This window comes from Pseudomonas sp. BIGb0381 (assembly GCF_024809815.1).
GTDB lineage: Bacteria > Pseudomonadota > Gammaproteobacteria > Pseudomonadales > Pseudomonadaceae > Aquipseudomonas.
The window spans coordinates 115,344-230,686 of record NZ_JANUEN010000004.1 but is presented as its reverse complement, the minus strand read 5'-3'; the positions used below and the strand labels follow the sequence as shown (position 1 = coordinate 230,686).

Here is a 115,343-nt window from a genome sequence, read left to right as displayed (position 1 = left end):
GAAGCCGGGTGGAAGTTGTCGGGCCAACGCCTGCTCAACAAGGACGGGCAACCGCTGCGCTTCGAGATACTGCTGGTCAACCCGAACCTGGAGCGCATCCTGCAGCCCTATGTCGAGAACCTGATCAGCATCGGCATCGACGCACGCCTGCGCACCGTCGACCGCGCCCAGTACAAGCAACGCCTGGATCAATTCGACTTCGACATGATCCTGATCACCCTCAACCAGACCTTGAGCCCCGGCCTGGAGCAGTGGCAGTACTTCCACTCCAGTCAGGCCGCGATCAAGGGCAGCAAGAACTATGCGGGCATCGCCAACCCCATTGTCGATCACCTGCTGGAACAACTCCTGGCGGCCCAGACCCGCGAAGAACAACTGGCTGCCGGCCGCGCCCTGGACCGGGTGCTGCTGTGGCAGCACTACAGCATTCCCAACTGGTACCTCAACTATCATCGCCTGGCGTACCGCAACCGGTTCGCCTTCGTCGCCACGCCGCCCTACAGCCTGGGCCTGAGGGCGTGGTGGCTGAAAGCTTCGGAGAAAGCCCAATGATGTATTTGCGCAACGTACTGCTCGGCAGCCTGTTGCTGTGCACCACGGCCCACGCCGCCCCGCAACACGCACTGACGCTGTACAACGAGCCGCCGAAATACCCCGCCGACTTCAAGCACTTCGACTACGTCAACCCGGATGCGCCCAAGGGCGGCACTTTCCGCGAGTCGAGCATGGGCGGCTTCGACAGCCTCAACCCGTTTATCAGCAAGGGCGTGCCCGCCGACAATGTCAGCCTGATCTACGACACCCTGGCCATGCAGAGCCTGGACGAACCCATCACCGAGTATGGCCTGGTCGCCGGCAAGATCGAAAAAGCCCCGGACAACAGCTGGGTGCGTTTCTACCTGCGCCCCGAGGCGCGTTTCCACGACGGCCACCCGATCCGTGCCGAAGACGTGGTGTTCACCTTCCAGGAACTGATCAAGGAAGGCTCGCCGATCTACCGCACCTACTACGCCGATGTCGATGAAGTGATCGCCGAAGACCCCCTGCGGGTGCTGTTCAAGTTCAAGCGCACCAACAACCGCGAATTGCCACTGATCCTCGGGCAACTGCCGGTGCTGCCCAAGCATTGGTGGGCCACGCGGGACTTTGCCAAGGGCAACTTGGAAGTGCCCCTGGGCAGCGGGCCGTACAAGGTGGCCGAGGTCAAGGCCGGGCGCATGATCCGCTACGAGCGGGTCAAGGACTACTGGGCCAAGGACCTGCCGATCACCAAGGGTTTCTACAATTTCGATAACCGCATCACCGACTACTACCGCGACAGCACCGTGTCCCTGGAAGCCTTGAAGGCCGGGCAGTTCGACTACTGGCTGGAATTCAGCGCCAAGAACTGGGCCAACGCCTACAACATTCCGGCCGTGACCGAGGGCCGGTTGATCAAGGAAGAAATTCCCAACGGCAACCCCACCGGCATGCAAGGTTTTGTGTTCAATACACGCAAGCCGATGTTCCAGGACGTGCGCGTGCGCAAGGCCATCAGCCTGTTGCTGGACTTCGAATGGAGCAACAAACAGCTGTTCAACGGCGCCTACACCCGCACCCGCAGTTACTTCGAAAACTCCGAAATGGCCGCCACCGGCCTGCCCGGCCCGGATGAGCTGAAAATCCTCGAACCCCTGCGCGACAAAATCCCGGCCGAAGTCTTCACCCAGGCCTTCGAGCCGGCCAAAACCGACGGCAGCGGCATGATCCGCGCCCAGCAACGCGAGGCCTACCAACTGCTGCAGGAGGCCGGCTGGCGCATCGTTGACGACAAGATGGTCGACACCACAGGCAAACCGGTGACCATCGAGTTCCTGCTGGCCCAGACCGAGTTCGAGCGCATCCTGCTGCCCTTCAAGCGCAATCTGGCGGACCTGGGCATCGACCTGGTGATCCGCCGGGTGGACGTCTCGCAGTTCGTCAACCGTGTGCGTTCCCGGGACTTCGACATGATGGTGGGCAGCTTCCCGCAGTCCACTTCGCCGGGTAACGAACAACGGGAGTTCTGGAAGTCTTCCAGCGCCGACAAACCTGGCAGCCGTAACTACATGGGCCTCAAGGACCCGGCAGTCGACCAACTGGTGGAAGAACTGATCGACGCCGACTCGCGCAAAAGCCTGATCGCCCATGCCAGGGCCCTGGACCGTGTGCTGCAGTTCGGCTACTACGTGATCCCCAATTGGCACATCAAGACCTTCCGCGTGGCGTACTGGGACCACCTCGGCCATCCGAAAACCCCGCCGCGCTATGACGTGGGCACCGCCACCTGGTGGGCAAAACCCAACGTAAAATCTGCCGTCACCTCAGACGCGAACACAAACACCAGCGCCGATGCGGCGAGCGGAGGCGATTAAATGCTGGCCTATATTGTTCGCCGCCTGTTGCTGATCATCCCGACGCTGTTCGGGATCCTGCTGATCAACTTCATCATCATCCAGGCCGCCCCCGGTGGCCCGGTGGAGCAGATGATCGCCAAGCTCGAAGGCTTTGAAGGCGCCACCAGCCGCATTGCCGGCGGCGGCGCCGAAGTCTCGGTGGCCGGTTCCAGCAGCTATCGCGGCGCCCAGGGCCTGGACCCGGCGCTGATCAAGGAAATCGAAAAGATGTACGGCTTCGACAAATCGGCGCCGGAACGCTTGTGGATCATGGTCAAGAACTACGCCCGGCTGGATTTCGGCGACAGTTTCTTCCGTGACGCCAAGGTCATCGACCTGATCAAGGAAAAGATGCCGGTATCGATCTCCCTGGGGTTATGGAGCACGCTGATCATGTACCTGGTGTCGATCCCACTGGGGATCGCCAAGGCCACGCGACATGGCAGCCATTTCGATGTGTGGACCAGTTCGGCAATCATCGTCGGTTATGCGATCCCGGCGTTCCTGTTTGCGATCCTGCTGATCGTGGTGTTTGCCGGCGGCAGTTATTTTGACTGGTTTCCCTTGCGCGGGCTCACGTCCAACAACTTCGATGAGTTGAGCTGGGGCGGCAAGGTGCTCGATTACTTCTGGCACCTGGCGTTGCCCATCACCGCGCTGGTGATCGGCAACTTCGCGACCATGACGCTGCTGACCAAGAACAGCTTTCTCGACGAGATCAACAAGCAATACGTGATCACCGCCAAGGCCAAGGGCCTGACCAACCACCGCGTGCTCTACGGTCATGTGTTCCGTAACGCGATGCTGCTGGTGATCGCCGGGTTCCCGTCGGCGTTCATCGGGATTTTCTTCACCGGCTCGTTGCTGGTGGAAGTGATCTTCTCCCTCGACGGCCTGGGCCTGATGAGCTTTGAAGCGGCGATCAACCGCGACTACCCGGTGGTGTTCGGCACACTGTTCATTTTCACCCTGCTGGGGCTGGTGGTGAAACTGATCGGCGACCTCACCTACACCCTGGTCGATCCGCGTATCGACTTCGCCAGCCGGGAGCATTGAGATGAACCTGTCCCCCCTCAATCGCCGCCGGTTCGAGCGGTTCAAGGCCAACAAGCGTGGCTGGTGGTCGCTGTGGCTGTTCCTGATCCTGTTCGGGCTGAGCCTGGGCGCGGAGCTGATCGCCAACGACAAGCCACTGGCGGTGCACTACGACGGCGACTGGTATTTCCCGGCGCTCAAGCGCTACCCGGAAACCACCTTCGGCGGCGAGTTCCCGCTGGAAGCCAACTACAAGAGCCCGTATATCCAGGAACTGCTCAAGGCCAAGGACGCCTGGACCTTGTGGGCGCCGATCCCGTTCAGCTACCAGAGCATCAACTACGACCTGAAGGTACCGGCCCCCGCGCCGCCTTCGAGCGTCAACCTGCTGGGCACTGACGACCAGGGCCGCGATGTGCTGGCGCGGGTGATCTACGGCTTCCGAGTGTCGGTGCTGTTTGCCCTGACGTTGACCGTGCTCAGCTCGATCATCGGCGTGATCGCCGGGGCCTTGCAGGGCTTCTATGGCGGTTGGGTCGACCTGGCCGGACAGCGCTTCCTGGAAATCTGGTCCGGCTTGCCGGTGCTGTACCTGCTGATCATCCTCGCCAGCTTCGTGCAACCGAACTTCTGGTGGCTGCTGGGGATCATGCTGCTGTTTTCCTGGATGAGCCTGGTGGACGTGGTGCGCGCCGAGTTCCTGCGCGGGCGGAACCTCGAATACGTGCGCGCGGCCCGGGCACTGGGGATGCAAAACGGCGCGATCATGTTCCGCCACATCCTGCCCAATGCCATGGTCTCGACCATGACCTTCATGCCGTTCATCCTCACCGGCGCCATCGGCACCCTGACCGCCCTGGATTTCCTCGGCTTTGGCCTGCCGGCCGGTTCGCCCTCGCTGGGGGAGCTGGTGGCCCAGGGCAAATCCAACCTGCAGGCACCATGGCTGGGCATGAGCGCGTTTGCCGTGCTGGCGATCATGTTGAGCTTGCTGGTGTTTATCGGCGAGTCCGCTCGCGATGCCTTTGACCCGAGGAAATGAGATGAATCAGGACAATCTGATCGAAATCCGCGACCTCTCCGTCGAGTTCGTCACGGGCGAGCATCACCACCGCGTGGTCAACAACGTCAGCTTCGATATCAAGCGCGGCGAAACCCTGGCCCTGGTCGGCGAAAGCGGCTCCGGCAAATCGGTGACCGCCCACTCGATCCTGCGCCTGCTGCCCTACCCGCTGGCCCGACACCCGTCCGGCACCATCACCTATTCCGGGCAAGACCTGCTGACCCTCAAGGAAAAGACCCTGCGGCATATTCGCGGCAACCGCATCGCGATGATCTTCCAGGAGCCAATGACGTCGTTGAACCCGCTGCACTGCATCGAGAAACAGATCAACGAAGTGCTGGGCCTGCACAAGGGCCTGACCGGCAAGGTCGCGACCCGGCGCACCTTGGAGTTGCTGGAGCTGGTGGGCATCCCCGAGCCGCACAAACGGCTCAAGGCTCTGCCCCACGAACTGTCGGGCGGCCAGCGCCAGCGGGTGATGATCGCCATGGCCCTGGCCAATGAGCCAGAGCTGTTGATCGCGGATGAGCCGACCACGGCCCTCGACGTCACCGTGCAGTTGAAGATCCTGGAGTTGCTCAAGGAGTTGCAGGCACGCCTGGGCATGGCCTTGCTGCTGATCAGCCACGACTTGAACCTGGTGCGACGCATTGCTCACCGCGTCTGCGTGATGCAACGAGGTTGCATCGTCGAACAGGCCGAGTGCGAGACGCTGTTCCAGTCGCCCCAGCATCCATACACCCAGGAACTGCTGGCCGCGGAACCCAGTGGTGGACCGGCCACCAACGAAGTCGGGCCGCCGCTGCTGGAAGTGGACGATTTGAAAGTCTGGTTCCCGATCAAGAAAGGCTTCTTGCGCAACACCGTCGATTACGTCAAAGCGGTGGATGGGATCAACTTCAGCCTGCCCCAGGGCCAGACCCTGGGCATCGTCGGCGAAAGCGGCTCGGGCAAATCCACCCTGGGCCTGGCGATCCTGCGCTTGATTGCCAGCAAGGGCGGGATTCGTTTCGAAGGCCAGCAGTTGGACACGCTGACCCAGCAACAGGTGCGCCCGTTGCGCCGGGAAATGCAGGTGGTGTTCCAGGACCCGTTCGGCAGCCTGAGCCCACGCATGTGCGTCAGCGAGATCGTCGGCGAAGGCCTGCGCATTCACAAGATGGGCACGCCAGCCGAGCAGGAAGCAGCGATTATCGCAGCGCTCAAGGAGGTCGGCCTGGACCCTGAATCACGCCATCGCTACCCCCACGAATTCTCCGGCGGCCAACGCCAACGTATCGCCATCGCCCGTGCGTTGGTGCTCAAGCCACGCCTGATCTTGCTGGACGAACCGACCTCGGCGCTGGACCGCACGGTACAACGTCAGGTCGTGGAATTGCTGCGCAGCCTGCAGGCCAAGTACAACCTGACCTACCTGTTTATCAGCCATGACCTGGCGGTGGTGAAGGCGCTGAGTCACCAACTGATGGTGGTCAAGCAGGGGCAGGTGGTGGAACAGGGCGATGCGCGGACGATCTTTGCCGATCCTCAGCATTCGTATACGCGCCAACTGCTGGAGGCTGCCTTTCTGGTGCCGTGCCCAGAGCCGCTCTGAGCGATCTGCACGCCCACGTCCCGCGTGGGTGTGCCGCACAATCGGATCACTGCGTGCCCCCCTGCCAAGCCAACGGCTACACAAACGCCAGGGTCTGTGCAACGATCCGTTACTGATCTTGATTGCCCTGGAGTCGTGCCCATGACGCTGACCGCCCCTTGCCCCGCCGCGCCGCGCTTCTGGCGCGACGAGCGCCTGCCGTTCATCGAAGCGCGCACCATCGCCGACGGGCGCAAGGTCACTTATACCCGTCACGCCCATGAGCATTTTTCCATCGGCGCGATCACCACCGGGCGCAGCTATTACCATTACGGCGCCGATACATTCCAGATCAGCGCCGGCACCGTGGTACTGATGAACCCGGGCGATGTGCATGCGTGCAACCCTATCCACGACCAGCCATGGTCCTATCACATGCTCTACCTCGACACGCCCTGGCTGACCGAATTGCAGTACCAATTGGGCTTCAGCACCGACCAGGGTTATCGCGCTTTCAATACGCCGCATACCCGTGACCCGCTGCTGTACAGCGGCTTGCTGGCGTTGTACCGGATGCTGGTGAATGAGCAGGCCGAGCTCCTGCAAAAGCAAAGCGCGTTGGTGAGTTACTTCAGCGAAGTCCAGCAGCGCCTGAACCCTTCACCCACACCGATGCGCGAGGTCAACCAAAAACTGGAGCGTGCCGCCGAGTACATCCGTGTGCACTGCACCGAGGCGTTGAAACTCGAAGATATCTGCCTGGCGGCCGAACTGTCGCCGTCGTACCTGATCCGCGCCTTCAAGCAGTACTACGGGCTGACACCCCATGCGTTCCTGGTCAACCAGCGCATCCAGTTTGCCCGCACCCGGCTGCGCAATGGCGAGTTGATCGCCGATGTGGCCCTCGCTGCGGGATTTGCCGACCAGGCGCACTTCCAGCGCACCTTCAAACAGCATTTTGCCGCCACCCCAGGGCAATACCGCGAGGTGCTCAAGCCATCAGCAAATAACCCACACTGGCCACCAGCAACGCGGCCATTGAGCGGTTGAACAGGCGCACGCCGTGGGGATTGTCCAAGTAGCGGCGCAGAAAGGTCCCGGCATAGGCCCAGCACGCCACCGACAGGTAGCAGATCACCAGGTAGAGGCTGGCAAACAACCAGACCTGCGCCGCGTCGCCGTCGGCCACAAACAAGCCCATCCCCGCCACGCAGGCCAGCCAGGCCTTGGGGTTGAGCCACTGCATGATCGCGCCGTAGAGCATCGACGGCGCGGTCGCGCCGCCCTCCGCGTCGAGCCGACCGTCATCCACCGCCAGTTTCCAGGCCATGTACAGCAGGAAAGCCACCCCACCCCACTGGATCAGTTGGGTCAGGATGGGCCAGCGCAGCAGCACCTCGTGCAAACCCAGGCCGATCAGTACCAACAGCAAGGTAAAGCCAACGGCGGCACCGAACACATGCTTCTGGCTGGCGACAAAACCGAAGCGCGCGCCTGAACTCAGGGCGACCACATTGACCGGTCCCGGCGTGATGGACGTGGCCAGGGCGAAGGCGGCCATGGAAATGATCAAGCTCATTGCGGTTCCCTTTTTATGATGAGGCGTAAACAGGGCTCCACGGTATAAGGCCCGCGCGCAGCGGTATTGAACAAAATGCCCCTGCGGCGGCAATGGCTTCACGCGTTGATCAACGAGAAATGTGCGCCCACCCCGGCGCGTACGCCCTCGCCCACAGCCAGCGCCACGGACCCGGCGGCGAGGGATGCATCACCACAGGCAAACACGCCGGGCACCGAGGTCTGGCGAGTGTCGTTGGTGTGCAGGTAAGGCCCGGTGGGGCCGTCGGTCAATTCACAGCCCAGTTGTTCGGCCAACGGACCGATGCGCGTGCGGGACATGGTGAAGATCCCGTCGAGGTTGAACACCCTGCCATCGTGCAATTCCAGGTCGGCACGCTCGCCGCTGATACGCCGCACGCCAGCTTTTTCCACGCTGACCCCACGTCGATCCAACTGCGCCTGTTGCTCGGCATCCGGGGTAAACACACCATTGGTGAACAAGGTGGTGGTGCCCCAGTCCGGCAGCATCAGCGCGTGGTGCATCGCCAGGGGTGAGGTTGCCAGGACGCCGATACGGCCTTGGTCCAGTTCATAGCCATGGCAGTAGGGGCAATGGAACACTCGCGTCCCCCAGCGCTCTTTCAAGCCTTCGACCGCCGGCAGTTCATCCACCACTCCGGTGGCGAGGATCAGGCGTCTGGCGTGAAACGTACCGCTATGTTCGGTACGTACTCTGAAACCCTCAGCCTGTGGGTTGACCTGAACCGCACTGCCCTGCACCCAGGTGACCGTCGGATATTCCATCAACTGGCTGCGCCCTTCGGCCGCAATGACCTCCGGCGCCTGGCCGTCCTGGCCGAGAAACCCGTGGGAGGTGGCGGCAAACCGGTTGCGCCGCTGCCCCGCATCGATCACCAGCACCTGGCGCCGCGCCCTTGCCAATTGCAGGCCCGCAGACAGGCCGGCATAGCTGCCGCCCACGATAATCACGTCGTACATCATGAAAGTGACTCCATGTTGTGTGCACGGGGTTATCCGCGCACTTTCACGACACACCATAAGTTACATAAAAATAGACCGTCAAGTGTCTCGCAACTTTTCGGGTTACGAACGATACTTTCGACTGACCCAACCTGAGGCTGATCGATGAGAAACGACACGCGCCTGTCGCGCATGCTCCACGTGCTGATCCATATGGGCCGCCATGAAGAACGCGCCACCTCGGAGACCATCGCGCAGATGCTGGGCACCAACCCGGTGGTGGTGCGGCGCACCCTGGGGCTGCTCAAGGAGAAAGGGTATGTGCGTTCGGAAAAGGGCCATCAGGGCGGCTGGAGCCTGGGCAAACCACTGAGTGAAATCACTCTGCTGGACATTCACAACGCCCTGGGCACGCCCTCGATATTCGCCATCGGCCTGTCCACCGATCACCCCGAGTGCCTGGTGGAGCAGGCAGTGAATGCAGCGCTCACGGATGCCTTCGAACAAGCCCAGGCACTGCTGTTGAAACGACTGGGCAAGGTCACCCTGGCGCAGTTGGCCGAAGACTTTGACGAGCGCTACCGCGTGGCAATGCTGCCTTAGCGCTGCGTGGGGATGCGGATATCGCCGTCACGGCACTGAGTTTTTACGCTGCGCGGGCAGCCGGCGAAGGCCAAGTCTTTAGTCAGGCACACACGCACCTCCGACAGCACCTTGCCTTTGCAGATCACCGCCAGCCCATGGTTGCCCATGCGCGGGTTGCTCTCGCGAAACAGCGCCTCGATCTCGCGGGCCGGCAACGACGCCGGCGTGTTGAACGGTTGCAGTTGTTGCGGAATGGTAACCACGCCCAACGCCGTATCGGTTTTCTCCAAGTACGCCAGCGGCTCCAGCCCGCTGCAGGTGCCGTGCTTGGCCCATTCGTGCTTGAGCAGCGAGCGCGTCGGGAACAGCGCCGCGCCCTTGTCCATCTCTTCGCGGCTCAACCGTGATTGCGGCGCGCAAGAGGCCGGCCACCCTCCGCGCGCGTATTGCGGCCACAAACCGTGCAGCACAAAGCCGTAGCCCTTGCCCGAACACTGTTCGTTGTCCGGGTGCGTCAGGCAGAAGGTCGGCGACCATGACAACGACAACACATAAAAATCAAATTCCCCAGGCGTCCCTTGGTTACGCGGGGCTGCCATTGCCGTTGTGGCAAGTGCCAGCCACAGGACCATCCAGTATTTCATTCAGCGATTCCTTGAAACATCATCCAGGCAGATTGGGATTACGTTGCAGCACCTTGTCCAGGATCCGATCGGTCTTCAATGCCTCGATCGCCAGCGACGGGTGCTCGGCTTCGCCGCGAATATGCGCGTTCATGGCAAGTACGTGGTGCCATTGGATATGTGCGTGGCACGGGACTTCCAGCACCTCATGCGTTTCGCCCTCCAGGCGCAGCGGTTGGTCTTCGAACACCGAGAACTGAATACGTCCCCGGCTGCCGATCAACTCCACTCGATCCTCCCGGCGATCAGCGACAAAGTTCCAGCAGCCCATGCCCAGTGCGCCAGAACTGAATGTCCAGCAGGCCGTCACGGCGTCCTCGGCCGCATAGTGCCCGGCCTGTCGCGCAGTAAAGCCCGAGACCTCGACGATGTCCCCGGCCAGGTATTGGAACAGGTCAAAACCGTGGCTGGCCAGGTCGGCAAAGTAGCCGCCACCGGCAATGGCCGGGTCGGTACGCCAGTTGGCGGCGCTGGCATCTTCGGCGGCCGGCGGCTTGCACAGGGTCCAGGTCAGGTGGCGTAACGTGCCGATGCGCCCTTCCTGCAGCCACGCGCGCACTTGCTGGAAGCGCGGCAGCGAGCGCCGGTAGTAGGAAACAAACAGGTGCAGCCCGGCACGTTCGAAGGTGCGCTGCATCAGCGCGCTCTGTTCGGCGTTCAGCGACATCGGCTTCTCGACGCAGCAATGCTTGCCGGCCGCCGCCACCATCAGGCTGTATTCCAGGTGGCTGTCGGGCGGCGTGGCAATGTACACCGCGTCCACTTCGGGGTCGTTGATCAACGCCTGGGCGTTGGTGTAGTAACGGGCAATTCCATGACGTGACGCATAATCGCGCACAGCGTCCTCGCGCCGCCCCATCACGGCCACCAGCGCCGAGCCTGGCGCTTTGTAGAAAGCGGGTCCACTCTTCAACTCAGTGACACTGCCACACCCGATCATGCCCCAACGTACGCTGCTCATCTGTTTTCCTCGTCCGTTTTCATCAATCGAGCAGTATCCACATCCCCATCGCGGCGCGCCATAACCACTTAGCATGACAATTGCATTACACTTTTATGACACTCATCCCGCTGCGGGGCACAGACGATGAAAATACGCGCAACGGTCATTTGCGAACACGAAGGGCATATCCTCTTCGTGCGCAAGGCCAGATCAAAATGGGCCTTGCCGGGTGGCAAGGTCGAACGCGACGAGCGCCCGGTCGGTGCGGCCGAACGGGAGCTGGAAGAGGAAACCGGGTTGAACGTGGACGGGTTGCTGTACTTGCAGGAGCTTAAAGCCCGCGACACCGTGCACCATGTGTTTGAAGCCTCGGTGGTGAATATCGCGGATGCACGGCCTTTGAACGAGATTGTCGATTGCCAGTGGCACCCTTATGGCGCCGTGGACGATATAGACACTACCGACGCCACACGTCATATCGTCAAATCCTTTCTACGCCGCCTGTAAATACGCACTCGACCTGCTGTCGATTAATCCTTGTTTACCAAGCCCGCTTTGCAGTCTTTTCAAACCAGGCGCTGGGGGCGCTTCGCACCCCAACGGGAGCAAGCTCCCTCGCCACGGGGACAGTGCTCGTCCTTAACCGAACGACTTCAGGTCTCGCAGCTCACGACCGAGGTTTGTTGCCTGCCGACTTTGCCTGCCCGCGCATGTACAAGGCCTCTACCAGCTTCTGCCGTTCATCCTGGGGCAAGGTATTGGCGAACTGCGCCAGGGTGCTGTCCACCAGCGCCCGAAGGGCCATATCGGCCTCCCGTGCCTTGGCCAGCTCTGCAACCAGTGCTTCACGGTCCAGGCTCGGCGCTTCCAATTGCTTGATCACCCCCAACCGCGCTTCACGCCCGGCCATGATCAGCGGCTGGCTGTCGTCGCGATTGTGACGCAGCAGTTGGCGCAGCTCCCTGCGTCGCTCCGGTGGCAACTTGACCATCGCCTGACGCAGGCCGTGCGGGTTGACCACCACTTCGGCGGGCGGGGTGTTGGCCATCCAATGGTAGAGGCCACCACCGACGCCGCCGATCAAAAACACGTTGAGCAGTACCGAAACGAGCAACCACGGCTTGAGGGATCTGGCGGTCATTGTTCGGTTTCCTCGGCGTTGACGCTGAAGACGACTTCCGCGTCGCCTTGATCGAAGACGCTGGGCAGCACTTCGGAAGACAACATCGGCAGCGGCACGCTCATGGACGCCACCAGCATCCCGGTGACGATGCCGGCAATGCCCACGCCGACAAGGCCAGCGGGCGATAACCAGTTGGCATAGCGTGACCAGAATGAGCGTGGGGCGGATTGGCGTATCTGCCGGACCAGCGCCGGGTCGGGGAATGCAAGTTGATGGCTGTCCAACTGGCTGTCGAGCCAACGTGCCTGCTGCAAGGCTTTACGCGCGTTCACATTGCCACTGCGGAGCAATGCCTGGGCCGTTACCCGTTCAGCCTCGGGCCAGCGACGCAGGTCCGCCCCATAGACGTCGGCCAGATAAACAAAGCGTTCGGGTGTCATGATTTTCCCCTTCCTGGGCGGGCAAGCCCGGGTGTGTCGGCAAGTTGGCTGCGCAACTGGCGTCTGGCCCGCGACAGCAGGCTCTCCAGTGCCTCGACGCTGATATTCATCAGGGCCGCGGCGTCGATGTTCGACAGCTCCTGGTAGTACTGCAACACGATGGCTTCGCGCTGGCGTTCGGGCAAGGCCGCCAATGCGGCGGCCATGCGTGCACTGCGGTCCTGGGTCTCCAGCTGCTCTTCAGGCGATGGCGAGCTGTCTGCCACTTCCAGCGCCTGCGCGTCGCTTAACGGGCGCTCCTTGCGCCGCCGCAAGCGGTCGTGGCACAGGTTCAGCGCGACCCGGTGCAGCCAGGTGTCGAAACGCGCCTCGCCACTGCGCCAGTGGGCGGCCTGGCGCCAGATGCGCAGGAAGCTTTCCTGGGCCACGTCCTTGGCCTCGTCGGCGTCTCCCAGGAGACGACCGGCGAGCGCCAGCAAACGCGGGAGTTTGCGCGTCACCATTTCGTTGACGGCGGCAGGTTCGTTATTGCCGATACGCGCCAGCAGCTCGACGTCCGGATCAGGGTCTTTCAATCGGGCGGTTCTCAGGGCCAAGGGTCAGGGTTCAGCGGATCCAATGCCCTTCGCGCCAGTACCAGTTCGGGCCATGGGCTTCCCAGTGACCCGGCTCCCAGCGCGCGTGACGCATCACGGGCTGCCAGTGGCCCGGCACCCAGCCATAAGCGCGCCCTTCCCAACGCCAGTGGCCAGGATCCCAGGCATAACCGGGGCGCTGGGCCGGGATCATTTCCACGCGCTGCGGCGGCGGCGCCTGCTGGATGATGATTTCGGTCTGGGCAAAAGTCGGGGTGCTGACAAACGCGGCGAGGGCCAGCGGAGCAAGCAAGGCAAAACGCAATGTGGCCAGGGGTCTCATGGCAACTCCTTCATGCAACACGCGAAAGTGCAGGTTGCTGATGGGTTGAACGACGCGTGCGCAAAAAATCCGTCGCGGGCTGCGCAGATTTATTTTCGGGCAGTGTTCGAAGGCAGTATTGCCCAGAGGATGACGGGGCTTGATGAAATATCTGAAAGCTTCGCGACGGATTCAGGCAGGCCGCAACGTTGAAGGATTAACCCAGGTCAATCCAAGAGGAAACACCATGTACCGTCGACTTACCCTGCTGGTTGCCGCTTTGCTGATCGTCTGCCTCAGCGGCTGCGTGATCGTGCCGGAGCACCGTCATTGCTGCTGGCGTTACTACGGCGCACTGGATACACCAAGCCATGCTGTCAATAGCTAGCGGGCCGCCACAATGCCCGCCCCTCGACCTCTCGTCTGCTGCCTCGGCAAGCGCTTGACTCCCACCGTCGATCACACGACGCTCTGGGCACTTAGCCATCATTCGAGCCGTCCACCATGAGCATTGCCCCTCCGAGCCAGCCCGACAGCGATGTATACCGGACACTGCTGGAGTCGACCAAGGCCATACCCTGGCGCATCGACTGGCAGAGCATGACCTTCAGCTATATCGGCCCGCAGATCGAAGCGCTGCTGGGCTGGACCCCGCAAAGCTGGGTCAGCGTTGACGACTGGGTCTCGCGCATGCACCCGGACGACCGCGAATACGTGGTGAATTTCTGCGTATCGCAATCCCGTGCCGGGGTGGACCATGAGGCGGATTACCGGGCGCTGACGGTGAACGGCGACTATGTCTGGATTCGCGACGTGGTGCACGTGGTGCGCAAGGACGGCGAAGTCGAGGCGCTGATTGGCTTTATGTTCGACATCAGTGAACGCAAGAAGACCGAAGAACACCTGGTGCGCCTGCAAAAGCAACTCGAGGAATACTCCTATCAGGACGGCCTCACCGGCATCGCCAACCGGCGCATGTTCGACACCATGCTCGAGCGCGAATGGGCCAGCGCCCAGCGGAGCCAGTTGCCGCTGTCGTTGATCATCCTGGATATCGATTTTTTCAAGCAGTACAACGACCACTATGGCCACATCAAGGGCGACGAGTGCCTGCGCCAGGTCGCGCGTACCCTGTCACTGGCCGCCAACCGGCCCCGGGACTTCATCGCACGTATCGGTGGTGAGGAGTTTGTGTGGTTGCTGCCGGAAACCGATGCGGCGTCGGCCAGACAGGTGGCACAGCGCTGCCTGCACCTGATCTGCCAGCAACAGATCGAACATGGCTGTTCAGCGGTATCGAACCTGCTGACTCTGAGCCTGGGCGTGGGTACGCACATCGTCAAACCCGACAGCTCGATGCTGGGTTTTGTCGAAGACGTCGACAAGCTGCTTTACCAGGCCAAACGCAATGGGCGGATGCGTGCGGAGTATGCAGAAGGTGAAGTTTGACGCCGGGGGTTAAATCCCAGGCAAAAAAAATCCCAAGTAGCTGATGGAAACTTGGGATTTAAAAATGCATAAACCGTGGGAGGTGAACGCCCGGCTATAGTAACGAGTGTAAAAAGCTGTAACAAGAAAATTTTATATCCTTTCGTCGGATTAAAAGCGGTGTAAGTCCTTCAATAACCACATGTTTTTTAAGGTAGTGACGTATATGAGTGCCACTTTTTGGTGCAACTACCGTCGATATTTCCACTTATAAAAAAGGGTTATTAGTTAAGGCGGCATGACACTCTTCGACCCGTTCGCTCTCAATTGCTTGCAGGTATCGCGAAGTTCGAGGCCACCGGATGTGGCCACACTGGCGACTCGCTCAATCTGCTGGCAAAGTGCCAAACGCTCGGCCGCTTCTTCGCGCTGGCGATCCGCCTTGGCGTTGAGTTGCACGAAATAGCCCCCCAGCACCACCGCGACGAGCAGCACGCCGACCGCGAGGAAGCGCAAGCTGGCGGGCGATGGGTGTCCTGCCGGGCTCATCGGCTTACCCTCCCCTGCTCTTCTGATAGCGAACGTCGTCAGCCTCGACCCGCTCCACCACCGACCAGCCCAAGCGCCGGTAGAACCCGTTGGCGCGGATTTCGTCGCGCCCGTCTGTGATCAGAAACAGCGTGTCGTGGTGTTCAAACAATGCGGCCTCTGCCACCGCCATCAGCTTCCGGCCCAGGCCCAGATTTTCATGAGAGGGCAATACGAACATCGCAAATACCTCGCCCTCGGCCAGATCGACCATGGCAAAGGCTGCACGCACACCGTCCACTTCGGCGACCCACGCGCAGGGTGCTTCACGGATGCTGTCGGCCAGCATCTGGGGCGTAATGCCCAGGTCCGCCATCTGCGCGACACTCAAATGGTTTTGCACCACCGAAGTGCGGATGGCAAACAACGCGTCGATATCGTCCAGCGTCGCAAGGCGAATAACCGTGTGCATACAAGCCTCCTCTATCAGGAGCGCAATTGTATGCAAATGGAAACACGCGTTTGTCGTGGATTTGTAAGCCGGCGCCGGCGAGTAGGGTTTTACTTGCGTGCCACTTTGTAACGCACGCAATCCTGGTAGAAACTCTGGCGAATCGCTTCGGGCTTGAGCCGTGAACGACTGTCATATGTCTGCTCGGTGATGCCCATGGCCATCATGCGCATCCAGGATTTATTGAACTTGATGGTCTGGATCTTCTGCCGCGCAGCGTACAGCGACACCCCCGACAGCTTGAGCTCTTGGGCCCTGGCGGCCGTGCCGGCGCCCCAACTGCACATGTACTTGTCACCCTCGCGCAGCTCCCGTGCCTGCACGGCAGCCGCGCCGCCGGCCAGGGAGCAGGCGATCAGCATGATTCCAACAGTGCGCATTTGCTTTCCCACCTAACCACCTGAAAATAAAAGCGATTCTGGCGAGAATTTTGTTACAAAGGGGCCATTAAATTGCCTTATCGGCGTGCCATCACCACTGGTAGGTCGCGCTGAAGCAGTGTGGCGCGGTACCGCGTAGGTGGTGATGCCCTCAGCGTTAATGGCCGGGTCTACGCCGATATCGTTGATGGGCGCATAACGCACGGTGTCATTCGACTTGCTGATGCGGTTATCCAGGTAAGCATAGGCCGCCGTGTTGTCGTTGAGACTGGCCTTGCTTTCCAGCTCAAAACCACGGGATTGCACTTCGCCGTCCTGGCTCTGGCAGCGGCCGGCACCGAACCGTAGAACGCGCCCTTGGGGTCCTTCTGGAAATGCCCGAGCAAGGTCAGCGAGGTGCCTTCGTCGGCCGCCAGGTGAACGCGCTGGACAACGACTGGCGACGGGTTTCGGTGTGTTCGACCTGGCCATCGGCATCGTCGAAAAGCCCCGCCACCCGTTAGGAATACACGCCTTGATGGTCAATTGGTCGAGACGCGAAGCCGTGGCGCCGCGGGTTTCCGGGAGGACTGCGGCGCTGTAGCGCAGGTCTGGTTGAGGCTCTCGGCATTCTGCGCACGCATCTGTTCTTTGGTGACGAGGGAGATCATTAATTTTTTATCAGCTACCGCCCTTATTATATTTAAGAAGGCAAAAATCATTATATGCAACTAACATTAGATTTTTCCGACAACTAATATATCGGAAAAGTTGAATCATTCGAACTATTGGCCGAGTGACCGAAAACATAGGGAAGTGTTATGCCTATCTACTTTACTGAGCGTTGCGTGAAGCCAACTTTCTTTTCTTGCATCCCGACTCAATACTATTTGATCAGGACGTAACCCCCTCACCCCCACGCCACCACCAACAGCCCCACCCCCAACACCAAACACAACGGCGAATAAAACCACGTATCCAGCCGCGCAAACCGTGACCCGCCGACCTTCTTGAAAAACCCCACCAACTCCGAATCCCCAATCGCCCTGGCAAACATCAGCAGGGCAATCGCGCTGATGCCCCATTGCAACGCCGCATGGGATACCGCCGAAAAGTACAGCCCGGCCCGCAGGCACACCAGCAGCGCAATGCCTACCAAGCCCATCGCCACCAGAAAGGTACCCAGCGCCGAGGGCTTGAACGCAGGGCGAGGCCCGCTGGCGAATTCGCCGGGCAGTTGGGGGATGGCGGCGAGGCTGCCGAGTTTGCCGCCGGCAGCCCAATACAGGTGCACCATGCTGATGCAAGTAAAAACGCCGACGATCCATCGTGCGATGACAAAACTCATGGCGGGTTCTCCCTGAAAGGTGCGAAACAGGATAGTCGCCCTGAGATTTTTTGCAGGTATTTCGTCGGCGGCTGATAGTAAAGTGCCGCCCCATAAAACTCGCCCGTGCCGACCGCTCGCTCATTGCCTGGATGCTCTATTGCTGCGTCCTGTTCAATGTGTTCGCCTGCGGTATCGGCCACGGGCAGAGGGTTCGCTTGAGCTGGCGGTGCAAACCAGATGCTAAAGCGGCAATGCAAAAAAAATGTGGAAGGAGCACCGCCCCTCCCACATTTCTGGATCTCCGCTCGGTAAGTAAGCTTCGTGCTTACTTCAAGCTCGCCTCAACCTTCTGCGCCACATCCTCGGTCAACCACGCCTTCCACACCTCTGGATGTTCCTTGAGAAACGCCTGGGCCATCTCCCGAGGCGCGGTGTGGTTCTCGCTCATGGTCGCCAAGGCTTTATTCAGCGGCTCAATCGGCAACTCAACCTTCTCGAAAAACTTGGCAATCTGCGGATACTCCTTCTGGAACGGCGTGGACACGCCAATACTCAGCTTGGATGCCAACGACCGCGTTGGCTTCGGATCAGGGTTATCCGCATCCGTCAGAGTCTTCCAGGCCTCGGCATCGAACGGTGGTTCTTCCAGCTGGATCAACTTGTAGCGTCCCATCAACGGCGTCGGTGACCAGTAGTAGAACAACACCGGTTTGCCGCGACGGATCGACGAGGCGATTTCGGCATCCAGTGCAGCTCCCGAACCGCTGCGGAAGTTCACGTAGCTGTCATCCAGGCCGTAGGCCTTGAGCTTCTGTTTGTTGACCACTTCCGAGGTCCAGCCGATGGGGCTGTTGAGGAAACGCCCCTTGCCTGGGGATTCCGGGTCCTTGAACACGTCCTTGTAACGCGCCAGGTCCTTCACGCTCTTGAGGTCCGGCGCCAGGGGTTTGATACCTTTGGCCGGGTCGCCCTTGACCACATACTCCGGCACCCACCAACCCTCGGTGGCGCCTTTGACCGTATCGCCCAGGCCCACCACCTTGCCTTCGGCCTCGGCCTTGACCCACACCGGGCTGCGGCCGGCCCACTCTTCACCAATGACCTGGATGTCGTTCTTGGCCAGGGCGGTTTCCAGGGTGATGGTGGTACCGGGCAAGGTGTCGGTGGGCAAGTCGTAGCCCTTCTCGACGATGACCCGCAGTATTTCGGTGATCAGGCTGCCGCTTTCCCAGTTCAGATCGGCAAAGTGCACCGGCGCCTGCGCGGCCGAAGCTGGCAGCGAAGTCACGGATAAACTCAGGGTCGTCAGCGATGCAGCCAACAGCGTTCTCAATCCTTTCATGCCCTTGCACCTCGCGATGTCGCAGCAAACAACGAACGGCTTTGCTGTCTATGCGCGAAGCCTCTGAATAGTTAAGTCAACTCAACTGTAGTAGAGGTTCCGGGAGATAGGAGATGTTCGCAGTATTTACCGATTATTCACTGGCCTTGAACGTCACCAGCTCACCCTTGCGCCATTTGGCGGCCTTGCCGGTCACGGCCTTGAGGGTTTTGGTCAAGCCTTCCTGCAGTTGTTCATTGGCGGCAAACACCAGCATCACACTGTGGCCTTCCTTGAAGACGATGCCCTGGCCCTCGGTCGAAGACACAAAGGCGTAGTCGCCCAAGCCATACACCGTCAACTTGATATCGCGGAACTTGAGTTCGAACTTGCCACCTTCGCGACTGGGCAATACCGCAGCACGGAAATGGTCACCCACTTTGAGCTCCAGACGGGGCTTGTCATCCACCACCATGGCCGCTTCGGTATCGATTTCGGCGATGTAGATGCCTTCCGGCGTCTGCTCAGTGATGTAAACAAAACGGGATTGAAACTGCTTGACCAACTTTGCGCGCAAATCACCCAGCACGAACAACGCGTGCATATCCAGATTACTGACTGCCAAGGAAACGCCCCCATATAGAAAAAAGCACTGTCCGCCAGAGCGGGCAGCACAAAGAAACGGCCATCTCGGCACGATCACACAACACATTCATTGAAAAACTGAAGAAGACCCCGTTGCTGCGCCCAAAGCCCCGGACGGGCATGCACGATGGGCCTAGCGCAGGGACATCAGGCATCGCAGGAGATCACAGGTTCAATAACCAGAGAATACCGGTCGACCCGCTTCAGAGAATAACACTATTAAAAACGCAGTTTCCGACAGCTCATACAAACAAAAACATCTCGGCGCGGAACCAGGTGCGGGCTGCCGACGACAATACTAAAACAGCAACACGGGTCAACACCACCTGTAACGCTGCTGGTAGGTCAACAAGATCGACAGGAGCTGACAATGCAACGACGCCCATACGACGCTACGTCTTCCCGCACTCGCTCATCATGTCAGGACGAACGACAATACTACTGCTTGCGCACTCCCAACGGGTACCCCAATACCGTTCTTTACCAAGTTGTACCCGCCGGAAGAAACTTCTTCCATATCCGCGAAGTTACCAGTGGCAGAATCAAAGGCTTTCGCAGCGACCACATCGAGGCCTGTGAACTGGCCAAGCGGCTGGAAGCCTCACTGCACGACGGGATCGTTTCGTCACCCGGATGACTTTACTGCGCCGCAGCCCTTCAACAACTGCCATACTGGCCTGTCCATTGGAATTTGCCCCCGCACGGGCCAGGTTTCATCAGTGCAGTTGGTTACCTCGAAGGGAAGGCTTACGTGACGGAATTTGATATTGGCGAATTTTTCATCCATGGCGACGCAAGGGAAGTAGACGGTGAGTTTCAAGCAGTGATCGTGATGCGCGCCAAGCCACCGTTGACTACCGTCACGACGCACCAGGTCGAAAAAGACCGTTGGTTCAAGACCCTCGATACCGCCGCCAGCGCCGGAAAAGAATCCGCGCAGGCACTCAAGGCTGCAGTGGATTCAGGGGCACTGACCTCCTGACAATCCGATCGAACTCTACCGCGCCACAAGCCTCCCATGCATAACGATCCTGAAACCCGCACGGAGACTGACATGGATGCGCCAATACCTACACTCGAAACGTTATTTGAACAACTGGGCCTGGACTCAACACCCGAAGCGATCGATGCCTTCATCGTCGCGCACCCGCTGAGTGACGACGTGAAGTTGATCGACGCGCCCTTCTGGACGCCGCAACAGGCTCAGTTCCTCAAGGAAGAACTGCGTGAAGACGCCGATTGGGCCATGGCGGTGGATGAGCTGAACCAGCGCCTGCATCAACCGCAGTAATCCACCCAATGCCGGCTGCCTGACCGCAACGGGCGCAATAGCGCTTGCCAGGCAGCCTGTATTTCCCCGCTGCTTCCCGACTGGCGAAGCACAGACAGCAACAATCCCTAGCGCACAGCCTTCGCCCCCTCCGGCTTATACCCCAGGCGCAAGCCACCCCAATGCCGCCCCCGGACCATGATCGGCACCGACAAGTCGTGCATCAACTCGCCGGTATCGCGGGTGTAGGTCTGCAATAACACCGCTTGCTGGTGGCTGCCGCAGCGGATCCCGGTGCGGTCATCGAACTTGCGCTTGGTGCGGTTCTGCACCGCGTCGACCTGGGCATCACCGGTCAGCGCCTGGGAAAACGCCTTGTTGTGCGTCGGCACATACCCCTGGGGCGTGCAGGCAATGGCAAACACCAAGCCTTCATGGCGTGGCAACAGCGCTTCCTGGATGGCCGGCAGCACCTGATCGGTGTAGCCATCGAACCGGCTGTGGTACTTGCTCGGGCTGGTGTTGGGGATCAAGGTGTAGCTGCGGTCGAACAAATCATCCAGGCTGATGCGATTCTGCTGTACATCGGCTTCGAATTGCGCGGCAATCCGGCTCGCGCCTTCGCACGCCAGGTCGTAGATGCGCTGGTGATAGTCATCCAGCCCGACTTCCGCCAGGCGCTCACTGATCGTTTCGGCCTGCCCTTCCATCTGCACAGCGGCCTCGGCCAACTGGCGGGTTTGCTGGTCACTGACGATAAGGTCGCTGCGCATTTGCTCCACGGCGTGGAAGAGGCTGTCGAGTTGAACGCGGTTGTCGTCGGTGCCCTGGGCGATTTCATTGACCTGGCCTTCCACACCCGCCGCCAGGCCGGCAATGTTCTCCAGGTGCTCGCCGGCGTGCTCCACCTGCTCGACACCGGTGTGCAAGTCTGCCGAGAGCTGGCGAATCTGCTCAACCACCTGGGCAGTGCGTTGCTGGATATCCGCCACCATCACCCCGACTTCATCGGTGGCCGTGGCAGTGCGGCCCGCCAGCCCACGCACTTCATCCGCCACCACGGCGAACCCGCGACCGTGTTCACCGGCCCGCGCCGCTTCAATCGCGGCGTTGAGCGCCAGCAGGTTGGTCTGGCTGGCGATGGACTGAATCACCAAGGTCACCCGCTGGATTTCTTCACTGCGTTGGCTCAGGGCTTCAATCAACTCTCGACTGGCATTGGCGCGCTGGCTGAGTTGATGCATACGAATGATCGACTGGGCCAGCACTTCACGGCCTTCAGTGCTGCGTTGATGGGCCTGGCTGGCCGCCTGCAGGGCCTCGCGACTGAGTCGAGAGGTGACCTTTTCGGTACTGATCATCACCTCGGCACTGCTGACGATCTGCTTGGCCGCGCCCAATTGCGATTGCACACGAGCCGCCAGTTGCTTGACCGAGTAGGCTACGCCGGCAGCGGAAAGTGCGTTATGGCTGGTGGTATAGGACAGATCACGGGTCAGCTCGCCAATAGCATCGGTAGTGTCGGGCGGTGCCGTGCGGGATGTGCGGTTCATAAGGCTTGGCAGCCAGATCACCAGCAAGGCTATGGGCAGGCAGAGATATATCGGCAGGCTGGCAAACCCCAGGCCCAGCAGTACCAGCACCATTGCGGCGCTCTGCAAGAGCGGCATCAACCAGCCGGGCAACCCACGCACCACCGGTTGCGGTAGCACTGCTGCGCCCATCAGAGATCCGTCTCCAGCCATCTTCGTCACCCCACCGCTTGTCATTATTGTCCCTGCATTAAACGCCACTATCGAGCCATTATCCATGGGCCTTTAGTGGGGTAGCTTGCAGCAGATCAATAGACGAGGGCGTAACGGTCTTTCTCCGGGGGACCGCGCAGGCGATCCCCCAGCTTCAGCGCATCAGGCTTGGCGCTGGTGCTTGTCGATCTGCTCGTGACGCTCTTGCGCTTCGATGCAGTATTTGGTGGTAGGACTGATCAGCAGGCGCTTGAGGCCAATAGGTTCACCGCTGTCATCGCACCAGCCGAAGGAGTCTTCCTTGATGCGTTCCAGTGCACGCTCAAGCTGCGGCAGCATGCGCTGATCGCGGTCGATGGCGTTGACCAGCCAGGTGCGCTCTTCTTCAACGGAAGCGGCGTCGGCCGGGTCGGCCGGGGTGTCCAGGCTTTCAATGGCGATGCGGTTCTGCTCAATGCGCTCGTGGTGCTCCACCTTCATGTCTTGCAGCAACTTCTCGAAAAAAGCGTGCTGTTCGGCATTCATGTAGTCATCCGCCGGCATGGCCAGCAACTTTTCCTTTGTCATTGATTTCTCTATAAAAAATACGTGCATTAAGGCGAATAAGGGAGCGTTCCGGTCGACCTCTGCAGGTCTCGGAAAGGCGCCATCCATTCCAAGCGCCACCCGGCACTCAATTTACGAGGGGCGGCAGTCTAAGGCCGACTTGAGGGCACAGCAACTGAAATGACAGGCATTTTTACCGATATAACCCCCAAAGGCACCAGGACGGGCTTGGCGAATGGTCATCGGAGTGCGTTTATAGCAAGAAATTCAGTGTTGTGGAGCTATATAGAAGACAAACGGTTGAAACAGGCTGTTGATGATTAAATGTGGGAGGGGCGGTGCGACGATTCGACTTGCCCCCTCCCACATTTTGTACTGCGTCAGCGTTTAAGCTTGCGCTTGTTGCGATATTGGTCGATCACCACCGCCACCACGATGATCAGGCCCTTGATGATGTCCTGGATATACGCATCCACGCCGACAAAGGTGAACCCGCTGGCCATCACCCCGAGGATCAGCGCGCCGATCACAGTGCCGGTGATACGCCCTACCCCGCCCGCCAGGCTGGTGCCGCCGATCACCGCGGCGGCAATCGCATCCAGCTCATACGACATGCCCATGCCCGCCTGGCCGGTGGCAGCGCGTGCCGAGGCCACCACACCTGCCAGACCTGCCAGGAGGCCGGCAATGCTGTAGACGATAATCAGGTGCCGCTTGACGTTGATCCCCGACGTCCGCGCCGCCTGCATATTGCCGCCGATGGCGTAGGTGTACTTGCCGTATTTGGTGTAGCGCAGGGCGATATGGAAAATCACCGCCACCACCAGGAAGATGATCACCGGCATCGCGCCATGGCCGATAGCCGTGTACGAATCCGAGAGCATGCTCACCGGCTGGCCTTCGGTGTAGTAGCGCGCCAGGCCACGGGCCGAGACCATCATGCCCAGGGTGGCGATAAACGGCGGAATACCCGTGACGGCGATAATGCTGCCGTTGATCGCCCCCGCCAGCAGCCCCACACCCAACCCCATCGCCACCGGAATCCACACCGGCAAGTCCGTCAGCGAAGGAAACACCGCTCGGGAAAAGTCGGAGGTTTGCGCCAAACTGGCGGCGATCATCGCCGACAGCGCCAACACCGAACCCGACGACAGGTCAATCCCCGTGGTGATGATCACCTGGGTCACCCCGATCGCCAGCAGGCCGATGATCGACACTTGCAGGATCATCAGCACCAGGCGCTGGGAGTTCATCAGGAAGCTCTGGTCCCGCACGATCCAGCCAAACAGCTCAAACACCAGGCCGATGCCGATCAGCACCAGGAAGATGCTCAGCTCGGTGGGCAAGCGCCGACGATGCTTGACCGGTGCCGTGGCAGGCTTGTTGTCTGTTATTGCGTTCATAGCCAATCACCTTCTTATTCTATGGCACGGACCAACCGCAGGCCCGCGCGGCTGTTCGTCAGTGGACCGCGGTCATACCGGAGGCCAACTGCATGACTTTTTCCTGGGTCGCATCCGCACGGTCCAAGGTGCCCATCAGTTCGCCTTCGTGCATCACCATCACCCGGTCGCTCATGCCCAGCACTTCAGGCAGCTCGGAGGAAATCATGATCACCGCCATGCCTTCGCCGGCGAGGAAGGAGATCAAGCGATAGATCTCGGCCTTGGCCCCCACGTCGATACCCCGAGTCGGCTCATCGAGGATCAGCAAGCGTGGGTTGGTCATCAGCCAGCGCGCCAGCAAGGCTTTCTGCTGGTTGCCGCCGGACAAGGTGTCGATGCACTGCTCCAGGGACGGCGTCTTCACCCGCAGCTTCTTGCACATGTCCTCGCACAGGGCGCGCAGGGCTTTCTGCTGGATAAAACCGTTGCCCGAATAGTGCGGCAGCACAGCCATTTCCATGTTTTCCAGCACCGACAGGCAGGGGAACAGGCCACTGAGCTTGCGGTCCTCGGTCAACAGCGCAAAGCCTTTTTCGATGGCCATGTGCGGGTCGCTGATGCGCACCGCCTCGCCATCCAGGGTGATCTGCCCACCGCTGCTGGGGGTGATGCCGAAAATGGTTTCCGCCACATTGGTGCGCCCCGAGCCCATCAAGCCGGCGATGCCGAGGATCTCACCGGCATGCAGGTCGAACGACACGCCCTGGAACACCCCGTCCAGGCGCAGGTCGCGCACCGACAGCAGCAGTTCGCCGATGGGCGTCTCGCGCACCGGGAACAACTGGCTCAGCTCACGCCCCACCATCATCGAGATCAGGCTGTCGCTGTTCATGCTGTCGGCGCGTTGCAGGCCGATGTACTGGCCGTCGCGGAACACCGCCACTTCATCGGCAATGGCGAACACTTCGTTCATTTTGTGCGTGATGTAGACGATGCCTTTGCCCTGGGCCTTGAGGTCGGCAATGATCGAAAACAGGTGGGCCACTTCCTTGTCGGTAATGGCCGAAGTCGGTTCATCCATGATCAGGATGTCGGAGTCGTAGGACACGGCCTTGGCAATCTCGACCATCTGCCGTTCGGCGATGCTCAGGTTGCCCACGTGTTCCTCGGGGTCCAGGTTGATGCGCAGGCGCGCCAGCAACTCGGCGGTGCAGCGGTGCATTTCGCGGTGGTTGACCATGTGCAGGCTGTTGAGCTGCTCACGGCCGATCCAGATATTCTCGGCGATGCTCATGTGCGGCATCAGGTTGAGTTCCTGGTGGATCATCGCGATCCCGGCCTTCTGCGCCGCGAGCGGCGTGTCAAACACGATGGGCTTGCCGCGCAGGCGGATTTCACCGGCGTCGGGCTGGTAGATGCCGGCGATGATTTTCATCAAGGTCGACTTGCCCGCACCGTTCTCGCCCATCAGTGCCAGCACCGTGCCGGGGCGCACACGCAGTTGTACATCGGCCAGGGCCACGACGCCGGGAAAGCCTTTGCTGATGTTGACGATTTCCAACAGGTAAGGTTCGTCCAGCGGCAACGGCTGGATACCGGGAGTCTGCGAGACAGCGGCTTGAGCGAGCATAAACGATACTCCATCAGCAGGGCGTGCACGACCGCCCTGCCGGTTCATTGTTGTTATGTCAGGGCTACTTGAACTTGGCGACGTTTTCCGGGGTGATCAGCTGGAACGGGATGATCACGTTCTGCTCGACCGGCTCGTTCCTGGCCATCTTGCGCGCCGCTTCCACCGAGCCCACTGCCTGGCCCTTGGCATCCTGGAACGCGGAGGCGGCCATGTCACCCTTGGTGATCGCATTCAAGCCATCCGGCGTACCGTCGACCCCCGCGATCAGCACACTACCCTTTTCCTTGCCGGCCGATTTCAGTGCCATGGACGCGCCGATCGCCATCTCATCGTTGTTGGCCAACACCGCATTGAACTCGCGGCCTTGGGTCAGCCAATCGTTAACCAGGGTCATGCCCTTGTCCCGCAGCCAGATACCGGTCTGTTCCTGTTCGATCTTGATGTCCGGGTACTTGGCCAACACTTCCTTCACGCCCTTGGTGCGGTTGGTGGTGGAGTTGTTCGCCAGGTCGCCCAGCAGGATCACGATCTTGCCCTTGCCGCCGAGTTTCTCAGCGATGTACTGCATTTGCAGTTTGCCGGCCTCGACGTCATCGGAGGTCACGGCCACTACGTCCTTGGGCAAGTCCTTCTGGTCGGGACGGCGGTTGACGAACACCAGCGGGATGCCCGCCTTGGTCGCGGCATTGATGATGTTCTTGGTGGAAGCAGTGTCGACCGGGTTGACGATGATGGCGTCGACGTTCTGGCTGATAAAGTTCTCGACCTGGCTCAGTTGCTTGACCACATCGGCGCGGGCGTCTTCGAACTGCAGCTGCACGCCGTCGCCCTTGGGATAGGACTTGGCCTGCTTGTCCATGTCTTCGCGCAGGTAAGTGAGGAAGGTGTCATCGAACGCGGACATGCTCACGCCGACCTTGATGTCGGCAGCGCTGGCAAAACCGCTGGCCAGCATCATGGATAAAGCCAGCGCGGTAAAACGGATCGGGGTCTTCATGAACGGTCTGTCTCCACTTTCTTGTTGGTTTTTTGGACGTTGCGTTTATCAGAGCTCGGCGGGCAGTCGTACGACCGGTGCGCCTGGAATGCAGCAGACCAGCGCGCCTTGGTTTTCGACGCACAGCATATTAAGGAAGGAGAAGTAGAACGGCCGGGCGCGCGGCAGGCCGCGGGGCGTGTGGGCAGGGCGTAAAACTCGCAGTACAGCGTTGAAGATTTTCATCTGACGGTACCTGGTTGTTTTTGATCTTGTTTTTGTTGAGTCGCCCGAATCGAGTCCGAACGTACTTTATGCAACCTGGAAAAGACTTTATTGGAAAATAATTTCCATATCAACCTGTTTTAGAATTTTATTCTATTTTTGTTGAAACCACCTGCTGGCGCTCGGCGCTGAGGCGTGCAGCGTCCAATATACGGGTGGTTTCCAGCGCGTCATACGCATCCACGGGCAACGGGCCCTGCCCTTGCACCGCCGCTTGCAACTGGCGATAGAACTGGGTCCAGCAGCCCTTCTCCGACGGCACTCGCTCACGTTCCGGCCCCTGTTCGAACCAGCCCCAGCGTCGATGTTCTTCTGCGCCCCAGTGTTCGCCTTCGGTTTTCGGCGACTTGCCGGCCATCAGCGCTTCTTCCTGGCCATCCAGCCCGTCCACGGTGTAGCAACCCAAGGTGCCACTGACGCGAAAACGCGGAGCCTGGCTGTTCTGCAGGGCGTTGCCCCACAAATGGGAAACCACCCCGTTGGCATGGGTCAGGGAGACGAAAAAGCCATGGTCGAGGTTCGGGTATTCAGGGGTGAACTGTAACTGCGCAAAGACCCGGTCCACCGGGCCGAACAGCTGCAGCGCCTGGTCCACCAGGTGGCTGCCCAGGTCCCGCAACCAGCCGCCGCCGCTGGCATTGCCCACGGCTTGCGGGCTGTAGCGCTCGACGCGGGATTCAAAGCGGGTGATCTCACCCAAGGCGCCGGCGTCGATCAATTTGCGCAGGGTCAGGTAGTCCGAGTCCCAGCGCCGGTTCTGGTAGACGCTGAGTAACACCTCATGACGCTCGGCGGCAGTGATCAGCGCCTGGGCCTGTTCGGCGTTGGCGGCAAAGGGTTTGTCGCTCACCACCGCCACACCGTGTTCGATGGCTTCCAGCACCAGCGCCGGGCGGCCCTTGAGGGTGGTGGAAATGACCAGGGCATCGACACCGGCTTCGACGATCTGGCCGATGCTGTCAAAGGCCTGGACGCCGGGGTGGTCGGTTGCCAGTTGCTGGCGACGCTCGGGTGATCGGGTGACGACACCGACAAACGTTGCGCCGGGCAGGGTTGCAATCAGCGGCGCATGAAAGAAGCGCCCTCCGTGGCCATAGCCGACAAGTCCGATTCGCATGATCAACTCCTGAATTGAATTGGAAACCAATCAACTGTGGGAGGGGGCTTGCCCCCGATAGCGGTGGGTCAGATAACAACTGGTTGACTGACACACTGCCATCGGGGGCAAGCCCCCTCCCACATTTTTTAACAGAGTTCCTTCAGTGATTTAGCCGTAGAAGTGCGGACGATCCGGCAAGCTCACCTTCACAATCTGCTCACTGCCCTGCGCTTCAATACACGCATCCGCCGCCACCGCCGCCGCAAACCCATCCCACGCCGACGGCCCACCGACCTGCCCGGCGCGCACGCTATCAATGAAAGCCTGCAACTCCACGTCATAGGCGCCGATAAACCGATCCTTCCAATCCATCAGGATCGCATTCGACAGCTTGGCCCCACTGCGCAACTGCACCTGGGACGGTTCCGGCAATTTGGCGATGCCGGTCTCCCCCACCACTTCGCACTGGATGTCGTAGCCGTACTGGCAGTTCACAAACACTTCCACATCGATACGGGTGCCCTTGGCGGTTTCCAGCAGCACGATCTGCGGGTCACGCAGATGGGCCAGGGCCTTGCTGGTCTTGCGCGGGAACACCACCTGCACCGACACGTAGTCGTCGTTGAGCAGCCAGCGCAGGACATCCAGCTCGTGGATTAGGGTGTCGGTGATCGCCATGTCGGTCTTGTAGTTCTCGCCTACCGTCGGGTTGCGGTGCGCGCAGTGCAGCATCAACGGCTCGCCGATCTGGCCGCTGTCGATCACCGCCTTGAGGGCGCGATAACCTTCGTCATACGGGCGCATAAAGCCGACTTGCACCAGGCGCTTGCCGTAGGCCACTTCGGCGTCGACGATCTTGCGGCAGCCTTCGGCCGTCACCGCCAGAGGCTTCTCACAGAACACCGGTTTGCCGGCGGCGATGGCGGCGAGCACGAATTCCTCGTGGCTCGGGCCCCAGGACGTGACCAGAACCGCCTCGACCTGCGGCGAGTGGATCAGCGCATGGCCGTCCGGGTACACCTCGGCGTCCAGCTTCAACTCCGCGACCACCTTGGCGGCCTGCTCAAGGTTGATGTCGGTTACGGCCACCACCTGGCTGTTGAGCAGGGTCTGGCTGCAACGACGAATATGATCGCGGCCGATGGCGCCGGTACCGATTACACCAAGCTTCAAAGACATACAAACGCTCCTCTTGTTATTAGTACTGCCGGGCCTTGGCCAGGTGTTCATTGAGTTTTTTCGCGGCGGCGTTAGTGCGTTCGCTGGTGGACACCTGCGCCACCCCCACCCGCCACCACGACAGGTAGCCGTGGACCATGGTCTTGGGCAGGACCTTGATGTCGATCAGGGTCGAGACGCTTTGCGTGCGCGCATCGGCCAGGGCCGCTTCCAGCTGTTCCACGCTGCTGACCTTGTAGGTCTTGCAGCCGTAAGCCGCGGCGCTCATGGCGAAATCCACCGGCACCAGGCCACCGTCGAGCTTGCCGCTCTCGGGGTTGCGGTAACGGAACTCGGTGCCGAAGCTGTCCATGCCATTGCCGATCTGCAAATTGTTGATGCAGCCGAAGGCCATGTTGTCGAGCAGCACCACGTTGATCTTGCGGCGCTCCTGGATCGAGGTGGCCAGCTCCGAGTGCAGCATCATGTAGGAACCATCGCCAACCAGGGCATAGACCTCCTTGGTCGGCTCGGCGAGCTTCACGCCGAGGGCGGCGTTGATCTCATAGCCCATGCACGAATAGCCGTACTCGACGTGGTAGGTGTTGACGCCCTTGCTGCGCCAGGCACGCTGCAAGTCGCCGGGCAGGCTGCCGGCCGCAGCGACGATGATCGCGTCGTCGGCCAGGCGCTCGTTGAGCACGCCGAGCACCCGGCTCTGGGTCAGGCACGAACCGGTCAGTTCGATAAATTCACGCAGCACGGCGCGGTCGAGGTGGTCGTCGACTTCCGGCACAAAATCATCGCCGTGGTATTCGACCTGATGGACACGGTCCACTTCGGCGTCCAGTTGCGCCTTGGCGTCGGCGATCTGCTCGCCCCAGCCGGAACGGTAATCACCGAGGGCATCGGCCAACGCGTCGAGGGCGACCCTGGCGTCGGCCAGTACCTGCACGCCGTCGAGTTTCAAGGCATCGCAGGGGCTGATATTGAGGTTGAGAAACTTCACCTCGGCATGCTTGAACAGCGATTTCGACGAGGTAGTGAAGTCGGTATAGCGGGTACCGATGCCAATGATCAGGTCGGCCTCGGGCGCCAGCAGGTTGGCGGCCAGGCAGCCGGTTTCACCGATGCCGCCCACATTCAGTGGATGGCTGGAGACCACGGCACTCTTGCCTGCCTGGGTTTCGGCAAAGGGAATATCAAAACGCTCGGCAAAGGCTTGCAGCGCGGCATTCGCACCGGAGTACTTCACGCCACCACCGCAGATGATCAGCGGTTTGCGCTTGCCTCGGAAAGCCGCCAACGCATCGCCGATCATCGCGGCGGTGGCCGGGCGGCGGTCGATACGGTGCACACGTTTTTGCAGGAAATAGTCCGGGTAATCCCAAGCCTCGCCCTGCACATCCTGTGGCAGCGCCAGAGTCACCGCGCCGGTTTCGGCAGGGTCGGTGAGCACGCGCATGGCGTGAATCGCCGCCGTCATCAGCTGCTCAGGGCGGTTGATACGGTCCCAGTATTTGCTCACGGAACGGAAGGCATCGTTGGTGCTGATGCTCAGGTCGTGGAACTGCTCGATCTGTTGCAGCACAGGGTCGGGCTGGCGGCTGGCGTAGACATCGCCGGGCAGCAACAGCAACGGGATACGGTTGGCGGTGGCGGTCGCCGCCGCGGTGAGCATATTCGCAGCACCTGGGCCGACGGAGGCGGTGCAGGCGTAGATCTTGCGGCGCAGGTGCTGCTTGGCAAAACCGATGGCGGCATGGGCCATGCCCTGCTCGTTACGGCCCTGATGCACCACGAGGTCGCCGCTGTCCTGTTCCAGGGCCTGGCCCAGACCCAGCACATTGCCGTGGCCGAAAATGGTGAACACGCCGGCGACGAACTTGCTCTGCACGCCATCGACTTCGATGTACTGGTTATCCAAAAACTTCACCAGGGCCTGGGCCATGGTCAATCGGGTAGTGGTCATGTCGCGCCCCTTATCGTTTCTGCAGGTGGGCGATGCTTGCCCCCAAGGCCTGCTGGATATCCGCCAGCTCGTGCACGCTTGTCGCAAACGGTTCGAACGACAGGTAGCCGCTGTAACCGCTGCTGAGCAAGGTGTCGATCTGAGCGGCATTGCCGAGGATATCGCCCTCGCCCACCAGCACACGGTGGCCGTCGCGGATCGAATTGAGCGGCGCCTGGACATCTTCCACGCCGGAGATATGCACCAGCCCGGTCAGTTCCGGGAAGAACTCATGCTCGCTGGCCAGGTGGTGATGGAAGGTGTCGTGCACCAGGCGGAATACATCCAGGCCGCCGATGGACTGGATCGCGTTCACCGCGACGCGCTTGCGGCGCATGGCGCACTCTTCGAAGCCCAGGGGCTCGATAAACCCGAGAATCCCGTACTCGCGCAGGATCGGCGCCAGCTCGCTCAACGCGGTGCGCAAACCGGCGGCGCGCTGGGCTTCGTTGCGGGTGTCGCCGGGTTCATTGAACGGGCACATCACCAAGCCTTGCGCACCGCATTCGCGGGCATAGGTGGCGAGCGCTATCGCCTGGGCGCGGCGCTCGTCGTTCCACACATCGAAGGGGTACAGCGCGTTGATCGACAGCACCGTGATGCCCTGGGCGGCGCACAATTCACGCACGCGGCTGGCCGGGGTGCCGTATTCGATCTGACGATCCTTGAGGTCGTTGCGAATCTCGATGGCATCGCATTTCAAGGCCACGGCCAGTTGGATGAAATCCGGCAGGGACAGGTTGGGCGCGACCATACGGTTAAGGGCAAAGCGTAGAGGCGACTTCATTGTTGTTGTTCTCCGTCCAACACCGTTTACAGGTCCAGCAGCCAGCTGTGCTGCGGGTCGTTGTGGAAATGCCAGGCACGCTTTGGGCCGGCCATCACGTTCAGGTAGTAAGACTCGTAGCCATACGGCACGCTGACCGGGTGATACCCCTTTGGCACCACCACCAGGTCGCTGTTTTCCACGGCCATGGCCTGGTCGATGCTGCGGTCGTCGGTGTACACGCGCTGGAACACAAAGCCCTGGGGCGGGTTGATCTGGTGGTAGTAGGTCTCTTCAAGAAAGCTCTGGTGCGGCAGGTCGTCGGTGTCGTGCTTGTGCGGCGGGTAGCTCGACGAATGCCCGGATGGTGTGCGCACTTCCACCACCAGCAGCGAATGGGCCGGGTCGGTGTCCGGCAGGATGTCGCACACGTAGCGGGTGTTGGCGCCTTTGCCGCGTACGCTGCGCTTGCAGTGCTCGGGGCGAATCAGGCGTGGTTCGAAACCCGGCGCACCGGGCGCCGCGCACACGGCAATCTGTACGTCGCTCAACGCGGTGACCTGGGCATCGGTACCCGGCGGCAGATAGGCGGCGAACGGCGACTTGTCCTCGAACACCGACTGGCGATCACCGAGGTTCTGCCAGTTGAAGCCCTCGCCTTCGATAGTCACCCGGCCGCTGAGCAGCACCAGGCACAGCTCTTTATCGCCGGCAGTCACCGGCAATGTTTCGCCAAGGCTCAGGCGGTAGGCGGCAAAGCCTACGTATTCCAGGCGGCCCTCTTCCAGGGCGACCATGGTTTGCCCGCGTTTACTGCTCTTTACCAGCAAGCTCATGGTTTGGTCCTCTCGTTGAGAAGCGCACGCAACGTGTCATAACCCTTTTTTGCATAGACATAGCTGGGCGCCACGGCCGGATCCTGCTCGGCTTCCACCACCAGCCAGCCCGCGTATTTCGCGGCCAGCAGCACATCGAGTAACTCGGCAAAATCGATATCGCCGTCACCAGGCACGGTGAAAGTGCCGTTAACGATGCAATCGGGGAAGCTCCACATCTGGTTGCGCGCCAGTTGCACCACGGCTTTGCGCACGTCCTTGAAATGCACATGGCAGACGCGGTCGATATGCGTGCGCAGCACCTCGATGGGTTCGCCGCCGCCCATGTAGCAGTGGCCCGAATCGAACAGCAGGCCGACTTCCGGCCCGGTACGGCGCATCAACTCGTCGATGTCCTGCGGGGATTCGACGTACGCGCCCATATGGTGGTGGTACGCCAGGCGCACGCCCTGGGACAGGGTGAAACGCGCCAGCTCGGTGAGTTTGTCGGCGTAGTCCTGCCAGGCCTGTTCACTGTGGAAACGCGGGCGTTCGATCAGGCGAATGCGCGAGCCCTGGATTGAATCGGCCACCTCGCCGTACACCAACACCGTGGCGCCGTTTTGTTTCAACAGTTCGACGTGGCCGGCGATGGCCTCGATTTCTTCAGCCACCGAGCGACGGGCCAGGCGACTGGAGTACCAGCCGGAAACCAGCGCCAGGTCATAGGGACGCAGGACGTCGCCGACGCCCTTGGCGTCCTTGGGGAATTTGCCATTGAGCTCAAAACCTTCGTAGCCGATTTCCTTGCCTTCGCTCAGGGCGGTGCTCAGCGGAGTTTCACCGCCGAGGGCCGGAAGGTCGTCGTTGCTCCAGGAGATCGGGTTGATGCCAATTCGGATTGCGGGCATGGCTGCACCTTTATTATTTTCAGGTATCACTGAGATCTGCTTTCTGCTTTATGTGGGAGGGGGCTTGCTCCCGATAGCGGAGTGTCAGGCAACACTTCTGTAACTGCACCACCGCCATCGGGGGCAAGTCGAATCGTCGCACCGCCCCTCACACATTGGATTGCATTTCAAATTAAGAACTGGGTTTAGCCTCGGGCACTGCGCCAGGCGTTGATCAACTGCTCAAAGGTCGCCTGGACCTGCTGGATCAACGTCTCATCATCAATCTCCCCCGCCATCCACAAACGGCTCGGTTCCTGGAAGATCGTACGGCCCACGGCAAACCCACGGCAGGTGCTGCTCTGGCTGGCCTGCTGGAAGCCGGCGGCCAGGCATTCGGCCGACGCGTTCAGGCCCAGCAACACCACGCCACGGCAGTACGGGTCGCGTTCCTGGATCAGTTCGTCGAGCTTTGTCCAGTCCTCGGCCGACTGCGCCTCGATTTTCCACCACGCCGGGTAGATACCCAGGTTGTACAGGCGCTTGAGGCTGCGATAGAGCACGTCCGGGTAAGTGGACGGATGGTCCTTGGGCGGGATGACTTCCAGCAGCAGCTCATGGCCGCTGGTCACCGAAGCCTCGTACACCGCCTTGAGCTGCGCTTCCTGTTCCAGGCGCAGCATGGGCTCATCGTCGGGGTGGTATTGCACCAGGCACTTGATGATCTGCTCCTGGGGCCAGGCGATCAGGTTGCTGCCGATCGAGCGACCATGTTCGAACGCCAGTGGCCGCGAGTTCTGCACTTCCACCGGGCGGGCGATCCACCAGCCACGACCGCTGGCGGCATTGAGCGCGTCCTGGCCGAAGCGCTGGTCGGCCAACAGGCCCACATCGGCCTCGACGCCCTGCTCGGCGAGCTTTTTCTCCACGCGTTGGATGGCCTGGATGAACAGCTGCTTGATCTCGCTGATGCGGGTCAGGTCCTGGCCGCCGCGTTGCGCCAGGTCCACCAGTTGCCAGCGGTGATCGAAGGCAAAGATGAACAGCTGTTTCCAGGCCTTGCGCGGCACGGTGACGCGGTGCAGGCGTTGCAGGGTCGCGTCCTGGTCGGGCCGGGTGATCGGCACCGGGCTGCTGAACAGGTAATCCAGCTCGGCCGGCGTCGGCATGGCCGGCGCACAGGCGTGGCGCGAGACGACGAGACCGCCACAGGCATTGGCCAACTGGCTGCAACGCTCATCGCTGGCGTCATTGATCCAGCCGCTGAGGAACCCCGACATAAAGGCATCGCCGGCGCCCAGCACATTGAGCACTTCAACCCGCACGCCCGGGTAGATGGCGCCATCTTCCAGCCGCGCCGGAATCGCACCGTGGATCACCGTGCAGCCTTGCGGGCCGAGCTTGACCACCAGGGTCGCCGGGGTCAGTTCACGCACGGTGCGCAAGGCGGTGAGCAGATCTTCGCTGCCGCCGGCGATCAGGAATTCTTCTTCGGTGCCGACGATCAGGTCGAAACGCGGCAGGATTTTCTGCACATGCTGGCTGACATTCTGGTCGGCGACAAAACGGGTTTCGCCGTCAGCCTTACCCGCCAGGCCCCACAACACCGGGCGGTAGTCGATATCCAGCACGCGCTTGACGTTGTGCTTGGCCGCATAGTCCAGGGCCTGGATGCTGGCCTTGTACACGCCGTCGGTGGAGAAATGCGTGCCGGTGATCAGCAAGGCTTTGCTCGAGGCAATAAAGGCCTCGTTGACGTCCTCGGCGCGCAGGGCCATGTCGGCGCAGTTTTCGCGGTAGAACACCAGCGGGAAGGTTTCGCGGTCCTTGAGGCCCAGCAGCACCATGGCGGTGAGGCGTTCCGAATCGACCTTGATGCCACTGACATCGCAGCCTTCGCGGGCCAGGGATTCCACCAGGAAACGCCCCATATGGTCGTCCCCCACCCGGCTCAACATCGCCGACTTGAGCCCCAGCCTGGCAGTGCCGAAAGCGATATTGGCGGAGGAACCGCCGAGGTATTTGGCGAAGCTGGACACGTCCTCAAGCCGCGCACCTACTTGCTGTGCGTAGAGGTCGACGCCCAGGCGCCCGAGGCAAATCAGATCCAATTGACGCCCACTGGCAAAACGAGTCTGGCCCATGCTGGCTCCTGTTATTTTTATCAGCCTGCGTTGTGCCGCCGTGGCGACGGCAAACGCTCTTGGTGGGAGCAGACTAGAACGTCCGGCGGCGGCAATCAATATTTATTCCATAATTATTTTTAGTGGAATATTTTTTCCAATACGTCAGCATAGGGGCACGCCAGCCGCCGTGCATCGTTTCAGCAGGCCACGCGGGCCGTGATGCCGGGGTATTTTTTTGCGCCTACCCTGTAGACTTGCGCCACCCATCAGCGCATCAGAAGAACACGCCAGAAGGATTGCCCATGTCCCGCACCGATCCCGAGACCACCCTGGAAGACACTATCGCCAGCCCTCCGATCAATGCCGAACGCCTGTTGCAGCTGATCACCGACGAATACGAAAGCCTGCCGCGCCAGCTCAAGCGCATCGCCAGCTACATGAGCCAGCAGAGCGACCGGATCATGGTCGACCGCATCAGCGACATCGCCCGCGAATGCGAAGTGCACCCCTCGGCGATCGTGCGGTTTTCCCAGCGATTCGGGTTCAGTGGGTTCAGTGAGATGCAGGCGCTGTTTCGCGAGGCCTACACCCACAAGACCACGCCGGTGCAGAACTACCAGCAGCGCATTCGCAGCATGATCGCCAACAAGTCGCAGAAAGCCAGCGGCGGCGACCTGGCCCGCGAGTGCGTCAACGCGACCCTGTCGGGTATCGAGCGCCTGGGGCTGGAGCTGGATGATGTGGCGTTTGAAAAAGCCGTCGACCTGGTGGTCAACGCCGACAATATCTACGTGGTCGGCGTGCGCCGTTCGTTCGCGGTGGCCGACTACCTGGTCTACAACCTGCAGCACACCAATAAGCGCATCCACCTGATCTCAGGCCTGGGCGGCAGCTATCGCGAGCAGATGCGCAGCGTGCGTGCCAATGACCTGGTGATCGCCATCAGCTTCACGCCCTACGGCAAAGAGACCCAGCACTGCCTGCGGATCGCCCAGCACCATCAGGCCAAGACCCTGATCATCACCGACAGCAACCTGTCGCCCCTGGCCAAGCGGGCCAACGCGGTGCTGTTGGTGAATGAAGGCTCGTCGTTTGCCTTCCGCTCATTGAGCGCCACCTTGTGCCTGTGCCAGGCGCTGTTTATTGCGGTGGCGTATCGGTTGGAGTTGAAGGTGGACGAGATTCACGAGCAGGTCGGGTTTGATGACTGACCGGCAGTAATTGGGCTAGCGCACGCCCGTGAAAGCGGATCTGCGCCAGGGTCAACGCGGTGTAGCCGATGATGACCGCCGGCGGCAGGATCGCCTCGACGCAGAACTTGCCCAGTGGCTGCAAGGTCAGCCCGGCTTGCGCGGCACGCGCACAGAATTCGCCTTCCTCGACACCGGTCGGTAACCACAACACAAAATGCAATCCGGCCTGCTGCCCGCTGATCGTACAGTGGGGCCCAAGGCACTCGAGCAACACATCGCGCCGCGCCTGATACGCCTGGCGCGAAGCCCGCAAGTGGCGCACGAAAGCGCCGCTGCCGAGAAACTCCAGCAACCCCAATTGATCACTGGCCCCCACCGAATGCCCGGTGAGTTGCAGGGTGCGCAACAACGCCGGGCGCAGCGCCTTGGGCACCACCATGAAGCCGACGCGCAAACCGGGGAACAGGTTTTTGTTGAAGCTGCCGCAGTAGATCACCCGGTCATTGGCATCCAGGGATTTGAGCGCCGCCAGCGGTGCGCTGTGGTAGTTGTATTCGCTGTCATAGTCGTCTTCCACCACCCAGGCCTCGGCGCGGGCAGCCCAGTCCAGCAGCGCCAGGCGTCGCGACACCGACAGGGTCATGCCCAACGGTGCCTGGTGGGCCGGGGTGACGTAGGCCAGGCGCGCCGTGTCGGGGAGTTGAGCGGTATCGAGCCCCTCGGCCGTGACCGCAATCGCCTGGACCTCTGCACCCGCCAGCCCGAACAAGCGTCGTGCCGGTGGATAGCCAGGGTCTTCGACGCAGGCCGTGTCACCGGGCTTGAGCAGCGTACGCGCGATCAGGTCAAGGGCGTGGCGAATGCCGGTGGTGACGATCACTTCATCCGCCTCGCAGTGCATGCCACGATAGCTGCGCAGGTAGTCGGCGATCTGTGCGCGCAGTTCCGGCAGCCCGGCGGGATGGGCTGCTTCGAGCGCACCCGGCCCCGCCGATAGCAGTCCCCGGGAAATACAGCGTGCCCAGGCCTTCATGTCAAACAGGCTGGCGTCAGGTCGCCGAGCGACAAAAGGCACATGGCTCTGCACCCCGGACTCGGGGCGATCAACCGCCACTTCGCGACGAGGCATCGCGCGGGGTGCAGGTGCCGCAATGAATTGCTCGGGGATCACCGCACACACCCGCGTACCGGAACCGGCCACGCGCTGTACATAGCCTTCGCTGTGCAGGCGGTCGAACGCCGCCTCCAGCGTGCCACGGGATACCCGCCAGCGTTCGGCGAGTCTGCGGGTGGACGGCAAACGGCTGCCCGCCGGCACCTGTCGGTTCAGGATCGCTGCGCGCAAGGCCTCGTAAGCACCCTGCTGCTTTCCCACCTCCAGGCTGTCGGGACGCGGCAGGTCCAGGGCGGATGGGGTTTTTCCTCGGCTCATAGTGGTCCAATCATGTTCGTCATAAGCGGCCCTGAGGATTAAACCACAATGCCGCTAGAGTGCGGGCTCTCCTCCTCGTGAAGACACCGCCCATGACTCAACGCGCCCTCTCCCCGTGGTTCTGGCTGATACTGCTGACCGTGCTGATCGGCCTGCCACGCATCACCCTGGACATGCACCTGCCCGCCCTGCCCGCCATGGCCGATTACTTCCAGACCAGCGACAGCCAGTTGCAGTTGACCCTCACGCTGTACACCTTCGGTTCGGCGATCTCCCTGCTGATCAGCGGCCCGCTGACCGACCGTTTCGGCCGCCGTCCCGTATTGCTGGCGGGACTGTTTCTGTACGTGCTGGCTACCGTGGCCTGCGCCCTGGCCGACAGCATCGGTGTGCTGATCATCGCCCGCCTGTTCCAGGCCCTGGGCGGGTGCTGCACCACGGTGATCGGTCGGGTGATCGTGCGCGACTATTTCGACCGGGATGAACAGGCGCGCCTGCTGGGCCTGATTTCCATGGCCATGGCCGTGTCACCGATGGCCGCTCCGGTGCTTGGCAGCCTGATGCTGCCCTTCATCGACTGGCGCGGCCTGTTTGTGCTGCTCGGCGTGATCGGCGCAGTGCTCTACCTGGTGGTGTATCGCCGCCTGCCCGAAACCCGCCCGGCCGATGTCGCCGCCGCGCCGCCGAGCAACCTGCTACGCCTCTACGGTCAGTTACTGCGCGACCGCTATTTCCTGCGCTATTCCCTGGCGATCGGCTGCGTGTACAGCACCTATTTCCCGTTTATCAGTGAGTCTTCGGCGCTGCTGCAGCGGGGCTTCCACCTGTCGGCCACGGCGTATGCGCTGGTGTTCGCGGCGACGATCAGCGGCTACATGCTCGGCGCGAACCTGTTCCGCAGGCTGGTGCGGCGCTTCGAGCCGGACCGGTTGATCAATGCAGCCATCGGCTTGAACGTGCTGGGCAGCGTGATGCTCGCGGTTGCCACCACCGCTATGCCGGGGGAATGGCTGGCGATCGTGCTGCCGATGCTGGTGATCATGGTGTCGGTGGGGATGGTGATTCCGGCGTGCCAACTGTCGGTGTTGCAGCCGTACGGAGCGATTGCAGGAACCGCGTCGGGGTTGTTCTTCTTTACCCAGATGTTCCTCACTGCCGTGAGCAGTTGGGCCACCGGGCTGCTGTCCGACGGTACCTCGCAGCCGCTGGTGATCATGACCGCCGTTGCCAGCGCACTGTTGGTAGCAACCTGGCTGACACTCCACAAACCCAAATGTGGGAGGGAACTTGTCCCCTCCCACATCGGACCGAGCTGAGCCCGGGATCAGTGCATGAAAATTGCAATCAGGATGATGACCGGGATCGGCACGCCGAGGAACCACAGAAGTAATGAGCGCATGGTGTTCTCCTTGAATTAACGAACGTAGGTTTCGGTTTCGACGTACACCACGGCATCGCGGCGACGGCCACCAAAGGTTGCGGCGAAGCTGGCAAAGAAAGCGCCGATCAACAGTGCGACAAAGGTCCACAGCGAGGTATAGGCAGCAACTTTCGCGGCCGTATCAGCGGCTTGCTTGGCTTTGAGCTTGGCGTCTTCGACGGCTTTACGGGCATCGCCGTAGACTTTGTCGATACGCGCTTCGGCATCGGCCTGGCTGAGGTTGGTGCGCTGGCTGATCAACTGGGCCAGGTAGGCACGGTCTTCAGCGGCGAGTTGGCCGTCGTTGCTCAGGGTGCGGGTGAAGATGCGTGCAACCACGCCATGGGCAGCGTCATCACTGACGGCGACCGGGCGATCATCACGAAACAGGCTGTCGACGTAGTAGTCAAAGTCGCCGCCGTTGATGCCTTTGGCTGCACTGCCTGCGGCCTGTGTGACACCGCTGGCCGCGCCCGCTGCCACGCTGGCACCGGCTTTCACACCGCCGCTCACGACACTGCTGACCGAACCGACCACCAGCACTGCGGTGATCAGCGTGGCAACCGCCCAGGCCAGGAAACCATGGGCGGTGTCGCGAAAGTACACCTCATCGCCATGCATATTGGCCCACTTCACCCGCAACCGGCCGGCGATATAACCGCCCAGGCCCGAGGCAACGATCTGGGTAAACGCCAGCCAGATAATCGTGGAAATGCCAAGCCCCTTGGCGCTGATACCGCTGTCGGCCCACGGCGACACCGCCGAAAAACCCAGGCCGAAGCCCAGCAATACCAGAATCAGGGATAACGCAGCCGCCGCAGCGGCCCCGGCAAAGATAGCCCCCCAGGAAACCCCGGAGCGCGCGCTCGACTCTTGCAGCATGGATGACGATGTGATCATTGTTGTTGTGCTCCCGGCAGGAAAAATAGTGTTACAAGTCTCAAAAGGGACAGTGCAGGCAGCATGCCAGTCGCGCCAAAAATTAAACTCCTTATATTTCAACACGTTAAGTAAATTGAACTTGCCTGAACCATGCAACTTGCAAGAAATGGCTGTGGCAGGCGGGCGTAATGCATTCCCTGTGGGAGACGGATTGTCCCCGGCCGGTACCCGCCATGAAACTTGTGTCAGTTTTGCCAACATGAAGTTTTATTTAGGAAGCGTTCAGCCATTTCTTGGCAAAATGCCCCCACTTCTAGTGTGAATCGCTCACCAGGTAATCCTATGACCCGCATTTTGACCATCGAGGATGATGCCGTAACGGCCCGCGAGATCGTCGCCGAGCTGAGTAGCCATGGACTGGACGTAGATTGGGTGGACAACGGCCGCGAAGGCCTGGTCCGCGCCGTGAGTGGTGATTACGATCTGATCACCCTCGACCGCATGCTGCCGGAACTCGATGGCCTGGCCATCGTCACCACTCTGCGCACCATCGGGGTATCGACGCCGATCCTGATGATCAGCGCCCTATCCGACGTCGACGAGCGCGTGCGCGGCCTGCGCGCCGGGGGTGATGACTACCTGACCAAGCCCTTCGCCTCGGACGAAATGGCCGCCCGCGTCGAGGTGCTGCTGCGCCGCAAAAGCACGGTCAAGGAATTCGAGACTGCCCTGCGCGTGGCCGACCTGGAATTGAACCTGATCAGCCGCGAAGCCAGCCGCGCCGAACAGCCGCTGAGCCTGCTGCCCACCGAATACAAACTGCTGGAATTCCTGATGCGCAACACCGGGCAGATCCTGTCGCGGATGATGATCTTCGAGGAAGTCTGGGGCTATCACTTCGACCCGGGCACCAACCTGATCGATGTGCACATCGGCCGCCTGCGCAAGAAAATCGATCCACCGGGCCTCCCGCCGCTGATCCGCACGGTACGAGGTTCCGGTTATGTCATTGCTGAACCCCTCTAAAGGCTGGCGTTCTTCCAGCAGCCGCTTGCTGGCGCTGTACAGTTCGTTGTTCGTGGCCTGGAGCTGCATCCTCATGGGGGTGCTGTATTACGAGGTGTCGGGTTACCTGGGCGACCTGTCGCGCCATTCCCTGATGCAACGCCAGCACCTGTTCCAACGCTTCGACGGCGAAGAACTGTTGGAAGCGTTGACCACCAGCATGACCTTCGACATGAAGGGCGTGGACGCCTACGGCCTGTTCGATGAGCAGTTCCGTCCCTTGAGCGGACCGATCCGCGCGATTCCGCCCGACCTGCCGCTGGACGGCAAGATCCACGCCCTGGCCAACTGCGTCGACTCCGACGACCCCAAACTGCCCAAGGACAGCTGCGACGCCGTCGCCAGCCACACCGACGACGGCCGCTGGCTGGTGCTGGTGCGCGCCAATGGCTCGCTGTTCGGTGTGACGCGGATCATCTGGCATGCCCTGCTGTGGGCGCTGTCCCTGACGATTATCCCCGGCGCCGCCGGCTGGCATCTGTTGCGCCGCCGCCCGCTGCGCCGGATCCGCGGGATCCAGGCCAGCGCTGAAGCCATCGTCGCCGGCGACCTCACCCACCGTTTGCCGCTGTCCAACCGGCGTGACGAACTGGACATGCTCGCCGCCATCGTCAACGCCATGCTCGACCGCATCGAAAAGCTGATGAACGAGGTCAAGGGCGTCTGCGACAACATCGCCCACGACCTGCGCACCCCGCTGACCCGCCTGCGTGCGCAGCTCTACCGCATCCGGCAGGAGGCCGAGCAGGACTCCGGCTACGCGGTGAAACTGGACGACGCCATTGCCGAGACCGACACCCTGATGGCGCGCTTTCGCGGGCTGCTGCGTATCTCCGAGCTGGAAGACCACCAGCGCCGTTCCGGCTTCCTGGTCATGGACCCGCTGCCGCTGCTGCGCGAGTTGCATGATTTCTACCTGCCCCTGGCGGAGGAAGGCGAATTGCAGCTGCGACTCGAAGTCCCCGAGTCCCTGCCATGGATCACCGGCGACCGCGCCCTGTTGTTCGAAGCCCTGGCCAACCTGCTGAGCAACTCCATCAAGTTCTCCCCACCGGGCGGCGAAGTGATCCTGCGCGGGCTCAACGATGCCGGCAGCACGCGCATTGAAGTGCACGACTCCGGGCCGGGCATACCGGCGGCCGAGCGCGATGCGGTGTTCCAGCGCTTTTATCGGGTGGATGAAAGCGACCAGCAAGGCGGGTTCGGGTTGGGTTTGTCGATTGTGGCGGCGATCATCAACTTGCATGGGTTCAAGTTGGAAGTCGGCACCAGCGAGCAAGGCGGTGCGCGCCTGATCCTGGAGTGCCGCCAGCAACTGATGCCCGAAGCCTGATCCATCAGCTAGTGAGGTCAAACGGTGGGAGGCGGCAAGTCGAATCGTCGCACCGCCCCTCCCACATTAGTCTTGCATTGCCTGGTAGATCGGATCAGGCCGGGAAGTTCGCGCGCAACGCTTCCAGGCCGCCGCTGTATACACCGGCAAACAGCTCTTCCACCGCCGCCTCCGTCGTACCCGCCGCCGGGGTAAACACACCAGACCACGTCACCTTCGCCGACGACTCAGTCAACGCCTCAACCCGCAACGTTGCCAGGTACGCGCTCACCGGAAACGGCGACTCTTCAATGGTGTAGCTGTAAGTACGCCCGACGTTATCGAAGGTCTGCAAACGCTCGACGATCACACCACCGTCGGCGGTCGTCAGATGGCGCACGCGGCCACCTTCACCGGGCTCGCTCTTGACGATAAACGCAAGCCAATCCGGCAGGCTGTTGAAGCCGCCGACCAATTGCCAGACCTGATCGGCCGATACAGGGATTTCAATTACGCAAGAGGCAGTTGCCACGATAAATACTCCACACAATAAAAAAGAATTCAGATCGCCATGCTGTCGACGACACCGCCATCGACCCGCAACGCGGCACCGGTGGTGGCCGAAGACAAGGGTGAAGCAATGTACGCCACCAGGTTCGCCACTTCATCCACATTCGCCGCACGCTGGATGATCGACGTGGGCCGCGCATTGCGTACAAACACATCGGCCTCATCCCGCGCACTGCGTCCGGACTGGGCCGTGGCGTCCTTGAGCATCTGCTCCAGGCCGTCGGTAAACGTCGGGCCTGGCAGCACAGCGTTCACCGTCACCCCCGTACCCGCGAGGCGCTTGGCCAGGCCATGGGACACCGCCAGGTTGGCGCTTTTGGTCACGCCGTAATTGATCATGTCCGCCGGTGTCGCCACGCCGGACTCCGATGACAGGAAAATCACTCGGCCCCAACCCTGCCCGACCATGCCCGGCACGTAATGCCGCGCCAGGCGCACGCCGGAGATCACATTGACCTCATAGAAGCGCGTCCACTCGCTGTCCGGGGCGTCGAAGAAATCCACAGCGTTGAAGATGCCCAGGTTGTTGACCAGGATGTCGGCACGAGGTTCGGCAGCGAACAGCTTTTCGGCGCCTTCGGCGGTGCCAAGATCCGCCACCAGCCCGCGCAGGTCCGCGCCCGGCACCGCCTGGCGAATGCTCGCCAGCGCATCGTCGACCTTGCCGGCTTCACGCCCGATCACCACCACGGTGGCGCCGGACTGCGCGAGCGCCTGGCTGATACCCAGGCCGATGCCGGCGGTGCTGCCGGTGACGATGGCTACTTTTCCACTTACATCAATTTTCATCATGAACTCCTGGATTCAACGTGGCAGTGGTGCACGGTCCGAAATCAAGCGGGCATCGCGCAGGGCCTGCCAGAAGGCAGTGGGGATTTTTTCTGACAACGCCGCGACGTCTTCGGCAATCCGCCCCGGGCGACTGGCTCCCGGAATTACAGCAGCCACGGCGGGATGTGCCAGGGAAAATTGCAGTGCCGCCGCTTTTACGCTCACGCCAAATGCCTGGGCAATCGCCCTGATCTGCTCGACCTTGCTGATGATCGCCGGGCTGGCTTGCTGGTATTCGAAGTGCGCGCCACCGGCCAGGACGCCCGAACTGTAAGGGCCACCGACGACGATCTCGACGTTCTGCGCCTGGGCTGCGTCCATCAGCCGTTGCAAGGCGCGCTCATGGTCCAGCAAGGTGTAGCGGCCGGCCAGCAGGAAACCATCGGGTTGCGCCTCGCTCAGGTCCAGGGTCAGCTCACACGGCTCGACGCGGTTCACGCCCAGGCCCCAGGCCTTGATCACACCCTCTTCACGCAGGCGGGTGAGCACTTTGAACGCGCCGGTACGCGCCTGGTTGAAGTATTCCAGCCACTGGTCGCCGTAGAAGTCCTGGGCAATGTCGTGAATCCACACGATGTCCAGGCGATCGGTTTGCAGGCGGTTCAGGCTGTCCTCAATCGAGCGCAGGGTGGCGTCGGCGCTGTAGTCGTTGAGCATCTTGTTCGGGCGACCGTGTTCGAACACGCCGCTTTTCTCGCCAAGGTCGCGGGCGCTGTCTTCAACTTCGTCGAGGATCAGCCGGCCGACCTTGGTGCTCAACACGTAGTCATCGCGGTTATAGGTCGACAGGGCCTGGCCCAGGCGAATTTCCGCGAGACCCGAGCCGTAGAACGGCGCGGTGTCGAAGTAACGCACGCCGTGGTTCCAGGCAGCCGCTACGGTGGCCTGGGCTTGCGCCTCGGGAATGGCGCGGAACATATTGCCCAGTGGCGCGGTGCCAAAGCCCAGTTGGCCGGGCAGTTTGCCTTTCAAGCTCATGATGGATCCTCAATCGGGTTCAGGGTCGCTGTGACCGTTGAGCAGATCCTAGATTGCATAGGTCAGACCGTCCAAGACATACTGCGACGAACTTGAGTCCTTGAAGGTCTTACATGATCGATCTACGCCAACTGCGCTACTTCGAAGTGGTCGCCGAAGAAGAACACGTCGGCCGCGCCGCCGAGCGCCTGCACATTTCCCAGTCGCCCCTGAGCCGGCAGATCGCCCAGCTCGAAGAGCGCCTGGGCCTGACCCTGTTCGAGCGCAGCCAGCAACGCATCCGCCTGACCCGCGACGGCCAGACTTTTCTCGCCGAAACCAAGGCCCTGCTGACCCACGCCAATCGCCTGGAGTCCCTGGGCAAACGCCTGGGTCGGGGTGAAGAAGGCGGCCTGTGCATCGGTTACATCGAGAACGCCATGCATGCCGGCGTATTGCCCAATGCCCTGCGCGTCCTGCGCGATGACCGGCCCGGCGTGCACATCAAGCTCTACAACCTGCCGTCCCTGGAACAGCTCGAAGGGTTGCGCCAACGCAGCCTTGACGTCGCCCTGGTCGGTGAGCCGCCCGCTGTCGATGACCCGGACCTGACCGCGCGGCAAGTCTTGGACGATCCGATGCTGCTGGCCTTGCCCGAGCATCATCCTCTGGCGCATCAACACGAACTGCTGCCCGCCGATCTCGCCGAGCAGCAATGGATCGGCGTGCAACGCAAACCCGGCGCCGGCCCGGCCGATGACTTCGTTGCCGCGTGCATCCGTGCCGGGTTCACCCCGCAGATCCCCATGGAAGCCAGCGAGCCGTTTACCGCACTGGGCCTGGTCGCCTCCGGGCTGGGGGTGGCGATGGTGCAAAAAGGCCTGAGCCGCAATGCACCGCCCGGCGTGGTCCTGCGCGAACTGCCGTGGCTGACCTACACCACACCGCTGTGGGCGGCATGGCACCGGATCAACCTGCGGCCGTTGGTGGAAACCTTCCGCAAGGTACTTACCGAACCCCAAGAATGATGACTGCCACCTGATGCCGGTCGGCTAGACCCATTCCCTCAGGCGGTACCACAACATCCCCAACGCCAGCAGCGGCGAGCGCAACGCCTTGCCGCCAGGAAAGGTCATGTGCGGCACCTGGCTGAACACATCCAGGCCCTGGCTGTGGCCCGCGTGTATGCCTTCGGCCAACAGCCGCGCGCACCAGTGCGTCACGTTAAGCCCATGCCCGGAATAGCCCTGGGCGTAGAACACGTTCGGGTACTGCTGCAGCCGCCCGACCTGCGGGAAGCGATTGGCGGTGATACCGATCTTGCCGCCCCACTGGAACGCGATGGCGGTGTCGGCCAGTTGCGGAAACACCTTGAGCATCTTCGGTTGCATATAGGCGGCGATGTCCCGCGGATCGCGCCCGGAGTAATGACAAGCACCGCCGAACAACAGGCGGCGGTCGGCGGAAAGCCGGTAGTAATCCAGGCCGACTTTCTGGTCACACAGGGCCAGGTTTTGCGGGATCAATGCGTGGGCGACGTCTTCAGGCAGCGGCTCGGTGGCGATGATGTAACTGCCCGCCGGGAGCACCTTGCCGCTCAGGCGCGGTTCCAATTCTTCCAGATGGGCATTGCAGGCCAGTACCAGACTGGCGGCGCGCACCGTGCCGCCAGCGCAACGCACCTGCACCGTGTCGCCGTGAACCAGCGCCAGCACTTCGGTGTGTTCAAAGATCCGCACCCCCAGGGACTCGGCCACCTGAGCCTCGCCGAGCACCAGGTTCAGCGGGTGCAAGTGCCCGGAGCCCATGTCCACCAAAGCGCCTGCATACTGCGTCGAATCCACCACTTCGCGGATAGCCTGCGGGCCCACCAGACGGATCTCATGGGCATACCCCAGGCGCGCCAGGCTGTCCTGCTCGTCCTTGAAGGCGGCGAACTGCGCCGGGGTATTGGCCAGCTCGGCAAACCCCCAGCGCAAGTCGCAGTCGATTCCGTGCTCGCGAATGCGCTCGCCCACCAGCGCCACCGAGTCGATACCGGCACGCTCCAGGTAACGCACGCCCTCCTCGCCCACATACTTGGCGAACCCCGACACATCGTGGCCGATGCCACGAATCAACTGCCCGCCATTGCGCCCACTGGCGCCCCAGCCGATACGCCGGGCCTCCAACAGGATCACCGAGAGCCCGCGCTGGGCCAGTTCGATAGCGGTATTGACGCCGGTAAAACCACCGCCGATCACACACACATCGGCGCTCAGGTCAGCGCCCAGTGACGGGCGCTCCGGCATTGCATTCGCGGACGCGAGGTAATAGGAACGCGCGTGGTCACTGGCTTGGATCATTTGTTGGTCTTCACTTTGCTCCAGGCGCGCGTCATCAGGCGCATGGTCGCCGGGGTCGGCGTGGTGGAAATATAGAGTTTGTCGAGCACGGCCTGGGACGGGTACACCTCAGGGTTGTTCACCAGTTCCGGGTCCATGAACGCCTTGGCCGCCGGGTTGGCGTTGGCGTAACCGACCGAGGCGCTGACCTTGGCGATCACTTCAGGGTCGAGCAGGTAGTTGATAAAGGCATGGGCCTCTTTCGGGTTACTCGCATCGGCCGGAATGGCCAGCAGGTCGAACCACAGGTTGGAGCCTTCCTTGGGAATCGAGTAAGCGATATTCACGCCGTTCTTGGCTTCCTTGGCGCGGTTGGCGGCCTGGAACACATCGCCCGAATAGCCGAACGCCACGCAGATATTGCCGTTGGCCAGGTCCGAAATGTACTTGGAGGAATGGAAGTAGGTAATGTACGGCCGCAGGGTCAGCAGCTTGGCTTCAGCTTCCTGGTAGTCCTTGGGGTTCTCGCTGCGCGGGTCCTTGCCCATGTAGTTGAGGATCGCTGGGAACAGCTCATCCGCCGAGTCGAGGAAGGCCACGCCGCACTGGTTGAGCTTCTTGATGTTCTCCGGTTCGAACAGCACCGCCCATGAATCGATATGGTCGATGCCCAACACCTGCTTGACCTTGTCGACGTTGTAACCGATGCCGTTGGTACCCCACAGGTACGGCACCGAGTGCGCATTGCCCGGGTCGTTTTTCTCCAGCAGCTTGAGCAGCTTGGGGTCGAGGTTCTTGAAGTTGGGCAACTGCGAACGGTCGAGCTTGAGGAACGCGCCGGCCTTTACCTGGCGCGCCAGGAAGTGATTGGACGGCACCACCACGTCATAACCGGTGCGGCCCGCGAGCAACTTGCCCTCCAGGGTTTCGTTGGAGTCGAATACGTCGTAGATCACCTTGATCCCGGTCTTGGCCTGGAAATCCGCCAAGGTGGTCTCACCGATATAGTCGGTCCAGTTGTAGACGCTCACCGTCGGCGCGGCCTGGCCGGCACTGCTGAACGCGGCCACCAGGGCCAGCGGAAGAAGCTTGTTCACAAGACGCATATCGACACCCCTTTTGGTTTTTTAGACGCTCAACAGCAGCAACACACGCTCCGGCAGACGGGTTGGCTTGCGCCGGCTTGTACTCGCGGCGCATTGAGGTCTATCTTGGGCCAGCCTTCACGGGCCATCTATCCACTTTGCACGCAGCACAACGCACCAATAGAGTGCGCACGGATCACCCATGACACAGGCAACCGCTTTGCGCGTACAGGCCTTCACCACCGGTGACGTGGCCGCCCAATGCAGTGCGACACCCGGTTGGGTGCAGCAGTACCAGCAGATGTCCCCCGGGCATTTTGCCGGGCGCATCCGCTACCTCGACCTGCAAGGTGTCGAGGTCTACGAAGAGAGCATGAACACCCGCGTGGAGCAGCACTTCAACGCACCACCGGGCGCGTTGGCGTTCTGTTTCGATGGCAGCGACAACGCGCTGTACCTGCTCAATGGCGAAAGCCGTAACACCTGGATCACCCCGGAAAACTACCGTGAAGTGGCGGTAGTGTTCGGCCCGCAATTCGTGCAGCGCCACGGCCTGGATATGGAGACGCTGGAAGGCCTGTTCATGGCGCCGCTGACTTGTCAGCAAAACGCGCTGTTCAGCCGCTGGCTTAGTGGCACGCTGACGCGCTTGTCCACCTTGACCGACCCGATCAGCCGCGACGCCCTCACCCAGCAATTGCTCGACGACTGCCTGTTCATCCTCGACAACGCCTGCGTGTGCCTGGACCGCAGTTCATTGCAGCGGCGCAGCGAAGAGCGCCAGTTGATGGCACGCATAGGCGAGTGGGCGGCGGATGCGCCGGACGAAACCGTCAATCTGTTGGAACTGGCTCGGATCGCCGGCGTGCCGCTGCGCCAGTTGCAGCAAGGGTTCAAGACCTACACCGGGATGAGCCCGGCGCAGTGGTTGCGCTTGCGCCGGTTGAATGGGGCACGGAGGGAGTTGCTGAGCAGTACCGGAACAACCGTGGCCGAGGTGGCGATGAACTGGTCGTTCTGGCATTTGGGGCGGTTCTCTAACAGCTATCGAGCATTGTTCAAGGAACTACCCAGCGAAACTCTAAAGCACTCACTTTGAAATGCATCTGAAAATGTGGGAGGGGCTTGCCCCCTCCCACATTGGATTGCATTTCAAGGCTGGGATTTTAGGTAGGTTGAGATTAGCTGGTTAACCCGCTCCGCCGCTTCCAACTGCACCATATGCCCCTGCCCCGGCAATATCTCCACCTGGGCCTCCAACCCCTGGGCATGGCCGGCCGGGATGATTGCATCGTCACTGCCCCAGATCACCAGGCTCGGTTGCTGCCCCACTACGCTGCGCAAATCCAGGCGCTGGCGCCCACCCTCAAACAACTGGGTATTGAGCTGACGAAGCGCCTGGTCCACCCCTTCCAAGCGCTTGAACTTGAGCATGTCCTCCAGCATCTGCCGCGTCACCAGCGTCGGGTCGCTGAACAGTTGCACCAGTTGCGGCTTGAGCGCGTTCCGGTTATTGGCCTCGGTGAACCCTTGCAGGTAATCGCCATTGATGTCCGCCCCCAGCCCGGCGCTGGCGATCAGGGTCAGCGAGGCAACGCGCGCCGGAGCCTGACGGGCGACCGTCAGGCTGACCAACCCGCCCATGGAGTGCCCGGCCAAGTGCACGCGGTCGAGCTTGAGGTGATCGAGCAAGGCCAGCACGGCCTGGCTCAGCTCCTCGGCGTCACCCGCTTGCAGATGCTTGCCCGACTCGCCATGCCCTGGCAGGTCCAGGGCGATCACCCGGCGCTCGGCGGCCAGGGCCGGTTGGTTGAACAGCCAGTTGTTCAAGTCGCCGCCAAAGCCATGCACCAGCACCAGCGGCGTACCGCCCTCACCCAGGTCGAGATAGCGCAACAAGCGCCCGCCCAACTCGATCTTCTGCGCACTCGGCCCGGTGGCTTCGGCTTCGGCGCTGCTTGAGACGAACCCGGCGTTGAAGCTTTCGATCACCGCATCGATCTCGGCCTCACTGGCCTCACCTTCCACCACGACCCCCAGCAGTGCGCCCACCGGCAAGGTCTCGTCGCTCAGCGCCAGCACGCGGCGCAACACACCGCTGAACGGCGCCTCGACACTGCTGGAGATCTTGTCGGTCTCGACGTCCAGCACTTCTTCGCCCTTTTCCACCCGGTCGCCGGGCTGCTTGAGCCAGACATCGATGCGACCTTCGGTCATCGACAGCCCCCACTTGGGCATGGTCAAGGTATGGATCATGCGGCATTCCTCTTGTCGGCGATCTTCAGCACGGCGGCCTCGATCTTCGCGGCGTTGGGGATGTACAGGTCTTCCAGCGCATCGGAAAACGGCACCGGGGTGTGCGGCGCGGTGACCATCTCGATCGGCGCGCGCAGGAACGAGAAGCCCTGCTGGGCCACCAACGCACTGATGTCGGTAGCGATGGAACAACGCGGGTTGGACTCGTCGATCACCACCAGGCGCCCGGTTTTCTCCACGCTCTCAAGGATGCTGTCTTCGTCCAGCGGGCTGGTGGTGCGCAGGTCCAGCACCTCACAGTCGATGCCCTGGCGCGCCAGGTTGGCGGCGGCTTCCAGGGCGACATGCACCATGCGCCCGTAGGTCACCAGGGTCACGTCGCGGCCTTCGCGCACAAAGTTGGCTTCGCCGAACGGCACGGTGTACAGCTCTTCCGGCACCTCACCTTGGAGGCTGTAGAGCATCTTGTGTTCGAGGAAGATTACCGGGTCGTTGTCGCGGATCGCCTGGATCAACATGCCCTTGGCGTCATACGGCGTGGCCGGACACACCACCTTGAGGCCGGGAATGTGCGTCCACATCGACGTCAGCATCTGCGAATGCTGGGCGGCGGCGCGCAGGCCGGCGCCATACATGGCGCGCACCACCAGCGGCGTGGTGGTCTTGCCGCCGAACATGTAGCGAAACTTGGCGGCCTGGTTGAGCAACTGGTCGAGGCAGCAGCCGATAAAGTCGACGAACATCAATTCGCACACCGGGCGCATGCCGCGGGTGGCGGCGCCGACGGCCATGCCGACGTAGCCGACTTCAGACAACGGCGCATCGAGTACCCGGTCTGGAAACTCCGGGTACAGGCCCTTGGTCACGCCGAGCACACCGCCCCAGGCGTCCTGCTCGCCGGGGGAGCCGGTGCCGCCGGAGACGTCCTGGCCAATGATGAACACACTCTGGTCCCGGCGCATTTCCTGGGCCAGGGCTTCGTTGATTGCCTGCTGATAGCTGATTTTGCGAGCCATGAGATTCTCTCCGAGTCTTGTTGTTATTAGCGGTAGGCGACGTAGACATCGCTGAGCAGGTCGGCGGCCTGGGGCTTGGGATCGGACTTGGCCAGGCGCACGGCGTCGTCGATCAACTGCGCGACCTCGCCGTCGATACGTTCGAACTGGGCCGCGTCAAGCCAGCCTTCGGCACTGCAGCGCTGGCGGAACAGTGCGAGGCAGTCGTGGGATTCGCGCAGGTTCTTCACTTCATCCGGGCCACGGTAGGTTTGTGCATCGCCTTCAAAGTGGCCGTAGAAGCGACTCAGCTTGACCTCCACCAAGGTCGGCCCCTCGCCTTTGCGCGCACGCTCCACGGCCACGCCCAGCGCCGCGTGCACGGCGAAGAAGTCATTGCCATCGACAATCACCCCCGGCATGCCAAAGCCCACCGCCCGTTCGGCAATGTCCTTGCACGCCACCGACCAGCCGGAACCGGTGGCCTCGGCATAGCCGTTGTTCTCGGCGACGAACAGGCACGGCAGTTTCATGATCGACGCCAGGTTCATCGCCTCGAACACCGCGCCCTCGTTGGAACCGCCGTCGCCGAAGAACGCCACGGCCACGCCCTGGCTGCCCTTGAGCTTGGAAGCCAGGGCAGCGCCTGCCGCCAACGGCGCACCGGCACCGACAATGCCGTTGGCGCCGAGCATGCCCTTCTCCTGGTCGGCGATGTGCATGGAGCCCCCCTTGCCGCCGCACACGCCGGTTTTCTTGCCGTAGATCTCGGCCATCATGCCGAACACATCCACGCCCTTGGCGATGCAATGGCCGTGGCCACGGTGGTTGGAGGCGATGCAATCTTCATCGTTGAGGTGCGCCATGACCCCCGCGGCGCTTGCCTCCTGGCCGGCGTACAGGTGCACGAAACCGGGGATCTCGCCGGTGGCGAATTCCACATGCAGGCGTTCTTCGAAATCACGGATGGTGCGCATCACGGTGTAGGCATGCAGCAATTGATCGGTGGACAGGTGAGTGGACATCTTGTTGTTCTCCAGGTTGTCTCGACACACAAAAGGCTGGCTGCGGCCAGCTGTAAGCGGTTCAGCACAGGCTGTGCCAAGGCGTACAAAAACCTGGCAAAGCCTTGACCCAGAGCAGTTCCGCACGGTTGTGCCGCTGCGCGATGCCAGCGCAGAATGAGACCCGGCATTGCAACGTGCAGGCAGCGTCTCAGGCGAATTGAGACGCTGCGTCTCAGCCTCGGCAGTTGGTCAGGCCAGCCTTGTCCGTCGACGCCCATAAGCGCTTAATGGCGGGCATAACAACAAAGATCGAGAACCGGAGGCCTTATGTTCGCCGCGAACTCCAGGGAACACGTCGACTGTGTCAGTCGCGTGGTCCGCAATGCCGATCGCCTGCCCCAGGCGCCGGTGCCGTCGCTGATTTTCGATTCATGGCGGCGCTCCATGGAGCAACACCACCTCGACCCCGGCTCGCTGCAGGGGCCCCGCATCCTCACCGAACCCTTGCTCAAGGAATGCCGCGAGCGCGCGGAACTGTTCATGCGCATCGCCAGCGAAGAAGTCGGGCAACTGCACCATCGGGTGCGCCACGCCGACTACTGCGTGATGCTGACCGACGCCCAGGGCCAGACCATCGACCACCGCGTCGACACTGCCATCCGCAGCGACTGTCGCAAAGCCGGCCTGTACCTCGGCACCTGCTGGTCGGAAGCCGAGGAAGGCACGTGCGGCGTGGCCACGGTGCTGACCAGCAAGGCCGCAGTGACCGTGCACAAGCGCGACCACTTCCGTGCCGCCTTTATCAGCCTGACCTGCTCCGCCGCGCCGATCTTCGACCCCCAGGGCAACCTGCTGGGCGTGATGGACGCCTCGGCGCTCAAATCCCCGGATGACCGACGCAGCCAGCATTTGGTGCGGCAGATGGTGGCGCAGAGTGCCCAAGCCATCGAGAACGCCTTCTTCATGCACAGCGCCCGCGAGCACTGGGTGCTCCAGGCCCACAGCACACCGGGCTATGTGGACAGCCAGCCCGACCTGCTGCTGGCCTGGGACCAGGATGGACGCCTGCAGGCGCTGAACAGCAAGGCGCGCCAGGCACTGCGCCGGCGTTTCGGCCAGGTGCCGGAGCATATCGGCGAAGTGTTCGACCTGGATGCGTTGCGCTCGGCCACCGATCAATCAACCCAACACCTGCAATGGCTGGGCGAGCCTGGCGTCTTGCACGTGCGGGTCAACACCCCGCGACGCAAGCCGGCACGGCCCGTTGCGCACACCCAGGTCGACCCACGGGTGGAAGAACACCTGCGCCTGGCCGTGCGCGTCAAGGACCGCAACCTGCCGGTACTGGTGCAGGGTGAAACCGGTGCAGGCAAGGAAGTTTTCGCCCGCCAACTGCACGAACGCAGCGCCCGGCGAACAGGGCCCTTTGTCGCGGTGAACTGCGCGGCGATCCCCGAGAACCTGATTGAAAGCGAGCTGTTCGGCTACGTGGCCGGGGCCTTTACCGGTGCGTCCAGCAAAGGCATGCCGGGGCTGTTGGTGCAGGCCGATGGCGGCACGTTGTTCCTCGATGAAATCGGCGATATGCCGCTGGCCTTACAGACGCGCCTATTGCGGGTGATGGCCGAGGGTGAAGTCGCGCCCCTGGGCGGGGCCAAAACCCGCACGGTGGACATCCAGGTGATCTGCGCCAGCCACCGCGACCTGGCCGTGCTGGTCAACGAAGGACGCTTTCGCGAAGACCTGTACTTCCGCCTCGGCTGCGCCCGCTTCTGCCTGCCACCGCTGCGCGAGCGCAGTGACAAACTGGCATTGATCAACCGGCTGGTGGAGCAGCAAGCGCGCGGCAGCGGCGTCTCGGTGGGCATCGGCCAGGCCGCGCTGGAACGACTGCTGGGCTACGCCTGGCCGGGCAATGTGCGCCAACTGCACCATGCGCTGGCGTATGCCTGTGCGGTGTGTGAAGGCGGGACCATCCAGTTGGCGGACTTGCCGGTGGAAGTGCGCGGCGAACAGGTCGAGGCGCTGACCGAGCACAGCGTCAGCCCGGAACGCCAAGTGGTACTGGACGCGTTGATCCGGCATCGCTGGAAGCCGTTGCCGACGGCGCAGGCGTTGGGCATTTCCCGAGCCACCCTGTACCGCCGAGTCAACCAGTTGGGCATCGACATGCCCGGCAAGCACTGACACAACGGGGTCAACCATGTGGGAGGGGGGCTTGCCCCCTCCCACATTTAACACCGCAGGCCTTGGAAGATCAGCGATAAACCAGCCCGCCATCGATCAACGGCGCCTGCCCGGTCATGTAATCCGCATCCGGCCCGGCCAGGTAGGCCACCAACCCCGCCACATCCTCCGGCGTTTCCGCACGGCCCAAGGCAATCCCATCCACATACTTCTTGTAGGTCGCGCCCACTTCAGCCCCGGTAATCTCGGCCATACGCTTGTCGATCTCCACCCACATGTCGGTGCCCACCACCCCAGGGCAGTAGGCATTGACCGTGATCCCGGCGCTCGCCAGTTCCTTGGCCGCCGCCTGGGTCAAGGCCCGCACGGCAAACTTGGTGGCCGAGTACACACCCAGCAACGCAAAGCCTTCGTGGCCGGCGATGGAGCAGGCATTGATGATCTTGCCCTTCTGCTTGAGCGCCTTGAATTTCTTGCCGGCAGCCTGGATGCCCCACAATACGCCCTGCACATTGATGCCCAGGGTACGCTCGACCTGTTCCGGGCTGACGTCCAGCAGCGAATCGATCTGCGCGACCCCGGCGTTGTTGACGATGATGTCGAAGCCACCAAGGGTCTGGTGCGCATGCTCGACCGCCGCCACCACCTGATCGCGCTTGGACACGTCGGCGATAAACACCGAGGCCTTGCGCCCCAACGCCACGACTTCGGCGGCCACGGCTTCGAGCTTGGCGCCATTGATGTCGACCAGGGCGATGTCGGCACCGTCCTGTGCCAGGCGCAGGGCGATGGCCCGGCCAATGCCCTGCCCGGCGCCGGTCACCAGCGCAACTTTTCCAGCGATACTCATGACAATCTCCTGCAACGATGAGAGAGCGTTGTCTATCGCAGGTACGCGCACGGGCTGTCGAGGCGCAAAGGGTTTGGCGTAGGCGTTGAGACGTCCTGTCTCAGCGCACGCGCCGGTACCGAACGCTTGTAAAACCTGGCCGTTATGCCTAGTTTATGCGCCCCCCGCCCTGCGCTTTAAGGCCCTGCCCCCATGGTTTTGCGTTTTCGTCCCGTCGTCAGTACACGTTTCGCTCTCGGCCTGCTGCTCAGCGGCGGTATCGGCAATAGTTGGGCGGCGCAGATCGAACTGCCGGCGGTGCAGGTCCAGGGCGAGGACGCGTCCGGCTATCGCGCAGACACCGCCTCGGTCGGCGGCTTCAATGAGGCGCCGCTGCTGGACACCCCGGCCTCGATCACGGTGATCAATGCCGCGTTGATCAAGGACCAGCAAGCGCGCCTGCTCAGTGAAGTGCTGCGCAACGATGCCTCGGTGGGCGACAGCTACGCGCCCATCGGTTACTACGAAAATTTCGTGGTGCGCGGTTTCTCGCTGAATGCGGCGAGCAGCTACAAGATCAACGGGCGCACCATCACCGGCGAGCAGAACGTTGCCCTGGAAAACAAGCAGCAGGTGGAAGTGCTCAAGGGCCTCGCCGGGTTGCAGAGCGGGATTTCCGAGCCCAGCGGCGTGATCAACTACGTGACCAAGCGCCCGGAGGATGTGCGCTCGGTGACGGTGTCCACCGATGACCGTGGCAGTGGCTATATCGCCACCGACGTCGGCGGCTGGTTTGGCAGCGAGCAGCAATTCGGCCTGCGCGCCAACATCGCCCATGAAGACCTCAATTCCTATGTGGAGCACGCCAACGGCCAGCGCGATTTCGTGTCCCTGGCCTTCGACTGGAACATCAGCCCCGACGCCGTGCTGCAACTCGACGCGGAATACCAGAACAAGCAACAACGCTCGGTGCCGGGCTACCAGTTGCTGGGCGGCAACGAGGTGCCCCACGATGCCTCGCCGAAAAAACTGCTGGGCCACCAGAGCGGTTCCAGGCAGGTCGGCATCGACGCGTTGAACCTCAACGGCACGTTCGAGTACAGCTTCAGCGACCAGTGGAAAGGCAGCGTCAGCGCCGCGCGCAGCAAGGTGGTGATTGATGACTACAGTTCGTTTGCCTGGGGCGGCGACACCAACGGCGTGGGCAACCACTTCACGCCCGAAGGCAACTACGACGTCTACGACTACCGCAGCCCCGACGATACCCGCCGTGACGATGAAGTCCAGGCGGCGATGACCGGCCTGTTCGACACCGCAGGCATCGGCCATGAACTGACCTTCGGCACCAGCGCGTTTCGCCGGGTGATCGACAAGCGCAAGTCCGTCAACGAGTACATCGGCACGACCAATATCGACGATGATGCACCGACGTTCACGCCCACCGACAAGCCTTTGAACGACAGCCATCGCACCCTCGACAGCCGCCAGTACGGCCTGTTCGTCACCGACCGCATCCGCTTCAACGAGCAATGGCAAACCATCCTCGGCGGCCGCGAAGTGCGCCTGGATGAAAAAGCCTTCGACGGCGTGACGGGCGACCAAGCCCGCCATACCCAGCAATACGTGTTTCTGCCCCAGGCGGCATTGATCTACAAACCCATAGAAAATATCTCGCTGTACACCAGTTACAGCAAAGGCCTGTCCCTGGGCGGCACTGCGCCGTGGTTTGCCAACAACGCCGATGAAACCCTGGCCCCGACCACCTCGCGGCAAATCGAAGCCGGGGTGAAATACGACTGGCGCCGCATCAGCTTCGCCGCCGCCGTGTTCCAGACGCGCCAGGCCTACCAGTACGCCAAGCCGGAGGGCGCCGGTACCTTTACCTATGTGCAACAGGGCGAGCAGAAGAACACCGGCGTGGAACTGTCGGCCAACGGCTGGGCCACCGAGCGCCTGCAGATTTCCACCAGCGTGGCGGCGATTCGTGCCCGGGTGAACGGCAGCGGCACGCCAGAATACGAAGAGCACCAGGCGATCAACGTGCCCAAGCTGCGCGCCAGTGTGTACGCCGATTATGCCTTGCCGTGGGTCAATGGCCTGGCGGTGCTCGGCGGCGTGCAATACAGCGCCAAGAAGTACGCCAACCGCAGCGGCAATGTGGAGGTGGGGGATTATGCGGTGGTCAACGTCGGCAGCCGCTACACCACCAAGGTCGACGGCTACGAGACGGTGTTCCGCCTGAGCGTCGACAACCTGTTCGACAAGCGCTACTGGCGCGACGCGGGCGAGTACATGGGCGATGACTATCTGTTCATGGGCGCACCACTGACGGCGCGCCTGAGTGCTTCGGTAAACTTCTGACACTTACCCCTGTGGCGAGCGGGCTTGCCCCGCGTTGGGCTGCGCAGCAGCCCCAATAAGAGCGCTGCAGTGCGCCAGGCAGCTCCGGGGCTGTGTTTTGGGGCTGCTCCGCAGCCCAACGCGGGGCAAGCCCGCTCGCCACAAAAGAGCCCTTCTCAACCACCTTTACTTGGGCATCTTGCGAAACCCTACCGCGAGTCGATTCCAGCTGTTGATGGTGGCGATGGCCACGCTCAGGTCGACTTGCTCCTGGGGGTTGAACTCAGCGGCAAGCGCAGTGAAGTCTGCGTCCGGGGCGTGAGTCTGGCTCAGCAGCGTCAGGCTCTCGGCCCAGGCCAACGCCGCGCGTTCACGCGGGGTGAAGAACGGCGTTTCGCGCCAGGCCGACAGGGTGTACAGGCGACGCTCGGTCTCGCCACCCTTGCGGGCATCGGCGGTGTGCATGTCGAGGCAGAACGCGCAGCCGTTGATCTGTGATACACGCAGGCGTATCAGTTCCAGCAATGGCAGCTCGATGGACAGTTTGCCGACGGCGGCTTCCAGGGCGAGCATGGCTTTCATGGCGTCTGGGGAAGCGGTGTAGAAATCGGTACGGGCTTGCATGAGGAACTCCAGAACGGTGGGAAGTGGTGGCTAGGTTAGCCACCGGGCCGTACGGGAGAAATAGCCAATTGCGGGGAAGAACAGGTGACCAATGGGGCGGTGTGTGATCAACCCGGCAATGGAATCACCCGCAACGGCCTCACCGATTTATAGGAAAAACTCGAATAGATCTCCTTGACGCAAGGCAGCGTCTGCAACACCTCCCGCGCAAACTCGCCGAACGACTCCAGGTCCTTCGCCACCACCTCCAGCAAAAAGTCATAGCGCCCCGACACGTTATGACAGGCCACAATTTCCGGAATATCCAACAAGCGCTGCTCAAACGCGCGGGCAATTTCCTGGGTGTGGCTCTCCATCATGATGCTGACAAACGCCGTCACCCCATACCCCAGCGCCTTGGGCGAGAGGATCGCCTGGTAGCCACTGATCACCCCGCTCTCCTCCAGGTTCCTGACCCGCCGCCAGCACGGTGAAGTGGTCAGGGACACGCGCTCGGCCAGCTCGGCCACGGTTAGACGGGCGTTGCCTTGCAGGGCGTTTAATAGTGCTTTGTCGGTGCGATCCAGCGTGACGGGCATGATGTGCCTCTGTTTATTGTTTTTAGCGATTTTTCATCCCAGGACAGGGGACTTGTCGGCAATATTTGGAAAATACAGCCGTGGTTATGAGCATAGCATTGTAGGAAATAAGGAGCGTCCGACATGAACAATAAACACAATGCATTCGGCTTTTCCACCCGTGCCATCCACCACGGCTACGACCCCAAGGACCACCACGGCGCACTCGTGCCGCCGATCTACCTGTCGGCCACGTTTGCCTTTCCCACCGCCGAATACGGCGCCGCCTGTTTTGCCGGTGAGGCCAGCGGCCATTTCTATACACGCATTTCCAACCCGACCCTGGCGCTGCTGGAGTCCCGCATGGCCACCCTGGAAAACGGCGAGGCAGCGGTGGCGTTCAGTTCCGGCATGGGCGCAATTGCCGCAACATTCTGGACCCTGCTGCGCCCAGGCGATGAGGTGATCGTCAGCCAGACACTCTACGGCTGCACCTTCGCCTTGCTGCATCACGGTATCGGCGAGTTCGGCATCAAGGTGCGCCACGTCGACCTCACCGACCTGGCCGCCCTGCAAGCGGCGCTGAGCCCCGCCACGCGCATGATCTACTGCGAGACCCCGGCCAACCCCACCCTGCGACTGGTGGACATCGCCGCCGTGGCCGCCCTCGCCCATCAACAGCCGAATGTGACCGTGGTGGTCGATAACACCTACTGCACGCCGTACCTGCAACGGCCCCTGGAACTGGGCGCCGACGTGGTGGTGCACTCCGCCACCAAATACCTCAGCGGCCATGGCGACATCACCGCTGGTATTGCCGTCAGCAACCAGGCCCTCGCCCAGCGCATTCGCCTGCAAGGCCTCAAGGACTTGACCGGCGCGGTGATGTCGCCCCAGGACGCTTCGCTGTTGATGCGCGGTCTCAAGACGCTGGCCCTGCGCATGGACCGCCATTGCAGCAACGCCCAGGCCGTGGCCGAAGCCCTGCAGGCGCATCCCGCTGTGGAGTGGGTGACATATCCGGGGCTGCGCAGCTTCGCGCAGTATGAATTGGCGGCGCGGCAGATGAGCCAGGCCGGCGGCATGATCGCCTTCGAACTCAAGGGCGGTATCGACACCGGTCGACGCTTCATGAATGCCCTCAAGCTGTTCACCCGCGCGGTCAGCCTGGGCGACGCCGAGTCACTGGCCCAGCACCCGGCGAGCATGACCCATAGCACCTACACCCCTGAAGAACGCGCGCATCACGGTATCAGCGAAGGCCTGGTGCGTTTATCAGTGGGGCTTGAGGACGTTGCCGACCTGTTGGCGGACGTGCAGCAGGCGTTGGCCAAGTGCAGCCGCGCCGTGCCGCGCCAAACGCTCAAGCCTCTCGCGCCTTCACCTTCAAATGCCGCGCATACCAAGGCCGCTGCGGCACGCGCTTGAACAGGCCCTGCAACAGGTTCTCGTCCTCGCCAAAGGTAATGCGCAATGCGAGCTTCATGGTTTCCGGGTCCATCTCCATCGACTTGCCCATCTGCAACCCCGGTGTGGTGCTGCAGCCATGAGTGTCCGGGCCCAGCCACGGGTCGCCGACTTCGACCCAGCGCCCCGGCGCGAACCAAGCCACGCCATTGACGTCCAGGCGCCTGACCTCGCCGGGGTGGAAGCGTTCGTGGGCGCGGTACCAGTCTTCTATGCGGTCGTCGATCCAGCCGTGGAAGTGCCAGAACACCGGGTTTACGTGGGATGAAAACGGGTCGCCGAGGAAGTCGTTTTCTGCCGCGTACCAGCGCGCGGCAAAGTCTGCCGGGTCGCGGGCCAGGGGTACCGGGGCGCCGTTGGACGGGTCGCGGGGCACCGAGGCCCAGCGCATGTGCAGCCAGTCGTGCAGGCCCAGTTCCATTTCGGAGCCGAGTTGACCAAGGGTGCGTTTGGCCAGGTAGCGCGGGTCGCGGTATTGGGATTCCCAGACCTGGAAGTTGCTGTGGTAAGTCTCGGCGGCCTTGATGTCGGCGACCCACTGGGTGTACTCGCTGTCATCCGGCTCCGACCAGGTGGGCGGCAGCGCGAAGCCGTCGTGGTTGTCGAAGTAACGCAGGAAACCAAGGCGATCACGCTCCAGCGCCGGTTGCGGTTCGGGGAATGCGGGCCACGAGGGCAAGTCCTGCATGGAACGCGCGGTGCCGAGCATATGGCGGTGCATGAAGAAGAAGTCGATGCCCGAGCCGTTGCGGTCTTTGAGCTTGCCGCGGGCGTCGCGCTCTTTACCGCGCGGGCCGGGTTGCCAGCCGATGCCGCGCAGGGCGTCGCGTTTTGCTTCGGAGAGTTTGTGCCACTGGTCACGGGTGGCGTGCCATAGCTGGTGAAACAGGCGGTGCTCGGGGGCGATCAGCCAGGCCAACAGGGTCGGGTTGAGGCCGATGCGTTGGCGGGCTTCGGGAAACAGCCGTTTGTGGGCGATAAAGCGGTTGTCGTGCTCGGTCAGGGCAAGCGGCCGATCCAGGTCGAGGATGTGCCCACTGAGGGTGCCGCTGCCGGCATTGCCGAAGTCGGCCCAGACCTCATCGAGGGTCATCTTGAACTCATAGGCGGGCCTGCCGTCGAGGGCATCGCGGTCGATCAGGCGCCAGTAGAGCAACGCGCCCTCGCCCGTCAGCAGGTCACCGAGCACGCGGTAGCGCGGTTCGCCTTCGCTGCGCAGGTTGGCGGCGGTGTCCAGGTAGCCGCGCAGGCCACGGCCACGGGGAGCGATGTCGAGCAGCAGTTCCAGGCCTTGCAGCGGCAAGCCCTTGAGGCCGGCGTCGCGGCCTTCCAGGCGCAGGCTCCACACCCCGCGCAAGGTGTTGGCCAAGTGCTGCCCGGCGGTGTCGGCCAGGTCAACGGTGGCTTCGCCGGGAGTGATGGGGAATTCTTCTTCGCGCGTCAACTCGCGATGGGCATAGAAGGCGGCCGGCACAGCCGCGCCGGTCAGCGCCAGGCCTGCGATGAACCCACGTCGAGAGATGGTCATTGTCTACCTTAGGAAACGGCTTTATCAGAGCTAGAACGTTTGCAGGCCAGGGAAATTTACCGCCCTGCCCGCGCCGCCTAAATTTCCCCGCGCATCACTCGTTCCTCCCTGATAGCGAAGGCCTCAACTGACTGAGATGGCAATGACAAAACCACGTTCGAAAAAGGCGCTGTACATCGGCTTGCCGCTGGCACTGGCCATCGGTGCCGGCGCAGGCTTCCTGGCCTGGGATCACTGGTTCAAGGGCAATGCCGGCTACCCGCTCGCAGTGATCAAGCAGGCCAATGAAATGCAGGACCGCCTGCTGTCGTTCGACAGCCACATCACCGTCCCCATGGACTTCGGCACCGCCGGCAACGAGGCCGACAAGGACGGCAGCGGCCAGTTCGACCTGGCCAAAGCGGCACGCGGTCGCTTGTCCGGCGCTGCCCTGACGATTTTCGGCTGGCCGGAAATCTGGAATGGCCCCAACGCGCCGCACAGGCCCACTGACGGCTTTGTCGAGGAAGCCCGCCACGAGCAGGAGGTGCGCTACAAGATCATCTCCGGCATGGTGCGTGATTTTCCCAATCAAGTCGGCATCGCCTATACCCCGGACGACTTTCGACGCCTGCATGGCGAAGGCAAGTTTGCGATCTTTATCAGCATGCTCAACGCCTACCCGCTGGGCAATGACCTGAACCAACTGGACCTGTGGGCGGCACGTGGCATGCGCATGTTCGGCTTCAGCTATGTGGGCAATAACGCCTGGTCGGACTCATCGCGCCCGCTGCCGTTTTTCAACGACTCGGTGGATGCGCTCGACGGCCTGTCGGACATAGGCAAACAAGCGGTGCAGCGCCTCAATGACCTGGGGGTGATCATCGATGTGTCACAGATGTCGACCAAGGCCCTGGAGCAGGTGGCGCAGTTGAGCCGCACGCCGATGGTGGCGTCGCACTCGGCGCCGCGCGCAGCGGTGGACATCCCGCGCAACCTCAGCGACAAGGAACTGCAACTGATCAAGCGCAGCGGCGGCGTGGTGCAAATCGTGGGCTTCTCGGCCTACCTGCGCCCGCTGAGCCAACCGACCCAGGACAAGCTCAACACCCTGCGCGCCCGCTTCGACCTGCCCCCCCTGCCCAACCTGGCCGTGGCCTTGATGCCGGGTGACGCGATCATCGCCGCCTGGCCCGAGCACAGGTTCGGCGAGTACGCCAGCGCGCTGTACGCGATCCTCGATGAGGAACCCAAGGCCACGCTCAAGGACCTGGGCGACGCCATCGACTACACCGTGCGCAAGATCGGTATCGATCACGTCGGTATCGCTTCGGACTTCAACGACGGCGGCGGCCTCGACGGCTGGAACAACGTCGGCGAAATCCGCAACGTCACCGCCGAACTGATCCAGCGCGGTTACTCCGAAGCCGACATCGCCAAACTGTGGGGAGGCAACTTCCTGCGGGTGTGGGACCAGGTACAAAAAGCCGCCAAGCCCTTGGCCAATCGTTAATCACCTAGAAGCAAGTCCATGACTGACCGCCGTACGTTTCTCAAGCTGGCCGGGGTAGTTGCCGCCAGCCTGCCATTGGGCGCTGCACGCCTCCCGCAAGCACTGGCTGCCAACACAACAGATGACCCATGGACGGGGTTCAAGCAGTTGTTCAACCAGGATCCGGATTACCTGCACTTCTCCAATTTCCTGGTGGCCTCGCACCCCAGGCCGGTACGCGAAGCCATTGAGCGCTACCGCGCACAGATCGACCGTAACCCGGGGCTCGCCATGGACTGGGACCTGGAGGAAACCTGGAAACGCGAAGGCCAGGTGCGCGAATGGGCCGGCCGCTACCTCAAGGCCGCCCCGCCGCAGATCGCCCTCACCGGCAGCACCTCCGAAGGCCTGGCGATGATCTATGGCGGCATCAAGGTGCGGCCGGACCAGGAAATCCTCACCACCGTGCATGAGCATTACGCCACCCAGAACGTGCTGGATTTTCGCGTGATCAAGGAAGGCACCCAGGTACGCCGGATCACACTGTTCGAGCGCGCCAGCCAGGTCTCTGCCGACGAAGTAGTGGGAAACATCCGGCGCAATATCCGCCCCAACACCCGCGTGCTGGGAATGACCTGGGTACAGTCCGGCAGCGGCGTGAAACTGCCCATCGGTGAGATCGGCAAGCTGGTGGATGAGTACAACCGCAACCGCGATGACAGCGACCGCATCCTCTATGTGGTGGACGGCGTGCATGGTTTCGGCGTGGAAAACCTCGACTTCCCCGACATGCACTGCGACTTCTTTATCGCCGGCACCCATAAATGGATGTTCGGCCCCCGCGGCACCGGCCTGGTCTGCGCCCGCAACCCTGAAAACAAGTACGTCACGCCCATGGTGCCGACCTTCTCCGAGGACAAGGACTTCGCCACCATCATGACCCCCGGCGGTTATCACGCCTTCGAGCATCGCTGGGCGGCGGATGAGGCCTTCAAGCTGCACCTGCAACTGGGCAAGGCGCCGGTGCAGGCGCGCATTCATGGGCTGAACGCCGAACTCAAGGAGCAATTGCTGGCGCACCCGCAGATCGAATTGGTCACGCCGCGCAGCCCCGAACTGTCGGCCGGTTTCACCTTCTTCCGGGTCAAAGGCCAGGACAGTGGTGCGGTGGCGGCCCACATGCTGAAAAACCGCGTGGTGATCGATGCGGTGGACCGCGACGTCGGCCCGGTGATCCGCACGGCGCCCGGCCTGCTCAACAATTCCGAAGAAATCCAGCGCTTCATGACCCTGCTCAGCCAGCGGTTGTGACACCCCTTTCCCCTTTGAACGAGAGGCCCACATGACGCCATTGCGACTCAAACCCCTGACGGCCCTGGCGCTGACCGCCCTGTGCGGCGCGCTGCTGCCAGGCCTGGCCCAGGCCGCCACACCGCAACCGGGCAAAGTGTTCAAGGACTGCAAGGACTGCCCGGAAATGGTGGTACTCCCTGCGGGCACCTTCACCATGGGCACACCGGAAGACGAAGTCGGCCGCGAGCCGGACGAAGGCCCGATGCATGACGTGACCTTTGCCAAGCCGTTCGCCATGAGCCGCTTCCACATCACCGCCGCTGAATGGGACAGCTATATCCGCCAGACCGGTGTGAAGATCGCCGACGGCGACACCCGCCCCGGCCGCGAATGCATCGCCAGCAAGCCGCGCTACCCCCAGGGCCCGCGCCAGCCGGCGGTGTGCATGGACATGGACGACATCAAGCACTATGTGGCCTGGCTGTCGAAAAAGACCGGCCAGCATTACCACATGGTCAGCGAAGCCCAGCGCGAATACGCCGCGCGCGCCGGTTCCACCGGGCCATTCCCCTTCCCGTTCGACGAGGGCAAGGGCTACAGCATCGCCGAGCATGCCAACACCTACGGGCCGGCGGACGGGTACAGCTATTCTTCGCCCGTAGGCAGCTACCCGCCGAATGCGTTTGGCATGTACGACATGCATGGCAATGTCTATGAGCGGGTGGCCGACTGCGAGCACCCCAACTATGTCGGCGCGCCGACGGATGGCAGCGCCTGGATGGAGCCGAACTGCGAGGGCTACATGATTCGCGGCAATGACTGGGGCGAGGCGCCGGTGTTCTCGCGTTCGGGCAACCGCAACACCATCTATCCGCAGACGCGGGGGGATTGGATTGGCTTCAGGGTAGTGCGCGATCTCTGAAGCTGACGGGATTTAATGTGGGGGGCTTGCTCCCGATGGGGTGCGGCAGTCGACATCGCCATTGACTGATACTCCGCCATCGGGCGCAAGCCCCCTCCCACAGTCAAATCGTGCGTGGCTTAGACCCCCTTCTGCGCCAACAACTCCAGGCCTTCATGCAGCGCCGGGAACAGGCTGTTGTTGAAGTTGTTCCAGCGCAGCTCGAGGATGGTGTCGTCCGGCGAGATCTCGGTCTTGAGCACGTCGTGGAACACTTCGCCGGAGTCGATGCCGTTGTCCACGTAGTGGAACGATGCGCCAGTGAGGTACAGCGGTTCACACGGCTGCGTCTGCTTGGTCGCCCAATCCACCACGGCTTGTCCACGGGCACCGTACAAGGCATTCCAGGTGGCGTAGGCACCCCGGCGCTCATAGGGCGATTCGATACGGGTGATACCGGGGTGAATGTTCATGATGCGACGGGCAAACGGCGCACCGGGGCGCACCAGTTCGTCCAGGATCACCAGCAGGCCGTCCAGCACCACGATATCGGCCTTCAATTCCACCAGCGTGTCATGCAGGCGGCGTTCGAAATCCTGCTTGCCGGCGATATGTTCGGCGCTGCCCCGTGGCAGGCGGCGATAGGTGGACGGCACGCTCAGCAGCAGATCGTTGACCAGGTTGCCCTGTACCTGCAAATCCGCCGGATAGAGCCACTGGCGCCCCGGTTTATAGGCAAAGCCGTAGTCGGCCACCAACTGCTGGTCGCGCGGGTTCTGCTCATCGTCGTCATACACCACGCCCACCAGGTTGTAGGCGTCGCCCAGGGGCGTGTCGTTCAGCGCTCCCGCCAGGGATTCCAGCACCGACATCATGTAGCGCTCATGGTCCTTGTACGCCACCGGCTGCCCGGCCTTGTCTGCGGCGGCATTGCGCAGGGACCACACGTACACCAGGTTCTTTTTCGTCATTGTTTCGCTCTCGCTGGAAAGATCAGGCACGCGCCGATACGCGTGCGCCTACACCACAAGAACGAACCAGCCGCCGGGCAATTTATCCACCCACCACACCGCCGGGCATGCCGAGGTAAATAGTCGCGTCAATCTTTCGTTTGTCATGGGTAAGGGTCTGTGTGCCCAGCCCCCTCTTTTTCACTTTCCGGGAAGTACTTATGACCGACCCCAAGCGCGGCGCCTTCAAAGGTTTGCTTGCATTGCTCAGGCCGTTTCGCACCATCGTGACGGTCTCCATCGCCCTGGGCATGGCCGGCGGCCTGGCCATCACGCTGTTGCTGGCGACCATCAACAACGCGCTGCACTCCTCCACCGGCATGACCCAGGGCGTGATCCTGAGCTTTGCTGCACTTTGCGTGCTGGCGCTGAGCAGTTCGATCGTCTCCGATATCGGCACCAACTACGTGGGCCAGCGGATCATTGCCGCCCTGCGCAAGGATCTCGGCGAAAAGGTGCTGTCGGCGCCCATAGAGCAGATCGAACAGTATCGCTCCCACCGCCTGATCCCGGTGCTGACCCATGACGTCGACACCATCAGCGACTTTTCCTTCGCCTTCACCCCACTGGCCATCGCCACCACGGTGACCCTGGGCTGCCTGGGCTACCTGGCGTACCTGTCGGTGCCAATGTTCCTGATGATGGTGGTGGCGATCATCATCGGCAGCAGCGTGCAATTCATTGCCGGCGCCAAGGGCATTCGCGGCTTCGACGAGGCCCGCGACCAGGAAGATGAGCTGCAACGCTACTATTCGGCGATCGCCTCCGGCGCCAAGGAGCTGCGTATCCACCGGCCACGGCGCTACCGCATGAACACCCACCGCATCCAGGAAACCGCCGACCGCATCAGCGATATCCAGGTGCGCTCGGTGAACATCTATATCGTCGCCAAGACCTTCGGCTCGATGCTGTTCTTCGTGGTCATCGGCCTGGCGCTGGCGATGCAGGCCTATAACCCGAACCCTGACCCGGCGGTGATCACCGGTTTCGTGCTGGTGCTGCTGTACATGAAAGGCCCGCTGGAACACGTGGTGGGTTACCTGCCGATCATCGGCAAGGCGCGCATTGCGTTTGCGCGCATCACCGAACTGTCCGAACGCTTCTCCTCGCCTGAACCGCACTTGCTGATGGACGGCAGCGAAGCGCCGACACCAGTAGTGCACAGCCTGGAGTTGCGCGGCGTGAGCTACAGCCCGCCGCCGGTGGAAGGCAGCCAGCCGTTCCACCTGGGGCCGATCAACCTGAGCATCAAGCAGGGCGATATCGTGTTTATCGTTGGCGAGAACGGCTGCGGCAAGACCACCCTGATCAAGCTGCTGCTGGGCCTGTATCAACCCCATACCGGGGAAATCCGCCTCAACGGCGAAACCGTGACCGACCCGGCGCGCGACGACTATCGACAGTTGTTCACCACGGTATTCGCCGACTACTACCTGTTCGACGACCTGGTCCAGGGCAGCGCCACTCAGTCGTTGGACAGCGCTGCCAAGTACCTGGAGCGCCTGGAAATCGCGCACAAGGTCAGCGTCAAGGACGGCGTATTCAGCACCACCGACCTCTCCACCGGCCAGCGCAAGCGCCTGGCACTGGTCAACGCCTGGCTGGAAGAACGCCCGGTGCTGGTGTTCGACGAATGGGCCGCCGACCAGGACCCGGCCTTTCGCCGCGTGTTCTACACCGAGCTGCTGCCGGACCTCAAGCGCTTGGGCAAGACGATCATTGTGATCAGCCATGACGACCGCTACTTCGATATCGCCGACCAGCTGGTGCGCTTGAGTGCAGGGAAAGTCGTTGCGGAGTTGGAGCCCGCATAATTTTTTCCGGTTTATGCGAGTGCGAACGTCTCATATGCAGCAATGAGAATTAACCGCATTAAGTACCCATCTGCCAACACTTAAAAAGAGAAACAACACCATGCCAGTACGGCTTGCCCTCAGCCCATTGAGCACCGCACTTTCCATGCGGCGGGCCCTGAAATTCAACGCTCTGCCCAATAGCCTGGCCCTGGCGGCCAGCCTGTCGATGGCGGGTTATGTGCAGGCGCAAGAGTTCGAATTGAACATCCCCGCGCAGCCGTTGAGTACTGCGCTGCAGGTATTTGGCCAACAGACCGACCTGCAAATCCTGTACAGCCCGGAAACCGTGCAAAACAAGCACAGCGTGGCGGTCAGCGGCAAGATGGACCCGGTACGGGCAATCGAGCAAATGCTGGGAGGGACCGGCGTCAGCTACAGCCTGCAAGGCAGCTCGATGATCATCAACGCGCCCAGCTCCGGTAGCGGCGCCCTCGAGCTTGGCGCCACACAGATCAACGCCAACCAACTGGGCACCATCACCGAAGGTTCCGGTTCCTACACGCCAGGCACCATCGCCACCGCCACCAAGATGGTACTGACACCGCGCGAGACGCCGCAGTCGATTTCCGTGGTCACCCGCCAGACCATGGACGACTTCGGCCTGAACGGCATCGACGACGTGATGCGCCACACACCGGGCATCACCGTCTCGACCTTCGACAGCGAGCGCACCAACTATTATTCCCGGGGCTTCCCGATCCAGAATTTCCAGTACGACGGCGTGCCGACCACCCGCAACGAAGGTTACTCGGCCGGCCAGACCCTGAGCGACATGGCGATCTACGACCGCGTCGAAATCCTCAAGGGCACCACCGGCCTGATGACCGGCGCCGGCGGCCCGGGAGGCACCATCAACCTGGTGCGCAAGAAGCCGACCGCCGAGTTCCAGGGGCATGTGGGCCTGGGCGCCGGCTCGTGGGACAACTACCGCTCGGAGCTGGACGTGAGCGGCCCGCTGACCGAAAGCGGCAACGTGCGCGGGCGTGCCGTGGCGGTGTACCAGGACAAGCATTCGTTCATCGACCACTATGAACGCAAGACCAATGTCTACTACGGCATCCTCGAATTCGACCTGTCACCGGACACCCTGCTGACCGTCGGTGCCGACTATCAGGACACCGATCCCAAGGGTTCGAGCTGGTCCGGCAGCCGCTCGTTGTTCGATGGTGCAGGTAACGAGATCAGCTTTAACCGTGGCTACAACAATGGCCCGAAATGGAGCAGTTGGGGCCAATACAGCCGCAGCGTTTTCGCCACTCTGGAACACGCGCTGGATAACGGCTGGATCGCCAAGGCCAACTACAGCAACCAGCTCAATGGCTACAACGCGCCACTGGGTTACGCTTCTCCAAAGCAAAATTCCACCGACAGAGCCTCGGTGTATGCCGCCAAGTACACCGGCAAGACCATCAGTAATAACGGCGATTTCTATCTCTCCGGGCCGTTCAGCCTGGGCGGTCGCGAGCACCAGTTGGTGGTGGGGGCATCGGTTTCGCGTTCGCACTGGGAAGGCAACGACTATTTCAATGCGACCTACAAGGACAGTAATGACTTCCCTCTTTATTCATGGGACGGTGACAGCCTGGAGCCGGATTGGGGCCGCGCTACCGAGAAAGACGACATCACCCGCCAGGCAGCGGTCTACTTCTCGACACGTCTGAGCCTCACTGACGACCTGTCCCTGTTGCTCGGTTCGCGCCTGACCGACTACCGGCTGACCGGCACCAACGACTCGCGCGAGACCGGCAAACTCATCCCGTATGCAGGCGTGGTGTACGACCTTAATAAAAACTTCTCGGTGTACGGCAGCTATACCTCGATCTTCATGCCGCAGCAGCTACGGCCCGACCGCAACAACAAGATGGTCGAGCCTGACGAAGGCGAGAACTATGAACTGGGTGTGAAGGGTGAGTTCTATGACGGCCGCCTGAATGCCAGCCTCGCCTACTTCGAGATTCATGAGTCCAATCGCGCCGAGGAAGACACCGAGTACAACAACAATATGCCGGCCAACTCGCCTGTCGAGTGGGCCTACATGGGCGTCCAGGCCAAGACCAAGGGCTATGAAGCCGAGATTTCCGGTGAGCTGCTGCCAGGCTGGCAGGTGCAGGCGGGCTACACCCACAAGGTGATCCGCGATGACGATGGCAAGAAGTTCTCCACCTGGGAACCTCAGGACCAGCTCAATTTCTACACCAGCTACAAGCTGACCGGCGCCCTCGACAAGCTCACCCTCGGCGGCGGTGCGCGCTGGCAAGGTGAGGCGTGGCAGGATGTCTACAACCGCGGCAAGAGTGTCACCCAGCGGTTCTCCCAAGACCCGTACTGGCTGGTCGACGCCATGGCGCGCTACCAGATCAGCAAGAACCTCTCCGCCTCGATCAACGTCAACAACGTGTTCGACAAGCGCTACTACACCAACATCGGCTTCTACACGTCGTCCTACTCGGGCGACCCGCGCAACGTGATGCTGTCGACCCGCTGGGACTTCTGATCTAACCCCGGCAACCTCCAGACACCCTGCGCAGCCCGCCTGCCCAGGGTGTTTTTTATGGGCGATGCTTCGCCGCCCCTCCCCCCACAGCCCACCCACAAAAAAGCCCCGGCTCACACCACTTGAGCCGGGGCTTTCTGTCCAAGCGACGGTTACGCCATGGCTGTCACCAGGCTGCGTACAAATTCGGCGTTGTCGATGATGCGCTCATGGTCCACCTCAATCACCACCGACCGCACCACACAGCCCTCGCCAATCACCCGCTGCATACTGGCCTCGATCATCGCCCGGTGCTGACCGGCCCGGCTCATGGCGGCCCACCAGCAACTGACAGGCGCCTTGAGTGGCTTGAAGTCAGCCTGCTCCATGCGCTTGACCAACGTACGGTCGACGTCCCAGGACACCTGCGCTTCGTTGCCCTCCAACAGCGCTTGCCTGATGTCGAGGAAGGCGTCACCCAAGGTGGCCTCGGCCCATTCGACGAAGCGTGCCCATTGCGTGTCTTCATCGGCGTGGGTGGCCTGCACGTCCTGCCAGGTGGCATGGACAGCCTCTGCAAACGCTGGGAACATCACTCCGAGCAAGTCCACGCGCCGTTCGTTGTCGGATATCTCGCTGTCGTCAGTCACGATTGCCGCTTCCCAGTACGGGGTGAGCCAGCGCGGCGGCGACGAATCGATCCAGCCGACAAACTCCACCTGTCGGCCCGCCTGTTCCAGGTGATAGGCAACCTCTACCGCCAGGTTGCCGCCCAACGACCAGCCCGCCAGGCGGAAGGACCCTTCGGGCTGGGCCTCCAGCAATTGCGCGGTGTAGTCCTCGACCATGCCGGACCAGGCCGGCACTTCGGCGCCCTCCTCGGCCAACGCACGACAGATCACCCCGACCACCGGCCGCTGTTCACGCAACGCCAGGGCGATGGCCTTGTAGCAATGCACCGAACCGTAGCTGGGGTGGAACAGGTAGAGCGGCGTGCCTTCGGTGCGGCTGTTGAGCGGCACCAGCAGCGAGCGGCGAGTGGTGCCTTCGAGGCAGCCGACCTGCGCGCGCACGGTCGGGTTGAGCATCAACTGGCTGACCGAAAGGCCGATACCGCTGGCCTTGCGAATCCGTTCCTTGAGCATCAGCACCAACAGCGAGTGGCCGCCCAATTCAAAGAAGTTGTCATTCATCCCGACGTGTTCCACACCGAGCACATCGGCCCAGATCGCGGCGACGCTCTGTTCAAGCTCGGTCCGTGGCGCTTCAAACCGCTGGGTCGACTGCGTGTCCGGCTTCGGCAATGCCTTGCGGTCCAGCTTGCCGTTGGGGCTGAGGGGCATCTGTTCCAGCAGCAACCATTGCGTCGGCACCATGTAATCCGGCAACTGCACAGCCAAGTGTGCACTGAGGGTTTCACGCCAGCCCTCGCCCTGCTCCTGCAAGACCAGGTAACCCACCAGGTGCTTGCCGTCCACCGCCAGCACCGCCGCCTCGCGCACCGACTCGTGCTCCAGCAGGCGTGCTTCGATTTCACCCAGCTCGATACGCAAGCCGCGCAGTTTGACCTGATGGTCGATACGCCCGGCGTATTCGATCACACCGTCAGGGCGGTAGCGCGCCAAGTCACCGGTACGGTAGAGGCGCTCGCCCTTGATGAACGGATGCGCGATAAAGCGCTCGGCGGTCAAGCCCGGACGCCGGTGATAACCGCGCGCCAGGCCCACGCCGCCCAGGAACAGTTCACCCAGCACGCCGGCCGGTACCGGCTCGAAATGGCTGTCCAGGACATAGCAGCCCAGGTTGGCAATCGGCTTGCCGATCGGCACCGCGTCGCGGCCTTCATCCACGCACGTCCAGTGGGTCACGTCGATGGCCGCTTCGGTCGGGCCATACAGGTTGTAAAGCGCGGCATGCGGCAGCTTGGCAAACACTTGCTGTTGCGCGTCCACCGGCAACGCCTCGCCACTGCACACAATGCGCTGCAGGCTGGCGCAGGAAGACACGTTCGAATCCTGCAGGAACGCTTGCAGCATCGACGGCACAAAATGCAGCGTGGTGACCTGTTCACGCGTGATCAGGCCGACCAGTTTGTCCGGGTCGCGATGGTCCCCCGGTGCGGCGACCACCAGGCGTGCGCCGGTCATCAGCGGCCAGAAGAACTCCCACACCGAGACGTCGAAACTGAACGGGGTTTTCTGCAACACGGTGTCGCGGGCATCCAGCGCGTAGGCCTCCTGCATCCAGCACAGGCGGTTGGTCAGTGCGCAATGGCGGTTGCCCGCGCCTTTGGGTTGCCCGGTGGAACCCGAGGTGTAGATCACGTAGGCGAGGTTTTCACCGTCCAGGGCGAGCCCTGGGTTCGCGTCGCTGTAGCCTTCGCACCCGGCGTCGCCCAGCACCAGGGTTTCCAGGCCTTGGGGAATCGGTAATTGCTCAAGCAAATGGGCTTGGGTCAGCAGCAGTTTCACGCCGCTGTCGTCCAGCATGTAGGCCAGGCGCTCACGCGGGTATTCGGGGTCCAGCGGCACATAGGCACCACCGGCCTTGGGCACCGCGAGCAGGCCGACGACCATTTCGATGGAACGCTCCACCGCCAGGCCTACCAGCACGTCCGGGCCTACGCCGGCTTCGATCAGGCGATGCGCCAGGCGGTTGGCGCGGCGGTTCAACTCGGCGTAGTTCAGGCGCTGCGCGCCAAATACCAGGGCGGGAGCCTGCGGCGTCAGGGCGACCTGATCTTCGATCAATTGGTGCACACCGCGTGGCAGCGGGTACTCGCGCGCCGTCGCATTCCAGTCCTCGACGATCACCTTGCGCTGTGCCTGCGGCAGGGATGGCAGGTCCGCCAGGCGCTCCACCTGCGGCAGAGTGAGTGCCTGCAATACCTGCTCGAAGTGCTCGGCCAGATGGACGATGTCCTGCTCGCCGAACGCAGCCGGGTCGTAGTTGAACTCCACGGCCAGGCGTTCACCCATGGCCAGCAATACGGTCAAGGGATAGTGCGTCTGTTCCAGGCTGTCCATCGCGCCGAAACGCAGGCCCGCCGGGGCGCCCTGCTCCAGCGCCGCCGACACCGGGTAGTTCTCGAACACCAGGATGCTGTCGAACAGCGCTTCGCCACCGAGCCCGGCCCAACGCTGAATGTCGAACAACGGCGTGTGCTCCTGCTCGCGCAGACGCAGGTTTTGCCCCTGCACCTGCTGCAGCCAGGCGTCCACGCTCAACTGCGGGCTCGGCGTCGCCACCACTGGCAAGGTGTTGATAAACAAACCGACCTGCTGCTCGATGCCCGGCAACTCGGCCGGACGTCCCGCCACCGTCGCACCGAACGCGACGGTGTCCAGGCCGGTATGCCGTTGCAACAGCAGGAGCCAGGCACTTTGCACCAGGGTATTGAGGGTAACCTTGCGCCGCTGGGCAAAGGCCTTGAGCTGCTCGGTGGCCGACTGCTCCAGCACCAGCCGGTGAATGCCGTTGACCTGGGAAACACCCTGCTCGCGCCTGGCACCGCGCGACAGCCGGGTCGGTTCCTGCATCCCCGCCAGCTGCGCCTTCCAGAAGGTTTCGCTGGTGACCGGGTCCTGTGCCTGCAGCCAGGCGATGTAGTCACGGTAACGCCCGTTCGGCGCGCGCAACACCTCGCCGGCGTACTGCTGCAGCACCTCGCCGAACAACTGCGATGAACTCCAGCCATCCATCAGGATGTGGTGGTTGGTGTAAATCAGATGATGGCTGTCGGCACCGGTATGCACCACCACCAGGCTCAACAATGGGGCCTGCTCAAGCACAAAGCCTTCGGCCCGGGCGGCTTCGGCCAGTGCGTCGAGTGCTTCGGCGCGGTCCGCGCGGTGCTGCCAATCGTGTTCGAGCAAAGGCACCCGCACCGTCTTGTAGACCACTTGCAACGGCTGCTCCAGCTCGGTCTGCCAGAGGAACGCCGTGCGCAGGATATCGTGGTGTTCCACGGCAACCTGCCAGGCCGCCTGGAACCTGCTTACATCCAGCCCTTGCACATCGACGCGCATCTGGTTGATGTAGTCGCCGGAACCCTGTCCATACAAGGATTGGAACAGCATGCCCTGTTGCATCGGTGACAACGGGTAGATGTCCTCGACCCGGTTCAACGGCAACGACAGGCCATCCAACTGTGCCTGGCTCAAGCGCGCCAATGGGAAGTCCGACGGCGTGGCACCGGTGTTTTCAGGCTGGCAGCAATGCGCGATCAGTGCCTTGAGTTCCTGGGCATAGTCCTCGGCCAATTGCTGGATGCTGGCCGGGTCGAACATCTGTTGGCTGAAGCTCCAGGTCAGGTTCAATTCGCCGCCAAACACCTGGCCGTTGATTTCCAGCCAGTTGCCCAAGGACGCCTCAGGGCTTTGATCAGCCCCGGCAGCGTCACCGGAAGGCGCAAACAGGCCCTGCTCCTCGCTGTCATCAAAACTGGCATCGAACTGGCCCAGGTAGTTGAACGTAATGCGAGGCTGCGGCAAGCCCGCCAGGGCTTCACGAACCTGCGGTTGCCCCAGGTAACGCAAGGCACCAAAGCCGATGCCTTTGTCGGGAATGGCGCGCAGTTGCTCCTTGATCCCCTTCAACGAGTCCGTCAGGGTCAGGGCCGGCGTCAGTTTGACCGGGTAGAGACTGGTGAACCAGCCGACGGTGCGCGTCAGGTCGATATCGTCGAACAGGTCTTCGCGGCCATGTCCCTCCAAACGGATCAGGGTCGACGCATGCCCGGTCCAGCGCCCAATCACTCGGGCCAGGGCGGTCAGCAACACATCGTTGATCTGGGTGCGATAGGCCGCCGGTGCGTCCTGCAACAGGCGCCGGGTGTGGGTGGTATCCAGATGCGTGGTCGCACTGCCGGCATGCCGGTTGCTCAAGCTGGCGCCCGGCCTGGCAGCTGGCAGGTCGACCTCGGCGCCGTGCAACTGCGCTTGCCACCATGCCAGTTCGCCGGTCAGCGCATCGCCCTGGGCGTACTGCTGCAGTCGGTGTGCCCAGTCGCGGGTGGAGCTGGTCTTGGCCGGCAATGCCACGGCAACGCCACGGGCGAGCTGCCGGTAAGCCGTTTGCAGGTCCTCCAAAAGGATCCGCCACGACACACCATCCACCACCAGGTGGTGGACCACCAACAGCAAGCGCTGTGCACCACCGTCCAACTCGACCAGCACCGCCCGTATCAGCGGGCCGTAGCCCAGGTCCAGGCTGCGTTGTGCCTCTTCACCCAAGGCCGCGAGTTCGTCGATGTCCTGCAGCGTGCGGTGCCACAGAACGGCATGGGCCTGGTGCTGTTCGGCACCGCGATAGACGCCCTGCCAGCCATCCGCACCGTCAACGAACTGCGAACGCAACGCATCGTGATGCACGATCAACGCCTGCAAGGCCTGGGTCAGCGTCGTGGCGTCGAGGTGTTCATGGGGTTGCAATACCACCGATTGGTTCCAGTGATGACGCTCGGCGATCTCATCGGCGAAGAACGCTTGCTGGATAGGCAGCAGCAAGGTTTCGCCACTGAGCGCGGCCTGGCTGATCGTCACGCCTTCGACGCCTTGGCGCGCGACACCGGCCAGGCTTTGTACGGTCTGGTGCTGGAACAGGTCCTTGGGCGTGAACCGAATACCCGCCTGGCGAGCACGGCTGACTACCTGGATCGAGATGATCGAATCACCACCCAGCTCAAAGAAGTTGTCGTTCAGGCCCACTTGCGGCAGGCGCAATACCTCGGCCCAGATCGCGGCAATCTGCTGCTCCAACTCGCTCTGCGGAGCCACATAGGCTTGTTGCAACAGGCTGGCGTCGGGTTGCGGCAAGCCCTTGCGGTCGAGCTTGCCGTTGGGGGTCAGCGGCATTTGCGCCAGGAACATGAAGTACGTCGGCACCATGTAATCCGGCAGGCGGGTTTTCAGGGCACGGCGCAGGTGGTCGCGGAACTCGGCTTCGTTGACCAGGCTGGCGTCGGCCGGCACCACGTAGGCCACCAGCTGTTTGCCGGTCGGGCCTTCCTGGGCCACCACCACGGTTTCGCCAACGTTGTCCTGCTCGCGCAGGCGCGCTTCGATCTCGCCCAGCTCGATACGGAAGCCACGGATTTTCACCTGATGGTCGACGCGACCGAGGTAATCCACCACGCCATCCGGGCGCCCACGGGTCAGGTCGCCGCTGCGATACACACGACTGCCGGGCTTGCCGAACGGGTCCGGCACGAAGCGCTCGGCGGTCAGCGCCGGACGTTCCAGGTAACCGCGGGCCACGCCCTCGCCGCCCAGGTACAGCTCACCGGCGACGCCGATGGGTTGCAGGTTGAGTTGCGCGTCCAGCACGTAGCCGCTGCGGTTGCCCAGCAGCGTGCCGATTGGCGCGTAGACGGCGCCGCAGGGGTCGCCTTTGCGCGCCTTCCACAACAGTGGCGTGACCACGGTTTCCGTCGGGCCGTAACCGTTGAACAGGTAGGTCGGCTTGAGCGCGCGCCAGGCCAGGTCATAGCTGGCCTGGGCCACTGCGTCGCCGCCAAAGCAGTAGACCCTAACCTTCGGCGGGTTGCCGTCACGCTCGGCATGTTCGGCCAACTGCTGCAGGTACACCGGAGGGAACACCGCCATGGTCACGTTGTGACGGTGCATCTGTTCGTAGGTGTACTCGGGCAGCCATAGGCTGTCGTCACGGATCAGCACGCTGGCGCCATTGATCAGCGGGTGCATCCAGCCTTCGTGGGAGCCGTCGAAGGCGAAGGACATGAAGTGCAGTTCGCAATCGGCCGGGGACGTTTCATAACGCTCGCCAGTGGCAATGATATGCGCCACCAACGGCCCATGAGAGACCGCCACGCCTTTGGGCATGCCGGTGGATCCCGAGGTGTAGATCACGTAGGCGAGGTTGTCGCCGTCCAGCGTCACGTTTGGCGCGGTGTCGCTGTAATCGGCCCATTGCTCGGTGCGATCAATCGCCAGGCTGTCCAGGCCTTCGGGAATCGGCAGTTGCGGCAACGCACTGGTGTGGGTCAGCAGCAACTTCGCGCGGCTATCCTGCATCATGTACAGCAGGCGATCACGCGGGTATTCGATGTCCAGCGGCACGTAGACGCCGCCGGCTTTCATCACCGCCAGGAACGCCACCATGATTTCGGCGCTGCGCGGCATGGCGATGGCCACACGCACTTCGGGGCCGACGCCACGGGCGATCAGGGCGTGGGCCAGGCGATTGGCCTGGCGGTCAAGCTCGCCGTAGCTCAGGGTTTGCGCGTCGAATTTCACCGCGACTGCATCCGGTTTTTCCCGGGCACGGTCGGCGACCAGTTCGTGCACCAGGCGCTCGGCTGAGAAGCCGGCAGCGGTTTGATCCCACAATTGCAGGATCTGCTGGCGTTCGGCCGGGTCCAGCAGGTTCAACTCGCCGATGCTGTGCTGTGGGTGCGCAACCATGCCCTGCAACAGGTTCTGCCAGTGGCGCGCCATGCGCTCGATGGTCGAGGCGTTGAACAGGTCGGTGGCGTAACCCAAGGTGGCCCAGATGCTGTCGGTGCCTTCATGCACATCCAGGTCCAGGTCGAAATGGGCGGTCTGGCTCTCCCATTCCAGGCCTTCGACGCGCAGTGCGGACAGCGCGTGTTCGGCGCCGCCCAGGCGCGCTTCGGTCTGGTGGTTGAACATCACTTGGAACAACGGGTTGAGGCTCAAGCTGCGCTCGGGTTGCAGCGCCTCCACCAGTTGCTCGAACGGCAGGTCCTGATGGTCCTGGGCCTCCAGCGCACGCTGGCGGACCTGCTGCAACAGTTGCGTGACCGAAGTCTGCTCATCGATATCGGCCTTGAGCACCTGGGTGTTGACGAAGAAGCCGATCAGCCGCTCGGTCTCGACCCGGTTGCGGTTGGCAATCGGCACCCCGACGCGCACGTCTTCCTGGCCGCTGTAACGGTGCATCAGCGCCTGGAACGAGGCCAGTAACAGCATGAACAGGGTCACGCCTTCGCGTTGCGCCAGGCCCTTGAGGTCGGCAACCAGCGCGGGCGGCAGCTCGACATACAGGCGCGCACCACGATGGCTTTGCTCGGCCGGGCGCTGGTGGTCGAAAGGCAACTCCAGCACCGGTTGCTCGCCGCCCAGCAAACCTTGCCAGTACGCCAGCTGCCGGGCTTTTTCGCCCGCGTCCATCCACTCGCGCTGCCAGCGGGCATAGTCGGCGTACTGGATCGGCAAGGCCGGCAGTTGCAGATCCAGGCCCTGGCTGTAGGCGCTGTACAACTGCACCAGCTCATCGACCATGATTTGCATCGACCAGCCGTCGGAGACGATATGGTGCAGCACCAGCACCAGTACATGCTCGTCCTCGCCCTGGCGCAACAACGTGGCCCTGAGCAATGGCCCGGCCTGCAGGTCGAACGGGCGGGCGATCTCGGCTTGGACCTGGGCCTTGAGCCGGGTCGGGTCGCTCTCGACCAGAACGATGTCGATCGTGGCCTGCGCCGCAATCACCTGCACGGTCTGCTCATCACCCTGATGCAAATGGGTGCGCAGGCTTTCGTGGCGCGCTACCAGCGTGTCGAAGCTGCGTTGCAGCGCGTTCAGGTCCAACCGGCCCTTGAGGCGCAACGCGCTGGGCACATGGTAGGCGGCGCTGTCGGGCTCCAGCAGCCAGAGGAACCACTGGCGCTCCTGGGCATACGACAACACCAACGGCACATCGCGGGAAGACGGCACCAATGCCGGCGCCGTCGAACCGCCCCGCTTGCCCTCGGTATGCACGGCCGCGACAAAGCCGTCGAGGCGCGGTTGTTCGAACAGCACGCGCAGCGGCAACTCGATCCCCAGGTTATGCCGCAGGCGCGACGCCACTTGCATGGCCAGCAAGGAATGGCCGCCCAGCTCAAAGAAATGATCGGTCAGGCCAATACGTTCGGCACCGAGGATATCCGCCCAGATCTCGGCAACCTGCTGCTCCAGCACACTGACCGGCGCTACCCAACTGTGCAGCGCCTGGCTCGCATCCGGGCGTGGCAAGGCATGGCGATCCAGCTTGCCATTGGGGCTCAATGGCAGTGCCTTCAGGAACATGAAGTGCGCCGGCACCATGTAGTCCGGCAGCTCATCGCGCAAGGCCGCGCGAAGCTGCTCACGCAGTGCGTCCTGCTCGGACTCGGCCGTGGAAGTGACGAGGTAGGCGATCAGTTGCTGGTCGGCAGCAATCACCAGCGCTTCGCGGACCGCATCCTGGGCCAGCAGGCGCGATTCGATTTCACCCAGTTCGATACGGAAGCCACGTACCTTGACCTGATGGTCGATACGCCCGATGTACTCGATCACGCCATCGGCGCGGTAGCGCGCCAGGTCGCCGGTGCGGTACAGGCGACCGCCGCCAGCGGGGTCAAAAGGGTCGGGAATAAAGCGTTCGGCGGTCAACGCCGCGCGGTTGAAGTACCCCCGCGCCAGCAATGGCCCGCCGATCACCAGTTCGCCGGCCACGCCCACGGGCACCGGGTTGAGGCTGGCATCCAGCAGGTAGATGGCACGGCCGTCCAGTACGCGACCAATCGGCATCATTTGCGTGACGGCTTCGCTGCCATCGACATAACCCGCACAATCGAGGGCCGTGACCGTGACGGTCGCCTCGGTGGGACCGTAGGTGTTGAGCAGACGCACATGGCCCAGCCCGGCATCGCGCCAGGAGGCCAAACCTTCCGGCGGCATGGCTTCGCCGCCCGCATGCACCTGGCGCAACCGCCCATAGTCCCGCACACCGCGCTCGGCAAAGTCCCGGGCGATCAGGTGCCAGTAGGCGGTGGTGAGGTCGACCACCGAAATCTCATGTTCGATCAGTTGGGTGTAGAAGGTGTCGCTGTCCCACAGCTCGCCGCCACGCACCACCACCGCAGCCCCGCAGCAGAGTGCCGGGTAGAGTTGCTCGACGAAACCGTCGAAGTTGAACGTACCGAATTGCAGCACGCAGTCTTCGGCGGTCAGCGCAAACACCTCGATAAACACCTCGACGTGGCGTGCCAACGACGCCTGGTCGATGCCCACGCCCTTGGGCCGCCCGGTCGAACCCGAGGTGAACATCAGGTAGGCCAGGTTGGCCGGGAACGCGCGCACCTCGGGGTTGCTCGACGGGTACTCGGCCAACCACTGCGGATCGCACTCCAGGCAGATCAACGCCAGGTCGGCACTGATCGGCAGGCGCTCCAGCAACGGCTGCTGGGTCAGCAACAGCTGCAAACCGCTGTCTTCGATCATGCATTGCAGGCGGTCGCGGGGGTATTGCGGGTCCAGCGGCACATAGGCGCCGCCGGCCTTGAGCACGGCCAGCAGGGCCACGATCATTTCCAGCGAACGGTCCACGGCCACGCCGACCAGGCTGTCGGCGCCCACGCCCTGCTCGATCAGGGCGTGGGCCAGGCGGTTGGCGCGCTGGTTGAGGTCGGCGTAACTCATGCGCCGCTGATCCATGATCAGGGCGACGGCGCCGGGCCGGCTCGCCACCTGCTGCTCGAATTTAACCAGCACGCTGCTGTGGGCGGCACGCGCCGGCTGCGGCGGGTTCCACCCATAGAGCATCTGCGCTTGCTCATCGCGGCCCAACATCGGCAGGTCGGCGACACACTGCCGGGCCGTGCCCACCACGCTCTTCAGCAGGTTTTGCCAATGCGCGGCGAAGCGCTGCAGGGTACTGGCGTCGAACAGTGCGGTCGCGTAGGTCAACGAAGCGTGCAGGCCCTCGGCAGACTCCTGGGTGTCCAGGCTCAGGTCGAAATGCGCCGTATGGCTGTCCCACTCCAGCCCCTGCACCTGCAGCCCAGGCAATTGCTGGCTGCTACGGTTGGCATGGGCGTCGGACTGGTGATTGAACATCACTTGGAACAGCGGGTTGTGGCTCAGGCTGCGCTCGGGTTGCAGGGCCTCGACCAACTGTTCGAAAGGCAGGTCCTGATGGGCCTGCGCACCCAACGCGTGCTCCTTGACCTGCTGCAACAGCTGGGCAAAGGTCATGTGCCCGTCGATCTCGGCCTTGAGCACCTGGGTATTGACGAAGAAGCCGATCAGTTGCTCGGTTTCCAGACGGTTACGGTTGGCGATAGGCACGCCGACACGGATGTCCGACTGGCCGGTGTAGCGGTACAACATCGACTGGAAGGACGCGAGCAGCAGCATGAACAGGGTCACGCCTTCGCGCTGCGCCAGGGCGCGCAAGCCTTCGACCACGACGGGCTCAACCAGCACATCCAGGCGTGCGCCTTCGTAACGTTGCATCGCCGGGCGCGGGCGGTCCAGTGGCAGCTCCAGTACCGGCTGCACATCACCCAGGCGCGCCCGCCAGTAGGCCAATTGCCGGGCTTTTTCGCCCGCCTCCATCCAGCCACGCTGCCACTGGGCGTAGTCCGCGTATTGAATCGGCAGCGGCGGCAGCATTGGCTCCAGCCCCTGGCTGTAACCGGCATACAAACTCACCAGTTCATCGACCATGACCTGCATCGACCAGGCATCCGACACGATGTGGTGCTGGACCAGTATCAGCACATGCTCGTGCTCGCTCAGTTGCAGCAGCTTGATGCGCAGTAACGGGCCGGCCTGCAGATCGAATGGCCGGGCGATTTCGCGCTCCACCCACCCCTGCAATTCGCCGGAGGTGGCTGCGCCCACGACCTGGTGTTCAATCACCGGCGCAGCCTGTTCGAGCACGCGCTGAACGGTCTGGCTCACGTCGGAAAAAAACACCGTGCGCAAGGTTTCATGGCGCTGCACCAGGGTGTCGAACGCACGTTGCAGGGCCACACGGTCAAGCGCACCCAACAGGCGTAGCGCGGCAGGAATGTGATAGGCCGCGCTGTCGGGTTCCAACTGCCAGAGGAACCACTGGCGCTCCTGGGCATACGACAGGGCCAACGGCTGTTCGCGATCCGCACGGGTGATCTGCGCGACCTCGGCGCGTGCATCCCCCAGTGCCGCCACGAAGGCGCCCAGCACCGGTTGTTCAAACAGGCTTTTGAGCGCCACCTCGATACCCAGTGCCTGGCGCACACGCGACACCATGCGGGTCGCCAGCAGCGAATGACCGCCGAGTTCGAAGAAATGGTCTTCCAGGCCCACCTGCGGCACGCCCAGCACCTCGGCCCAGATCGCGGCCACATGCCGGGCTTTCTCACCGACCGGCGCCACATAGCGTTTTTGCAGCAGGCTGGCGTCTGGCTTGGGCAGCGCCTTGCGATCCAGCTTACCGTTCGGTGTCAGCGGCAGGCGTGCCAGGAACAGCATGTGCGCCGGCACCATATAATCCGGCAGCACCTCGCGCAGCGCGGCCTTGAACGTTTCGCGCAAGGCGCCCTGATCGGCTTCCGGCGTCGAGTTGTCGGTCACCAGATAGGCCAGCAACTGGTCGTGCTCGGCCACCACCACGGCTTCGCGGATCGCATGCTGCTCACGCAGGCACGCCTCAATCTCTCCCAGTTCTATACGGAACCCACGCACCTTGACCTGATGGTCGACGCGGCCGATGTACTCGACCACGCCATCCGCGCGATAGCGCGCCAGGTCGCCGGTGCGGTACAGGCGTTCGCCGTTAGTAGCGAACGGGTTAGGCACGAAACGTTCGGCAGTCATCGCTGCGCGGCCGTGGTAACCACGGGCCAGGCCGACACCGCCGATCAGCAGCTCACCGCTGGTGCCTACCGGGCTCGGGGTGAGCTCGGCATTGAGGATAAACAACGAGGTATTGGCGATTGGCCGACCGACAAACGGCAACGGTTCAACCAGTAGATGGGCCGCCGACCAAATAGTGGTTTCGGTCGGGCCATACAGGTTCCACACCGTGCCCTGCTGGGCCAGCATGCGCTGCGCCAGGTCGGCCGGCAGCGCCTCGCCACCGCACAGGCACTTGACCCCGCGCAGCAAGGCGCGGCGTTCGCTGTCCAGGAGCATGCGCCAGCTCGAGGGCGTGGCTTGCACCACACTGATCGCTTCGCGCTGCACCAGATCCAGAATCGCCTCGGGGTCCAGGGACACGTGCTTGTCGGCCAGTACCACCGTCGCACCTGTCGCCAGCGGTACGTAGAGTTCCAGGGCAAAGATATCGAACGAGAACGTCGTCAACGACAACAGCCGCGCGTCAGCGCCAATGGACAGGGTGCTGGCCATGCCATGGGTGAAGCTGCTCAGTGCGCCATGACGCACCATTACGCCCTTGGGCTTGCCGGTGGAGCCGGAGGTGTAGATCACATAGGCGAGGTGTTCGCCCGTCAGTTCGATGTCGGGGTTGGCGCTGCTGTAGCGCGCATCTTCCTGTGGGTCCATGAGCAGCAATTGCTGGTCAGCCGCCAGTGGCAGGCGTTCGTGCAGGTCGCCGGCAGTCAGTAATACGCGTGCGCGGCTGTCTTCGAGCATGAACGCCAGCCGATCCGCCGGGAACTGCGGATCGAGCGGCACATAGGCACCACCGGCCTTCAGGGTTGCCAGCAAGGCCAGCACCATGTCCACCGAACGGTCCAGGGCAATGGACACCAGCACGTCCGGGCCAACACCGGCGGCACGCAGGCGATGGGCCAGGCGATTGGCACGGCGGTTCAGTTCTGCGTAGCTCAGCGCCTGGCCATTGCAGACCAGCGCGATCGCGTCCGGACGGGCCTGGGCCTGGGTTTCCAGCAAATGGTGTACACCCACATCCTGCGGGAACGCCTGGTGCGTGTCATTCCAGGTATGCACCAGTTGCTGCCACTGCGTATCGTCCAGCAACGGCAACTCGCCGACCCGGCCGTTACAATCCTGGACCACCAGGTGCAACAAACGGTGCCAGTGGCCGAGGAAACGTTCCAGGCCCGGCGCATCAAACACGTCGGTGGCATAGGTCAGGGACGCCTGGATACCATCAGCCGATTCCTGGGTGTCGAGGTTGAGGTCAAACTGCGACGTCTTGCTTTCCCACTCCAGCCCTTGTACTTGCAGGCCCGTGACGCTGCCGCCGCCGCGTTGGGTGTCGGTCTGGTGGTTGAACATCACTTGGAACAACGGGTTGTAGCTCAGGCTGCGCTCGGGCTGCAGCGCTTCCACCAGTTGCTCGAACGGCAAGTCTTGATGGGCCTGGGCCTCGACCGCACGTTGGCGGGTTTGCTGCAGCAATTCACGGAAGGTCATCTGGCCGTCGATATCGGCCTTGAGGATTTGCGTGTTGACGAAAAAGCCGATCAGGCGCTCGGTCTCCACCCGATTACGGTTGGCCACCGGCACGCCGATGCGGATGTCACCCTGGCCACTGTAGCGGTGCAACACGGCCTGGAACGACGCCAGCAACAGCATGAAGACGGTCACACCTTCGCGCTGTGCCAAGGTCTTGAGGGCCGCCACCAGCGAGGTTTCCAGGGTCAGGTCCAGCCTGGCCCCGCGGTAGCTCTGTACCGCTGGCCGCGGGCGGTCCATGGGCATTTCGAGTACCGGCTGCTCGCCGCCGAGCATGCCTTTCCAGTAACCCAACTGGCGCTCACGCTCGCCCGCCTCCATCCAGCTGCGTTGCCACAGCGCGTAGTCGGCGTACTGGATCGGCAAGGCCGGCAGTTGCAGGTCCTGGCCCTGCACATAGGCGGCGTACAGCTGCACCAGCTCGTCGACCATCACCTGCATCGACCAGCCATCGGAAACGATGTGATGCTGCACCAGCACCAACACATGCTCCTGGGGCGCCAGGCGCAGCAGCTTGACCCGCAACAGTGGACCTTGCTGCAAATCGAACGGCTGGGCGATCTCGGCTTCCACCAACGCCTTGAGTTCGGATTCCTCGGCGTCGACCAGGTCGATCTCCACCCGGACCTGATCGGCAATCACCTGCAGGGCGCTGTCGCCGTCCTCCTGCAAATGCGTGCGCAGGCTTTCATGGCGCATCACCAGTGTGTCAAAGCTGCGCTGCAACGCGGTCACGTCCAGCTGGCCAGTCAGGCGCAGGGCCCTTGGCACGTGATAGGCAGTGCTCTGCGGCTCCAACTGCCACAGGAACCACTGCCGTTCCTGGGCATAAGAGAGTCGAAGGGGCTCACCTTCCTGGCGCTTGAAAACCGGGGCAATCTCAAACAGGTTGATGCCTTGCTGCTTGAGCATTACCGCCAACGCTTTCTTTTGTTGCGCTGAAAGTGACCCTACCGACTCGATTAATGCTTGCACGCCACGCCCCTCAGGAAATCAATTTATCCAAATCTTCTGCTGATAGACGTTTGAGAGCCTCCAAGGATTTAGCCAATGCGTCCTGCACCGGCGAATTATTTGTCTGCTGGCCAGCCACATAGGCGCTGAAGTCGGCCAGGGTCGGGGTGGTGAAGATCGATTTGACGTCGAATTCGGCGTGCAGCTGCTCACGCAGGCGCACCACCACCTGGGTCGCCAGCAGCGAGTGCCCGCCCAGTTCGAAGAAGTTGTCGTTCAAACCCACGCGCGGTACCTCCAGGACCTCGGCCCAGATCGCGGCGATCTGCTGTTCCAGCTCGCTCTGCGGCGCGACATACTCCCGCGCTTGCAAACTGGCGTCCGCCTTGGGCAAGGCCTTGCGATCCAGTTTGCCGTTGGGGCTCAGGGGCATCTGCTCCAGCAGCACCCATTGGGCGGGCACCATGTAGTCCGGCAACTGCTGGGCGAGATGGGCGCTGAGCACATCGCGCCAATCGTCCCCGGCGTTTTGCAACACCAGGTAGCCCACCAGGTATTTGCCGTCGACCGCCAGCACGGCGGTCTCACGGACCCATTCGTGCTCCAGCAGGCGCGCCTCGATTTCCCCCAGTTCGATGCGCAGGCCGCGTAGCTTGACTTGATGATCGATGCGCCCGGCGTATTCGATCACGCCGTCTGCGCGGTAGCGTGCGAGGTCGCCGGTACGGTACAGGCGCTCGCCCTGGATGAACGGGTGGGCGACAAAACGTTCGGCGGTGAGTGCCGGGCGGCGGTGGTAACCACGGGCCAGGCCCACGCCACCCAGGTACAGCTCGCCGAGGACGCCGACCGGTACGGGTTCGAAGTGGCTGTCGAGGATGTAGCAACCGAGGTTGGCGATCGGGCGGCCAATCGGTACCGCGTCGCGGCCTTCGTCCACGCAGGTCCAGTGGGTTACGTCGATGGCGGCTTCGGTCGGGCCGTACAGGTTGTAGAGCCCGGCCTGCGGCAGCTTGGCGAAGACCTGCTGCTGGGCGTCCACCGGCAAGGCCTCGCCGCTGCACACGATGCGGTGCAGGCTTTGGCAAGTCGACACAGCCGGATCCTGCAGGAACGCCTGCAACATCGATGGCACGAAGTGCAGCGTAGTGACCCGCTGTTGATTGATCAGGTTGATCAGCCTGGCCGGATCACGATGATCACCGGGTGCTGCAACCACCAGGCGCGCACCAGTCATCAACGGCCAGAAGAACTCCCACACCGACACGTCGAAGCTGAACGGGGTCTTTTGCAGCACCGTGTCGCTGGCGTCCAGGCCATAGGCTTCCTGCATCCATTGCAGGCGGTTCAGCAATGCCGAATGACGGTTGCCGGCGCCTTTGGGTTGGCCGGTGGAGCCCGAGGTGTAGATCACGTAGGCAAGGTTCTCGCCGTCCAGGGCGATCCCTGGGTTGGCGTCGCTGTAGCCCTCGAAGGCAGATTCGCCCAGCACCAGGGTTTCCAGGCCTTGGGGAATCGGCAACTGCTCACGCAAATGCGCCTGGGTCAGCAGCAGTTTCACCCCACTGTCGTCCAGCATGTAGGCCAGGCGTTCGCGCGGGTATTCCGGGTCCAGCGGCACATAGGCACCACCGGCCTTGAGCACCGCCAACAGGCCGACGACCATTTCGATGGAACGCTCCACCGCCAGGCCCACCAGTACGTCCGGCCCCACGCCGGCTTCGAGCAGGCGATGCGCCAGGCGGTTGGCGCGGCGGTTGAGTTCGGCGTAGCTCAAGCGCTGCTCGGCAAACACCAGGGCCGCAGCGTCCGGCGTGCGCCCCACCTGCTGTTCAATCAGTTGATGCACGCAGTGCTGCAATGGGTAGTCCCGCGCCGTGGCGTTCCATTCCTGCACCACCTGCTGACGTTCAGCCACATCGAGCATAGCCAGGTCACCCAGACGTTGCTGGCCGCCCTCGAGCATGGCTTGCAGCAGATTGAGCAGATGGCGGCCGTAGGTTTGCACCGTGCCCAGGTCAAAATGCGCACGCGCGAAACTGAACTGCACCGATAGCGTGTCACCCACGTCCACCAGCACCGTCAGCGGGAAGCTGGTTTGCTCGCGGGAATCCGGCAGGCCAAAACGGATACCGCTGCCGCCACTCTGCTCCAGGGCCTTGGACACCGGGTAGTTTTCGAACACCAGAATGTTATCGAACAAGGCTTCACCGCCCTGCCCGGCCCAGCGCTGGATATCGTACAGCCCGGTATGTTCATGCTCGCGCAAAGCCAGGTTCTGCGCCTGCACCGCTTGCAACCAGTCGGCCACGGTTTGCTGGCCATCCACTGCGCAGATCACCGGCAAGGTGTTGATGAACAGGCCGATCTGCTGCTCCACCCCCACGAGGTCTGCCGGGCGCCCGGCCACGGTGGCGCCGAACGACACCACCGCCTGCCCGCTATGGCGCTGCAACAGGACCAGCCATGCCGCCTGGATCAGGGTATTGAGCGTGACCTTATTGCTGCGCGCAAAGGCCTCGAGGCGCCCCGTCAGCGGGCGCTCCAGACTCAGTTGGTGTTCGCCATGCCCATTCGCCGCGATTGGCTGGCTGCTGCCCAGGCGGGTCGGCGCTTGCAATGCACTCAACTGCTCGCGCCAGAAGGTTTCGGTCGCACCGGCATCCCGCTGCTGCAACCAGCCGATGTAATCGCGATAGCGACCCGCCGCTTCAGGCACCGCCACACCGGCGTAACGTTGCAGCACTTCACCGAACAGTCGCGAATTGCTCCAACCGTCCATCAGGATGTGATGGTTGGTGTAGATCAGCTCATGGCGTTGCTCGTCGGTGCGCACCAGCACCAGACGGACAAGGGGTGCCTTGGCCAGGTCAAAGCCCTGGCGACGCTGGGCTTGCTGCAGGTTTTGCAACGCCAGCTCACGCTCCGGCATGGCGCGCCAGTCGAGGTGTTCGATCGGCAACCGGGCCTCGCGATACACCACCTGGCACGGCCATTCCAGCTGGCCTTCCCAGTAGAACCCACTGCGCAACACATCATGGGCCTGCACCGTGACATCCCAGGCCTGCTGGAACCGCGCTACATCCAGGCCCTCGACCGTCACGCGGATTTGGTTGATGTAGTCGCCGGCGGCCTGTTCGTACAGGGTATGGAACAGCATGCCCTGCTGCATGGGCGACAAGGTGTAGATGTCTTCAATCCCATCAGCGGCCAGCGGCAAGGATTCAAGCTGCTGCTGGTTCAGGCGGGACAACGGGAAGTCCGAGGCCGTCACGCCGTGGTTGCCGGGGGTACAGCAATGTTCCACCAATGCCGTCAGTTCACGGCTGAAGGCCTGGCTCAAGGCGTCGATCTGCGACACCTCGAACATCAGCGGGCTGAAGGTCCAACCCAGGTGCAGCTCACCGCCAAACACCTGACCGTTGAGTGTCAACCAGTTGCCCAGCGGCGCCTCCGGGCTCTGCTCGGCACCGGCACTTTCTGCGGCCAGCGCGAACAAGCCGTCCGGCTGGTCAAAGCTGCCGTCGATCTGGCCCAGGTAATTGAAGGTGATACGCGGCACCGGCAATGCGCTGAACGCCTGGCGCGTGGCCTCGTCGCCGAGGTAGCGCAGCGCGCCGAAGCCCAGGCCCTTGTCCGGCACGGCGCGCAGTTGCTCCTTGATCTGCTTGATAGAAGCGCCAAGGGATTCGGCCGGGGTCAGGCGCACCGGGAACAGGCTGGTGAACCAACCCAGGGTGCGGGTCAGGTCGATATCGTCGAACAGGTCTTCGCGGCCGTGGCCTTCCAGCTGGATCAAGCTTGACGCCTGCCCCGTCCACTGGCAGATGACGCGCGCCAGGGCGGTCAGCAGCAGATCGTTGATCTGGGTGCGATAGGCCGCAGGCGCCTGTTGCAGTAATTGCCGGGTGTGCTCGGCGTCCAACTGGCTGACCACGGTCTGCGCCAGGCGGACAGGACGCGCGCCTTGCGGATCACGGCATGGCAGATCGGCCGGCACGCCCTGGAGTTGTTGCAGCCAGAAGTGTTTCTGCGGCTGTACCGCTTCGCTGCGGGCATGGGCCTGCAAACGCTCGGCCCAGGCCTTGAACGACGAGGTCTTGGCCGGTAACGGCTGTTGGCGGTACAGGCGTTGCAGGTCCTCAAGGAACACCCGCCAGGACACGCCATCCACCACCAGGTGGTGCATCACCAGCAACAGGCGCTGGGAACCGTCGGCCAGTTCGGCAAGGACCGCACGCAGCAAGGGCCCCTGATGCAGGTCGAGGCTGCGCTGGGCTTTTTCGCACAGCGCGGTCAGTTCATCGGCATCCTTCACCGTGGCTTGCCACAGCACCTCAGGGGTGGCGGCTGCATGCTCGGCCTTCCACCCTTCGGCGTGCTGGCTGAAGCTCAAGCGCAGCGCATCGTGGTGTTGGACGATGGCGTGTAAAGCCGCTTGCAGTCGACCTGCCCGGACCGGCTCGCGTGGCACCAGCAGCAAGGACTGGTTCCAGTGGTGGCGGTCCGGCAGGTCCATCTCGAAGAACAACTGCTGGAACGGCAGCAACGGCGTCTGGCCCTGCACCGGGCCTTGGTCGATCACCTGCGCTGTCTGCAACTGCGCCACCCGGGCGAGGCTGCGCACGGTCTGATGCTGGAACAGCGCCTTGGCGGTGAAATGAATACCGGCGGCACGGGCGCGGCTGACCACTTGAATGGAGATGATCGAGTCACCGCCGCGCTCGAAGAAGTTGTCATTCAAACCCACCTGTTCGACGCCCAGCACCTCGGCCCAGATCGCCGCGATCTGCTGCTCCAGCACACTGTGCGGAGCTTCGTAGGGGTGGGTGGCTTCGGGTTTGGGCAGCGCCTTGCGGTCGAGTTTGCCGTTGGGGCTCAGGGGCATCTGTTCCAGCAGCATCCACTGTGCCGGGACCATGTAGTCGGGCAGGTGTTGAGCCAGGTGGGCGCTGAGCACATCGCGCCAATCGTCCCCGGCGTTTTGCAGCACCAGGTAACCCACCAGGTATTTGCCGTCGACCGCCAGCACGGCGGTCTCACGGACCCACTCGTGCTCCAACAGGCGTGCTTCGATTTCCCCCAGTTCGATGCGCAGGCCGCGCAGCTTGACCTGATGGTCGATACGCCCGGCATACTCGATCACGCCGTCTGCGCGGTAGCGTGCGAGGTCGCCGGTACGGTACAGGCGCTCGCCCTGGATGAACGGGTGGGCGACAAAACGTTCGGCGGTGAGTGCCGGACGGCGGTGGTAACCACGGGCCAGGCCCACGCCACCCAGGTACAGCTCGCCGAGGACGCCGACCGGCACCGGTTCGAAGTGGCTGTCGAGGATGTAGCAACCCAGGTTGGCAATCGGGCGGCCAATCGGTACCGAGTCGCGGCCCTCATCCACGCAGGTCCAGTGGGTTACGTCGATGGCGGCTTCGGTCGGGCCGTACAGGTTGTAGAGCCCGGCCTGCGGCAGCTTGGCGAAGACCTGCTGCTGGGCGTCCACCGGCAAGGCCTCGCCGCTGCACACGATGCGGTGCAGGCTTTGGCAGGTCGACACCGCCGGATCCTGCAGGAACGCCTGCAACATCGATGGCACGAAGTGCAGCGTAGTGACCCGCTGTTGATTGATCAGGTTGATCAGCCTGGCCGGATCACGATGATCACCGGGTGCTGCAACCACCAGGCGCGCACCAGTCATCAACGGCCAGAAGAACTCCCACACCGACACGTCGAAGCTGAACGGGGTCTTTTGCAGCACTGTGTCGCTGGCGTCCAGGCCATAGGCTTCCTGCATCCATTGCAGGCGGTTCAGCAATGCCGAATGACGGTTGCCGGCGCCTTTGGGTTGACCGGTGGAGCCCGAGGTGTAGATCACGTAGGCAAGGTTCTCGCCGTCCAGGGCGATCCCTGGGTTGGCGTCGCTGTAGCCCTCGAAGGCAGACTCGCCCAACACCAGGGTTTCCAGGCCCTGGGGAATCGGCAACTGCTCACGCAAATGCGCCTGGGTCAGCAGCAGTTTCACCCCACTGTCGTCCAGCATGTAGGCCAGGCGTTCGCGCGGGTATTCCGGGTCCAGCGGCACATAGGCACCACCGGCCTTGAGCACCGCGAGCAGGCCGACGACCATTTCGATGGAACGCTCCACCGCCAGGCCCACCAGTACGTCCGGCCCCACGCCGGCTTCGATCAGGCGATGCGCCAGGCGGTTGGCGCGGCGGTTGAGTTCGGCGTAGCTCAAGGACAGGTCGTTGAAGCGCAGCGCCGGCGCATCCGGCTGTGCCAGCGCCTGGGCCTCGATCAACTGATGCACCCACTGCCCTTGCGGGTAGTCGCGCGCGGTGGCGTTCCATTGCGAGAGGATTTGCTCGCACTCCTCGGCATTGAGTGTCGCCATATCCTGCAAGGGCAAGGCAGGGTTCGCCACGCCCGCACGCAACAGGCTCAGCCAATGTTCGGCCATGCGCGCGACGGTGGCGGCGCCGAACAGGTCGGTGGCGTAGGTCAGGGACGCCCAGATCGCATCGCCGCTTTCCTGGGTGTCCAGGCTCAGGTCGAACTGGGCACTCTGGCTGTCCCATTCCAGGTTGGCCACGCGCAGGCCCGGCAGTTGCTGCGCGGCGACGGGGGAATTGGCCTGGTGGTTGAACATCACCTGGAACAGCGGGTTATGGCTCAGGCTGCGCTCCGGCTGCAGCGCTTCCACCAATTGCTCGAAGGGCAAGTCCTGATGGGCCTGGGCTTCCAGCGCGCGGCGCTTGGTCTGCTGCAGTAACTGGGCGAAGCTCATCTGGCCATCGAGGTCAGCCTTGAGCACTTGTGTATTGACGAAGAAGCCGATCAGCGATTCGGTCTCGACGCGGTTGCGGTTGGCAATCGGCACGCCCACGCGAATATCCTGCTGGCCGCTGTAGCGGTACAGAAATGCCTGGAAGGAGGCCAGCAGCAACATGAACATCGTCACGCCTTCGCGCTGGGCCAGGGCTTTCAACCCTGCAACCAGTGCCGGTTCCAGCGCGATGTCCAGACGCGCGCCACGGTAGCTCTGTTGCGCCGGGCGCGGCTGGTCGAATGGCAGCTCCAGCACCGGCTGCGTGCCGCTGAGCAGTTCACGCCAGTAGTCCAGTTGGCGGGCCTTCTCCCCCGCTTCCATCCAGCGGCGTTGCCACAGTGCGTAGTCGGCGTACTGGATCGGCAAAGGTGCCAGCACGCAGTCCTGGCCCTGGCTGTAGGCGGCGTAGAGCTGCATCAGCTCCTGCACCATCACGCCCATCGACCAACCATCGGAGACGATATGGTGCTGCACCAGCACCAGCACGTGCTCTTCTTCACCGAGGGTAAGCAGGCTGACGCGCAGTAGCGGGCCTTGCTGCAAGTCGAACGGGCGGGCGATTTCGGCTTCGACGCGGGCCTTGAGCTGCGCCTCGTCGACCGAGCTTTCAGCGATCTCGATCACGCCGTGGGCCAGCACTTCCTGGGAGCGCTGTTCATCATCCAGGTGCAGGCGCGTGCGCAGGCTTTCATGGCGCACCGCGAGGGTGTCGAAACTCTTTTGCAGCGCAACCTTGTCCAGGCGCCCGCTCAGGCGCAGGGCGCCCGGCACGTGATAGGCGGCGCTGTCCGGGTCCAGTTGCCAGAGAAACCACTGCCGTTCCTGGGCGTAGGACAACGGCAGCATCTGGCCGTCCTCACGGATCGAGGCAATCGGCAGTTGGGCGAAGCTCATGCCCCGGCTTTGCAGGCGCTGGTAAAACTGCTGGCGTTGTTCCAGAGGCAGGCGAAGAAAGCGCGAAACCAGATCGATATTAGGGTTGGAAAGCATGGGTCAAATCGCCTCTAGTTCGCTCAAAAAGTCACGAAGGTCATCAAAATCTTCCGCAGTGCCTGCACGGAAGGTGGCAGCGGCCTGCACATAGGCGCGCAGCGTTTCGGTCTGGAACACTTCCACCAACGGCACTTCCAGGCCCAGCTCGGCCTGGACCCGCGAGGTGATCTGGATCGCCAGCAACGAGTGGCCGCCGACTTCGAAGAAGTTGTCGTTCAGGCCCACCTGCGGCAGGCGCAATACCTCGGCCCAGATCGCGGCAATCTGCTGTTCAAGCTCGGTTTCGGGGGCCACATAGGCCTGTTGCAGCAGGCTCGCATCCGGCTCGGGCAAGCCCTTGCGGTCGAGCTTGCCGTTGGGGGTCAGCGGCATTTGCGCCAGGAACATGAAGTACGTCGGCACCATGTAATCCGGCAGGCTGGTTTTCAGGGCACGGCGCAGGTGGTCGCGGAACTCGGCTTCGTTGACCAGGCTGGCGTCGGCCGGCACCACGTAGGCCACCAGCTGTTTGCCGGTCGGGCCTTCCTGGGCCACCACCACGGTTTCGCCGACGTTGTCCTGCTCGCGCAGGCGCGCTTCGATCTCGCCCAGCTCGATACGGAAGCCACGGATTTTCACCTGGTGGTCGACGCGACCGAGGTAATCCACCACGCCATCCGGGCGCCCACGGGTCAGGTCGCCGCTGCGATACACACGACTGCCGGGTTTGCCGAACGGGTCCGGCACGAAGCGCTCGGCGGTCAGCGCCGGACGTTCCAGGTAACCGCGGGCCACGCCCTCGCCACCCAGGTACAGCTCACCGGCGACGCCGATGGGTTGCAGGTTGAGTTGCGCGTCCAGCACGTAGCCGCTGCGGTTGCCCAGCAACGTGCCGATTGGCGCGTAGACGGCGCCGCAAGGATCGCCTCGACGGGCTTTCCACAGCAGCGGCGTGACCACGGTTTCCGTCGGGCCGTAACCGTTGAACAGGTAGGTCGGCTTGAGCGCGCGCCAGGCCAGGTCGTAGCTGGCCTGTGCCACTGCGTCACCGCCGAAGCAGTAGACCCGCACCTTCGGCGGGTTGCCGTCACGCTCGGCATGTTCGGCCAACTGCTGCAGGTACACCGGAGGGAACACCGCCATGGTCACGTTGTGACGGTGCATCTGTTCGTAGGTGTACTCGGGCAGCCATAGGCTGTCGTCACGGATCAGCACACTGGCGCCATTGATCAGCGGGTGCATCCAGCCTTCGTGGGAGCCGTCGAAGGCGAAGGACATGAAGTGCAGTTCGCAATCGGCCGGGGACGTTTCATAACGCTCGCCAGTGGCAATGATATGCGCCACCAACGGCCCATGAGAGACCGCCACGCCTTTGGGCATGCCGGTCGAGCCGGAGGTGTAGATCACGTAGGCCAGGTTGTCGCCGTCCAGTTTCACCTGCGGTGCCGTGTCGCTGAAGCCTGCCCATTGCTCGGTGCGATCAATCGCCAGGCTGTCCAGGCCTTCGGGAATCGGCAGTTGCTGCAAGGCACTGGTGTGGGTCAGCAGCAACTTCGCACGGCTGTCCTGCATCATGTACAGCAGGCGATCACGCGGGTACTCGATATCCAGCGGCACGTAGACGCCGCCGGCCTTCATCACCGCCAGGAACGCCACCATGCTCTCGGCGCTGCGCGGCATGGCAATCGCCACCCGCACTTCGGGACCGACGCCACGGGCGATCAGGGCGTGGGCCAGGCGGTTGGCCTGGCGGTCAAGCTCGCCGTAGCTCAGGGTTTGCGCGTCGAATTTCACCGCGACTGCATCCGGTTTTTCCCGGGCGCGGTCGGCGACCAGTTCGTGCACCAGGCGCTTGGCCGAAAAGCCGGCGTCGGTCTGGTCCCACAGTTGAAGAATGTGTTGTTGCTCATCCTGGCCGAGCAGGTTGAGTTGGCTGATGGCTTGCTGTTGGTCGGCAACCATCGCCTGCAACAGGTTTTGCCAGTGGCCGGCCATGCGCTCAATAGTGGCTGGGGCAAACAGATCGGTGGCGTAGCTCAGGGAGGCTCGCAGGGTCGCCTGGCTTTCCTCCACATCCAGTGCCAGGTCGAACTGGGCCACGCCTTCATCCCAGCTCAGCACCTCAACGTCCAGTTCGGTGAGGCGCTGCAGGTGATTGGCTGCCGAGGTCACGCGATGGTTGAACATCACTTGGAACAGTGGGCTCAGGCTCATGCTGCGCTCGGGTTGCAGCGCTTCGACCAGCTGTTCGAACGGCAGGTCCTGGTGGGCCTGGGCTTCGAGGGAACGTTGGCGTACCTGGTGCAGCAGTTGCACAACGCTCATCTGCCCGTGGATATCGGCCTTGAGCACCTGGGTATTGACGAAGAAGCCGATCAGCCCCTCGGTTTCCAGGCGATTGCGGTTGGCAATCGGCACCCCGACACGCACGTCTTCCTGGCCGCTGTAGCGGTGCAGCAACGCCTGGTAGGACGCCAGCAGCACCATCGGCAACGTCACTCCGGCGCCCTGCGCCAGGCGACGCAAACCGGCCAGCAGCTGCGGTTGCAACTCGATGCCCAGGCGTGCGCCACGATGGCTTTGCACGGCCGGGCGCAGGTAGTCGAAAGGCAATTCCAGCACCGGCTGCGCGCCACCCAACTGTTCACGCCAGTAGGCCAGTTGACGGGCCTTCTCTCCCGCCTCCATCCATTGGCGCTGCCACACGGCATAGTCGGCGTACTGGATCGGCAAGGCCGGCAGGGTTGGCGTCTGCCCGTGGCTGAAGGCGGCGTACAGTTGCACCAGCTCCTCGACAATCAGTTGCATCGACCAGCCATCGGAGACGATGTGGTGCTGCACCAGCACCAGCACATGTTCGTCCTCGGCCAGGCGCAGCAACCGGGCCCGCAGCAACGGCCCGCGCAGCAGGTCGAATGGCTGCGCAACGACGTCAGCCACCCGTGCCTTGAGGCCGGCTTCATCGGTGTCGGCCAGATCGATTTCAATCAGGCCCGAGTCTTCAATCACTTGGACCGTGCCGGCGGCGTCCTGGCGCAAATGGGTGCGCAGGCTTTCATGGCGTGCCAGCAAGGTGTCGAAGCTGCGTTGCAGCGCCGCCAGGTCCAGCGGGCCTGTCAAACGCAAGGCGCTGGGGATGTGGTAGGCGGCGCTTTCGGGGTCGAGTTGCCAGAGGAACCATTGGCGTTCCTGGGCATACGACAGCGGCAACGGCTGGCTGCGATCGGCCTTGAGCAGCGCCGGCGCGACCACGCCCTTCTCACCCAGGGCCACCACGAAGTCACCCAGCAACGGGTGTTCGAACAGGGTCTTGAGCGCCACTTCCAGCGCCAGAGCCTGGCGTACCCGCGATACCACCCGCGTGGCCAGCAGCGAATGCCCGCCCAGCTCGAAGAAGTGGTCGTCGAGGCCGACCTGGGGTACGCCCAGCACCTCGGACCAGATCGCCGCGACCTGTTGTTCGCGCGGGGTGACGGCGGCCACATGGCTTTTCAGCAACAGGCGGGTATCGACCTTGGGCAAGGCCTTGCGGTCGAGCTTGCCGTTGGGGGTCAAGGGCAGGCTGTCGAGGAACATCACGTGCGCCGGCACCATGTAGTCCGGCAGGCGCTCACGCAAGGCCGCTGTGTAGGCGTGCGCCGGCTGTGCCGCAGACGTCACCAGGTAGGCGATCAAGCGGTCGTTGTCGGCGAGCACCACGGCTTCGCGAACGCCTTCATGCTCGCGCAGGCAGGCTTCGATTTCGCCCAGTTCGATACGGAAACCGCGCACCTTGACCTGATGGTCGACCCGGCCGATGTACTCCACCACGCCGTCGGCACGGTAGCGTGCCAGGTCACCGCTGCGGTACAGGCGCTCGCCCGGCGCGCCATACGGGTTGGGCACGAAACGTTCGGCGGTGAGGGCTGGCCGCGCGTGGTAGCCGCGCGCCAGGCCGACGCCGCCGATCAGCAGTTCACCGGCCGCGCCCACCGGGCATGGGCTGAGCCCGGCATTGAGGATGAACAACGCGGTGTTGGCGATCGGTCGCCCGACCAGAGGTTGCGCCTCCAGCAGGCGATGGGCCGCCGACCAAATGGTGGTTTCGGTGGGACCGTAGAGGTTCCACACCGGGCCTTGCAGGTCGAGCATGCGCTGGGCCAGGTCGGCCGGCAGCGCTTCGCCGCCGCACAGGCACTTGATGCCGCGCAGCACGTCGGCACGCGGGCTTTCCAGCAGCATGCGCCAAGTGGACGGCGTGGCTTGCAGCACGTTGGCGGATTGGGCGGTGACCAGGTCGATTATCGCCTCCGGGTCGAGCGCCAGTTCCTGGCCACTCAGCAGCACCGTGGCGCCGACTGTCAGCGGCACGTACAGCTCCAGGGCAAAGATGTCGAACGAGAACGTCGTCAGCGACAGCACCCGCGCCTGCGCGCCGATGTCCAGGGTGCCGGCCATGCCGCAGGTAAAGCTGCACAGCGCCTGGTGCGGCACCATCACGCCCTTGGGCTTGCCGGTGGAGCCAGAGGTGTAGATCACATAGGCCAGGTGGTGTGGCGTGACGCTGACCTGCGGGTTGTGTTCGTCACCGCCGGCGTCCTCGACCAACAGCACCTGCAGGCCTTGCGGTTGCACCAGGCGCCCGATCAGCGGCGACTGAGTCAGCAGCACCTGGGCGCGGCTGTCTTCGAGCATGAACGCCAGGCGATCGGCCGGGAATTGCGGGTCCAGCGGCACGTAGGCGCCACCGGCCTTGAGGGTCGCAAGCAGGCCGACCACCATGGGCAGGGAACGCTCCACATGCACCGCCACCCGCACGTCCGGGCCGACGCCCGCCGCGATCAGGCGATGGGCCAGGCGGTTGGCGCGGCGGTTGAGTTCGCTGTAGCTCACGGCCTCGCCGTTGAATTGCAGCGCGATGGCGTGCGGCTGCGCCAGGGCTTGCGCTTCGAACAACTGGTGGACACAGCGCTCGCGTGGGTAGTCGACGGTCGTGTGGTTCCAGTCTTCGACCATCTGCTGCCATTGCGATGGGTTGAGCATCGCCAGCTCGTCCAGAGCCTGGGAGGCATCGTTGACCACTGCGCGCAGCAGGTTCTGCCAGTGCACAGCCAGGCGCTCCAGGGTGGCGGCGTCGAACAGGTCGGTGGCGTAGGTCAGGGATGCCCAAAGGCCGTCGACGGACTCCTCGGTTTCCAGGTTGAGGTCGAACTGGGTCGTGTGACCGGTCCAATCCACCGGCTGCAGATCCAGGCCAGGCAGTTGCACCGGGCCGGCGCGCAGGTTGTCCTGGTGATTGAACATCACCTGGAACAACGGATTATGGCTGAGGCTGCGTTCCGGTTGCAGCGCCTCTACCAGTTGTTCGAACGGCAAGTCCTGATGGGCCTGGGCCTCCAGGGCACGTTGCTTGACCTGGGCCAGCAACTGCTCGAAGGCCATCTGCCCGTGCAGGTCGGCCTTGAGCACCTGGGTGTTGACGAAGAAGCCAACCAGACGCTCGGTTTCCAGGCGATTGCGGTTGGCGATCGGTACCCCGACACGAATCTCGGCCTGGCCGCTGTAGCGGTGCAGTAAGGTCTGGAACGACGCCAGCAGGAGCATGAACAGGGTTACGTCCTGGCGCTGGGCGAGTGCCTTGAGTTCGGCCACCAGGGCGTTGTCCAGGTGTACCCGCCGACGCGCACCGCGATGGCTTTGCACCGCCGGGCGCGGGTGGTCCAGGGGCAGTTCCAGCACCGCGTGTTCGGTACCCAGGCGTGCACGCCAGTAATCAAGTTGGCGTTGTTTCTCCCCGGCCGCCATCCAATCGCGCTGCCACACGGCATAGTCGGCGTACTGGATCGGTAAGGCCGGCAACAGCGCCTGGCCTTGATACAGCGCCAGCAGTTCGTCGACCATCACTTGCATCGACCAGCCGTCGGAGATGATGTGGTGCTGGGTGATCACCAACACATGGTGCGCGGCCGTGATCTCCAGCAGCATGACGCGCATCAGCGGGCCGTTGAGCAGGTCGAACGGACGTTGGATTTCTTGCGCGACCGCCTGCTCGATGGCCGAGTCTTGCACCTGCTGGCGTTGGATCACCACCGCCAGGTTTGGCTGGATGACCTGCCAGGTGTGCTCAGCCTCTTCCACGAAGGTGGTACGCAACGGTTCATGGCGTTGCACCAGTGCCTGGAATGCGTGTTCCAGTGCCGGGACATCCAGCTCACCGCGCAGGTGCAATGCGGTCGGTACGTGGTAGGCGGCGCTGCCGGGGTCCAGTTGCCAAAGGAACCATTGGCGTTCCTGGGCGAAGGACAGTGCCAACGGTCGGTCGCGCCCCAGGGCCACCATCGGGCGGGCAGTGCCGGCCTGCACCCCTGCGCAGGCCACCGCGAACGCTTCCAGCGTGGGCTGTTCGAACAACGCTCGCAACGGCACTTCCAGCTTGAGCTCGTGACGCACGCGGGAGATCACCTGAGTGGCCAGCAGCGAATGGCCGCCGCGTTCGAAGAAATGGTCATCGAGCCCCACCTGCTCGACGTGCAACACCGCTTGCCAGATCGCCGCCAACTGCATGTGCAGCGGGCTTTGCGGAGCGCGGTAGGCCTGCCGCGCCTGGCTCAGGTCCGGCAGCGGCAGTGCACGGCGGTCAAGCTTGCCGTTGTTGTTCAACGGCAAGGCATCGAGCACCAGCCAATGCCCCGGCACCATGTAGTCCGGCAAGGACTGGCGCAAGACCGCCGCCAGCGCCTGGGTATCCAGTGGCTGGCCGTGGGCCGCGACCAAGTACGCCACCAACTGCGTGCCGGTGGCACTCGGCTGCGCAACGACGGCAGCTTCGCGCACCCCCGGCAGGGCTTGCAGGCTGGCCTCGATTTCGCCCATTTCGATACGGAACCCGCGGATCTTCACCTGATGGTCGATACGCCCCACGTACTCCAAGGCGCCCGCCTCGTTGTAACGGGCCAGGTCGCCACTGCGGTAGAGCCGCGCACCGGGCACCGCCGAAAACGGGTCCGGGAGGAAACGCTCGGCGGTCAACGCCGGGCGGTCGAAGTAACGCTGGGCCAGGCCGAACTCGGCGCCGATGCACAGCTCGCCAACGCCATCGGTGGCCAACAGTTCGAAACCGCTGTCGAGTACGTACAGCGAGCGGCCAGCGATCGCCCGGCCAATCGGCACGCCGAACGCATCACTGGCATCCGCCAGTTGGCACTCATGCACGCTGGACACCACGGTGGCCTCGGTCGGCCCGTAGGTGTTGACCAGGCGCACGCCGCCCAGGCCGGCCGCGTGCCAGGCGCGCAGCCCTTCCACCGACATGGCCTCGCCGCCTACATGCACCTGGCGCAGGTTACCCAGGGCACGACCATCGGCCGCGCACTCTTTGGCCAGCAGGTACCAGTAGGCCGCCGGCAAGTCAGCCAGGGTCACGCCCTGTTCGACGATTTCCCGTGCCAGTTGCCCGGCATCCCACAGTTCATCGCCACGCATGATCAACGCGGCGCCCACACACAGCGTCGGATAGCACTGTTCGACAAAGCCGTCGAAACTGAAGGTCGCGAACTGCAGCACGCGGTCCTCTGCACACAGTTGGCTGTAGACCTCGGCGCTGTCGCAGAATTGGCCGAGGGCCGCATGGTCGATGGCCACGCCCTTGGGTTGGCCGGTGGAACCCGATGTGTAGATTACGTAAGCCAGATCGGCAGCGGCAGCGTGGGTGAGTGGGTTGCTGGCAGGGTAGCCGGCCAGCTCGGTACCGGAGACGGTGAAGTCCAGGCGGGCCAGCCCTTGCGGCAGCGGCAGGTCGGCCAGTAACCCGGTTTCGCTGAGCAGCAGGTCCAGACGGCTGTCCGCCAGCATGTAGGCCAGGCGGTCGGCGGGATAGTTCGGGTCCAGGGGCACATAGGCCGCGCCGCTTTTGAGCACGGCCAGCAGGCTGACGATCAGTTGCGGGCCGCGCCGCGACGCCAGGCCCACGCGCTGGCCCGAGCCCACGCCCAGCGCCAGCAGACGATGGGCAAGCCGATTGGCACGTTCATTGAGCTGGGCATAGCTCAAGCGTGCTTCGCCAGCCTGCACCGCCAGCGCGTGCGGTGTGGCAGCGGCCTGGGCCGCGATGCGTTCGTGCACGCGCGAATGGCGCTGGGCCGCGCCCGGTGATTGGCTGAGGGCAAGCACGTCGCGTTGTGCGGTGGCGTCAAGCAATTGCAGGTTGCCAAGGGGCGCCTGGGCATCGGTGAGCAACTGCACCAGCAGGTGCTGCAGGTTGGCGCTCAAGCGGGCGACCTGCTCAGCGCTGAAGCGGGCCCGGTCGTAACTGAACTCCAGGCGCAGGCTGGCTCCCAACTCAATGCCCAGGGTCAGCGGGTAATGGGTGCGTTCATGGTTGTGCATACGGCCAAACGTAAGGCCTGCGGGCGCGCCCTGCTTCAGGGCCTCGGCCACCGGGAAGTTTTCAAACACCAGCAAGGTGTCGAACAATGCGCCCTGCTGGCCGGCCCAGCCTTGTATGTCGTACAGCGGCACATGCTCGTGGTCACGCAGGCTGAGGTTCAGGGTTTGCAACTCGTTGAGCCATTGGGCGGCCGGCTGGGCTGGCGACGGCGCGCTGACAATGGGCAGCGTGTTGATGAACAGGCCCAGTTGCTGCTCGATCCCCGGCAGCGGTGCCGAACGCCCAGCGACGGTGGCGCCGAAGGCCACGCAATCCTGGCCGGTGTAGCGCTGCAGCAACAGGCTCCACGCCCCTTGCAGCACGGTATTGAGGGTGATTTTCTGACGACGGGCGAACTCGCCGAGGGCCTGTGTGAACTCGCCCTCGAGGATCAATTGATGCTCAGCCGTGCCCAGGCCATCGACCGGCGCGCGCAGCGCTTGCGCGAGCAAGGTAGGTGTTTGCAACGGCGCCAGGGCGGCTTTCCAGAACGTCTCACCCGAGGCTTGCTGTTGCAGCCAGCCGAGGTAATCGCGGAACTGCCCCAGCGGCGCGGGCAAGGCCTGGCCGGCATAGTGAGCGATGACTTCACCCAGCAACTGGGCGTTACTCCAGCCGTCCATGAGGATGTGGTGGCTGGTGAAGATCAGGTGCCAGGCGTTACCGGCGCCCCGCACCAGCATCAGGCGAAACAGCGGCGCGGCATTGAGCGCGAAGCCCTTCTCGCGTTCAGCCTCGGCAAGCGCATCGAAGTCGGCATCGATGTCTTCGATCACATGCAACTGCATGTCGACCTGACGCAGGATCACTTGATGCGCACTGTCCAGGCCCAGCCAGTGGAAGCTGCTGCGCAGAATGTCATGGCGGTCCAGTGCAGCCTGCCAGGCGCGGCCGAAAGCCAACAGGTCGAGGCCGTCGATATCCAGGCGCAACTGGTTGATGTACGCCTGGGCTTCTGGTTCGTAGAGGGTATGGAACAACATGCCCTGCTGCATCGGCGACAGCGGATAAAGGTCGGCAATCGCCGGCCCCGCCACCGGCAACGCGTCCAGTTGCTGTTGGCTCAAGCGTGCCAGTGGGAAGTCCGAAGGGGTAACCTGCCCTGCCGGGGTGGCTCGGCAATGCTCGATCAAGGCCTTGAGCTCTGCCGCGTAGTCATCCGCCAACTGCTGCACCGTTGACGCCTCGAACATCTCGCGGCTGAAGCCCCATTGCAGGGCCAGTTCACCGCCGTACACCTGCCCTTCGACCGTCAGCCAGTTGGCCAGCGGTGCCTCGGCATCTTGGGCCTGGCCGCTGCCCTGGGTGGCCGGAATAAACAGCGCGGATTCGTTGAACTGGCGGTCGAACTGGCCCAGGTAGTTGAAGGTGATGCGTGGCACGGCCAGGTTCGCCAAGGCTTCGCGGGCAGCAGGCGGGCCGAGGTAGCGCAGCAGACCATAGCCGATGCCTTTGGCGGGCACGGCACGCAGTTGCTCCTTGACAGACTTGATCGCGGCCGACAGCTCACCGTCGGCTTGCAGGCGTACCGGGAACAGGCTGGTGAACCAGCCGACGGTGCGGGTCAGGTCGACGCTGTCAAACAGGTCTTCGCGGCCATGGCCTTCCAGTTGGATCAGTGCGGCGTTCTGGCCGCTCCAGCGGCTGACCACCCGCGCCAGGGCCGTGAGCAACAAGTCGTTGACCTGGGTACGGTAAGCCGCTGGCGCGTCCTGGAGCAGTTGACGGGTGTGTTCGGCATCAAGGCGGATTTCGAGCTTGCTGCCCAAGCGGTTTTGCAGGCCGCCCTGGGGGTTGTCGCACGGCAAGTCCGCGTCCACCGACTGCGCCTGCCAGTAGGCCAACTGGTGGTCCAGCGTGCGGGCATGGGCTTGCAACTGTTCGGCCCACAGCTGGTAGGCGCTGGTTTTGGCCGGTAGCGATGCCTTGCGGTAAGCCTGTTGCAGGTCTTCCAGGACGATACGCCAGGACACACCATCGACCGCCAGGTGATGGATCACCAGCAGCAGGCGCTGGCTGCCATCGGCCATGCGCACCAACGCGGCACGCAGCAGCGGGCCTTTCGCCAGGTCGAGGCTGCGCTGGGCCTCATCGCACAGCGCCGCCAGCTCATCGTCGCTGCCGGCGTGGGTTTGCCACAGGCCCGACTCGGTGACTGGCGCGGCATAGGCTTGCTGCCAGCCGTCGGCCTGTTGCACAAAACGCAGGCGCAAGGCGTCGTGATGGTTGATCACCTGAGTCAGGGCGGCTTCCAGGCGTGCCGGTTCCAACAGCTCGCGCGGGGTCAACAACAACGATTGGTTCCAATGCTGACGCATAGGGATCGCCTGGGCGAAAAAGCCCTGCTGCACCGGGGTCAGGATCACCTCGCCGCTGGCAGGGCCTTGGTCGATCACAGTGGTTTGCTCGAAGCTTGCCACCAATGCCAGGCTGCGCACGCTCTGGTACTGGAACAGGTCGCGTGGGCTGAGGCGAATCCCCGCCTGGCGCGCGCGGCTGACCACCTGGATGGAGATGATCGAATCGCCGCCCAGCTCGAAAAAGTTGTCATCCAGACCGACTTGCTCGACACCGAGCACATCGCTCCAGATCGCCGCCAGGGCTTTTTGCAGGGTGTTTTCCGCAGCGACATACGCCTGTTGCGGCGCAGTATCGGGCACCGGCAGGGCTTTGCGGTCGAGCTTGCCGTTGGCGGTCACCGGCAGCTTGGCCAGGTGCACCAGGTGGGTCGGCACCATGTATTCCGGCAGGCTGCCGAGCAGCCACGCCTTGAGGTCGGTGGGCGCCTCGCCCTCCAGCACCAGGTACGCCACCAGTTGCTTGCCGCCGTGTACCAGCACCACCGCCTCACGCACCGCCGGGTGTTGCATCAGGCGCGTCTCGATTTCGCCGAGTTCTATTCGCAGCCCGCGCAGCTTGACCTGGTGGTCGAGGCGGCCAAGGTATTCGATCACACCGTCGTCACGCTGGCGCACACGGTCGCCGGTACGGTACAGGCGCGCGCCGTCACCGAAGGGGCTGGGCACAAAACGTTCGGCGGTCAGTGCCGGACGGCGATGGTAACTGCGGGCCAGGCCGGTGCCGCCCAGATACAGCTCGCCGGACACGCCGGCAGGCACCGGGTTGAGCTGAGCATCGAGCACGTAGTTGCCAAGGTTGGCAATCGGACGGCCGATGGGCACGGCGTCACGGCCTTCGTCGATGCAGGTCCAGTGGGTCACGTCGATGGCCGCTTCGGTCGGGCCGTAGAGGTTGAACAAGCCGGCCTGGGGCAGCTTGGCGAACACCTGCAATTGCGCGTCCAGGGGCAAGGCTTCGCCACTGCACACGATGCGCTTGAGGCTTATGCAGGCCTGCACGCCTGGTTCATGGATAAACGCCTGGAGCATGGACGGCACGAAGTGCACGGTGGTGATCGCGTGCTCGCTGATGGTCTCGATCAGCCGCGCCGGCTCGCGGTGTTCGCCAGGGGCTGCGACTACCAGGCGGGCGCCGGTCATCAGCGGCCAGAAGAACTCCCATACCGACACGTCAAAGCTGAACGGGGTTTTCTGCAGCACCGCGTCACTGGCATCGAGGCCGTAGGCCTGTTGCATCCAGCACAGCCGGTTGACCAGTGCGCGATGGCTGTTGCCGGCGCCCTTGGGCTTGCCGGTGGAACCGGAGGTGTAGATCACATAGGCGAGGTTCAGCGCGTGGATGTCGACGGCGGGCGCTGTGACGCTGTAACCGTCGAGCCAGCCTGGCGCCTGGTCGAGGAGCATCACCCGAATACCTTCGCCAGGCAGCAGCGGCAACAGGCTGTGCTGGCTCAGCAGCAGCTGGATGCCGCTGTCTTCGATCATATAGGCCAGGCGTTCCTGGGGATATTCGGGGTCGAGCGGGACGTAGGCGCCGCCGGACTTGAGAATGGCCAGCAGGCCGATGACCATCTCAAGGGAGCGCTCAACGCAGATACCCACCAGGGCGTCAGGGCCGACCCCCTGCTCGCCCAAGGCATGGGCCAATTGGTTGGCGCGGGCGTCGAGTTGCGCGTAGGTCAGCGTGGTCGCGCCGAACACCAGCGCCGGCGCATCCGGTGTGCGCTGTACCTGGTCTTCGATCAGGTGATGAATACCGCGCTCGGTCGGATACGCTTGCGCGGTCTGGTTCCAGGCGTGCACCAGCATGTGTTGCTCATCGGCGGCCAGCATCGGCAGTTCACCAATGCGCTGCTCGCCATCGGCGACCATGGCCTGCAACAGGCTGATCCAGTGGCGCGCCATACGCGCGATGGACGGCGCGTCAAACAAGTCATTGGCGTAGGTCAGCGCAGCGTGCAGGGTGCCGGATTTTTCATAGGTGTCGAGGGTCAGGTCGAACTGGGTGGTGCGGCCTTGCCACTCCACCAGGGCCAGTTCCAGGCCGGAGGCGGTGCTGACCGAGGCGATATCGGCCACCACCGGCTGATGGTTGTACATCACCTGGAACAGCGGCGTATGGCTGAGGCTGCGCTCGACATTCAGGGCTTCCACCAGGCGCTCGAACGGCAGCTCCTGATGGGCCTGGGCGCCGAGGGCATGCTCCTTGATCCCTTGCAGCAACTCGGTGACCCGGGTTTGCCCGCTCAGCTCAGTGCGCAAGACTTGCGTGTTGACGAAGAAGCCGATCAGCCCCTCGACTTCCGTACGGTTACGGTTGGCGATCGGCACGCCGACGCGGATATCGCCCTGGCCGGTGTAGCGATGCAGCAGCACATTGAAGGCGCCGAGCAGCAGCATGAACAGGGTGACGTTGTGCTGTTGCGCGCAGGCGCGCAACAGCGCGGCCAGCGTCGGGTCAATCGCGAAGGTTTGGCGGGTGCCCTGATAGCTGGGCATGGCCGGGCGCGGGTGGTCGGTGGGCAGTTCCAGCACCGGATGCTCATCACCCAGGCGCGCCTGCCAGTATTCCAATTGACGGGCCTGCTCCCCCGCTTCCAGCCAGCGCCGCTGCCACAAGGCGTAGTCGCTGTACTGGATCGGCAGCGCCGGCAATTGCGGCGCTTCGTTGCGCTCGTGGGCGTCGTAAAAACGGATGAACTCGTCGATCAGCACGTTCATCGACCAGCCATCGGAGACGATATGGTGCAGGGTCAGCAGCAGCACGTGCTCCTGGGCATCGAGCTTGAGCAGTTGCACGCGCAGCAGTGGGCCGTGCTCCAGGTCGAACGGCAGCAGCGATTGGCGGGTGGCCGCGTCGTTGACGGCGTGTTCGCGTTCGGCCGGGGCCAACGCCGTTAGATCGAACTGTTCAATGGCCAACGACGGCGCTACGGCCACCTGCATCAAGCGTTCATCGGCCTGGCGCTGGAACACCGTGCGCAGGGTTTCGTGCCGGGCCACAAGGCTGGCGAACGCCTGCTCCATGGCGCCAAGGTTCAGCGCACCCTTGAGGCGCACCGCACCCGGCAGGTTGTAGGCGCCGCTGCTCGGGTCCAGTTGCCAGAGAAACCACATGCGCTGTTGCGCGTAGGACAGCGCCTGGCGGTCCTCTGCCTCCACGCCGGCCGGAATCGGAAACCGCGAAAAATCCACCCCTTCTTTCTGCAGTGCCTGCAGGAACAGCTGGCGTTTTTCCAGGGGCAACCCGATAAACCGGCGAGCAAGTTTCAAGGAGTCTTCAGCATTCATTTGTTGGAGTCCGGAGCAATAGGCAGGAAGCACAAAGGCACGTCGTCCCTATAAAACGAACCGGACAGGGAAAAATTAGCGGGGGATGGGCGGCGTAGAGCGAGCTGTCATCAGGGGTTACATCAATCCCCGGGAAAGACACACGAACCCCAGCTAGCATTGACGAACACCACTTTTTTGCAACTACATCTAGTTACACGCAGGGAGCGCCGTGTCCAAAAATGAAAAGCTGCTCGCCAAATGGCTCAACGAGCAGATGGCATTTACCTGGCCAGAGCTCGTCACGCTGCTGCGTCGTCTTGGCTACACACAGATTGAGGGGGCTGGAAGCCGCGTCAAGTTCGACATCGGCGATCCGAGTGCAATGATCACCTTGCACAAGCCTCATCCCGGCAACGAACTCAAACACTACATTCGGCGCCAGATCATCGAACAATTGAAATCAGGAGAACTGATTCAGTGAACAACCAACTGAAACACAACGGCTACATCGGCTCTATCGAAGCCAGCCTCGAAGACAACTGCCTGTTCGGCAAGATCCTGTTCATCAAGGCACTGGTGAGCTACGAAGGCAAAACCGTCGCCGAACTGGACGCTGCATTTCGCGAAGCTGTGGACGACTACCTCACTACCTGCCAGGCCCTTGGGCAAACACCGGAGAAGCCGTGCAAAGGCTCTTTTAACGTGCGGGTCGGCCACGATCTTCATCTTGCCGCCGCCCTTGAAGCGACACGTAAAAAGGTGACCCTGAACGACCTGACGCGCCAGGCGCTGAACGAATTCCTGCAACATCACCGAGCGGACTCCGGCCCCCTGATTGGCTGACGTTTCGACGTTTCATTGTGGGTTATGACGCTCAACCCAACCGCCGATACCCCAGCACCGCTGACCCCATCACCACCGCCCCCGCCGCCAGCGCCACCCAGAATCCGCTGGCGGCACCAAAATGGTCGATCATCCAGCCGGAGCTGGCGGCACCGATGGCCACGCCGATGCTCAGGCCGGTGATCAGCCAGGTCATGCCTTCGGTCAGGCGGCTCGCGGGCACGATCTTTTCCACCAGGGCCATGGACACGATCAGGGTCGGGGCGAAGAACAGTCCGGAAATGAAGATGGCCACCGCCAGGCCCGGAATGTGGGTGACCAGCAGCAACGGCAAGGTGGTCAGCGCCGTGGCCACGCCGCAGAACAGGAACTGCCGGGGCAACGGCGCCTTGAGCTTGAGGGTGCCAAAGGCCAAGCCCGCCAGGCACGAACCGATGGCGTACACCGAGAGCACGATGCTTGCCGCCGCCGGCTGGCCCTGGTGCTGGGCAAAGGCCACGCTGACCACATCCACCACGCCCACGATCACCCCCATGGCCAGCAGCAGGATCATCAGGATCAGCACCGACGGTGACGCGATCAGCCAGCCCCGATGGTGAGCGTGGTGCTCATGCACCGGGGGTTCGGTCGCACGTTGCATCACAAAGGTGGTAACGCCAACCGCCAGCAGCAGCGCGGCGACCAGAGGGCCGGCTTCGGGGAACAGCACCACGCTCAAGCCCACAGAAATCGGTGGGCCGATGATGAAGCACACCTCATCCAGCACCGATTCCAGGGCGAATGCGGTCTGCAGCTTAGGCTGGCCCCGGTACAGCTCGGTCCAGCGCGCCCGCACCATGGCTGACATATTCGGCATGCAACCCGCCAGGGCAGCAAACAGGAACAACGTCCAGGTCGGCGCCTGCAACCGCGTGCACAGCAACAGCATCAGCAGCGCCCCGCCGCCGATCAAGGCGGCAATCGGCAGCACCCGGCCTTGGCTGTACCGATCCACCAACCGTGACACCTGCGGCGCGCAAAACGCCGTGGCCAGGGCAAATATCGCCGCCACCGATCCGGCCAGGCCATAGCCGCCGTGCACCTGGGAGAGCATGGTGATCAGGCCAATACCGGCCATGGACACCGGCATGCGCGCCAGCATGCCGGCCCATACGAAGGCCCGGGCACCGGGGACCTGGAACAACTCGGCGTAAGGGTTTGCCATGATTTAAACGTCTTCTGTCCTTAAATTGCGCATCCTTTTATCACACCAACCGCTTGATCTGCTTATGCCGCCACACCAACCGGTAATACGCGATCTGCAACCCCAGCATCGCCAGGTACGTCACCGGGAACGCCATCCACACGCCTTCCAGGCCGAAGTGCGCATTCAGCAGGTATGCCATCGGCAGCTCAACACACAGCACGCAGAAGATCGAAATCGCCACTGGCATCAGCACCACGCCGCTGGCGCGCATGATCCCACCGATCACGGCCTGGAAGCCGAATACGAGGATGCTCCACAACATGATGTGCAGCAGGTGTTCGGCGTTGATCCGCGCGGCATCGTCGGTGATGAACAGGCCCAGCAACCAGTGGGACAACCCATAACCCAGCACGATCAGGCCACCTGTCAGGCACGTATTGATCAACAGCCCGGTGCGCAGAATCGGCCCGATACGCTCCAGGCGCCCGGCCCCAATCGCTTGGGCCCCGAGGATCGAGGCGGTGATGGCGATCGACAGCGCCGGGAATTGCACGTAGTTGACGATCTGCGTCACCGCCCCATAGGCCGCCGTGGCCTGGGACCCGTGGCCGTTGACCAAAGCCAGGATGACCAGCTCCGACAGCGACAACACCACCATCTGCAAGCCTGTAGGCAAGCCGATGCGCAGGACTTTGCCGAGGATGACGCGGTCCAGGCGCAAGGCCGCGAGCAGTTCGCGATCCGGCGCCATCACATGGTTTTTATGGCGCAGGCGCAGGACCAGAAACAGCATTGCCGAGGCATTCCCCACCAGGCCTGCGTAGACCGCGCTCTGGATACCCAGGGGCGGCAGGCCGATCCAGCCGCGAATCAGCGCCGGGGTCAACAGCAGGCCGACCAGGGTCGAGACCATCAGCGCCAGCAGCGGCGAGATCGTGTCGCTGACACCGCGCAACAGCTGGGTGTAGAGGATAAACACCAGCAGCAGCGGCATGATCAACATCATCATCTGGGCATAGCCCACTGCATCATCGAGTACATCAATCGGTGTGCCCAATGCCTGTAACGCCGGGCGCGCAAACAGGCTGCCCAGCACCGCTGCGATCAGGCCCACCAGTGCGCCGAGGGTCAGGGTGGCACCGGTAATCGCCTTGACCATCCCGGTTTCCTGGGCACCCCACGCCTGGCCAATCAGCACCGAGGCGCCCGCCCCCAGGCCGATCACCAGGGCAATAAAGAAAAACACGATGGGAAACATCCCCGACACTGCCGCCAACGCCTGGGTGCCGAGCATTTGCCCGACATAAATGCCGTTGAGGGTGCCGGAAAAGCTTTGCAGGAAGTTGGACAGCACCATCGGTGCCAGAAAGATCAGGTAGATCTGCCACAGCGGGCGTTGCACAGGGCTTTGCATGAAAAACGGGGCCTCGGAGAACTAAAGCGTCCGAGGGTTATACCGTAATTGGATCCGATCTTCCTGTGCTTTGTCCTTGTACCGCGTCCACCACCAGGCAGGCATTGCGTACCGTGGCATTCAGGCGCAGGGCATTGCCCTCCAAGATACATTCGGCAATCGCCGGCTCCAGCTCCACCCGCAAACGCCGGCCCAGCGCACGTGCGCCGAACCGCGCATCGTGGTGACGGCACAGCCAGGCCCGCGCGTGTTCATCCAGCACCAACGAGCACTGTTGCGCCGCCAAGCGCTGATTGAGTTTGCCCAGCTCCACCTCCAGCAGTGCTTCCAGCCACTGAGCGTCGATGGGTTCGAACATCAGGATGCGGTCGATACGATTAAGGAACTCCGGTTCAAAATGACCATGCAGCGCCTCTTCCAATACAGCCGCCTCATCCCGGACAAATACCCGCAGCAACCGACGCCAACCTTGGGCGAACCGCTGACGATGACGACGCGCCTGCCGCGCGCCGATATTGCTGGTCATGAAGATCAGGCAGTTGCGAAAGTCCAGGGTGCGAGTGCCTGCGGCCAACGTCAGTTGGCCATTTTCCAGAATGCCCAGCAGGCTGCGCAGCACTTCCTGGCTGGCCTTTTCCAGTTCGTCGAACAGCACGATGCCAGGTCGGCTGTAGGTACCCTGGATCAATTCGCTGTTGAACAGGCTGATACCCTCCTTGCTGCCCACATAGCCGGGGGGCGCGCCAGTGAGCGCAGCGGTGTAATGTTCCTGGGCCAGGGTGTGCATGTCGATGCGGCAAAAGCCGTCGGCGCGGCCGTGCAGCGCCTGGGCCAGCAGGCGCACGACCTCGGTCTTGCCCACACCGGTCGGGCCCATGAACAGATTGACGCTTAGCGGTCGATCACGCTCACCGATATCCGCCTTGACCACCTTGAGCAAGCCTTCCACCTGAGCCAGTGCAGCGTCCTGGCCGACGATCCGGCTGCGCAACAACGCCATCACCTGCGCCGGTTCAAAGGTAAAGCGCATGCGCTACTCCAGCGTCTTTTCTTTACCGCCATGGGGCAACTGCCCCACCGGGCACTCGGCCACGCCCACCGTGCTGCGGGTGATTTTCTCCACATTCTCCTGCGCCTTTTGCGCATCCAGCACCCAGGTACGGTAGAACTCGAACGGACAGTCGGCCACGCCCTTGTCGCCATCGCCCGAGGCATGCATACCGGTGTAGCCGCGGTGCAGCAGCTTGAACAGATGGTTCTGCGACTGGTCATTGGCTCGCGCATCGCGAATCTGCGACACCGACAATTGCGCGTACTGGATGCCCATCTCCTCCTCACCGCACTCGCCCAACGTGCGCCCGTCAAAGCCGATGATCGCCGAGTGACCGAAGTACGAATACACCCCATCGAACCCAGACGCGTTGGCCACCGCCACGTAGCAGTTATTCGCCCAGGCCATGCTCTTGGACATCTGCACCTGCTGCTCCTTGGCCGGGTACATATAGCCCTGGCAGCGCACGATCAGCTCCGCGCCCTTCATCGCGCAATCGCGCCAGATCTCCGGGTAGTTGCCGTCATCACAAATGATCAGGCTGATCTTCATGCCTTTGGGTCCGTCGCACACGTAGGTGCGATCGCCCGGGTACCACCCCTCGATGGGGCACCAGGGGATGCACTTGCGATAGCGCTGCACAATTTCGCCGAAGTTATTGATCAATACCAACGTGTTATAGGGCGCCTTGTGCGGATGCTCCTCATGGCGCTCGCCAGTGAGGGAAAACACGCCCCAGGTATTGGCCTGGCGGCAGGCGGCCGAGAAGATCGCCGTCTCGTCGCCAGGAATACTCGCAGCGGTCGCCATCATCTCGTCGTGGTCGTACATGATGCCCATGGTGCTGTATTCAGGGAACACCACCAAGTCCATGCCGGGCAGGCCCTGTTTCATGCCGAGGATAATGTCGGCAATCTTCTTCGCGTTGTCGATGACCTCGGCCTTGCTGTGCAGACGCGGCATCTTGTAGTTCACCACCGCGACACCGACGGTGTCCGGGCTGCTGGAAATATCGCCATGACGCATTGCAGTGCTCCTGCTCTAGTGACTGATCATCCACGGCCGCGGGCCGGTCCTGGTCTTGAGGCCCAACGGGTTGGCCTTGCTCGGCAGCTCCTTTTGGCGGGTGCCACAGCAACTGCATCCGGTCGGGTGCCGACGGCTTTCCTGATACTCACCGACGGTTTGCGGCGCGTTGGCACTGCGCTCGTTGCCGGCGATGGCCTTGCGCTGGTTGGCCGACAGCGTTTGCAGCGCCGGGGCCGACACCAATAGCTGCCCGCCGGGCCCGGCGCAGTAAGGGCACTGGTTGGGCTCGTGGCGCTGGGCGATAGGCCGCAACATCGTGAACGTGCCGCAGGTGTCGCAGGCGTATTCGTAGGTCGGCATGGCTACAGGTCCGGAGCGATGGGCAAGTCGATACTGCCGTCGAGAAATAGGGTCGGCCCGTTGGCGTTGGGGTTGATATCGAACTCGAAGATTTCCGTGGGCAACCACAAGGTCGCGCAGGCATTCGGTATATCCACCACGCCACTGATGTGCCCCTGCACCGGTGCCGAGCCGAGCAACGCGTAACCCTGGGCTGGCGAATAGCCGAACTTGGTCAAATAGTTGATCGCATTCAGGCATGCCTGGCGGTAGGCGACGTTGACGTCCAGGTAGTGCTGCTGGCCCTGCTCGTCCACCGAGATGCCTTCGAAGATCAGGTAGTTCTTGTAGTGCGGCGTGATCGGGCTCGGCTTGAACACTGGGTTCTTGATCCCGTATTTGGCCATGCCGCCTTTGATCAGCTCGACTTTCATATGCACCCAGCCAGCCATTTCAATGGCGCCGCAAAAGGTGATTTCACCGTCGCCCTGACTGAAGTGCAGGTCGCCCACCGACAGCCCGGCGCCGTTGACGTAGACCGGGAAGA

The 115,343-nt window shown here is 62.8% G+C and carries 79 protein-coding genes and 5 pseudogenes (2 of these 84 cut by a window edge); 29 read left to right on the top strand and 55 right to left on the bottom strand.

The window, feature by feature from the left end; translation table 11 throughout:
• From M2397_RS14430 to M2397_RS14405, 6 genes are all read left to right on the top strand, one after another.
• On the top strand, positions 1-552 hold the end of the coding sequence (locus M2397_RS14430; protein ID WP_259243753.1) for an extracellular solute-binding protein. The gene continues 1,278 nt to the left of window position 1, outside the view; 552 of the gene's 1,830 nt are visible here — the last part of the coding sequence; its start codon lies off the left edge, out of view; its stop codon occupies positions 550-552.
• A complete protein-coding gene (locus M2397_RS14425; protein WP_131700644.1) occupies positions 549-2,393 on the top strand; it encodes an extracellular solute-binding protein in 1,845 nt (614 codons plus the stop codon). Before M2397_RS14430 ends, M2397_RS14425 begins: the two co-directional genes overlap by 4 nt.
• On the top strand, positions 2,394-3,470 hold the full coding sequence (locus M2397_RS14420) for a microcin C ABC transporter permease YejB (protein WP_027606500.1): 1,077 nt from the start codon (positions 2,394-2,396) through the stop codon (positions 3,468-3,470).
• 1 nt (position 3,471) lies between these two features.
• Positions 3,472-4,491: an ABC transporter permease gene (locus M2397_RS14415; protein WP_053134921.1), complete on the top strand. Its 1,020-nt coding sequence runs from the start codon at positions 3,472-3,474 to the stop codon at positions 4,489-4,491.
• A gap of 1 nt (position 4,492) precedes the next feature.
• Positions 4,493-6,106 carry an ABC transporter ATP-binding protein gene (locus tag M2397_RS14410; protein ID WP_131700642.1) on the top strand — a complete coding sequence of 538 codons (1,614 nt, stop codon included), beginning with the start codon at positions 4,493-4,495 and terminating at the stop codon, positions 6,104-6,106.
• Between the two features lie 141 nt (positions 6,107-6,247).
• The gene (locus M2397_RS14405; protein ID WP_131700641.1) at positions 6,248-7,135 is read left to right on the top strand and encodes an AraC family transcriptional regulator; all 888 of its coding nucleotides are present in this window, start codon (positions 6,248-6,250) and stop codon (positions 7,133-7,135) included.
• On the opposite strand, the gene M2397_RS14400 is transcribed toward M2397_RS14405, so the two are convergent.
• Both M2397_RS14400 and M2397_RS14395 read right to left on the bottom strand, forming a co-directional pair.
• Positions 7,077-7,664: a LysE family translocator gene (locus tag M2397_RS14400; protein ID WP_131700640.1), complete on the bottom strand. Its 588-nt coding sequence runs from the start codon at positions 7,662-7,664 to the stop codon at positions 7,077-7,079. The two genes, M2397_RS14405 and M2397_RS14400, sit on opposite strands and share 59 nt — an antisense overlap.
• Positions 7,665-7,762: 98 nt before the next feature.
• Positions 7,763-8,647 carry an NAD(P)/FAD-dependent oxidoreductase gene (locus M2397_RS14395; RefSeq protein WP_259243750.1) on the bottom strand — a complete coding sequence of 295 codons (885 nt, stop codon included), beginning with the start codon at positions 8,645-8,647 and terminating at the stop codon, positions 7,763-7,765.
• 144 nt (positions 8,648-8,791) lie between these two features.
• Here M2397_RS14395 and M2397_RS14390 point away from each other — a divergent pair, with 144 nt between their 5' ends.
• Positions 8,792-9,229, top strand: a complete 438-nt coding sequence (locus M2397_RS14390) for an Rrf2 family transcriptional regulator (protein ID WP_092488675.1) — start codon at positions 8,792-8,794, stop codon at positions 9,227-9,229.
• Here M2397_RS14390 and M2397_RS14385 read toward each other — a convergent pair.
• Together M2397_RS14385 and M2397_RS14380 are read right to left on the bottom strand one after the other, a co-directional pair.
• Positions 9,226-9,855: a ribonuclease T2 family protein gene (locus M2397_RS14385; protein WP_131700638.1), complete on the bottom strand. Its 630-nt coding sequence runs from the start codon at positions 9,853-9,855 to the stop codon at positions 9,226-9,228. The genes M2397_RS14390 and M2397_RS14385 overlap by 4 nt on opposite strands.
• Before the next feature lie 19 nt (positions 9,856-9,874).
• A complete protein-coding gene (locus tag M2397_RS14380) occupies positions 9,875-10,855 on the bottom strand; it encodes a Gfo/Idh/MocA family protein (RefSeq protein ID WP_131700637.1) in 981 nt (326 codons plus the stop codon).
• Between the two features lie 126 nt (positions 10,856-10,981).
• On the opposite strand from M2397_RS14380, the gene M2397_RS14375 reads away from it, so the two are divergent.
• Positions 10,982-11,344, top strand: coding sequence for an NUDIX hydrolase (locus tag M2397_RS14375; protein ID WP_131700636.1), 363 nt, complete (start codon positions 10,982-10,984; stop codon positions 11,342-11,344).
• Between the two features lie 160 nt (positions 11,345-11,504).
• Here the strand turns inward: M2397_RS14375 and M2397_RS14370 are convergent, their stop codons facing one another.
• The 4 genes from M2397_RS14370 to M2397_RS14355 are packed head-to-tail and all read right to left on the bottom strand — an operon-like array spanning position 11,505 to position 13,318.
• The gene (locus tag M2397_RS14370) at positions 11,505-11,978 is read right to left on the bottom strand and encodes a periplasmic heavy metal sensor (protein WP_145337265.1); all 474 of its coding nucleotides are present in this window, start codon (positions 11,976-11,978) and stop codon (positions 11,505-11,507) included.
• Positions 11,975-12,400 carry a hypothetical protein gene (locus M2397_RS14365; RefSeq protein WP_131700634.1) on the bottom strand — a complete coding sequence of 142 codons (426 nt, stop codon included), beginning with the start codon at positions 12,398-12,400 and terminating at the stop codon, positions 11,975-11,977. Before M2397_RS14365 ends, M2397_RS14370 begins: the two co-directional genes overlap by 4 nt.
• On the bottom strand, positions 12,397-12,975 hold the full coding sequence (locus M2397_RS14360; protein ID WP_145337264.1) for an RNA polymerase sigma factor: 579 nt from the start codon (positions 12,973-12,975) through the stop codon (positions 12,397-12,399). Before M2397_RS14360 ends, M2397_RS14365 begins: the two co-directional genes overlap by 4 nt.
• 31 nt (positions 12,976-13,006) lie before the next feature.
• Positions 13,007-13,318, bottom strand: coding sequence for a YXWGXW repeat-containing protein (locus tag M2397_RS14355; RefSeq protein WP_184745855.1), 312 nt, complete (start codon positions 13,316-13,318; stop codon positions 13,007-13,009).
• A gap of 226 nt (positions 13,319-13,544) precedes the next feature.
• Here M2397_RS14355 and M2397_RS14350 point away from each other — a divergent pair, with 226 nt between their 5' ends.
• Both M2397_RS14350 and M2397_RS14345 read left to right on the top strand, forming a co-directional pair.
• On the top strand, positions 13,545-13,685 hold the full coding sequence (locus tag M2397_RS14350; RefSeq protein ID WP_167655452.1) for a hypothetical protein: 141 nt from the start codon (positions 13,545-13,547) through the stop codon (positions 13,683-13,685).
• A 116-nt stretch (positions 13,686-13,801) separates the two neighbouring features.
• The gene (locus M2397_RS14345) at positions 13,802-14,746 is read left to right on the top strand and encodes a sensor domain-containing diguanylate cyclase (protein ID WP_131700631.1); all 945 of its coding nucleotides are present in this window, start codon (positions 13,802-13,804) and stop codon (positions 14,744-14,746) included.
• Positions 14,747-15,013: 267 nt separating this feature from the next.
• Here M2397_RS14345 and M2397_RS14340 read toward each other — a convergent pair whose 3' ends face one another.
• The 6 genes and pseudogenes from M2397_RS14340 to M2397_RS14315 all read right to left on the bottom strand — a co-directional run bounded on the left by M2397_RS14340 (position 15,014) and on the right by M2397_RS14315 (position 17,471).
• Positions 15,014-15,274 carry a hypothetical protein gene (locus tag M2397_RS14340; protein ID WP_167655451.1) on the bottom strand — a complete coding sequence of 87 codons (261 nt, stop codon included), beginning with the start codon at positions 15,272-15,274 and terminating at the stop codon, positions 15,014-15,016.
• A 4-nt stretch (positions 15,275-15,278) separates the two neighbouring features.
• Entirely contained in the window at positions 15,279-15,725 is a 447-nt protein-coding gene (locus tag M2397_RS14335; protein ID WP_259243743.1) for a GNAT family N-acetyltransferase, read from the bottom strand.
• 89 nt (positions 15,726-15,814) lie between these two features.
• Positions 15,815-16,144, bottom strand: a complete 330-nt coding sequence (locus tag M2397_RS14330; RefSeq protein ID WP_026136677.1) for a hypothetical protein — start codon at positions 16,142-16,144, stop codon at positions 15,815-15,817.
• A gap of 12 nt (positions 16,145-16,156) precedes the next feature.
• Positions 16,157-16,450 (bottom strand): hypothetical protein, encoded by a 294-nt coding sequence (locus tag M2397_RS14325; protein WP_405046438.1) that lies wholly within the window; start codon positions 16,448-16,450, stop codon positions 16,157-16,159.
• Positions 16,451-16,473: 23 nt separating this feature from the next.
• Positions 16,474-16,815 (bottom strand): annotated as a pseudogene (locus M2397_RS14320) (TonB-dependent siderophore receptor); the annotation flags it as partial.
• A 218-nt stretch (positions 16,816-17,033) separates the two neighbouring features.
• Positions 17,034-17,471, bottom strand: a complete 438-nt coding sequence (locus tag M2397_RS14315; protein WP_131700628.1) for a DUF3995 domain-containing protein — start codon at positions 17,469-17,471, stop codon at positions 17,034-17,036.
• 92 nt (positions 17,472-17,563) lie between these two features.
• Between M2397_RS14315 and M2397_RS14310 the strand changes: the two are divergent.
• Positions 17,564-17,665 (top strand): annotated as a pseudogene (locus tag M2397_RS14310) (DUF2946 domain-containing protein); the annotation flags it as partial.
• Positions 17,666-17,778: 113 nt separating this feature from the next.
• On the opposite strand, the gene M2397_RS14305 reads toward M2397_RS14310, so the two are convergent.
• Together M2397_RS14305 and M2397_RS14300 are read right to left on the bottom strand one after the other, a co-directional pair.
• On the bottom strand, positions 17,779-18,795 hold the full coding sequence (locus M2397_RS14305; RefSeq protein WP_184745859.1) for an ABC transporter substrate-binding protein: 1,017 nt from the start codon (positions 18,793-18,795) through the stop codon (positions 17,779-17,781).
• Between the two features lie 133 nt (positions 18,796-18,928).
• Complete coding sequence (locus M2397_RS14300) at positions 18,929-19,378, bottom strand: hypothetical protein (RefSeq protein ID WP_177409513.1); 450 nt, start codon at positions 19,376-19,378, stop codon at positions 18,929-18,931.
• Between the two features lie 792 nt (positions 19,379-20,170).
• Between M2397_RS14300 and M2397_RS14295 the strand changes: the two genes are divergently transcribed.
• Positions 20,171-20,401, top strand: a complete 231-nt coding sequence (locus tag M2397_RS14295; protein ID WP_065927941.1) for a hypothetical protein — start codon at positions 20,171-20,173, stop codon at positions 20,399-20,401.
• Positions 20,402-20,473: 72 nt separating this feature from the next.
• Positions 20,474-20,710 (top strand): DUF2789 domain-containing protein, encoded by a 237-nt coding sequence (locus M2397_RS14290; protein WP_027606523.1) that lies wholly within the window; start codon positions 20,474-20,476, stop codon positions 20,708-20,710.
• A 107-nt stretch (positions 20,711-20,817) separates the two neighbouring features.
• Here the strand turns inward: M2397_RS14290 and M2397_RS14285 are convergent, their stop codons facing one another.
• The 13 genes from M2397_RS14285 to iolC form a co-directional block, all read right to left on the bottom strand.
• A complete protein-coding gene (locus M2397_RS14285) occupies positions 20,818-22,050 on the bottom strand; it encodes a methyl-accepting chemotaxis protein (RefSeq protein WP_405046436.1) in 1,233 nt (410 codons plus the stop codon).
• A gap of 546 nt (positions 22,051-22,596) precedes the next feature.
• Positions 22,597-23,001 carry a TraR/DksA C4-type zinc finger protein gene (locus M2397_RS14280; RefSeq protein ID WP_003191666.1) on the bottom strand — a complete coding sequence of 135 codons (405 nt, stop codon included), beginning with the start codon at positions 22,999-23,001 and terminating at the stop codon, positions 22,597-22,599.
• 359 nt (positions 23,002-23,360) lie between these two features.
• Complete coding sequence (locus M2397_RS14275) at positions 23,361-24,383, bottom strand: ABC transporter permease (protein ID WP_024076018.1); 1,023 nt, start codon at positions 24,381-24,383, stop codon at positions 23,361-23,363.
• A 58-nt stretch (positions 24,384-24,441) separates the two neighbouring features.
• The gene (locus M2397_RS14270; RefSeq protein ID WP_131700624.1) at positions 24,442-25,995 is read right to left on the bottom strand and encodes a sugar ABC transporter ATP-binding protein; all 1,554 of its coding nucleotides are present in this window, start codon (positions 25,993-25,995) and stop codon (positions 24,442-24,444) included.
• A 64-nt stretch (positions 25,996-26,059) separates the two neighbouring features.
• Entirely contained in the window at positions 26,060-26,995 is a 936-nt protein-coding gene (locus M2397_RS14265) for a sugar ABC transporter substrate-binding protein (protein ID WP_131700623.1), read from the bottom strand.
• Between the two features lie 48 nt (positions 26,996-27,043).
• Positions 27,044-27,220 (bottom strand): hypothetical protein, encoded by a 177-nt coding sequence (locus tag M2397_RS14260; protein WP_167655448.1) that lies wholly within the window; start codon positions 27,218-27,220, stop codon positions 27,044-27,046.
• A 127-nt stretch (positions 27,221-27,347) separates the two neighbouring features.
• Positions 27,348-28,376 (bottom strand): Gfo/Idh/MocA family oxidoreductase, encoded by a 1,029-nt coding sequence (locus M2397_RS14255; protein ID WP_145337261.1) that lies wholly within the window; start codon positions 28,374-28,376, stop codon positions 27,348-27,350.
• A gap of 150 nt (positions 28,377-28,526) precedes the next feature.
• Positions 28,527-29,537: a Gfo/Idh/MocA family protein gene (locus M2397_RS14250; protein WP_184745867.1), complete on the bottom strand. Its 1,011-nt coding sequence runs from the start codon at positions 29,535-29,537 to the stop codon at positions 28,527-28,529.
• Between the two features lie 19 nt (positions 29,538-29,556).
• On the bottom strand, positions 29,557-31,488 hold the full coding sequence (gene iolD / locus M2397_RS14245; RefSeq protein ID WP_145337259.1) for a 3D-(3,5/4)-trihydroxycyclohexane-1,2-dione acylhydrolase (decyclizing): 1,932 nt from the start codon (positions 31,486-31,488) through the stop codon (positions 29,557-29,559).
• A gap of 10 nt (positions 31,489-31,498) precedes the next feature.
• The gene (locus M2397_RS14240; RefSeq protein ID WP_167655446.1) at positions 31,499-32,314 is read right to left on the bottom strand and encodes a TIM barrel protein; all 816 of its coding nucleotides are present in this window, start codon (positions 32,312-32,314) and stop codon (positions 31,499-31,501) included.
• Positions 32,315-32,340: 26 nt separating this feature from the next.
• Positions 32,341-33,129 (bottom strand): 5-deoxy-glucuronate isomerase, encoded by a 789-nt coding sequence (gene iolB / locus M2397_RS14235; protein WP_131700210.1) that lies wholly within the window; start codon positions 33,127-33,129, stop codon positions 32,341-32,343.
• The gene (gene iolE, locus M2397_RS14230) at positions 33,126-34,019 is read right to left on the bottom strand and encodes a myo-inosose-2 dehydratase (RefSeq protein ID WP_131700209.1); all 894 of its coding nucleotides are present in this window, start codon (positions 34,017-34,019) and stop codon (positions 33,126-33,128) included. The genes iolB and iolE overlap by 4 nt, the downstream gene beginning before the upstream one ends.
• 185 nt (positions 34,020-34,204) lie before the next feature.
• Complete coding sequence (gene iolC, locus M2397_RS14225) at positions 34,205-36,142, bottom strand: 5-dehydro-2-deoxygluconokinase (protein WP_131700208.1); 1,938 nt, start codon at positions 36,140-36,142, stop codon at positions 34,205-34,207.
• Between the two features lie 284 nt (positions 36,143-36,426).
• Between iolC and M2397_RS14220 the strand changes: the two genes are divergently transcribed.
• Positions 36,427-37,335, top strand: coding sequence for a MurR/RpiR family transcriptional regulator (locus M2397_RS14220; RefSeq protein WP_017136418.1), 909 nt, complete (start codon positions 36,427-36,429; stop codon positions 37,333-37,335).
• On the opposite strand, the gene M2397_RS14215 is transcribed toward M2397_RS14220, so the two are convergent.
• Positions 37,265-38,749, bottom strand: a complete 1,485-nt coding sequence (locus M2397_RS14215; RefSeq protein WP_259243726.1) for a PLP-dependent aminotransferase family protein — start codon at positions 38,747-38,749, stop codon at positions 37,265-37,267. The two genes, M2397_RS14220 and M2397_RS14215, sit on opposite strands and share 71 nt — an antisense overlap.
• Before the next feature lie 92 nt (positions 38,750-38,841).
• Between M2397_RS14215 and M2397_RS14210 the strand changes: the two genes are divergently transcribed.
• On the top strand, positions 38,842-40,065 hold the full coding sequence (locus M2397_RS14210) for a multidrug effflux MFS transporter (RefSeq protein WP_145337255.1): 1,224 nt from the start codon (positions 38,842-38,844) through the stop codon (positions 40,063-40,065).
• 98 nt (positions 40,066-40,163) lie between these two features.
• Here M2397_RS14210 and M2397_RS14205 read toward each other — a convergent pair whose 3' ends face one another.
• Entirely contained in the window at positions 40,164-41,069 is a 906-nt protein-coding gene (locus M2397_RS14205; RefSeq protein WP_131700205.1) for a hypothetical protein, read from the bottom strand.
• 324 nt (positions 41,070-41,393) lie between these two features.
• On the opposite strand from M2397_RS14205, the gene M2397_RS14200 reads away from it, so the two are divergent.
• Together M2397_RS14200 and M2397_RS14195 are read left to right on the top strand one after the other, a co-directional pair.
• Positions 41,394-42,077: a response regulator transcription factor gene (locus M2397_RS14200; protein ID WP_122539638.1), complete on the top strand. Its 684-nt coding sequence runs from the start codon at positions 41,394-41,396 to the stop codon at positions 42,075-42,077.
• Positions 42,055-43,449: a HAMP domain-containing sensor histidine kinase gene (locus M2397_RS14195; RefSeq protein WP_145337253.1), complete on the top strand. Its 1,395-nt coding sequence runs from the start codon at positions 42,055-42,057 to the stop codon at positions 43,447-43,449. The genes M2397_RS14200 and M2397_RS14195 overlap by 23 nt, the downstream gene beginning before the upstream one ends.
• A 94-nt stretch (positions 43,450-43,543) precedes the next feature.
• Here the strand turns inward: M2397_RS14195 and M2397_RS14190 are convergent, their stop codons facing one another.
• From M2397_RS14190 to M2397_RS14180, 3 genes are read right to left on the bottom strand one after another with little or no spacing between them, the layout of a single operon-like run.
• Entirely contained in the window at positions 43,544-43,960 is a 417-nt protein-coding gene (locus tag M2397_RS14190; RefSeq protein WP_259243717.1) for an SRPBCC family protein, read from the bottom strand.
• 29 nt (positions 43,961-43,989) lie between these two features.
• Positions 43,990-44,787: an SDR family NAD(P)-dependent oxidoreductase gene (locus M2397_RS14185; RefSeq protein WP_145337251.1), complete on the bottom strand. Its 798-nt coding sequence runs from the start codon at positions 44,785-44,787 to the stop codon at positions 43,990-43,992.
• 15 nt (positions 44,788-44,802) lie between these two features.
• The gene (locus M2397_RS14180) at positions 44,803-45,807 is read right to left on the bottom strand and encodes an aldo/keto reductase (protein WP_259243714.1); all 1,005 of its coding nucleotides are present in this window, start codon (positions 45,805-45,807) and stop codon (positions 44,803-44,805) included.
• Between the two features lie 113 nt (positions 45,808-45,920).
• Here M2397_RS14180 and M2397_RS14175 point away from each other — a divergent pair, with 113 nt between their 5' ends.
• Positions 45,921-46,814 carry a LysR substrate-binding domain-containing protein gene (locus tag M2397_RS14175; RefSeq protein ID WP_259243713.1) on the top strand — a complete coding sequence of 298 codons (894 nt, stop codon included), beginning with the start codon at positions 45,921-45,923 and terminating at the stop codon, positions 46,812-46,814.
• A gap of 24 nt (positions 46,815-46,838) precedes the next feature.
• On the opposite strand, the gene M2397_RS14170 is transcribed toward M2397_RS14175, so the two are convergent.
• Positions 46,839-48,131: an FAD-binding oxidoreductase gene (locus M2397_RS14170; RefSeq protein WP_259243711.1), complete on the bottom strand. Its 1,293-nt coding sequence runs from the start codon at positions 48,129-48,131 to the stop codon at positions 46,839-46,841.
• Positions 48,128-49,216, bottom strand: a complete 1,089-nt coding sequence (locus M2397_RS14165) for a polyamine ABC transporter substrate-binding protein (RefSeq protein ID WP_145337247.1) — start codon at positions 49,214-49,216, stop codon at positions 48,128-48,130. The genes M2397_RS14170 and M2397_RS14165 overlap by 4 nt, the downstream gene beginning before the upstream one ends.
• Before the next feature lie 181 nt (positions 49,217-49,397).
• Between M2397_RS14165 and M2397_RS14160 the strand changes: the two genes are divergently transcribed.
• Entirely contained in the window at positions 49,398-50,294 is an 897-nt protein-coding gene (locus M2397_RS14160; protein ID WP_145337246.1) for a helix-turn-helix domain-containing protein, read from the top strand.
• 53 nt (positions 50,295-50,347) lie between these two features.
• On the opposite strand, the gene M2397_RS14155 is transcribed toward M2397_RS14160, so the two are convergent.
• The 3 genes from M2397_RS14155 to M2397_RS14145 are packed head-to-tail and all read right to left on the bottom strand — an operon-like array spanning position 50,348 to position 53,471.
• Positions 50,348-51,451, bottom strand: a complete 1,104-nt coding sequence (locus tag M2397_RS14155) for an acetoin dehydrogenase dihydrolipoyllysine-residue acetyltransferase subunit (protein WP_259243707.1) — start codon at positions 51,449-51,451, stop codon at positions 50,348-50,350.
• On the bottom strand, positions 51,448-52,467 hold the full coding sequence (locus M2397_RS14150; protein WP_131700193.1) for an alpha-ketoacid dehydrogenase subunit beta: 1,020 nt from the start codon (positions 52,465-52,467) through the stop codon (positions 51,448-51,450). The genes M2397_RS14155 and M2397_RS14150 overlap by 4 nt, the downstream gene beginning before the upstream one ends.
• A gap of 26 nt (positions 52,468-52,493) precedes the next feature.
• The gene (locus M2397_RS14145; protein WP_131700192.1) at positions 52,494-53,471 is read right to left on the bottom strand and encodes a thiamine pyrophosphate-dependent dehydrogenase E1 component subunit alpha; all 978 of its coding nucleotides are present in this window, start codon (positions 53,469-53,471) and stop codon (positions 52,494-52,496) included.
• 309 nt (positions 53,472-53,780) lie between these two features.
• Between M2397_RS14145 and M2397_RS14140 the strand changes: the two genes are divergently transcribed.
• Positions 53,781-55,640, top strand: a complete 1,860-nt coding sequence (locus M2397_RS14140; RefSeq protein WP_131700191.1) for a sigma-54-dependent Fis family transcriptional regulator — start codon at positions 53,781-53,783, stop codon at positions 55,638-55,640.
• 70 nt (positions 55,641-55,710) lie between these two features.
• Here M2397_RS14140 and M2397_RS14135 read toward each other — a convergent pair whose 3' ends face one another.
• Entirely contained in the window at positions 55,711-56,490 is a 780-nt protein-coding gene (locus M2397_RS14135; RefSeq protein WP_131700190.1) for an acetoin reductase, read from the bottom strand.
• Between the two features lie 192 nt (positions 56,491-56,682).
• Between M2397_RS14135 and M2397_RS14130 the strand changes: the two genes are divergently transcribed.
• Positions 56,683-58,830, top strand: coding sequence for a TonB-dependent siderophore receptor (locus tag M2397_RS14130; RefSeq protein WP_259243702.1), 2,148 nt, complete (start codon positions 56,683-56,685; stop codon positions 58,828-58,830).
• A 165-nt stretch (positions 58,831-58,995) separates the two neighbouring features.
• On the opposite strand, the gene M2397_RS14125 is transcribed toward M2397_RS14130, so the two are convergent.
• A complete protein-coding gene (locus M2397_RS14125) occupies positions 58,996-59,433 on the bottom strand; it encodes a carboxymuconolactone decarboxylase family protein (RefSeq protein ID WP_131700188.1) in 438 nt (145 codons plus the stop codon).
• Positions 59,434-59,540: 107 nt separating this feature from the next.
• Positions 59,541-60,011, bottom strand: a complete 471-nt coding sequence (locus M2397_RS14120; RefSeq protein ID WP_184745891.1) for an Lrp/AsnC family transcriptional regulator — start codon at positions 60,009-60,011, stop codon at positions 59,541-59,543.
• Positions 60,012-60,134: 123 nt separating this feature from the next.
• Between M2397_RS14120 and M2397_RS14115 the strand changes: the two genes are divergently transcribed.
• The gene (locus tag M2397_RS14115; protein WP_256663512.1) at positions 60,135-61,418 is read left to right on the top strand and encodes a methionine gamma-lyase; all 1,284 of its coding nucleotides are present in this window, start codon (positions 60,135-60,137) and stop codon (positions 61,416-61,418) included.
• Here M2397_RS14115 and M2397_RS14110 read toward each other — a convergent pair.
• Positions 61,354-62,985 (bottom strand): PvdJ/PvdD/PvdP-like protein, encoded by a 1,632-nt coding sequence (locus tag M2397_RS14110; protein ID WP_259243698.1) that lies wholly within the window; start codon positions 62,983-62,985, stop codon positions 61,354-61,356. The two genes, M2397_RS14115 and M2397_RS14110, sit on opposite strands and share 65 nt — an antisense overlap.
• A gap of 142 nt (positions 62,986-63,127) precedes the next feature.
• Between M2397_RS14110 and pvdM the strand changes: the two genes are divergently transcribed.
• The 3 genes from pvdM to M2397_RS14095 are packed head-to-tail and all read left to right on the top strand — an operon-like array spanning position 63,128 to position 66,671.
• Positions 63,128-64,477, top strand: coding sequence for a pyoverdine-tailoring dipeptidase-like protein PvdM (gene pvdM, locus M2397_RS14105; RefSeq protein WP_131700185.1), 1,350 nt, complete (start codon positions 63,128-63,130; stop codon positions 64,475-64,477).
• An 18-nt stretch (positions 64,478-64,495) separates the two neighbouring features.
• Entirely contained in the window at positions 64,496-65,767 is a 1,272-nt protein-coding gene (locus tag M2397_RS14100; protein WP_259243696.1) for an aminotransferase class V-fold PLP-dependent enzyme, read from the top strand.
• Positions 65,768-65,798: 31 nt separating this feature from the next.
• Complete coding sequence (locus M2397_RS14095; RefSeq protein ID WP_259243695.1) at positions 65,799-66,671, top strand: formylglycine-generating enzyme family protein; 873 nt, start codon at positions 65,799-65,801, stop codon at positions 66,669-66,671.
• A 119-nt stretch (positions 66,672-66,790) separates the two neighbouring features.
• Here M2397_RS14095 and M2397_RS14090 read toward each other — a convergent pair whose 3' ends face one another.
• The gene (locus tag M2397_RS14090; RefSeq protein WP_259243693.1) at positions 66,791-67,621 is read right to left on the bottom strand and encodes a N(5)-hydroxyornithine transformylase PvdF; all 831 of its coding nucleotides are present in this window, start codon (positions 67,619-67,621) and stop codon (positions 66,791-66,793) included.
• 200 nt (positions 67,622-67,821) lie between these two features.
• On the opposite strand from M2397_RS14090, the gene M2397_RS14085 reads away from it, so the two are divergent.
• A complete protein-coding gene (locus M2397_RS14085) occupies positions 67,822-69,474 on the top strand; it encodes a cyclic peptide export ABC transporter (protein ID WP_259243691.1) in 1,653 nt (550 codons plus the stop codon).
• Positions 69,475-69,574: 100 nt separating this feature from the next.
• The gene (locus M2397_RS14080; RefSeq protein WP_259243690.1) at positions 69,575-72,010 is read left to right on the top strand and encodes a TonB-dependent siderophore receptor; all 2,436 of its coding nucleotides are present in this window, start codon (positions 69,575-69,577) and stop codon (positions 72,008-72,010) included.
• 152 nt (positions 72,011-72,162) lie between these two features.
• Here M2397_RS14080 and M2397_RS14075 read toward each other — a convergent pair whose 3' ends face one another.
• From M2397_RS14075 to M2397_RS14065, 5 genes and pseudogenes are all read right to left on the bottom strand, one after another.
• Complete coding sequence (locus M2397_RS14075) at positions 72,163-87,123, bottom strand: non-ribosomal peptide synthase/polyketide synthase (RefSeq protein WP_259243689.1); 14,961 nt, start codon at positions 87,121-87,123, stop codon at positions 72,163-72,165.
• A 10-nt stretch (positions 87,124-87,133) separates the two neighbouring features.
• Positions 87,134-87,373: pseudogene (locus M2397_RS30545) on the bottom strand (phosphopantetheine-binding protein); the annotation flags it as partial.
• Between the two features lie 177 nt (positions 87,374-87,550).
• A pseudogene (locus tag M2397_RS14070) lies at positions 87,551-93,490 on the bottom strand (amino acid adenylation domain-containing protein); the annotation flags it as partial.
• Positions 93,491-93,511: 21 nt separating this feature from the next.
• Positions 93,512-94,771, bottom strand: a pseudogene (locus M2397_RS30540) (condensation domain-containing protein); the annotation flags it as partial.
• A gap of 147 nt (positions 94,772-94,918) precedes the next feature.
• The gene (locus M2397_RS14065; protein WP_259243685.1) at positions 94,919-108,952 is read right to left on the bottom strand and encodes a non-ribosomal peptide synthase/polyketide synthase; all 14,034 of its coding nucleotides are present in this window, start codon (positions 108,950-108,952) and stop codon (positions 94,919-94,921) included.
• 211 nt (positions 108,953-109,163) lie between these two features.
• Here M2397_RS14065 and M2397_RS14060 point away from each other — a divergent pair, with 211 nt between their 5' ends.
• Positions 109,164-109,415, top strand: a complete 252-nt coding sequence (locus M2397_RS14060) for a type II toxin-antitoxin system HicA family toxin (protein ID WP_259243684.1) — start codon at positions 109,164-109,166, stop codon at positions 109,413-109,415.
• A complete protein-coding gene (locus tag M2397_RS14055; protein WP_131700177.1) occupies positions 109,412-109,777 on the top strand; it encodes a type II toxin-antitoxin system HicB family antitoxin in 366 nt (121 codons plus the stop codon). The genes M2397_RS14060 and M2397_RS14055 overlap by 4 nt, the downstream gene beginning before the upstream one ends.
• A gap of 31 nt (positions 109,778-109,808) precedes the next feature.
• Here the strand turns inward: M2397_RS14055 and M2397_RS14050 are convergent, their stop codons facing one another.
• The 6 genes in view from M2397_RS14050 to fmdA are tightly spaced (at most 40 nt apart) and all read right to left on the bottom strand, a layout consistent with a single transcriptional unit that may run on beyond the window.
• Positions 109,809-110,981 (bottom strand): MFS transporter, encoded by a 1,173-nt coding sequence (locus M2397_RS14050; RefSeq protein ID WP_259243683.1) that lies wholly within the window; start codon positions 110,979-110,981, stop codon positions 109,809-109,811.
• A gap of 40 nt (positions 110,982-111,021) precedes the next feature.
• A complete protein-coding gene (locus M2397_RS14045) occupies positions 111,022-112,377 on the bottom strand; it encodes an MATE family efflux transporter (protein WP_145337233.1) in 1,356 nt (451 codons plus the stop codon).
• A gap of 37 nt (positions 112,378-112,414) precedes the next feature.
• Positions 112,415-113,407, bottom strand: coding sequence for an AAA family ATPase (locus M2397_RS14040; RefSeq protein ID WP_131700173.1), 993 nt, complete (start codon positions 113,405-113,407; stop codon positions 112,415-112,417).
• Positions 113,408-113,410: 3 nt separating this feature from the next.
• On the bottom strand, positions 113,411-114,454 hold the full coding sequence (locus M2397_RS14035; RefSeq protein ID WP_259243681.1) for an aliphatic amidase: 1,044 nt from the start codon (positions 114,452-114,454) through the stop codon (positions 113,411-113,413).
• Between the two features lie 15 nt (positions 114,455-114,469).
• A complete protein-coding gene (locus M2397_RS14030; protein WP_259243680.1) occupies positions 114,470-114,817 on the bottom strand; it encodes a zinc ribbon domain-containing protein in 348 nt (115 codons plus the stop codon).
• A 2-nt stretch (positions 114,818-114,819) separates the two neighbouring features.
• Positions 114,820-115,343, bottom strand: partial view of a formamidase gene (fmdA, locus tag M2397_RS14025; protein ID WP_131700170.1) — the final stretch only. It continues 706 nt past the right edge of the window; only the last 524 of its 1,230 coding nucleotides appear in the window; its start codon lies off the right edge, out of view; its stop codon occupies positions 114,820-114,822.

Bases quoted from the DNA above. Each gene is read 5' to 3' on its own strand.
- pvdM (WP_131700185.1), top strand. From the start codon at position 63,128: ATGACAAAACCACGTTCGAAAAAGGCGCTGTACATCGGCTTGCCGCTG.
- M2397_RS14330 (WP_026136677.1), bottom strand. From the start codon at position 16,144: ATGCGCACTGTTGGAATCATGCTGATCGCCTGCTCCCTGGCCGGCGGC.
- M2397_RS14035 (WP_259243681.1), bottom strand. From the start codon at position 114,454: ATGCGTCATGGCGATATTTCCAGCAGCCCGGACACCGTCGGTGTCGCG.
- M2397_RS14220 (WP_017136418.1), top strand. From the start codon at position 36,427: ATGTCCCGCACCGATCCCGAGACCACCCTGGAAGACACTATCGCCAGC.
- M2397_RS14150 (WP_131700193.1), bottom strand. From the start codon at position 52,467: ATGGCTCGCAAAATCAGCTATCAGCAGGCAATCAACGAAGCCCTGGCC.
- M2397_RS14290 (WP_027606523.1), top strand. From the start codon at position 20,474: ATGGATGCGCCAATACCTACACTCGAAACGTTATTTGAACAACTGGGC.
- M2397_RS14345 (WP_131700631.1), top strand. From the start codon at position 13,802: ATGAGCATTGCCCCTCCGAGCCAGCCCGACAGCGATGTATACCGGACA.
- M2397_RS14215 (WP_259243726.1), bottom strand. From the start codon at position 38,749: ATGAGCCGAGGAAAAACCCCATCCGCCCTGGACCTGCCGCGTCCCGAC.
- M2397_RS14395 (WP_259243750.1), bottom strand. From the start codon at position 8,647: ATGATGTACGACGTGATTATCGTGGGCGGCAGCTATGCCGGCCTGTCT.
- M2397_RS14405 (WP_131700641.1), top strand. From the start codon at position 6,248: ATGACGCTGACCGCCCCTTGCCCCGCCGCGCCGCGCTTCTGGCGCGAC.
- M2397_RS14300 (WP_177409513.1), bottom strand. From the start codon at position 19,378: ATGCACGCGTTGTTCGTGCTGGGTGATTTGCGCGCAAAGTTGGTCAAG.
- M2397_RS14155 (WP_259243707.1), bottom strand. From the start codon at position 51,451: ATGATCCATACCTTGACCATGCCCAAGTGGGGGCTGTCGATGACCGAA.
- M2397_RS14065 (WP_259243685.1), bottom strand. From the start codon at position 108,952: ATGAATGCTGAAGACTCCTTGAAACTTGCTCGCCGGTTTATCGGGTTG.
- M2397_RS14030 (WP_259243680.1), bottom strand. From the start codon at position 114,817: ATGCCGACCTACGAATACGCCTGCGACACCTGCGGCACGTTCACGATG.
- M2397_RS14125 (WP_131700188.1), bottom strand. From the start codon at position 59,433: ATGCAAGCCCGTACCGATTTCTACACCGCTTCCCCAGACGCCATGAAA.
- M2397_RS14355 (WP_184745855.1), bottom strand. From the start codon at position 13,318: ATGAGACCCCTGGCCACATTGCGTTTTGCCTTGCTTGCTCCGCTGGCC.
- M2397_RS14420 (WP_027606500.1), top strand. From the start codon at position 2,394: ATGCTGGCCTATATTGTTCGCCGCCTGTTGCTGATCATCCCGACGCTG.
- M2397_RS14130 (WP_259243702.1), top strand. From the start codon at position 56,683: ATGGTTTTGCGTTTTCGTCCCGTCGTCAGTACACGTTTCGCTCTCGGC.
- M2397_RS14350 (WP_167655452.1), top strand. From the start codon at position 13,545: ATGTACCGTCGACTTACCCTGCTGGTTGCCGCTTTGCTGATCGTCTGC.
- M2397_RS14165 (WP_145337247.1), bottom strand. From the start codon at position 49,216: ATGCGTCTTGTGAACAAGCTTCTTCCGCTGGCCCTGGTGGCCGCGTTC.
- M2397_RS14135 (WP_131700190.1), bottom strand. From the start codon at position 56,490: ATGAGTATCGCTGGAAAAGTTGCGCTGGTGACCGGCGCCGGGCAGGGC.
- M2397_RS14400 (WP_131700640.1), bottom strand. From the start codon at position 7,664: ATGAGCTTGATCATTTCCATGGCCGCCTTCGCCCTGGCCACGTCCATC.
- M2397_RS14315 (WP_131700628.1), bottom strand. From the start codon at position 17,471: ATGAGTTTTGTCATCGCACGATGGATCGTCGGCGTTTTTACTTGCATC.
- M2397_RS14050 (WP_259243683.1), bottom strand. From the start codon at position 110,981: ATGGCAAACCCTTACGCCGAGTTGTTCCAGGTCCCCGGTGCCCGGGCC.
- M2397_RS14175 (WP_259243713.1), top strand. From the start codon at position 45,921: ATGATCGATCTACGCCAACTGCGCTACTTCGAAGTGGTCGCCGAAGAA.
- M2397_RS14090 (WP_259243693.1), bottom strand. From the start codon at position 67,621: ATGACGAAAAAGAACCTGGTGTACGTGTGGTCCCTGCGCAATGCCGCC.
- M2397_RS14415 (WP_053134921.1), top strand. From the start codon at position 3,472: ATGAACCTGTCCCCCCTCAATCGCCGCCGGTTCGAGCGGTTCAAGGCC.
- iolD (WP_145337259.1), bottom strand. From the start codon at position 31,488: ATGACCACTACCCGATTGACCATGGCCCAGGCCCTGGTGAAGTTTTTG.
- M2397_RS14375 (WP_131700636.1), top strand. From the start codon at position 10,982: ATGAAAATACGCGCAACGGTCATTTGCGAACACGAAGGGCATATCCTC.
- M2397_RS14250 (WP_184745867.1), bottom strand. From the start codon at position 29,537: ATGTCTTTGAAGCTTGGTGTAATCGGTACCGGCGCCATCGGCCGCGAT.
- M2397_RS14095 (WP_259243695.1), top strand. From the start codon at position 65,799: ATGACGCCATTGCGACTCAAACCCCTGACGGCCCTGGCGCTGACCGCC.
- M2397_RS14120 (WP_184745891.1), bottom strand. From the start codon at position 60,011: ATGCCCGTCACGCTGGATCGCACCGACAAAGCACTATTAAACGCCCTG.
- M2397_RS14425 (WP_131700644.1), top strand. From the start codon at position 549: ATGATGTATTTGCGCAACGTACTGCTCGGCAGCCTGTTGCTGTGCACC.
- M2397_RS14180 (WP_259243714.1), bottom strand. From the start codon at position 45,807: ATGAGCTTGAAAGGCAAACTGCCCGGCCAACTGGGCTTTGGCACCGCG.
- M2397_RS14265 (WP_131700623.1), bottom strand. From the start codon at position 26,995: ATGAAGACCCCGATCCGTTTTACCGCGCTGGCTTTATCCATGATGCTG.
- iolC (WP_131700208.1), bottom strand. From the start codon at position 36,142: ATGGGCCAGACTCGTTTTGCCAGTGGGCGTCAATTGGATCTGATTTGC.
- M2397_RS14275 (WP_024076018.1), bottom strand. From the start codon at position 24,383: ATGAACGCAATAACAGACAACAAGCCTGCCACGGCACCGGTCAAGCAT.
- iolE (WP_131700209.1), bottom strand. From the start codon at position 34,019: ATGCCCGCAATCCGAATTGGCATCAACCCGATCTCCTGGAGCAACGAC.
- M2397_RS14380 (WP_131700637.1), bottom strand. From the start codon at position 10,855: ATGAGCAGCGTACGTTGGGGCATGATCGGGTGTGGCAGTGTCACTGAG.
- M2397_RS14145 (WP_131700192.1), bottom strand. From the start codon at position 53,471: ATGTCCACTCACCTGTCCACCGATCAATTGCTGCATGCCTACACCGTG.
- M2397_RS14255 (WP_145337261.1), bottom strand. From the start codon at position 28,376: ATGCGAATCGGACTTGTCGGCTATGGCCACGGAGGGCGCTTCTTTCAT.
- M2397_RS14240 (WP_167655446.1), bottom strand. From the start codon at position 32,314: ATGAAGTCGCCTCTACGCTTTGCCCTTAACCGTATGGTCGCGCCCAAC.
- M2397_RS14195 (WP_145337253.1), top strand. From the start codon at position 42,055: ATGTCATTGCTGAACCCCTCTAAAGGCTGGCGTTCTTCCAGCAGCCGC.
- M2397_RS14390 (WP_092488675.1), top strand. From the start codon at position 8,792: ATGAGAAACGACACGCGCCTGTCGCGCATGCTCCACGTGCTGATCCAT.
- M2397_RS14305 (WP_184745859.1), bottom strand. From the start codon at position 18,795: ATGAAAGGATTGAGAACGCTGTTGGCTGCATCGCTGACGACCCTGAGT.
- M2397_RS14205 (WP_131700205.1), bottom strand. From the start codon at position 41,069: ATGATCACATCGTCATCCATGCTGCAAGAGTCGAGCGCGCGCTCCGGG.
- M2397_RS14335 (WP_259243743.1), bottom strand. From the start codon at position 15,725: ATGCACACGGTTATTCGCCTTGCGACGCTGGACGATATCGACGCGTTG.
- M2397_RS14370 (WP_145337265.1), bottom strand. From the start codon at position 11,978: ATGACCGCCAGATCCCTCAAGCCGTGGTTGCTCGTTTCGGTACTGCTC.
- iolB (WP_131700210.1), bottom strand. From the start codon at position 33,129: ATGAGCTTGCTGGTAAAGAGCAGTAAACGCGGGCAAACCATGGTCGCC.
- M2397_RS14270 (WP_131700624.1), bottom strand. From the start codon at position 25,995: ATGCTCGCTCAAGCCGCTGTCTCGCAGACTCCCGGTATCCAGCCGTTG.
- M2397_RS14100 (WP_259243696.1), top strand. From the start codon at position 64,496: ATGACTGACCGCCGTACGTTTCTCAAGCTGGCCGGGGTAGTTGCCGCC.
- M2397_RS14200 (WP_122539638.1), top strand. From the start codon at position 41,394: ATGACCCGCATTTTGACCATCGAGGATGATGCCGTAACGGCCCGCGAG.
- M2397_RS14385 (WP_131700638.1), bottom strand. From the start codon at position 9,855: ATGAAATACTGGATGGTCCTGTGGCTGGCACTTGCCACAACGGCAATG.
- M2397_RS14115 (WP_256663512.1), top strand. From the start codon at position 60,135: ATGAACAATAAACACAATGCATTCGGCTTTTCCACCCGTGCCATCCAC.
- M2397_RS14110 (WP_259243698.1), bottom strand. From the start codon at position 62,985: ATGACCATCTCTCGACGTGGGTTCATCGCAGGCCTGGCGCTGACCGGC.
- M2397_RS14210 (WP_145337255.1), top strand. From the start codon at position 38,842: ATGACTCAACGCGCCCTCTCCCCGTGGTTCTGGCTGATACTGCTGACC.
- M2397_RS14340 (WP_167655451.1), bottom strand. From the start codon at position 15,274: ATGAGCCCGGCAGGACACCCATCGCCCGCCAGCTTGCGCTTCCTCGCG.
- M2397_RS14170 (WP_259243711.1), bottom strand. From the start codon at position 48,131: ATGATCCAAGCCAGTGACCACGCGCGTTCCTATTACCTCGCGTCCGCG.
- M2397_RS14185 (WP_145337251.1), bottom strand. From the start codon at position 44,787: ATGAAAATTGATGTAAGTGGAAAAGTAGCCATCGTCACCGGCAGCACC.
- M2397_RS14040 (WP_131700173.1), bottom strand. From the start codon at position 113,407: ATGCGCTTTACCTTTGAACCGGCGCAGGTGATGGCGTTGTTGCGCAGC.
- M2397_RS14085 (WP_259243691.1), top strand. From the start codon at position 67,822: ATGACCGACCCCAAGCGCGGCGCCTTCAAAGGTTTGCTTGCATTGCTC.
- M2397_RS14410 (WP_131700642.1), top strand. From the start codon at position 4,493: ATGAATCAGGACAATCTGATCGAAATCCGCGACCTCTCCGTCGAGTTC.
- M2397_RS14285 (WP_405046436.1), bottom strand. From the start codon at position 22,050: ATGATCAGTACCGAAAAGGTCACCTCTCGACTCAGTCGCGAGGCCCTG.
- M2397_RS14260 (WP_167655448.1), bottom strand. From the start codon at position 27,220: ATGAAAATCTTCAACGCTGTACTGCGAGTTTTACGCCCTGCCCACACG.
- M2397_RS14080 (WP_259243690.1), top strand. From the start codon at position 69,575: ATGCCAGTACGGCTTGCCCTCAGCCCATTGAGCACCGCACTTTCCATG.
- M2397_RS14140 (WP_131700191.1), top strand. From the start codon at position 53,781: ATGTTCGCCGCGAACTCCAGGGAACACGTCGACTGTGTCAGTCGCGTG.
- M2397_RS14160 (WP_145337246.1), top strand. From the start codon at position 49,398: ATGACACAGGCAACCGCTTTGCGCGTACAGGCCTTCACCACCGGTGAC.
- M2397_RS14365 (WP_131700634.1), bottom strand. From the start codon at position 12,400: ATGACACCCGAACGCTTTGTTTATCTGGCCGACGTCTATGGGGCGGAC.
- M2397_RS14045 (WP_145337233.1), bottom strand. From the start codon at position 112,377: ATGCAAAGCCCTGTGCAACGCCCGCTGTGGCAGATCTACCTGATCTTT.
- M2397_RS14280 (WP_003191666.1), bottom strand. From the start codon at position 23,001: ATGACAAAGGAAAAGTTGCTGGCCATGCCGGCGGATGACTACATGAAT.